We start from the raw sequence: 112084 nt of genomic DNA on the forward strand, positions 1-112084 counted from the left end.
ATGCTCCATGGCTCTTTCGCACCTGTTCTCGACGCATGACATTAAAAAGGATGTATGCACAATCAATATTCAACTGTGCACACTTGCTTTATACGAACAAGCGCTTCCGGAGGTCAAGCACGGGGAAACCAGGACCGCGAGCCATGGCCGGGCCGGCAAGAGGCGGCGCCGCCGCGCCTGGGCATATAGGCGCCGGACAGACCGGCGGCCATGAAAAACGGGCCTTGCGGCCCGTCTTTCATAATGTGGCGAAACGGAAGGATTACTTCACGTCGCGCGCCGCGGCGCCCGTGTACAGCTGGCGCGGACGGCCGATCTTGTAGGCGGGGTCGGACAGCATTTCGTTCCACTGGGCGATCCAGCCCACCGTGCGGGCCAGCGCGAAGATGGCCGTGAACAGGGACGTGGGGATGCCGATGGCGCGCTGCACGATGCCCGAGTAGAAGTCGACGTTCGGGTACAGCTTGCGCTCCACGAAGTACTGGTCTTCCAGGGCGATGCGTTCGACTTCCATGGCCAGCTTGAACAGCGGATCGTTGTGCAGGCCCAGCGCATCCAGCACTTCGCGGCAGGTTTCCTGCATCATCTTGGCGCGCGGGTCGTAGTTCTTGTAGACGCGGTGGCCGAAGCCCATCAGGCGCACGCCCGAATTCTTGTCCTTGACCTTTTCCATGAACTCGCCGACCTTGGAGATGCCGCCGTTGGCCTGGATGTTCTCCAGCATGTTCAGGCAGGCCTCGTTGGCGCCGCCGTGCGCCGGGCCCCACAGGCAGGCCACGCCGGCCGCGATGGCGGCGAACGGGTTGGTGCCCGAGGAACCGCACAGGCGCACCGTGGACGTGGAGGCGTTCTGTTCATGGTCGGCGTGCAGGATGAAGATGCGGTCCAGCGCGCGTTCCACCACGTCATTGACCTGGTAGTCGTCGCAGGGGGTGGCGAACATCATGCGCAGGAAGTTGCCGGTGTAGGACAGGTCGTTCTTCGGATAGATGAAGGGCTGGCCCAGGGAATGCTTGTACGCCATGGCGACCAGGGTCGGCATCTTGGCGATCAGGCGGATGGCGGACACTTCCCGGTGGCGCGGATTCGTGATGTCGGTCGAGTCGTGGTAGAAGGCCGACAGCGCCCCCACCAGGCCGGTCAGCACCGCCATCGGGTGCGCGTCGCGGCGGAAACCCTGCAGGAAGGTGTGCATCTGTTCGTGCACCAGGGTGTGGTGCGTGACCAGGCTGTCGAATTCCTGTTTCTGCTGATCGTTGGGCAGTTCGCCGTTCATGATCAGGTAGCAGATCGTCAGAAAATCACATTTCTGCGCCAGCTGGTCGATCGGGTAGCCGCGATACAGCAGCTGGCCCTTGTCGCCATCAATGTAGGTGATGGCCGATTCGCAGGAAGCGGTTGCCATGAAGCCCGGATCGTAGGTGAACATCCCGGTCTGGCCGTAGAGCTTGCGGATGTCGATGACGTCCGGGCCCACAGTCCCCTGGTACACGGGAAATTCGACCGACGGGCTGCCATCGGAGAACGATAGCGTGGCTTTTTTATCGGATAGCTGCATGTGATTTTCCTTTAAGTTACAGCGCTTTCATTTGCTCGACGAGCCGCCGGATGTCGGGGGTGTCGTACACCCCATCCAGATCCGTTCGCCCCAGCAGGACGTCGAGCAATTCGTTGTCGCCCATTTCAAAAAGCTGTGTCAGCGCCCGAACGTCGGTCTCGGTCAGCTGTGCTTCGCGGGCATCCAGGAAGCGCGTGATGATGAGATCGTTTTCGAGCAGACCGCGGCGCGCCCGCCAGCGCAGGCGCGCGCGATCCAGATCGGACAGATCGCCAGGCATGCGGATTCCTACACCGTGCGCCGGACGAGCATTTCCTTGATCTTGCCGATGGCGGCCGAAGGATTCAGACCCTTCGGACAGACTTCGGTGCAATTCATGATCGTGTGGCAGCGGAAGAGCCGGTACGGATCTTCCAGGTTGTCCAGGCGTTCGCCGGTGGCGCGGTCGCGCGAATCGGCGATGAAGCGATAGGCCTGCAGCAGGCCGGCCGGGCCGACGAATTTGTCCGGATTCCACCAGAAAGAGGGACAGGCCGTCGAGCAGCAGCCACACAGGATGCATTCGTACAGGCCGTTGAGTTCCTCGCGCTCTTCGGGAGACTGCAGGCGTTCTTTTTCGGGCGGCGGTTCGTCGTTGATCAGGTACGGCTTGATCGAATGGTACTGATCGTAGAAGAACGTCATGTCCACGATCAGGTCGCGCACCACGGGCAGGCCCGGCAGCGGCTTGAGGACGATGGGCTCTTTCAGGTCCAGCATATTGGTCGTGCAGGCCAGGCCGTTGTGCCCGTTGATGTTCATGGCGTCGGACCCGCACACGCCTTCGCGGCAGGAACGGCGCAGCGCCAGGCTGTCGTCGACGTCGTTCTTGATGCGCAGGATGGCGTCCAGCAGCATCTTGTCGGACGGCTGCAGTTCGACTTCCAGTTTCTGCATGTAGGGCCGCTCGTCCTTGTCCGGATCGTAGCGGTAGATCTCGAATTTCACGATACGTTTAGTCATGGCGATATCCAGATTAGAAGGTCCGCGCCTTGGGCGGGATGGTGTCCACGGTCAGCGGCTTCATGCGCACGGGCTTGTAGTCCAGACGGTTGTCCGGCGCGAACCACAAGGTGTGCTTGAGCCAGTTGACGTCGTCGCGGTCCGGGTAATCTTCCAGCGCATGGGCGCCGCGCGATTCCAGGCGGTTGGCGGCGGACCTCGACGTCGCGCGGGCGACCTCGATCATGTTGGTCAGTTCCAGGGCTTCCAGGCGGGCGGTGTTGAAGACCTGGGACTTGTCGGAGTAGTACATGTTCTCGATTTCCGGCACCAGGTCGTTGATGACCTTTTCGCCTTCCTTCAGCTTGTCGAGCTTGCGGAACACGCCATAGTGGCTTTGCATGGCCTGCTGCATCTTGTGGGCGACGTCCTGGGGTTTTTCACCCGAGGTGCGGCGTTCCATGCGATCCAGGCGATCCATGGAGGCCTCGATGTCGGTGTCGGGCAGCGCCTGGTGGCTGTGCTGCTTTTCGGGATGCTGGTCGACGATGAAATTGCCCGCCGAACGGCCGAACACGACCAGGTCCAGCAGCGAATTCGTGCCCAGGCGGTTGGCGCCGTGCACGGACGTGGCCGCGCATTCGCCGATGGCGTACAGGCCGTTGACGACCTTTTCCTCGCCGTTGACCAGGGTCATGACCTGGCCATGGTAGTTCGCCGGAATGCCGCCCATCTGGTAGTGGATGGTGGGCACCACGGGGATCGGGTCCTTGATCGGATCGATGTTGGCGAACTTGATCGCGATTTCACGGATGGACGGCAGGCGCTTCATGATGGTTTCCGCGCCCAGGTGATCCAGCTTCAGCAGCACGTGGCTGCCGTCGCCGCAACCGCGGCCTTCCTTGATTTCCTGGTCCATGGAGCGGGACACGAAGTCGCGCGGCGCCAGGTCCTTCAGCTGCGGCGCGTAGCGTTCCATGAAGCGTTCGCCGTCCTTGTTCAGGAGGAAGCCGCCTTCCCCGCGCACGCCTTCGGTGATCAGCACGCCGGCGCCGGCCACGCCCGTGGGGTGGAACTGCCAGAATTCCATGTCCTGCAGCGGGATGCCAGCGCGCGCCGCCATGCCTAGGCCGTCGCCGGTATTGATGAAGGCGTTGGTGGTGGCGGCCCAGATGCGGCCCGCGCCGCCGGTGGCCAGCACCGTGTGCTTGGCTTCCAGGACGTAGACGTCGCCGGTTTCCATTTCCATGGCGGTCACGCCCAGCACATCGCCGTCGTTGTTGCGCAGCAGGTCCAGCGCCATCCATTCGATGAAGAAGTTGGTGCGGGCCGCGACGTTGCGCTGATACAGGGTATGCAGCATGGCGTGGCCGGTTCGGTCGGCGGCCGCACAGGCGCGCTGCACGGGCTTTTCACCGAAATGGGACGTATGCCCGCCGAAGGGACGCTGGTAGATGGTGCCGTCCGGATTGCGGTCGAACGGCATGCCGAAGTGTTCGAGTTCGTAGACCGCGTTGGGGGCCTCGCGCACCATGAACTCGATCGAGTCCTGGTCGCCGAGCCAGTCGGAGCCCTTCACCGTGTCGTACATGTGCCATTGCCAATGGTCTTCGCTCATGTTGCCCAGCGAAGCGCTGACGCCGCCCTGGGCGGCCACCGTATGCGAACGCGTGGGGAAGACCTTCGACAGCACGGCCACCGAGAGGCCGGCGTTGGACAGCTGCAGCGCGCAGCGCAGGCCGGCCCCGCCGGCGCCGACGACCACCACATCGAACTGGCGGCGCGGGAGAGATTTCTTGACAGCAGCCACGTTAGAGACTCCAGAGAATTTGAGCGAAATAGACCACCGCCGCGATCAGCCAGAGCAGGGTCAGGACCTGCAGGAACAGGCGCAGGCCGGCGGAGTGCACGTAGTCCATCCAGATGTCGCGCACGCCGATCCAGGCATGCCAGGCCAGGGACAGGAAGGCCAGCGTCGCCAGCAGCTGGCCGACAGGCAGCGTGCCGACGGTGAAGGCGAAGAAGGCCCGCCAGGATTCGAAATCCAGGCTGGGCACGGCGATGGCGTACAGCACCAGCACCAGGGTGTAGATCGCCATGATGACGGCGGTGGAGCGCTGGACGATGAAGTCGCGCGTGCCGTAGTGCGCGCCCACGACCAGGCGCTTGCGACCGATGCGTTCTTGTGTCATTACCAGGCTCCGAACAGTTTCAAACCGAACACGACGGTCAGCGCCAGCGCCACGCCCATCACCAGGGCGCCCGAACGCTGCGAAGCCGCGCGGTCGTTGCCGATGTGCAGGTCCAGCGTCAGGTAGCGGATGCCGGCGCAGAAATGATGGAAGTAGCCCCACATCAGCACCAGCAGCACGATCTTACAGGCGGGGCTGGCCACCCAGGCCTTCATGGCGGCAAAGGTTTCCGGCGACTGCACGCTGTGCGCGAACAGCGGCACCAGGATCACCGGCAGCGCCAGGAACAGCAGCGCGCCGCTGACGCGGTGCAGGATGGATGCTTTGCCGGCGGGCGGCAGCTTGTAGCTCATGAGGTCGGACAACCCCAGATTACGAAACTGCGGACGCGGCTTTGTGGCTGATTCAGACATGATGGCCTCGTAGTGGATAATGAAAGGATTTCCGGGACTCAATCGGCATTTTCGCCGATCTGCAAGTCAATTCAAACTGTTGCGATAATGGTACCGTTCGGTGACGTAATGGCCCCGCCGCAATTCCATGGGCCGGTCGCCATACGTGTAGGCGATGCGCTCGACCTGCAGCAGCGGGCTGCCCGGCGCGACCTGCAGGAAATCGGCCTGCGCGTCGGTGGCGGCCACGGCGCGGATCTTTTCTTCGGCCCGCACCATGCTGACGCCGAATTCGGTTTCGAACAGGGCGTAGACCGGCCCGCGGTAGCGCTGCAGGAATTCCAGGGTCAGGCCCTTGAAGGCGCTGCCCGGCAGCCAGATGTCGTCCAGGATGGTGGGCACGTCGTCGAAGGACAGCACGCGGCGCATATTGACCACGGCATCGCCCGCCCGCAGATCCAGGGCGGCGGCGATTTCGGCGGATGCCTTCGTGCGCCGGCAATCCAGGATCTGGCTGCTGGACGCCGCCGGACGGCCGTCGTCGGGGCTGAGCCGCAGGAAGCGGTAGCGGACCCGGGCTTCATTGTGGGTGGCCACGAAGGTGCCCTTGCCCTGGCGGCGGATCAGCAGATTGTCGGCCGCCAGTTCGTCGATGGCCTTGCGCACCGTGCCCTGGCTGACCTGGAAACGGGCGGCCAGCTCGAGTTCGCTGGGGATGGCTTCGCCCGGCTTCCATTCGCCGCGGTCCAGCCCCTGCAGGATCAGGCCCTTGATCTGCTGATACAGCGGGCTGAACGCGGCGCTGTGCGGCGCGCGTCCCGGAGGCTGTGGGCGGTCGATCGAAGGGGTATCGGACATGTCGGGTGGAAGCGCTGCAGGGCGGCCCATGCTACAAAATGGAACTTCGGCATTTTCGCATTTCCGCGTGCAGATGTCTAATACTCTTCTGTCTTATATAAGATATAAGACTCTTGACGCTGAAGGATGAAATACACTACTCTTTTCGGCGTTTTCGCACACCCCGGATCCCTCTTTCATCCTATCGGAGAATCACTATGTCCAAACCCGCCATGCGCGTCGCGGTCACCGGCGCCGCCGGCCAGATCGGCTACGCTCTGCTGTTTCGCATCGCTTCGGGTGAAATGCTCGGCAAGGACCAGCCGGTCATCCTGCAGCTGTTGGAAATCCCGGACGAGAAAGCCCAGAAGGCCCTGCAGGGCGTGATGATGGAGCTCGACGACTGCGCCTTCCCGCTGCTGGCGGGCATGAGCGCCCACAGCGATCCGCGCACCGCCTTCAAGGACGCCGACGTCGCCCTGCTGGTGGGCGCGCGCCCCCGCAGCAAGGGCATGGAACGCAAGGACCTGCTGCAGGTCAACGCCCAGATCTTCACCGCCCAGGGCAAGGCGCTGAACGAAGTCGCCAGCCGCAACGTCAAGGTGCTGGTGGTCGGCAACCCGGCCAACACCAACGCCTACATCGCCATGAAGTCCGCTCCGGACCTGCCGGCCAAGAACTTCACCGCCATGCTGCGCCTGGATCACAACCGCGCCCTGTCGCAACTGGCGACCAAGACCGGCAAGGCCGTGGCCGACATCGAGAAGCTGGTCGTGTGGGGCAACCACTCGCCCACCATGTACCCCGACACGCGCTTCGCCACCATCGGCGGCCAATCCGTCCAGAAGCTGATCAACGACCAGTCCTGGATCGCCGACACCTTCATCCCGACCGTCGGCAAGCGCGGCGCCGCCATCATCGAGGCGCGCGGCCTGTCGTCGGCGGCCTCCGCCGCCAATGCCGCCATCGACCACGTCCATGACTGGGTGCTGGGCACGAACGGCAAGTGGGTCACCATGGGCATCCCGTCCGACGGTTCCTACGGCATCCCCGAAGGCATCATCTACGGCGTGCCGGTCACGACCGCCAACGGCGAATACACGCGCGTCAGCGGCCTGGAAATCGACGCCTTCTCGCGCGAGCGCATGGACCACACCCTGAACGAACTGCTGGAAGAACGCGACGGCATCGCCGACCTTCTGAAGTAAGCATGTTCTGACGGACGCATCCGCGAGCCGGCGTCCGGCCCGCGGATGCGCCGCCGAATGTCCGGTCGATGACAGACAGGCGCGTCCTGCGGACACAGAATGCCGACAGCATCGACTGGCCCCCCGCCCTTCCCGGGGCGATTTCCGCCGCGCATTGGGTCTGCCCGGCGCGGCGGCACACCGGAGCGCTGTTCATGACCCGTCCCGTCTCTCCCGGCGCCCTGCTGCGCCAGGCTCTCATCGAAGAATCCCCCCTGCAGATCATCGGCGCCATCAACGCCAATCACGCCCTGCTGGCCAAACGCGCCGGCTACCGCGCCATCTACCTGTCGGGCGGCGGCGTCGCCGCCGGTTCGCTGGGGCTGCCCGACCTGGGCATCAACACCCTGGACGACGTGCTGACCGACATCCGCCGCATCACCGACGTCTGCGACCTGCCGCTGCTGGTCGATATCGACACCGGCTTCGGGCCCTCGGCCTTCAACATCGCCCGCACCGTGAAGTCGCTGATCAAGTTCGGCGCCGCCGGCTGCCACATTGAGGACCAGGTCGGCGCCAAGCGCTGCGGCCACCGCCCAGGCAAGGAGATCGTCAGCACCGAGGAAATGGCCGACCGCGTCAAGGCCGCCGCCGACGCCCGCACGGACAGCGACTTCTACCTGATCGCCCGCACGGATGCGATCGCCGTCAGCGGCGTGGACGCCGCGCTGGAGCGCGCCCACGCCTGCGTGGAAGCCGGCGCCGATGCGATCTTCGCGGAAGCGTCCTATGATCTGGAAACCTACGCCAGGTTTTCCAGATCCCTGAACGTGCCCGTGCTGGCGAACATCACGGAATTCGGCAAGACGCCGCTGTTCACGGTGCAGGAACTGGCGGGCGCCGGCGTCGGCATCGTGCTGTACCCGCTGTCGGCCTTCCGCGCCATGAACAAGGCGGCGGAAACCGTGTACGAAGCCATCCGCCGCGACGGACACCAGCACAATGTGGTCGAGCTGATGCAGACGCGCGAAGAACTCTACGACCGCATCGGCTACCACCGCTACGAAGAACAGCTCGACGCGCTGTTCCAGAAAGGCAAGGGCAAGGCGTCCTGATCCGGACGCGCCGACCGAATTTCCATCCGTCACCCAAGGAGACCTCTGATGGCGACACGAAAGACTGCATCCTCGAAATCGACCGCGGCATCCCGCAAGCCGGCGGCCGGCAAGGCCGCGACCGCTTCCGCCCCGGCCGCCGCCGCGCCCGCGCCCGGCTTCAAGCCCAAGAAGTCCGTCGCCCTGTCGGGCATCGTGGCCGGCAACACGGCCCTGTGCACGGTGGGCCGCAGCGGCAACGACCTGCACTATCGCGGCTACGACATTCTGGACATCGCCGACACCTGCGAATTCGAGGAAGTCGCCCACCTGCTGATCCACGGCAAGCTGCCGACCAAGCCCGAGCTCAAGGCCTACAAGGAAAAGCTGCGCCGCCTGCGCGGCCTGCCCGCCCAGGTCCAGGTGGCCCTGGAAGCCCTGCCCGCCGCCAGCCATCCCATGGACGTGATGCGCACCGCCGCCTCGGTGCTGGGCTGCGTGCTGCCTGAAAAGGACGACCACAACCTGCCTGACGCCCGCGACATCGCCGACCGCCTGATGGCCAGCCTGGGCTCGGCCCTGCTGTACTGGTACCACTACAGCCACAACGGCCGCATCATCAACGTCGAGACCGAGGACGACAGCATCGGCGGCCACTTCCTGCATCTGCTGCACGGCGAAGCGCCCTCCGACGAATGGGTCCGCGCCATGCACACGTCCCTGATCCTGTACGCGGAACACGAATTCAACGCGTCCACCTTCACCGGCCGCGTGATCGCCGGCACGGGCTCGGACATGTATTCCGCCATCACGGGGGCCATCGGCGCGCTGCGCGGGCCCAAGCACGGCGGCGCCAACGAAGTCGCCTTCGAGATCCAGAAGCGCTACGACAGCCCCGACGAAGCCGAGGCCGACATCCGCCGCCGCGTCGAAGCCAAGGAAGTCGTGATCGGCTTCGGCCACCCGGTCTACACCGTGTCCGACCCGCGCAACAAGGTCATCAAGGCCGTGGCGCAGAAGCTGTCCCGGTCCGCCGGCTCGACCAAGATGTTCGACATCGCCGAACGCCTGGAATCGGTCATGTGGGACGCCAAGAAGATGTTCCCGAACCTGGACTGGTTCTCGGCCGTGTCCTATCACATGATGGGCGTGCCCACCGCCATGTTCACGCCCCTGTTCGTGATCGCCCGCACCGCGGGCTGGTCGGCGCACATCATCGAACAGCGCATCGACAACAAGATCATCCGCCCGACGGCCAATTACGTCGGCCCGGAAGACCAGAAATTCGTCCCGCTTTCCAAGCGCAAATAAGCCGCAACCCTTCAGGAATCCCTATGTCTGCGACTATTTCCAACGTCCGCCCCCAACCCGACCAGGTGCTGGTGGACATCGTCGACTATGTGCTCGACTACAAGATCGACAGCGCCCTGGCGCTCGAGACGGCCCGCAATTGCCTGATCGACACCCTGGGCTGCGGCCTGGAAGGCCTGGAATACCCGGCCTGCCGCAAGCTGATGGGCCCGATCGTGCCCGGCACGATCGTGCCCAACGGCGCCAAGGTCCCCGGCACGCAATTCCAGCTGGACCCGGTCCAGGCGGCCTTCAACATCGGCTGCATGATCCGCTGGCTGGACTTCAACGACTGCTGGCTGGCCGCCGAATGGGGCCATCCGTCCGACAATCTGGGCGGCATTCTGGCTGTGGCCGACTGGCTGTCGCGCAATGCCGTGGCCGCCGGCAAGGCGCCGCTGACCATGCGCACGGTGCTGGAAGGCATGGTCAAGGCCCACGAGATCCAGGGCTGCATCGCGCTGGAGAACTCCTTCAACAAGGTCGGCCTGGACCATGTGGTGCTGGTCAAGGTGGCGTCCACCGCCGTGGTCTCGCAGATGCTGGGCCTGTCGCGCGAGGAAACCATCAACGCGGTGTCGCTGGCCTGGGTGGACGGTCAAAGCCTGCGCACCTATCGCCACGCCCCCAACACGGGCAGCCGCAAGTCCTGGGCGGCGGGCGACGCCACCAGCCGGGCCGTGCGCCTGGCCCTGATGGCCCGCACGGGCGAAATGGGCTATCCGTCGGCGCTGAGCGCGCCGGTCTGGGGCTTCTACGACGTGTCGTTCAAGGGCCAGCCCTTCAAGTTCCAGCGCCCCTACGGCAGCTACGTGATGGAAAACGTGCTGTTCAAGATCTCCTTCCCGGCCGAATTCCATTCCCAGACGGCCGTGGAATGCGCCATGGACATCCACGGCAAGCTGAAGTCGCTGGGCAAGACCGAGGCCGACATCAAGAAGATCACGATCCGCACGCATGAGGCCTGCATCCGCATCATCGACAAGAAGGGCCCGCTGCACAATCCGGCCGACCGCGATCACTGCATCCAGTACATGGTGGCCGTGCCGATCATCTTCGGGCGGCTGACGGCGCCCGACTACGAGGACAGCGTCGCCGCCGATCCGCGCATCGACGCGCTGCGCGACAAGATGGTCTGCGTGGAGGATCCCGCCTTCACGAAGGATTATCACGATCCCGAGAAGCGTTCGATCGCCAACGCGCTGACCGTGGAGTTCAACGACGGCACGAAGCTCGACGAGCTGGTCTGCGAGTACCCGATCGGCCACAAGCGCCGCCGCAAGGACGGGATCCCGCTGCTGGAGGCGAAGTTCCGCAAGAACCTGGCCCGCCAGTTCCCGGCCCGCCAGCAGCAGCGCATCCTGGACGTGTCCCTGGATCAGGCGAAGCTGGAAGCCATGCCGGTGCACGAGTACGTGGATCTGTATGTCATCTGACCCGCACGTCCGCCGCGCGATCCGGCACAACGAGGCCGCCCGCCGTTTCGAATTCACGGAGGACGGGCAATTGTGCGTGCTGGACTACGTCCTGAACGGATCCGTGGCGTCTTTCGTCCATACCGGGGTGCCGGCCCCGGTGGGCGGGCGCGGCATCGCGGCGGACCTCGTGAGCTTCGGGCTGGATACGGCCCGGGCTCGCGGATGGCGGGTCCGGGCGGTGTGTTCGTATGTCGCTGCCTACGTGCAGCGGCATCCGGAATATCAGGATCTGGTGGACTGAGGTAGGGTTTCTGCGCACGCACGCCTGTGGCGGTGGTGTCTGTGCGGGCGCCAGACAGCGGTCCGGCCTTTGGCCGGACTTCCCGGATCTTCCTCGTCCGCCGGGGCGTCGGGCGAACTCGTCGCTTCGCTCCTCAAACACGCCCGACGAAGGCCCCCCGGCTCCCTTCGGAAGCATCCGGCGCTGTCCGACCGCGCCCGCACAGACACCACCGCCACAGGCTTGGACTGTCGTGACACGGTAGAGCGGGCCAAGGAACGCCGCAATTCTCGTCAATCGTCGTTGCAGGGGGCTCGGGGACACTGTTGGAGCCGGAACCCACACACTCGGCGAAGCCGCCAAGTCGCGACCGGTGTCCCCGAGCCCCCTGCAACGACGATGAGGCCTGGCTCAAGAACCCACAACAACGCCGCCACATAAAACACAAAACATCGTCAACTCTTATATCTTATATAAGACTGTTGCCTGAACGATGCTTCTTCTTTAAAATAACCCCGTTCTCAAACCCTTCTTCCTGGGGCACCCCATGCTGGATTCCTACCGCACCGAAGCCGCTGCTCGTGAAGCCATCGGCGTATCACCGCTTCCCCTGACGGCGCAACAGACGGCCGATCTGATCGAACTGCTGAAAAACCCGCCCGTCGGCGAAGAACAATTCCTGCTGGACCTGCTCACGCACCGCGTCCCGGCGGGGGTGGACGACGCCGCCCAGGTCAAGGCCTCCTACCTGGCCGCCGTCGCCCTGGGCAAGGAAAGCTGCCCCCTGATCGACGCCAAGCACGCCACCGAACTGCTGGGCACCATGCTGGGCGGCTACAACATCAGCGCCCTGATCGAGCTGCTGGACCACGCCGACCTGGCGCCGGTCGCGGCCGAAGGCCTGAAGAAGACCCTGCTGGTCTTCGACGCCTTCCATGACATCGAAGAAAAAGCCAAGGCCGGCAACGTCCAGGCCCAGGCCGTCCTGAAAAGCTGGGCCGACGCCGAATGGTTCACCAGCCGTCCCGAAGTCCCGCAAAGCCTGACGCTGACCGTCTTCAAGGTCACGGGCGAAACCAACACCGACGACCTGTCGCCCGCGCCCGACGCCTGGAGCCGCCCCGACATCCCGCTGCACGCGCTGGCCATGCTGAAGAACCCACGCGACGGCATCACGCCTGACGCCCCGGGGCAGGTCGGCCCGATCAAGCTGCTGAACGAACTGAAGGCCAAGGGCCACCTGGTCGCCTACGTGGGCGACGTGGTCGGCACCGGGTCCTCGCGCAAGTCGGCCACCAATTCCGTCATCTGGCACACCGGCGAAGACATCCCCTTCGTGCCCAACAAGCGCTTCGGCGGCGTCTGTCTGGGCGGCAAGATCGCCCCGATCTTCTACAACACCATGGAAGATTCCGGCGCCTTGCCCATCGAACTGGACGTCTCCGGCATGAACATGGGCGACGTCATCGAACTGCGCCCCTACGAAGGCAAGGCCCTGAAGAACGGCCAGGTCATTTCCGAATTCCAGCTGAAGTCCGACGTGCTGCTGGACGAAGTCCGCGCCGGCGGCCGCATTCCGCTGATCATCGGCCGCGGCCTGACGGCCAAGGCCCGCGCGTCCCTGGGCCTGCCGCCCGCCACGCTGTTCCGCCTGCCCGAAGCCCCCGCCGACACCGGCAAGGGCTATTCCCTGGCGCAGAAGCTGGTCGGCCGCGCCTGCGGCCTGCCCGAAGGCCAGGGCGTGCGCCCGGGCACCTACTGCGAACCGCGCATGACCTCGGTCGGCAGCCAGGACACCACCGGTCCCATGACCCGCGACGAACTGAAGGACCTGGCCTGCGTCGGCTTCTCGGCCGACCTGGTGATGCAGTCCTTCTGCCACACCGCCGCCTATCCCAAGCCCGTGGACGTCAAGACCCACCACGAACTGCCCGCCTTCATCAGCACGCGCGGCGGCGTGTCCCTGCGTCCGGGCGACGGCATCATCCACTCCTGGCTGAATCGCATGCTGCTGCCCGACACCGTCGGCACGGGCGGCGACTCGCACACCCGCTTCCCGATCGGCATCAGCTTCCCGGCCGGTTCCGGCCTGGTGGCCTTCGCCGCCGCCACCGGCGTCATGCCGCTGGACATGCCCGAATCCGTGCTGGTGCGCTTCAAAGGCAAGATGCAGCCCGGCGTCACCCTGCGCGATCTGGTCAACGCCATCCCGCTGTACGCCATCAAGCAAGGCCTGCTGACGGTCGAAAAGAAGGGCAAGAAGAACATCTTCTCCGGCCGCATCCTGGAAATCGAAGGGCTGCCGGACCTGAAGATCGAACAGGCCTTCGAACTGTCCGACGCCTCGGCCGAACGTTCCGCCGCCGCCTGCACGGTGCGCCTGAACAAGGAACCGATCATCGAATACCTGAACAGCAACATCACGCTGCTGAAATGGATGATCGCCAATGACTACCAGGACGCCCGCACCCTGGCGCGCCGCATCAAGAACATGGAAGCCTGGCTGGCCGATCCGCAACTGGTCGAACCCGATGCCGACGCCGAATACGCCGCCGTCATCGACATCGACCTGGCCGAAATCCATGAACCCATCGTGGCCTGCCCGAACGACCCGGACGACGTCAAGACGCTGTCCGACGTGGCCGGCACCGCCATCGACGAAGTCTTCATCGGCAGCTGCATGACCAACATCGGCCACTTCCGCGCCGCCGCGACGCTGCTCAAGGGCAAGCGCGACCTGCCGTCCAAGCTGTGGGTGGCGCCGCCCACCAAGATGGACGCCAGCGAGCTGACCAAGGAAGGCCATTACGGCACCTTCGGCACGGCCGGCGCCCGCATGGAAATGCCGGGCTGCTCGCTGTGCATGGGCAACCAGGCCCAGGTGCGCGAAGGCGCCACGGTGTTCTCGACCAGCACGCGCAATTTCCCCAACCGACTGGGGAAGAACTCCAACGTGTTCCTGGGTTCGGCCGAAATGGCCGCGATCTGCTCGGGCCTGGGCCGCATCCCCACCCGCGAGGAATACCTGGAAGCCATGGGCCTGCTGTCCAAGGACAGCAAGGACATCTACCGCTACATGAACTTCGACCAGATCGAAGACTTCACCGCGGTGGCCAGCACGGTCGGGGCCTGATCCCGCCCTGCCCGCCCCGGCGCCGCCGGGGCGGACCGAAAAGCCCCGGGCCGCCCCGGGGCTTTTTCGCTGTGCGCGTTCCATGCGTCCGGGGCGGCCCGGCGGCGGCGCCCGCGCGCCTTCCCGCCGCCGGGCCGCCGGGGCAGACGCGGTACACTAGGGATCCTCTGGTGCCTGTTTCTCTTCTCGGTCCTCCATGCCCGCCCGTTCCCGATCCTCCTCCCTGTCCCGGACGTCGCTTTCCCTGATCGCCCTGGCCGAAGCCCTGTCCCAGTCGGGCAGCCAGCTGGAAGACCGCTGGTGGCAGCGCCAGCTGGGCGAAGCGCTGGACAAAGCCCTGGGCGCGCGGCAAAGCCATGCCGTGGAAACCACGCTGGACCACCTGCTGGAACAGCGCTCGCCGGCCTACGAGATTCTGGTCGAACAGGCCGAGGCTCATTCCGAATCCCTGGCTTTCAGCCACCAGGGCCAGGCCTATGAAGCCCTGCTGATTTCCGCCCCGCTGCTGGCCTGGACCCGCTACCAATTGCCGTCCGGCCAGCTCGGCGCCCAGCAGCAACAGCAGCTGGCCGATCTGATGCGCACGGCCGTGCTGACGCCGGACGCCCGCCTGCAGCTGCTGCCCGAGCTGATCCGCTTCGACCAACTGCCGCAGTCATTCCGGGAGACCCGCGGCTGGGTGCTGTCGCTGGCCCAGCACGCCCTGGGCACGCGGCGCGACCTGCCCGCCGTGCGGGCCGCCGACACGCCCGAAGACCTGCTGGCCGACGCCTACTTCCTGATGGGCGTGGCCATTGTGCCGCAGGGACAGGCGCTTTTCCAATGGCAATCCGGACAGCCCGGGCAGCCGCCCAGCCGGGCATCGGCCACGGCGCTCTGGGCCGAGGGCTGCGCCCGCATCACGGAACCGCTGTTCACCGGCTGCCTGACCGAATACCTGCCGCCCGAAGCCTTCTACACCAGCACCCGGCAGGCGGACCAGGGCATCCGCCCGCTGACGCTGAAGGCCGCCGTCACCTGGCTGCAGACGGCCGCCCACATTCCGGGCACGGACCTGCGGGCGGCCATCGTCGCCTGCGGCGAGCAGACCATCGAGGAATACCGCATCGGCTTCTGCACCCGCCAGAACAACGACGTGATCTACGGCTGCGTCTGGCCTTCGCTCAGCCGCGAGGAATCCGCCCCGGAACAGGGGGAAGACGGCCAGGTCGACACCTGGGACACGCTGGCTGCCCTGCTGCGCGAATCGGGCATCCAGGACGTGCGCCGCCTGCCCGGCCTGCAGGCCATGGAATTCTGCGAAGACTGCGGCACCCCCTATTTCCCCAACATGCTGGGCGAAATGCAGCACCCGGAACTGCCGGAAGAAATCGATCCCGAGCCGGTGCAGTTCCACTGACGCCGCGTCCCCGGGCGCCCGCAGCGGCGGCGCCGGGGGCGGCGAACCCGCACAGCGCCGATGAACCTTCTGAACTTCGACATTTTCTGCCGCGTCGTCGACAACTACGGCGATGCCGGCGTGTGCTGGCGCCTGGCGCGCCAACTGGCGGCGCTGGGGCACGGCGCGCGCCTGTGGATCGACGATCTGAGCGTCCTGGCCCGGCTGGAGCCCGGCATCGATCCGGCGCGCGATCTGCAATCCGCCCACGGCGTGCAGGTCGGCGCCTGGCCGGCGGCCGAACAGGCGCAGGCCCCCGAACGCGGCGTGGTCATCGAGGCCTTCGCCTGCGCCCTGCCGTCCCGCTATGCTGCGACCATGGCGACGCGCGGCTGCCTGTGGATCAACCTGGAATACCTCAGCGCCGAATCCTGGGTCGAGGGCTGCCATGGCCTGCCCTCCCTCCAGGCCAACGGCGTGCCGAAGTATTTCTATTTTCCCGGCTTCACCCCGGCAACGGGCGGGCTGCTGCGCGAACCCGACCTGGCCGCCCGCCGACGGCAGGCGCAGGCGCGGGACCGGCGCGAACGCCTGCGGGCCCTGACGGGGCTGCCGGTGGACGGCCTGCCCGCCCCCGGCCGCGTCATGCTGCTGTTCTGCTATCCGGACGCCCCCTGGGCGGGCCTGCAGGCCGCCCTGGCGCAACGGGAGGAGGACACCTGGCTGCTGGTCCCCGGCGCCGTCCCCCCCGGCCTGAACAGCCGGGGATCGCTGCGGGTGCTGCCCATCCCCTTCGTGCCGCAGACCCGCTTCGACGAACTGCTCTGGTGCTGCGACCTGAACTTCGTGCGCGGCGAGGACTCCCTGGTCCGCGCCCTGTGGGCCCGGACGCCGCTGGTCTGGCAGATCTACCGGCAGGCGGACGATGCCCACCTGGACAAGCTGGACGCCTGGCTGGATCGCGCCCGCTGGCCCGAGCCCGCCCGGGCGCTGACTCTCGCCTGGAACCGCCGCGACGACGAGGGCGTGCGCCGGGCGTTGACGCAGGCCCTGGCCCCCGACGCCTGGCGCGCCTGGCAAAGCCGCTGCGACGACTGGTCGCGGGAACTGTCCGATCGCCCGGATCTGGTCCACGATCTGCTGGACTTTTGCCAGAATCACCTCCAGAAGAGTTAGAATAGACAGTTAATCTTTTTTTCTGCTTTGCCTCGGAATGCGTTTTCATGCTCGGGGCACATCAATCCCCGGAGCTTTACCTCTATGAAAATCGCCCAAGAACTGCGAGTCGGCAACGTCGTGATGGTGGGTAGCGACCCCCTGGTGGTCCAAAAGGCCGAATACAACAAGTCCGGCCGCAACGCCGCCGTCGTCAAGCTGAAGTTCAAGAACCTGCTGACCGGCAGCGCCAGCGAATCCGTCTACAAGGCCGACGAAAAATTCGAACAGGTCATGCTGGAAAACAAGGAATGCACCTATTCCTATTTCGCCGACCCCATGTACGTCTTCATGGACGAGGAATACAACCAGCACGAAGTCGAAGCCGACAGCATGGGCGACGCCCTGAACTACCTGGAAGAAGGCATGACCGTGGAAGTCGTCTTCTACGAGGGCCGCGCGATTTCCGTGGAACTGCCCACCATCATCGTGCGCGAAATCATCTACACGGAACCCGCCGTCAAGGGCGACACGTCCGGCAAGGTCCTGAAGCCCGCCAAGATCAACACCGGCTACGAACTGTCCGTGCCGCTGTTCTGCAATATCGGCGACAAAGTCGAAATCGACACCCGCACCAACGAGTACCGCAGCCGTGTGATGTAATCGCGCAGCGAAAAGGCGGGCCGGCGACACACCGGACCCGTTAAAAAAACCGGAAGACCCCAGGTCTTCCGGTTTTTTTATTGCCCGAGCGCTCCGGCGCGGGAATAGCCGCCAACAGCCGGACCGGGCCTACTGCAGACGGTCGTCGTCCAGGATGTCGGGAATCGGCATGATGGAAATGCCGTCCTCGGCCAGTTCGCGGCATTCTTCCACGGAAGCGGTGCCGCGAATCGGGCGTTCCTCGATCTCGCCGCTGTGCATACGGCGGGCCTCGTCGGCGAAACGGGCGCCGACGTCGTCGGACTGGCGCACGATCCGGCGGATCTGGCGCAGGACTTCCGCCTGCAGGCGCGTCAGCTGGTCGCTGGAGGGCGCCGCCACGGCAGCCCGGCCCTGCGACGATGAACGCTCGGCGGCGTCGGCGGCAGCCGCCGGCGCGGCTTCCCGGCGCAGGTGGCTGACGTTCAGGTGCGGCGCCGATACGCGGCGCGTGATCTGGTCGCTATGGCAGATCGGGCAACGCACCATCCCCTGCGACCGCTGATCGTCGTAGCTTTCCTGAGAGGCGAACCAACCTTCGAAAACATGGTCGTGTTCGCACGCGAGATCGAATACTTTGAGTGCCATGATCAGCAAATGGGGGTGGACTGCCCGGTTTCAAGCGCCTTCCAGCATTTCCAGCGCCATTCCCAGGGAGGAACCGGTTTCGGGTCGCGCCACAGGCCCAGCCGCTGCGCGCGCGCCTGGCGCTCCAGATCCGCCAGGCCGGGGTCGCGCAGATACTTGCCCCCGCCCTGCCGGTTGGCCCAGGCCATGCCGCCGGCCACCATCAGGCGATTGGCCAGCCGGCCGTCGCCCAGCGGCACGTCGCAGATGTCGCGTCCGTACTGGTCCTGCTCATAGCACCGCAAGGTCAGGGTCTTGCCGGCCGCCAGATCGGCCAGCGCCTTGCGGGCGGCCTGCCCATAGGGCTGGCCGGGCTGGGCGCGCCCATGGCCGGTTTCGGGGGCGTCGATGCTGGCCAGCCGGACCCGGTGCCGCTGGCGCCCGGCCAGCAGAGTCAGGGTATCGCCATCGGCCACCTGCACGACCCGCCCTGACAGCGCATAGGTCCCGCCCACGGCGGGCCAGGCCAGCAGCGCGGCCGCGCACAGCAGCAGCCCCTGCAAAGTCCGCTGACGCAGCGCATCGGGAGTCGGAACGGAACGAAAAAAACGGCTGGATGGCACGGCAAGGCCCCTACGACTGAGAAAAAAGCCCCCACGCGGCGCAGGAGATGCCTGCGGGCCATCGCTTCGCGGCCCGGCGATCAGACGCGGCGGAACGCAGGCCCCGGCCGGCAGATGCGCCATTGTAATGGAGCCGGGCGGATTCGCCCCGCGGACCCTCAATCGGGCCAGGCCCGCTGCAACAGCGCATCCGAGGCCAGGTCCGACGCCTGCGCGCCATACACGCGCCCGCCGCCTCCGCTCAGGCGGCTGTCCACGAAGACCCGCGACACATAGTCCGGCGCATGGCGCAGCAGCAGATCCGCCTGCACCAGCAGGACCAGGTCCTGGGCGATCTGCCGGGCGCGCGCCTGCTGCGCATCCGCAGCCAGGCGCAGATCCCGCAGCAGGCGATCGGCCGTGGCCCGCAAGGCGGGCTCGTCGGCATGGACCTGGGCCAGGGCGTCGATTTCCTGGGTCGTCAGCGCCTCCGCCTGCCGGGCGGCCCGCAGCACGTCCAGGCACATGACGTTGCCCGAGCCTTCCCAGATGGAATTCACAGGCGTTTCCCGATAGAGCCGCGCCATCGGTCCGTCCTCGATGTAGCCGTTGCCGCCCCAGACCTCCATGCACTCGGCGGCGGCCTCGATGGCTCGCTTGCAGACCCAGAACTTGGCTGCCGGCGTCAGAATGCGGCGCAGGGCCTGTTCGGCGGGATTCTCCGGGTGGTCGAAGGCGCGCGCCAGGCGCAGCGCCAGCGTGGTGGCAGCCTCGCTTTCCAGGGCCAGATCCGCCAGCACCTGCCGCATCAGGGGTTGGTCGATCAGGCGGCGGCCGAAGGCCTGGCGATGGCGGGCATGATGGATGGCCTGCACCACGGCCTGGCGCAACAGGGCGGCGCTGCCCAGCACGCAGTCCATCCGCGTGTATGAAGCCATCTCCACCAGCGTGGCGATGCCCCGCCCGGGCTCGCCCACCCGCCGCCCCAGCGCTCCGGAGAATTCGACTTCCGCGCTGGCGTTCGAACGATTGCCCAGCTTGTCCTTCAGGCGCTGGATGCGGACCCCGTTGCGCGTCTCGCGATCCAGCCAGCGCGGGACGTAGAAGCAGGAATGGGCATCGCCGTCGCGGGCCAGCATCAGATGGGCGTCGGACATGGGCGAGGAAAAAAACCATTTATGCCCGGTCAGGCTGAACCAGCCGTCGCCGGCGGATTCCGCCCGGCTGGTGTTGCCGCGCAGGTCGGAGCCCCCCTGTTTTTCCGTCATGCCCATGCCGATCATCATGGAATGCTTGTCCGCGACGGGCAGGTCGCGGGCGTCGTAGCGGCGGCTGGCGAGCTTGGGCTGCAATTCGGCGAACCAGGGTTCGCGGGCCAGCAGGGGGATGGCGGCGCTGGTCATGGTGACCGGGCACAGAGAGCCGGCCTCGATCTGGCCGTGCATCAGATAATGCGCCGCGCGGGCCACGTGGGCGCCTTCGGCGGGCATGACCCAGGCGCTGCCGTGCATGCCCTGGGCGAAGGCCAGGGACAGGAATTCCGACCAGCCCGGATGGAAGTCGACCACGTCGATCCGGCGGCCGGTGCGGTCGAAGGCCCTGAGGACGGGAGATGCCCGGTTGATGTCGGCCGCCAGCCTCGCCAGATCGGCCTGTCCCAGGCGCTGCCCCCAGGATTCCAGGTCGGGTTCGTGATGCTGGCCGCCCTCGCGTCGCACGCCCTGCATCAGGGCGGCATCGGCCAGGAAGAGATTGCAGTCCGGCAGATCCGGCGCCTGGTTTTCCACCTGGTGCGTTTCCGATGTCAGGCCCTGAACAGCCATGCTGGAACCTCCGAATAGGCACGAAGTCACGACCCAGTCTACCTGCGATTCCCGCCGGGGGACAGGCCCTCGATACAATCGGTACAGATCGTTTTTCCGGAGATTGCCACCATGACTCCCCGTTTCCTGATCCTGTGCGGCGCCCTGGTCCTGGCCCTGGGCGTCGCCACGGGCGCCTTCGGCGCCCACGGCCTGCGCCGACTGGTCGCTCCGGACCTGCTGGAAACCTGGCGCACGGCGGCCCACTACCAGCTCATCCATGGACTGGGACTCCTCTTGATCGCCGCCCTGTGGTCGCGCCTGGCGCCCGCCCCCGCCGCCTGGGCCGGCGGGCTGATGCTGGCCGGCCTGCTGATCTTCAGCCTCAGCCTGTACGCCCTGGTCCTGACCGGCATCCAGGCCCTGGGAGCCCTCACCCCGGTGGGCGGCCTGCTGATGATCCTGTCCTGGCTGGCTCTGGCGCTGGCCGCCTGGCGCGGCGCGGCCGCCTGAACGCACGGCGCGGGGGGCCGCCGGAGGCGGTCCTATAATGAATTCCCGTTTATCCGACCGGAATCCCCATGCCCCAAGCCCCCTGTGATCCTGCGCTGCGCGAATGGCTGCGCGCGCTGCCCAAGGCGGAACTGCACCTGCACATCGAAGGCACGCTGGAACCCGAATTGATGTTCGAGCTGGCCGGGCGCAACAAGGTGCCGCTGCCCTACGCCAGCGTCGACGCCGTGCGCGCCGCCTACCGGTTCACCGACCTGCAGTCCTTCCTGGACCTGTACTACGCGGGCGCGAGCGTCCTGGTCACGGAACAGGACTTCCACGACCTGGCCATGGCGTACCTGCGGCGCGCCCGCGACGACGGCCTGGTCCACGTCGAGATCATGTTCGACCCGCAGACCCACACGCACCGCGGCATCGCCATCGGCACCGTGTTCGCGGGCCTGGCCAGCGCCCTGCGCGAGGCGCGCGACACCCTGGGCATCAGCGGCCGCCTGCTGCTCAGCTTCCTGCGGCATCTCAGCGAAGAAGACGCCTTCGCCACCCTGGATGCCGCCCTGCCGCTGCGCGAGGCGTACGCCGACCTGTGGGTGGGCATCGGCCTGGATTCTTCCGAAAAGGGCAACCCGCCGGAAAAATTCGCCCGCGTCTATGCCCGCTGCGCGGAACTGGGCTTCCGCCTGGTGGCCCACGCGGGCGAGGAAGGCCCGGCCGCCTACGTCCGGGAAGCGCTGGAGACGCTGAAGGTCGCCCGCATCGACCACGGGGTGCGCAGCAGCGACGACCCCGCTTTGCTGCAGACCCTGATCCAGCGCCGGATTCCCCTGACCGTCTGCCCGCTGTCCAACCTGAAGCTGGGCGTCGTGCGCGACCTGTCCGAACACAATCTGGCCCGCCTGCTGCGGGCGGGGGCCATGGTCACGATCAACGCCGACGACCCCGCCTATTTCGGCGGCTACGCGCTGGACAACTACGTCGCCAGCGCCCAGGCCCTGGATCTTTCCCGCGACGAGCTGGTCACGCTGGCCGCCAACAGCCTGCAGGCGTCCTTCCTGCCCGCTGCCGACAAGACCCGCTGGCTGGACCAGCTGGCCGTCGCGGCCAGCCGGGGATGAGCGCCATGCCCGCAACCATCAATCCGGGCAAGTTCAGCCTGCCCGCCGACGCCATCCAGGGCGAGTGCCGGCGGCTGGACCGCGCCTTCTACGATCGCCCGGCCATCACGGTCGCCCCCGACCTGCTGGGCCGCCTGCTGATCCACGCCACGCCCGAAGGCCCGCGCATCGGCCGCATCGTCGAGGTCGAGGCCTACCTGGGCCCGACCGACCTGGCCGCCCATACTTCGCGCGGGCGCACCGCCCGCACCCGCGCCATGTTCGGCCCGCCGGGCCACGCCTACGTCTACCTGATCTACGGCATGTACCACTGCATCAATGCCGTCACCGGCCCCGAAGGCAGCGGCACCGCCGTGCTGCTGCGGGCGCTGGCGCCGGTATCGGGCCTGGACAAGGCCGCCAACGGCCCGGGGCGCCTGTGCAAGGCCATGGACATCACGCTGGACCACTACGGCATCGACCTGTGCAGCGACACGCTGTGGATCGCCGAGGACGAATCGCCGAGGCCGGCCAGCATCGTCGCCAGCCCCAGAATCGGCGTGGACTATGCCGGGGAATGGGCCGACAAGCCTCTGCGCTTTCATGTGGACGGCCACCCCGCCGTCAGCCGCCGCCCCGGCAAGAAACGGACGAGATGAGCCTGCCGGCGCCGCGGGGCGCCCATCCGCCAGAGCGTTCCGGGACTGCGCGCGACGGCTCGAATTAACGTGGATCAAGGGCCGCCCAGGCCTTGGCATCCCGGTTGATCTGGCGCAAGACAAGGGTTTTCCCCAGCCCATACGATGGCTAGGTCTTCGACTGCCATCCACCCCGCCGTCATGCGCCTCGCCAGCCAGATTCCCGCTCTGTCGCTCCGCCTTCCCCGACGGATCCTGTTGGCGCTGTGGCTGCTGGCGGGCTGCCTGGCGGCGGCGTCCGCCGGCGCGGCGCCCCAGCCCCAGGCCGGCGGCAAATACCAGGCCTACCAGTTCGGCCAGAGCGGCACGGCCTTGGGCGCCGGCCCCCGCCTGGGCGCTTTTCTGCAGAAAACCGAACCCGGACGGATCTTCCCCGGCGCCGACCGCATCGGCCCCGCCGAAGGCAAGCCCACCGTCGCTCGCGCCTACGCGGGAGACACGCTGCTGGGCTACGTCTACCTGACCACCGACGTCGTCAATACGCGCGGCTATTCCAGCAAGCCCATCGACACCCTGGTGGGGCTGTCGCTCGACGGCAGGATCGTCGGCGCCAAGCTGGTCGAACACCACGAACCCATCGTGCTGATCGGCATCCCCGAGGCCAAGGTCGACGCCTTCATCCAGGGCTACGTCGGCAAGAACTACGTCCAGGAACCGCCACGGCCCGGGGCGCCGCCTCCGGTGGACATCGTCAGCGGCGCCACGGTCACGCTGATGGTGATCGGCGACAGCATCACCCGATCCGTCATGGCGGTGGCCCGCGACTACGGCATCGGCAGGGCCGGAGCCGCCCAGGCCGCGCCCGCCGAGCGGCGGGAGATCGACCCCGACGAGACCGGCCTCCAATCCTGGGACGCATTGCTGGAATCCGGCGCCGTCGGCAGACTGCACGTCAGCGTGGCCGACATCAACCAGGCATTCGAGCAGACCGGGCGCGCCGCCGCCGCCGACAAACCCGAACCCGGCGAGCCCGACGACACCTTCATCGATCTGTACGCGGCCCTGGTCAGCGTGCCGGCCATCGGCCGCAGCCTGCTGGGGGATGCGGAATACCGGTACCTGAGCGAACGGCTGGCCCCGGGGCAATCGGCCATCCTGGTCGCCGGCAACGGCCGCTATTCGTTCAAGGGATCGGGCTACGTGCGCGGCGGCGTCTTCGACCGCATCGAAGTCATCCAGGAAGAACACAGCTTTCATTTCACCGACCTGGATCACCAGCGCCTGGCCGATCTGATGGCCGACGGCGCCCCCCGGCTGCGCGAAATCGCCCTGTTCACCGTGCCATCCGACGCCGTCTTCGATCCAGTCGCCCCCTGGCGCCTGCAGCTCGCCGTGCAACGGGTGCTCAACGTCAGGGAAAAGGCCTTCACGACCCTGAACCTGAACTACACCCTGCCCCGGGATTTCACCCGGATCAGCGCGGCGGCGCCAGCCGCGCGGGCCGGCGGCGCGCCCGAGACGGCCGCCCAGGCGGCGCTGGACCAGGCGCAGGCCGAGGTCGAAGCCGCGCCCGCCCTGTGGCGACAGATCTGGGTGGCCAAGGCCCTGCAGATCGCGATCATTTCGATCGCCCTGCTGACGCTGATCGCGGTGTTCTTCTTCCAGAACCAGATCGTCAAGCACGAAGTCTTCTACCGGCGTTTCCGCACCGTGTTCCTGATCTTCACCCTGTTCTGGATCGGCTGGTACGCCCAGGCGCAGCTCTCGGTCGTCAACGTGCTCACGTTCACCACGTCGCTGCGCACGGATTTCAGCTGGGAATACTTCCTGATGGACCCGATCGTGTTCATCCTGTGGATCGCCACGGCCATGTCCCTGATTTTCTGGAACCGGGGCGCGTTCTGCGGCTGGCTGTGTCCCTTCGGCGCCCTGCAGGAACTGACCAACCAGGTCGCGCAAAAACTGCGCGTGCCCCAGATCAAGGTGCCGCACGGCCTGAACACCCGCCTGGCCGGCCTGAAATACATCATCTTCCTGATCCTGTTCGGCATCTCGCTGTACGAGCTGGGCCTTGCGGAAAAATTCGCCGAGATCGAGCCCTTCAAGACTGCGATCATCCTGAAGTTCGTGCGCGACTGGCCCTTCGTGATCTTCGCCGCCGTGCTGCTGCTGGCGGGACTGTTCATCGAGCGCTTCTACTGCCGCTACCTGTGCCCGCTGGGAGCCGCCCTGGCGATCCCCGCGCGCCTGCGGATCTTCGACTGGCTGCGCCGCTACAAGACCTGCGGCAACCCCTGCCAGCTCTGCGCCGTCGAATGCCCCGTCCAGGCCATCAACCCGGAGGGCGACATCAACCCGAACGAATGCATCCAGTGCCTGAACTGCCAGCAGCTCTACCACAACGACAAGCGCTGTCCGCACCTGATCCAGAAGAACGCCAAGCTCCGGCGCAGCAAGGCGCCGCCCCCGGACGCCGGCCTGCCCGGAGAAACCGTCGTCAGCCGCAAGCCTACCGTCCGCCCCCGCGCGGCCGCCGAACCACAGACCGATTCACCGACCCCATAGCGCCCGACCGGCCACACGGCCAAGGCGCCATGCACACCACTCCTGGGAGAAGCCCATGTCCGACCACCGCAACGACAAGACAGGCCTGAGCCGACGCAAGTTCCTCGGCACCGCCGCCATCACCGGCGCAGCCGCCGTCGGAGCCACCCACCTGGGCGCCAACGCCAAGGACGACCCGAAAAAAGGCCACCAGAGCATCGACGTCGCCCCCGGCGAGCTCGACGAATACTACGCCTTCAATTCCGGCGGCCAGTCGGGCGAAGTGCGCATCCTGGGCCTGCCGTCCATGCGCGAACTGATGCGTATTCCTGTCTTCAACATGTGCAGCGCCACAGGCTGGGGCCGCACCAACGAAAGCCGCAAGATCCTGTCCGACGGCCTGACGCCGGCCACCAGGGCGTTCGCCGAATCCATCGGCGGCGTGCTGCCCAACGGCGACGCCCACCACCCCCACATGTCCTTCACGGACGGCACCTACGACGGACGCTACATCTTCATCAACGACAAGGCCAACACCCGCGTGGCGCGCATCCGCTGCGACGTGATGAAGACGGACAAGATCCTTGAGATCCCCAATGCCGACGGCATCCACGGCCTGCGTCCGCAGCGCTATCCGAAGACCGGCTACGTCTTCTGCAACGGCGAGCACATCGTGCCGCTGCCCAACGACGGCACGGTCATGGACGATCCCAAGAAGAACTTCTGGGCGATCTACACCGCCGTGGACGGGGACACCATGAAGGTGGCCTGGCAGGTGCTGGTGGACGGCAACCTGGACAATGGTGACGCCGACTACCAGGGCAAGTATTCCTTCGCCACCTGCTACAACTCCGAAAAAGGCCTGTCCGTCACGGAAATGTCGGCCAACGAGCAGGACTGGGCGGTGGTGTTCAACATCAAGCGCATCGAGGAAGCCGTCAAGAAAGGCGACTTCAAAGAAATGAACGGCGTGCCCGTCATCGACGGACGCAAGGGTTCCAAGTACACGCGCTACATCCCGGTGCCCAATTCGCCGCACGGCTGCAACGCCGCGCCCGACGGCATCCACGTCGTCTTCAACGGCAAGCTCTCGCCCACGGTCACGGTGATCGACGTGCGCAAACTCGACGATCTGTTCGACGACAAGATCAAGGAACGCGACGTGGTCGTGGCCGAACCCCAGCTGGGCCTGGGGCCGCTGCATACGGCCTTCGACGGCCGCGGCAACGCCTACACCACGCTGTTCATCGACAGCCAGATGTGCAAATGGAACATCGAGAAGGCGAAGAAAGCCTATCAGGGCGAAAAGGTCGACCCCATCATCCAGAAGCTGGACGTGCACTACCAGCCCGGCCACAACCACACCACCATGGGCGAAACCAAGGAAGCCGATGGCAAGTGGCTGGTGTCGCTGAACAAGTTCTCCAAGGACCGATTCCTGAACGTCGGCCCGCTGAAACCGGAAAACGACCAGTTGATCGACATTTCCGGCGACGAGATGAAGCTGGTGCACGACGGCCCCAGTTTCGCCGAGCCGCACGACATGCTGCTGGTCCACCGCTCCAAGGTCCGCCCCAAACACATCTGGGACCGCAACGACCCCATGTGGGAAGATGCCCGCCAGATGGCGGCCAAGGACGGCGTGACGCTGGAATCCGCGTCCAACGTCATCCGCGACGGCAACAAGGTGCGCGTGTACATGGTTGCCGTCGCTCCGGTCTTCAGCCTGCCCAGCTTCGAGGTGAACGAGGGCGACGAGGTCACGGTGGTCGTCACCAACATGGAGCGCATCGAGGACCTGACGCACGGCTTCACGCTGACGGGCTACGGCATCGCCATGGAAATCGGACCCCAGGCCACCTCGTCGGTGACGTTCACGGCCTCGCGTCCCGGCGTGCACTGGTACTACTGCCAGTGGTTCTGCCATGCGCTGCACATGGAAATGTCGGGCCAGATGTACGTCAAGCCGAAGAAGGCCTGATGCCATGCGACGCGTCACCGCCCTGCGTGTCGACGCGGCCCGGGCGGCCGGGCTGATCCTCGCCGCCGCGTGGACGACGGCGGGGGCGGCGACCGTCGACATTCCCGCCGGCGCCCGCCTGCAGGATGCGATCGCGGCCGCCGCTCCCGGCGACGTGCTGCGCCTGGCGCCGGGCGACTACCCGGGCAATCTGGTGATCGACAAACCTCTGACGCTGGAAGGCCCGCCCGGGCGCGACGCCCGCATCCTGGGCGAACGCAAGGGCAGGACGATCTGGGTGCGGGCGGCCGACGTCACGCTCAGGCGCCTGAGCATCCGCCACTCGGGCCTGAGCCTGCCGGACATGGACGCCGGCGTCTTCCTGGACAAGACCGCCGCGCGCGCGCGCATCGCCGACAACGACATCCTGGACAATTCCGTGGGCGTCTACCTGTGGGGCGCCCGCGATGCCCTGGTGGAAAACAACCGCATCGTGGGCAATACGGGCTTGCGCGTCAATGAACGCGGCAACGGCGTCACGGTCTGGAACGCCCCCGGATCGAAAGTCGCGGGCAACGACATTTCCGAAGGCCGCGACGGCATTTTCTCCAACAACAGCCGGGAAAACGTCTTCAGCGGCAACGTCTTCCACCATCTGCGCTACGCCGTGCACTACATGTACACCAACGACAGCGAGGTCAGCGGCAACGTCTCTCGCGACAACGACATCGGCTACGCGATCATGTTCTCCCGCCGCCTGACGGTGCGCGACAACATCGCCGTGCGCAGCGCGCACCAGGGTCTGATGCTCAACGCCACGGACGATTCCCGCATCCAGGGCAATGTGGTCGTCGATGCGGAAAAATGCGTCTTCGTCTACAACGCCAACCTCAACGAACTGGCCGACAACCGATTCCAGGACTGCGGCATCGGCGTGCACTACACCGGATCCGAGGGCAACCGCATCCACGGCAACGCCTTCATCCAGAACCAGAATCAGGTCAAGTACGTCGGCACCCGCTACCTGGAGTGGTCGCTGGACGGACGCGGCAACTACTGGTCCGACCTGTCGGCCTTCGACCTGGACGGCGACGGCATCGGCGACACCGCCTATCGCCCCAACGGCCTGATCGATCAGGTCATCTGGCGGGCGCCCAATGCGCGCCTGCTGCTCAACAGCCCGGCCGTCACCATCGTGCGCTGGGCCCAATCGCAGTTTCCCGCCATCCTGCCCGGCGGCGTGATCGACAGCGCGCCCTTGATGGCGCCCCCTGTTTCACCCGCCTGGAAACACTACGAGGCCTTGCCATGACCGTGACAGCTTCGCCCATCGACCTGCGCCGCGTGACCAAGCGCTACGGCGCCCAGCGCGCCGTGGACGACGTCAGCCTGTATCTGGAACCCGGTGAATGCGTCATCCTGGCCGGCCACAACGGCGCCGGCAAAAGCACGCTGATCAAGCTGATCCTGGGCCTGATCAGACCGGAATCGGGCACCGTGCGCGTGCTGGGCGACCTGGCCGCCAGCCCCGCCGCCGTCCGCGGCCGCCGCCAGATCGGCTACCTGCCGGAAACCGTGGCGCTGCACCCCTCGCTGACGGGATCCGAAACCCTGGCCTTCTACGCGCGCCTGAAAGGCCTGTCCACCCAGGGCAACGCGGCGCTGCTGGCCCGGGTGGGCATCGCCGAGGCCGCCGGCCGGCGGGTGGGCGGCTATTCCAAGGGCATGCGGCAACGACTGGCCCTGGCGCAGGCCCTGCTGGGCAAGCCGCGCATCCTGTTGCTGGACGAGCCCACGACGGGCCTGGATCCGGCCTCGCGCCTGCTGTTCTACGACATCGTGCGCGAGTTGCGCGACACCGGCGCCGCCATCCTGCTGTCCACTCACGCGCTGGCCGAACTCGAGGGCCACGCCGACCGCGTCATCGTGATGCAAAAGGGGCGCAAGACCGCGGATGGCAGTCTGAGCGATCTGCGGCGGGATGCTGGCCTGCCGGCGCGCATCCGTCTGACGCTGGACGAAGAGCCCATCCGGATCCCCGAAGGCTGGCGGCGCATCGGCGCGCGCCGCCTGGAACTGAGCTGCCCCGAATCCGAGAAACTGCACCGGCTGCGCGATGCCCAGGCGCTGCCCCACGTCTGCGACATCGAACTGGAACACCCCGGGCTGGACGAGATGTACGCGCACTTTCTACGCCGGGAGGACGCATGAACCCGACCCTGACCCTGATCCAGAAGGAAATCCGCGACGGACTGCGCAACCGCTGGGTGCTGGCCATCGCGCTGCTGCTGGCCATGCTGGCTCTGTCGCTGGGGTTTCTGGGCAGCGCGCCCACCGGCAGCGTCAAGGTCGACCCCCTGACCGTGACGGTCGTCAGCCTGTCGAGCCTGTCGATCTTCCTGGTGCCGCTGATCGCCATGCTGCTGTCCTATGACGCCATCGTCGGCGAAATCGACCGGGGCACCATGAACCTGCTGTTGAGCCATCCGGTCTCGCGCTCTCAAGTCATGGCGGGCAAGTTCTGCGGCCACCTGGCGATCCTGGCGCTGGCCATCGGCGCCGGCTACGGCCTGGCCGGCCTGGCGCTGCAACTGGTCTTCGGCGGCCTGGATCCGGCGGCCTGGGGCCCGTTCGCCCTGCTGATCGCCGCCAGCATCCTGCTGGGCGCCGCCTTCCTTTCGCTGGGCTACCTGATCAGCGCCCTGGTCCAGGAACGCCAGACCGCCGCCGGCCTCGCCATCGGCGTCTGGCTGTTCCTGGTGGTGATCTACGACATGGGCCTGCTGGGCGTGCTGGTGCTCGACCAGGGACGCACGATCACCGCGCCCATTCTGAACACGATCCTGCTGTTCAATCCGACCGACGTCTACCGCCTGCTCAATCTCACCGGCCACGAGAACATCGCCCTGTTTTCCGGCATGGCGGGACTGAGCGGCCAGGCGACGTTGTCGCCCTCGACGCTGCTGCTGGCCCAGGTACTGTGGATCGTCATCCCGCTGGCGCTGGCGACGCGCGCATTCAACCGGAGGGCGCTATGACGACGACCGCCATGTCCCTCGGCCGCCGCAGCCGGCGTCTGCTGGGCGGCGTCGCGCTGGCCCTGCTGCTGGGCGCCTGCGGCGCGGGCGGCGCCGATTCCGGCCCGCTCCCGCCCCCCCATACGATGAACGAACAGGCCATCGGCCACTATTGCGGCATGAATCTCTACGAACACGTCGGCCCCAAGGGCCAGATCCTTCTGCGCGACCGGGACGCCGCCGTCTGGTTTTCCACCATCCGGGAGGTCTTCGCCTACACGCTGCTGCCCGAGGAGCCCAAGACCATTCTGGCGATCTACGTCCAGGACATGGGGCAGGCGGACAGCAAGGGCAACCCTCCGATGGACGCCTGGATCGACGCGCGCCGCGCGCACTTCCTGATCGAAAGCCGGACGGTCGGCGGGATGGGCGCGCCCGACGCCCTGCCCTTTGCCCGCCTGGAAGACGCCCAGGCCTACCGGCAGCGGTACGGCGGACGCATCGTCGGGTTCCGGGACATGCCGGAAGACTATGTGCTGCGATACCTCGAACCCGCCACGCCCTCCGATGCGGGCGCCCGCGATTCCGTCACCTTCGGAGAGCCCGCATGACCACCGCCACCCGCCGCCGCTTCCTGGGCATCACCGCCGCCAGCGCCGCCCTGCTGGGCGCCTCGCCGCTGCGCGCCGCCCTGTCCCGCCCCGGCGAGCTGCCGGAGCCTGTCGTCTGGCGCGGCATCGCGCTGGGCGCCGACGCCGAAATGCAGCTGCTGCATCCCGACCGCGCCCACGCGCAAAGACTGGTCCGCCTGGCCATCGGCGAGATCCACCGGCTGGAAAGCATCTTCAGTCTCTACCGCGACGACAGCGCGCTGGCGCGGCTCAACCGCGCGGGCCGTCTGGACGCGCCGCCCGCCGATCTCTGCCGCCTGATGTCCGAGGCCTGCGGCTTCGCAACCCTGACCGACGGTTACTTCGACCCGACCGTGCAGCCGCTGTGGCGCTGGTACGTCCGGCAGGGCCTGTCGCGCCGCCCGCCGGCTTTCGACCCGGACGCGCTGCGCCCCGTCCTGAACCACGTGGATCATCGGGCCATCCAGATCGAACCGGACCTGATCCGGTTCCGCCGCCCCGCCATGGAAGTCACCCTGAACGGCATCGCCCAGGGCTACATCACCGACCGGGTGACGGAACTGCTGCGCGCCAATGGTCTGGAGCATGCCATGATCGACCTGGGCGAGGCCCGCGGCCTTGGGCGGCCGGACGCCAGCCGCCCCTGGCGCGCCGGGCTGGCCGATCCGAGCGATCGCACGCGCCTGATGGACACCATCGAACTGGACGACCGGGCGCTGGCGACTTCCGGCGGCTATGGGACGCCGCTGGACGATTCCGGCGCGCTGACCCATCTGTTCGACCCCCACACCGGCAGCGCGATGCCGCGCTGGCGCAGCGCCAGCGTGCGCGCCCTCGACGCCACCACGGCCGACGCCCTGTCCACGGCCTTTGCCTTGATGCCCGAATCCTCCATTCGTGCTATCATTTCGCGCCTTCCAGTGCAGGCGTGGCTGCTGCCCCCGGATTCCGGGACGCTGATTCGCCTGGGATAGCTGGAAACACAGCGTGATATGACAGCTTCAAAAAAACATGTTATATTTACGCCTCTTTAGCGGCTGTAGCTCAGTTGGATAGAGTACTTGGCTACGAACCAAGGGGTCGTGGGTTCGAATCCTGCCAGCCGCGCCAGAATTACCCTGTCGTCTCGACAGGTTAGAAACCGCCTAGGGTCCAACGCCTAGGCGGTTTTTGTTTGGGCCGCGCAAACGCGCGACGCCGGGCCCGCCCGGTTCCCGGTCGCGCCGGGAACTGGCACCGGCCCGGATCAATCCTGCTTCAGCACCTCGGGCTCCGGCGAATCGGTCGGGTTCGCCAGCAGCTTCTTCAGTTCCGGCGTCATGGGCCAGTTCAGGTTCACGCCCTTGGGCGGGATGGGTTGGGTGAACCATTTGACGTAGAGCTTTTCCACCTGCCCGTCCGCGATCATCGCCTTGACGGCATCGTCCACGGCCTGCTTGAAGCGGGGATCGTTCTTCGGCTCGATGATGCCGTAGGGTTCGAAGGTATAGGCGTCCTTGCTGATGCTCCAGGCCTTGGGGTCATGGGCGTTGGCCACCAGGCCGGCCAGCAGGATGCCGTCCATGAAGAAGGCGGACGCGCGGCCGTTGGCCACGGCCAGGAAGGCTTCGGCGTGGTCGCTGGCGGTGATGATCCTCATGCCCAGCCGGTCTTTGGCATTGATCTCGGTCAGCCACTTCAGGTTGGTGCTGCCCGACACCGAAATCACCGTCTTGCCCCGGAAGTCGCTCAGGTGGTGCAGATTCGATTGTTTCAGCGAGGCGAAGTGCGTCGCCGACACGAAGGTCGCCGGCGCGAAATCGACCTGCTGCTGGCGCTGAACGTTGTTCGTGTCGGGCCCGCAGGACAGATCGATGGTGCCATTGGCGATCAGGGGAATCCGCGTAGAGCCGGTGACGGGCACTTCCTTGATACGGATGGCGGGCAACCCCAGCTTTTTCTTCAGCGCATCGGCGATGCCGGCGCAGATGTCCATGGCATACCCGACGGACTTCTGATGATCGTCCAGATAGGAAAACGGAATCGCGGCGTCGCGGGTGCCGATGGCGATCTCGCCGGTCGACTGGATCCTGTCCAGCCTGCTGGACGCGGCGGCCTGCGCGGCGCCGCCGGCCGCCATCGCCAGGGCGGCCGCCAGGACGAGGAATGATGCTTTCATAAGGGTTCCTGCTCGAATACGGAATGTGTCGGTTTCCGCCCGCCTTATCGCGGGGGATTCTTAAAATTGTAGGAAATATTTGACATCCCATATATTTCCGCAGGAAATATACAAATAAGCCCTGCCCGCGGCAGAAGCCTTCAAAGCCGCCGGCCGGCACTCAGCTTTGACCCCCCGCCCGGAAATGCAGCCGAGCCCCCACGGGGATCTGCGCCAGGCGGTCCAGGTGCCGGCTGCGGACCACGGCGATCACGGGATAGCCGCCCGTCAGGGGATGATCGGCCAGGAACAGCACGGGCTGCCCATCGGCCGGCACCTGGATGGCGCCGACGACGGTGCCCTCGCTGGGCAGCTCCTGCGTCCTGCTGCGCGTCAGCGCCCGGGCGCCCGCCAGGCGCATGCCGACCCGGTTGGACTGCGGCGTGACCTGCCAGGCCTGGGACAGCAGCAGTTCCCGGGCCGAGGCGTCGAACCAGTCCTGGCGCGGACCCAGAACGACATCCAGAGTCACGTCATCGCCCGAGACCGGCAGGCCGCCGGCTGCGGCGTCGGGGGCCTCAGCCGATCCGGCCACCGCCGAACGCCCCGCCGCCAGCAGGTCCCCGGCCCGGATCGGAGCCGGCCCGATGCCCGCCAGCACGTCGGTGGCGCGGCTCCCCAACACGGCTTCGGTCTCCCAGCCGCCCCGCACCGCCACGTAACAGCGCACCCCGGCCCGAACCCGGCCGATGCGCAGCGCCTGACCGTCTTCCATCGTCAGCGCGCGCTGCGCGGCGGCGGGCAGCCGCACACCGGCAGCCGTCGTCAGGGAGACCGGCGCCTGCGCGCCGGTGACGGCCACCACGGCCCGCCCCCGGCACACCAGTTCCAGGTCGCCCAGCGCGTTTTCCAGCACGGCGGCATCGGGCGCATTGCCGACCAGGCGGTTCGCCTGCCGCATCGCCGCCCGATCCAGCGCGCCTGAACGCGAGACCCCCATGCCCGTCAAGCCGGGGCGGCCCAGGTCCTGGAACAGGGTCTGAAGGCCGGCCCGCCGGACTTCCAGCCGGACGGCGGATGCCTCGTCGTCCGGCGACGCGGCGGACAGATCGGCGGAAGCGTCCAGGTTCGCGGCAGGCGCGGCGGACCGCGCGGGCGATTCGGACGCCGGCGGCTCTTCGGCCAGCCCCGCCGAAGGCGCCGACGCCAGGCTGACGGCGACGCGCGGCGCATCCAGATCGTGGAAACGCACCCGGCAGCCGGGCTGCACCAGCGCCGATTCCGCCCGGCTGAGGTCCCACATGCGGACCGGAGTGATCCCCAGCAACTGCCAGCCGCCAGGGCTGTCCGAGGGATAGACGGCGCTGAATTCCCCCGCCGCCGCCACGGAGCCCGCCGGCACGCGCGTGCGCGGGCTGGGCCGCCGGGGCAGGCCGTGAAAGCAGGCGTCGCCGCCCGTCAGATACACGAAACCGGGCGCGAAGCCGGCGAAGGCCGCCTGGAAATCGCTGCCCGTGTGGCGCTCGACGAGCTCCGCGCGCGTCATCCCCAGACGATCGGCGACCTCGTCCAGGTCCGCCCCCGTATAGCGCACGGGAATGTCCACCAGCCGCCCCGCGGCGGCATCCGCCGACGCCGCCGCGCCGCCCGCCGCCGTCCGCAGGCATCGATGCAGCCAGCGGATCACCGCCCGCGGCGGCGCCCGGTCCGGCTCGAACGCCACCAGCAGGGTGCGCGCGGCCGGCACCAGATCCGCCACCCCGGGCAGCCGGTCGGCTTCCGCCGCCCGGAACAAGGCCAGCACAGCATCCAGGGAATCCAGCTCGACCAGCAGGGCCTCGTCGCCCGCCGGCAGGAAGCGCGGTGCCGCCATCAATGCTCCAGCGACTCGACGAAGGGCCGCAACGTCACGCCCGCGGCATCCAGGCGGGTCCGCACGGCGCGCGCCATGTCCACCGCGCCCGGGCTGTCGCCATGCACGCAGATGGAGTCCGCCCGCAGCCGCACCCGCGACCCGTCGATGGCCGTCAGTTCGCCCGTGCGCGTCCAGTCGAGCATGCGGTCCGCGACCTGGTCCGGATCGTGCAGGACGGCGCCGGGCTCGCGCCGCGACACCAGGACGCCCTGGGGCGTGTAGGCCCGGTCCGCGAAGGCCTCGGCCACGACCCGCAGGCCGCGCTCCCGCGCCCATTCCAGGATGGCGGACCCCGCCAGCCCCATCAGGACCAGATCCGGATCGATGCCGAGCAGCGCCGTGATCACGTCGGCGGCCTGGCGCTCATCGTGGGCGATGGTGTTGTACAGGGCGCCATGCGGCTTGACGTAGCGCACCCGGGTGCCCGCCGCGGCCGCCAGCCCCTGCAGGGCGCCGATCTGGTAGATCACGTCGGCCACCAGTTCGCGGCTGGACGGGTCCATATTGCGTCGGCCGAACCCCGCCAGGTCGGGATAGCCCACGTGGGCGCCCACCACCACGCCCCGGGCCGCCGCGGCCCGCAGGGTGTCCAGAATGCCGGCGGGATCCCCGGCATGAAAGCCGCATGCGACGTTGGCGCTGGTGACGATGTCGAGCATGGCGGCGTCGTCGCCCATGCGCCAGGCGCCGAAGCTTTCCCCCAGATCACTGTTCAAGTCCATGATGTTTCCTTATCATTCCAAGCAACGCGACGGATTGTTGAGCAATCCGCCCTTCCAAAAAACAATCCGCCGCCCAACCAGCCGGCGAACCAGGGGCCCTCATGCAATCCCGGCATTATCCCAGCACCCTCCCGTCCCTGAGCCTGGCCGACACGGTCGCCGAGAACCTGCGCCAGCAACTGATCCAGGGCCAACTGCATGCGGGCCAGCGCCTGTCCGAAGCCAGCCTGAGCGAACAGCTGGAGGTGTCGCGCAATACCCTGCGCGAGGCTTTCCGCATCCTGGTCAAGGAAGGCCTGCTGCACCATGAGCCCAACCGCGGCGTGTCGGTCGTCGTTCCCAGCATCGCCGACATCATCGACATCTACCGGGTGCGCCGCCTGATCGAATGTCAGGCGCTGGCCCAGGCCTGGCCGCGCCATCCGGCCCACAAGCGCCTGAACCAGGCCACCGACGCCGCCCGGCGCATGCGCGAGACAGGCGACTGGCTGGGAGTCGGGTCGGCCAACATGGCGTTTCACGCCAGCATCGTCGCCCTGGCCGACAGCGCCCGCCTGTCGGCGATGTTCGCCGACATCGCCGCCGAGCTGCGGCTGGCGTTCGGCCTGCTGGACGATCCGGAATACCTGCACGCGCCTTTCGTGGACCAGAACATTCATCTGTTGAACCTGTTTGAATCCGGCGACACGGCCGCCGCCGCCCAGACACTGGAACATTACCTGATCCAGTCCGAACGCATGGTGCTGTCGGTCTACGCCCGGCGGATCGACTGAGCCCGCGCCGACTGGAAGCGTCCCGCCGACAGGACGGAATCGCCGTGTTCATCCTTCGCACCTGATTGAACAATCATATTCAAATGAGTGAACAAACAAAGACTATATCGTCTACAAGAATATTCTCATTGTTGAAAACCCTGATGGTCGGCGGGCGAGAGCTGCGCTACTGTTTCCCCTGGCCATTGCCTGGATCAGACCCGGCCCGCCGGCGCATGTGTTCTCCACGGCCTTGCCTCCCCGTTCACGACCCGCTAGGAGATCTGATGAAACGTCGCACTTTTTTCACCGCCACCCTGGCTGCCGGCCTGGGCCTGGCGTTCAATGCCCACGCCGCCACGCAATGGGACCTGGCGTCCGCCTATCCCGCCTTCAACTTCCATTCCCAGAACCTGGAACAGTTCTCCAAGGACGTCTCCGCCGCCACGAACGGCGATCTGAAGATCACGGTGCATTCGGGCGCCTCGCTCTTCAAGATGCCGGAAATCAAGCGCGCCGTGCAGGGCGGGCAGGCCCAGGCGGGCGAATTCTTCATGGTCAGCTTCCAGAACGAATGGCAGCCTTTCGGGCTGGACGGCCTGCCCTTCCTGGCCAGCAACTACGACCAGGCCTGGAAGCTCTACCAGGCGCAGCGCCCCGCCCTGGTCAAGAAACTGGATCAGCAAGGCATGAAGCTGCTGTATGCCGTCGCCTGGCCGCCGCAAAGCATCTACAGCAACAAGCCCATCAACTCCGTCGCCGACCTGAAGGGCATGAAATGGCGCGTCTACAGCCCGACCACGGCCCGCATCGGCGAACTGGTCGGCGCCCAGCCCGTCACCATCCAGGAAGCCGAACTCTCCCAGGCCCTGGCCACCGGGGTCATCGAAGGCCTGATCACCTCCAGCGCCACGGGCGCCGACAACAAGCTCTACGAGCACATGAAGTACTTCACCAACGTCCAGGCCTGGATCCCCAAGAACGCGGTGGTCGTCAACAAGAAGGCCTTCGAATCCCTGCCCAAGGCTGAACAGGACGCCGTGCTGAAGGCCGCCGCCCAGGCCGAGGAACGCGGCTGGAAAGCGTCGCGCCAGGTGGACGCCGACTCCATCGCCAAACTGAAGGCCGGCGGCATGCAGATCGTCGAACCCTCGGCCGAACTGCGCGCGGGGCTGGCGAAGGTCGGCGATACGGTCATCCAGGAATGGACGGCCAAGGCGGGCGACGACGGCAAGCGGATTCTGGCCGATTACCGCGCCGGCAAATAAGGTCTGACACGACAAGGACATCCTATGCGCAAATGGCTCGACCGCCTCTATGACGTCAGCGCCTGGCTGGCGGGGCTATGCATGATCCTGGTTCTTGTCGCCGTCACCTTCACCATCCTGGGCCGCCTGATCGGCTTTCCGGTCGGCGGCGTCGATTCCTACGCCGGATACGCGATGGCCGGCTCGGGGTTCCTGGCCCTGGCCAGCACCCTGAAGAAAGGCGAACACATCCGCGTCACGCTGGTGCTGGGCATGCTGCGGGGGTCCGGGCGCCGGGGGCTGGAACTGGCCGCCCTGCTGCTCGCCACCCTGCTGGCCGGCTTCCTCGCCTTCTATTCCGCGCGGCTGGTCTGGCAGTCCTGGGTCTTCCAGGACATGTCCACCGGCATCGACGCCACCCCCATGTGGATCCCGCAGACCCTGATGGCCGTGGGCACCCTGGTGTTCTTCATCGCCTTCCTGGACGAACTCTGCCTGGAATGGCGCGGCCAGCGCGAACACGAGTCCACCGAGGACCTGCACCATGAATGAGATCACCGCCAGCATCGTCCTGATCGTGGTCCTGTTCGCCCTGCTGGGCGGCGGGGTCTGGGTCGGCCTGACCCTGGCCGGCGTGGCCCTGTTCGGCATGGAATTCTTTTCCGCCCGCCCGGCCGGCGACGCCATGGCCATCACCATCTGGGGCAGTTCCAGCAGCTGGACGCTGACCGCCCTGCCCCTGTTCATCTGGATGGGCGAAATCCTGTACCGCACGAACCTGTCGGAAAACCTCTTCCGGGGCCTGGCGCCCTGGGTGAACCGCCTGCCCGGGCGCCTGCTGCACACCAATGTGCTGGGCTGCACGATCTTCGCCTCGGTGTGCGGCTCGTCGGCGGCCACCTGCGTGACCGTGGGCAAGATGAACCTGCCGGAACTGCGCAAGCGCGGCTATCCCGACGCGCAGATCATCGGCTCGCTGGGCGGACCGGCCACGCTGGGGCTGCTGATCCCCCCGTCCATCATCCTCATCGTCTACGGCGTGGCGGCGGAAACCTCCATCGCCAAGCTCTTCATCGCCGGCATCATCCCGGGCCTGCTGCTGGCGGCGCTGTTCAGCGGCTGGCTGATGGGCTGGGCGCTGCTGCATCCCGACCAGGTGCCCGAAGTCGCCGCCCGGATGGGGCTGCGCGAAAAGCTGCGCGAATCGCGCCAGCTGATCCCGGTGGTGCTGCTGATCCTGGGCGTCATCGCCAGCATCTACACCGGCGTGGCCACGGCCACGGAATCCGCCGCCATCGGGGTGCTGGGCGCCTTCCTGCTGTCGGCCTGGCAGAAATCCCTGACCTGGCAGTCGTTCCGGGACGCGCTGCTGGGGGCCACGCGCCTGTACTGCATGATCGCCCTGATCCTGGCCGGCGCGGCCTTCATGACGCTGTCCATGGGCTACATCGGCCTGCCGCGCCAGCTCGCCGAATTCGTCGGCGGACTGCAGCTGTCGCCCGCCATGCTGATCATCGCCCTGGGGCTGTTCTACATCGTGCTGGGCTGCTTTCTGGACGGCATCTCCACGATCGTCCTGACCATGGGCGTCGTGCTGCCCATCATCCAGGCGGCGGGCATCGACCCGCTGTGGTTCGGCATCTTCCTGGTGATCACGGTGGAAACCGCGCAGATCACCCCGCCGGTGGGCTTCAACCTGTTCGTGCTGCAAAGCATGACGCGCAAGGAAATCACCTACATCGCCCGGGTCTGCGCCCCCTATTTCAGCCTGATGATGCTGCTGCTGGTGGCGTTGTGGTTCTTCCCCGCGCTGGCGACCTGGCTGCCGTCGCACATGTAGCGCGCGGCGCCGGCGCCGGCGATTTGTCTTTGCCCGACGGACGTGGAATGATAACGACTTTCAATCAAATCACGTCCTGACGAGCCCACGATGAAACTGCCCCTGCTGGCCGGCCTGCTGTCCATGGCCTGCCTGAGCCCCCTGGCCCAAGCGCACATCACTCTGCAAACCCCCGAAGCCGCCGTCGGCGGCCCCTACAAGGCCGTCCTGCGCGTGGGCCACGGCTGCCAGGGTTCCGACACCACGCGGGTCCGCGTCCGCATCCCCGACGGCGTGCTGGGGGTCAAGCCCCAGCCCAAGGCCGGCTGGACCCTGGAAGTGACGGACGGCAAATACGCCCAGCCCGAAACCCTGCACGGCGCCCAGGTGGATCACGGCGTGCGGGAAATCGCCTGGACCGGCGATCTGCCGGATGCCTACTACGACGAATTCACCTTCGTCGCCACCCTGGCTTCCAGCCTGAAACCCGGCCAGACCCTGTACTTCCCCGTCGTGCAGGAATGCAAGAAGGGCGTCTCCCGCTGGATCGACACCTCCGGCGCCAAGGGCGCCGACAGCCCGGCTCCCGGCGTGAAGCTGATCGCCCCTGAAAAACGCCACGGCGACCAGCATACCCATTGAACATCCTGCGCGTCCTGCTGCTCTGCCTCGCGGCCTGGGCGCCGCAGGCTTGGAGCCACGCCGTCCTGCTGTCCACGCAACCGGCCTCCGGCGCGGTGCTGGACCAGGCGCCGACCCAGTTGACGCTGCATTTCAGCGAGCCGGTCGGCGTGACGGTGCTGCGCCTGATCGGGCCTTCGGGCGCGGCCGAGGAACTCCACCCCTCCAGCAACCAGGACGCCACCCTGAGGATTCCCGCGCCCCCCGGCGCGGCGCCGGGCGGCTACCTGCTCAGCTGGCGGGTCGTGTCGGCCGACGGCCATCCGATCGGAGGCGCGCTGGATTACCGCGTGGGGCCTGCCACGGGCGCCGCGCAGCCGACGTCCGCTCTGGCAGGCAGGCCGGATGACGCGGCAGCGACACCCCGCGCGGTCCTGATCTGGCTCAGCCGCTGGCTGGGCTATCTGTGCCTGTTTTCCGTCCTCGGCGCGGCCCTGTTCCGGTCCCTGGACGCTTCGGACCGCCAGGCCTGGGCGCTGCCCGTCCTCGGCCTCGGCGTGGCGCTGCTGCCGCCGGCCCTCGCGCTGCAAGGGCTGGATCTGCTGGACGCTCCATGGTCGGGCCTGGCGCACTGGCACGCCTGGCGCCAGGCGCTGGCCAGTCCCTACGCCATCACGCTGGGCGGCATGGCCCTGGCCCTGTTGTGCGCCGCCGTCGCGCTATGCTCCCGCCAGGCTTTCCGGATCCGGGCCGCCGGCGGGCTGGCGCTGCTGCTGGCGGGCGCGGCCCTGGCCGCCAGCGGACATGCGGGAACGGCGCCGCCCCGCTGGCTCTCCCGACCGGCGATGGCCCTGCACGTCATCACGGCCATCGCCTGGATCGGCCTGCTGATTCCGTTGATGCGCGCACTGGCGCGCGCGGCCCTCGCACCCGATGCCGGGACTGCGGCGCGGCGCGGCGCGCAGTTTCCCGCGCTGCAACTGTTTTCCCGCTGGATCACCCCGGTCGTCGCCCTGCTGACGCTCAGCGGCCTGTGCCTGATCTGGGTGCAGTTCGAGCGGCCGTCCGACCTGTGGCTGACCGCCTACGGCCGCGTGCTGGCGGTCAAGCTGGGGCTGGTCGCCCTGCTGCTCTGCCTGGCTGCCTGGAACCGCTGGCGTCTGACGGCGCCGGTCCAGGCAGGCTCCCTGCCCGCCCGGCGGCAGTTGCGCCGTGTCATCCAGGCCGAGATCTGCCTGGCCATCCTGATCCTGGCCGTGCTCAGCCTGTGGCGCTTCACCCCGCCCCCGCGCAGCCTGGACCAGAAGACCGCGGCCGCGGCCGCGGCCGCGATGCCGGCCATCATGCTGCACAGCCCCCGCGTCATGGCCAGCATCCAGCCCGGCGCGGGCGACTGGGTCATCCGGCTGACGCAGCCCGACGGCCGGGATTTCGCGGCGCAGGGCGTGACCCTGAGCCTGAGCAACCCCGACGAAGGGATCGAAGCCCTGCGGCGCGAGGCCCGGCCCGGTCCCGGCCACAGCTGGCTGGCGACCGTCCCCGTCCTGCCGCAAGGCGGCCGCTGGCGAATCGGCCTGGACATCCTGGTGGACGATTTCGAGCAGATCAGCCTGAGCGATTAGCGTTCAGGAGAGTATGAAACGGGCCGCGCCCGGACCGCATCCAATGGGTACATGAGGCGGAGGTCGCCTCATACCGTTCACCAGGAGATGCTCATGATCCGCTCGTTCCTCACCGCCACGGCCGCCGCAGCCGCGCTGACCCTGTCCTTTGGCGCCGGCAGCGCCTTCGCCGCCGAAACTTCCGTCATGAAGGCGCCGCCCGCCACCCCCTACAAGGCGGTCAGCTCCCTGGTGAAGCTGCCGGATTTCATCCCCGGCCTGGGCCAGCTGTTCGTCGATCCGGCCACCCTGCCGGCCGGCCCCTTCCTGGGGTATGACCACAAAGGCAAGCTGGTCAGCACGACCTACATGATCCCGCTGTCGGCCATGAAGGCCGACATGAACCTGCACGACCTGAAGGCGCCCGCCGGCAAGGTCGATCACGTGGACATCCAGTACAACGCCGGTCACCCGGGCGTCGCCGAACCGCACATCCACATCGTGCTGTGGAACGTGCCGGTCAGCCAGGAAAGCCGCGTGGCCAAATGAAGACCTGCGTCTTTGACTCCCGGCGGCGCCTGCTGCTGTCCGCCGGGGGCGGCCTCCTGCTGACCGCCACGCTGCCGATCGGCGCGCGGGCGGCCGGCCAGGAAGTCGAGATCGCCATGTCAGGCACCGCCAGCGGATCCGAAGTCTGGTTCCGCCCGCGCGGCCTGCTGATCCGGCCGGGACAGACCGTCCGCTGGGTGAACCGGGACGCGGGCAACGTGCACACCACCACGGCCTATCACCCCGACAACGGCAAGCCCCGGCGCATTCCGGAAGGCGCCGCCGGCTGGAACTCCGACTACCTGATGCCCGGGAAATCGTTCACCGTCACGTTCGACGTTCCCGGCGTCTACGATTATTTCTGCATTCCCCACGAACACGCGGGCATGGTGGGACGCATCATCGTCGGCACGGCCGACGCCGCCGCCACGCCCTATGCCGACACGGACGCCAGGCTGCCCAAGGCCGCGCTGGATCGTTTCCCCGCCGTGGCGGACATTCTGAAAGGAGCGCCGGTGCAGTAAGAATGCGCGCGGGGCGGCCGCCCCGCGCATGCCGTCCGGGACGGCGATCAGGCCGGGCCGGCCAGTTCCCGGCAGGCGGCCCTCATTCCCCGATCCAGCATCCGGCCGAGATAAGCGGCCACCAGACCGCGCCAGACGGCCGACTCGCGCAGGCCGACCGGGAAGAGGCCCTCCAATCCCATCAGGCCTTGCGACAGGGCGGCGGCATCCCGGCCGCCGGCCTGCACGACCGCCAGAATCTCGGATTCCCGGGGATCGCGCAGCGCATAGGACGCGCCCGCATCGGTCACGCCAAGGCAGTACCGCATCCAGGCCGCGATCGCGAAGGCGAACGGCCGGACATCCCCCTGCAACAGCAGCGTCCGGTCGGCCGGAGCCAGCAGCCGCTGCGGAATCTTTTCCGTTCCGTCCATGGCGATCTGGTAGGTTTCATGAGCCATGGCCGGGTTGGCGAAGCGCCGGCACAGCGCGTCGGCATAATCCCTCAACGCCAGGCCCGCGGGTTCGCGCTCCAGGCTGGCCGCCGCGCCATCCATCAAGCGCCGCAGCACCCGGGACAGATCGGGATCGGCAATGGCTTCCCGCACGTACGTCCATCCCGCCACGTGGCCCGCATAGGCCAGCAGGGAGTGCGCCCCGTTCAGCATGCGCAGCTTCATCCGCTCGAAGGGCGCCACGTCGTCCACCATCAGGGCGCCCGCATGTTCCCAGGCGGGACGGCCTTCCGGAAAGCGGTCCTCGATCACCCACATGCTGAAGGGCTCGGTTTCCACCGCGGCGCGGTCTTCGCACCCCGCCAGGCGGGCGACGTCGTCCAGCGTGGCGTCCGTGGACGCCGGCGTGATCCGGTCCACCATGGAACACGGAAAGGCGACCTGCTCGGCGATCCACGGGACCAGTTCAGGCGCGACGGCCGCCGCCATGTCCAGGACGCCGGCCCGCAGCAGATGCCCGTTGTCCGGCAGGTTGTCGCAGCACAGGACGGTGAAGGGGGCCGCGCCCAGGGCGCGACGCCGGCCCAGCGCCCAGACCAGCATCCCCAGCACGCCGACCGGCTCGTCGGGCGCCCGCAGGTCCCGGGCGACCGCGGGATGTTCCCGCATCAGCCGCCCGCTGGCGCGGTCGATGCCGTATGCCTTTTCCGTCACCGTCAGCGTGACCACCTTGACGGCCGGATCCAGCAGCGCCTGCCGCGCCGCCTGCGGATCCCGGACCGCCGCGATGACCTCCGCGATGCTGCCGACCACGCGCACGGACGGCTCCCGTTCGCCGCGCACCAGCACGGTATACAGGCCATCCTGCGGATTCAGGGCTTGCGCGGCGGCTTCGCCCCGCAAGCTGATCCCCCGGATGCGCCAGTCGCCTCCGTCCCGGGCCAGGACGTCGTCGGTATAGACGGCCTGGTGGGCCTTGTGAAAGGCGCCCGCGCCCAGGTGCACGATCCCGACGCCATGGGCCTGCGGGCGATAGCCCGGCAAAGCTGCGCCGCCCCGGGCCGCGACGGGATCCGCCCGCCGCCGCTGCCGCTCCGCCGCCAGCCAGGCGGCGTCCAGCCGGGGTGGCGTCATGCCGCCCGCCGGGCGGCCGAATGTTCCAGCGCCGTGACCACGCCCCGCAATTCGGCCAGGCCCCGCAGGCGGCCGATGGCCGGGTAACCCGGCTGGGCCTTGCGCTTCAGGTCGTCCAGGATGTCCTGCCCGTGATCCGGACGGAAGGGAATCGAGCTGTCGGCCCGGCCGGCGTCGCGCCGGCGCTGCTCTTCCTGCAAAGCCGCCTCGATCAGGGCCACCATGTCCGTATCGCCCGCCAGGTGCTCGGCCTCGTGGAAGGAGCCGAACAGCACCCCGGTTTCCCGCCGCACATTGCGCAGGTGCAGGAAATGGACGCGGTCGCCCAGGCGCCGCATCATGCCGGGCAGGTCATTGTCGGCCCGCGCGCCCAAGGACCCGGCGCACAGGGTGATGCCGTTGGCGGGAAGATCCACCGCCTTCATCAACTGCGCATAATCGGCCTCGGTGGACATGATGCGCGGCAAGCCCAGCAAGGGATGCGGCGGATCGTCCGGATGGCAGCACAGGCGGATGCCGACGTCCTGCGCCACCGGCGCCACCTGCTCCAGGAAATCGTGGAAGTGCCGGCGCAGGCGGTCCGCGTCGATCTGCCGGTATTCCTGCAGGTGCGCGCGCACGTCCGCCAGCGTCATGTGATCCGCGGCTCCCGGCAGGCCGAATACGACGTTGTCCGCCAGTTGCCGCTGGCGCGCCGCGTCCATGGCGGCGAAGCGCTCGGCGGCGGCTTCCGCGATCTCGGCGGGGAACGATTCCGCGGCCCCCGGCCGCTGCAGGATGTGGATGTCGAACGCCGCGAAATCGATGAAATCGAAGCGCATGCAGGTGCCGCCGTGCGGCAGGCGCCAGCCCAGGTCCGTGCGGGTCCAGTCCAGCACCGGCATGAAGTTGTAGCAGACGACCTCGATGCCGCACCGGGCCAGGTGCCGCAGGCTGGTCTTGTAATGGTCGATGTGGGTCTTCCAGTCGCCGCGCTGCTTCTTGATGTCTTCGGACACCGGCAGGCTTTCGACCACGTCCCAGCCCAGGCCCGACGGCGCCCCGTCGGCCATCCGCGCCACCAGCGCCTGCCGCCGCTGGATTTCCTCCACGGACCAGACGTCGCCCGTGGGCACGTGATGCAGGGCCGTCACGACCCCCTGGACCCCGGCCTGCAGCATGTCGTCCACGCTGACGGTATCGTGGGGACCAAACCAGCGCCAAGTCTGCTTCATGGAAATCGCTCCTGTGGGTAGGGTTATCGATGTTGACCGACTAGTATGGAAGTATGATAATCCGAAATCACAGGAATTGATACAACGCCCCGCATCTCTTTCCCCACGGACGGTTTCAAGCGATGGGCGCTCTCGTCAATAAGGCTTACATGAACGCAGTCACCGCGCCGCAGAACGTCACCCTCGACCAATCCCGAGCCATCGGCCCCCAGGTGCACAGCATTTTGCGGCAACAGATCATCCACGGGCTGCTGCCGCCCGGCGCCCGCCTGTCCGAATCGGAATGCGCCGCCAGCTTCGCCACCAGCCGCCAGCCCGTGCGCGAGGCTTTCATCAAGCTCAGCGAAGAAGGACTGGTCGAAGTCCGGCCGCAGCGCGGCACCCTGGTGCGGCGGATCTCCCAGGAAGCCGTCCTGGAGGCGCGCTTCGTGCGCGAAGCCATCGAAGCCGACGTCGTCAGGCGCGTCACCGAACTGGGCGATCCGGCCGTCCTGCGGGAACTGCAGCGGCAGCTGCAGCGCCAGAACCAGGTCACCGCCGGCAACCCCGGCGACTTCATGGCGCTGGACGAACGCTTTCACCGCACGCTGGCCGAGGCGGCGGGCATCGGCCAGGCCTGGAAGATCGTGGAAGGCATCAAGGCGCAGATGGACCGGGTGCGCTTCCTGAGCTTCGACCAGGTGCATCTCGGCAAACTGATCGCCCAGCACACCGCCATCGTCGACGGCATCGCCCGGGGCGACACCCGCCGGGCCGAAGCCGCCATCCGCGCCCACCTGCACGAGATCCTGCACGACCTGCCGCAGATCCGGGCCGCCCACCCGGACCTGTTCGAACCGATTTCCCCGATTACCGACAGCCCCTGACCCACCCCTGCAAAAGAGGAGACAACACCATGAAAAATCGTTCACACCGCATCCTGAAGACCCTGCTGGCCGGCGTATTGGGCCTGGCCGTGGCACAGGCCGCCGGCGCCGCCGAGGTCACCCTGAAGCTGGGCCACCTGGCCAACGAGCAGAACACCTGGCACAAGGCTTCGCTGAAGTTCGGCGAGGAAGTCGCCAGGCTCACCAACGGGCGCATCGAAGTCCAGGTCTTCCCCAACGAATCCCTGGGCAAGGAAATCGATCTGATCAACGGCATGCAGCTGGGCACCGTGGACATGACCATCACCGGCGAAAGCCTGCAGAACTGGGCGCCGCTGGCGTCCCTGCTGGCCATCCCGTACGCCTTCAAGTCCCTGGAGCACATGGACCAGGTGGCCAGCGGCGACATCGGCAAGGCCATCGAAAAGCAGATCGAGGAAAAAGCCCGCATCCGCCCCCTCGCCTACTTCGCCCGCGGCCCGCGCGACCTGACCTCCAACACGCCCATCCGCACGCCGGACGACCTCAAGGGCCTGAAGATGCGCGTCCCGAACGTTCCGCTGTTCATGGACGTCTGGAAGGCGCTGGGCGCGCAGCCGACTCCCATGGCGTTCTCGGAAGTGTTCACCTCGCTGCAGAACGGCACCATCAGCGCCCAGGAAAATCCGCTGGCGCTGATCAAGTCGGCCAACTTCAACGAAGTGCAGAAATACGTCAACCGGACCGAGCACGTGCGCAGCTGGATCTACCTGACGATCTCCAACATCACCTGGAACAAGCTCTCCGACCAGGACAAGCAGGCCGTCCAGCAAGCCGCCAAGACGGCGCAGGCCTACGAGCGCGAACTGTTCCTGGCTGACGAACAGCAGCTGGAAAAAGACCTGAAGGCCGCCGGCATGACCTTCGTGGACGTGGACCAGCAGGCGTTCGCGAAGAAAGCCCGGGGCGCCGTCCTGGCCAACGTCAAGGGCGACGTGAAGAAGTACGTCGAAACCATCATGGACTGAACGGGCGCGGTTTCCCGCGGCGTCGCCGCGGGAAACGACGGGAAGGACGCCCGACCCGCGGCCTTCACCCCTCCCCGCCACGCGCACCCGCCTGGCTTCCCGCTGTCCGGAGAAGGATCATGAAAACGCTTTTCCCCCTGTTCGAACGAGTCTGCCGCTACCTGACCGGACTGGCTTTCTTCAGCATCATCGTCGCCGTCGTCATCCAACTGGTGGGCCGCAACCTGCTGGACGACTCGCCGCTGTGGACCGAGGAGCTCTCGCGCTTCGGCCTCCTGTTCCTGACCGCATTCGGCCTGGGGCCGTCCCTGCGGACGGGCGACCTGGTCAACGTCGACCTGTTCTGCGAAGGCCTGAAGGGACGCAAGCCCTGGATGCTGCGCCTGGTCTCGGCCATCGTCATGGCCCTGTTCTGCCTCATGCTGCTCGGCCCTTCCTGGCAGTTCACTGAAATCGGTTCCATCCAGACCTCCCCCGCGCTGGGATGGCGCATGGACTTCGTCCACGTCTCCACCCTGATCGCCGCCATCTCCCTGCTGGCCTATTCGCTGCTGCGCATCGTCGGCATGCTGCGCGGCACCACGGACGGCCTGCCCGACCAAGCCCACATGGAGAACACATGAGCCTGCTGATTCTTTTCGGCGTTTTCGCGCTGGGCCTGCTGATCGGCATCCCGGTCGCCATCACCCTGGGCGTGTCGTCCGCCGCCTATCTTCTGTATCAGGGCATCCCCATCGTCGTCATGCCGCAAAAGATGTTCGCGGGCATCGACTCCTTCGTGCTGCTGTGCATCCCCGGCTTCATCCTGGCCGGCAACCTGATGAACAGCGGCGGCATCACCGAGCGCATCATCCGCTTCGCCAACGCGGGCGTGGGCTGGATGCGCGGCGGGCTGGGCCTGACCAACGTCGCCGGCTCGATGCTGTTCGGCGGCATCTCCGGCACCGCCGTGGCCGACGCGGCCTCCCTGGGCGGCGTCCTGATCCCCGGCATGAAAAAGGCCGGCTACCCGGCGGACTTCTCGGCGGCCGTCACGGCGGCATCCTCCACGGTCGGCCCCATCATCCCGCCCAGCGTGCCCATGATCATCGTCGGCGCCCTGTCCGGCATCTCCGTGGGCAAGATGTTCCTGGCGGGGGCCGTGCCCGGCATCCTGATGGGCCTGGCGATGATGGTCACCACCTACATCATCTCGGTCAGGCGCGACTTCCCGCGCCAGCCCTGGGGCGGCTTCGGCGAACTGTTCAAGTCCTTCCTGGGCGCCTTCTGGGCCATCTTCATGACGCTGCTGATCGTCGGCGGACTGATGAGCGGCCTGGCCACGCCGACCGAGACCGCCATCGTCGCCTGCGTGTACGCCCTGGCCGTGGGACGGCTGGTCTATCGCGAACTGCCGCTGAAGGCGGTTCCGAAGCTGGTCATCGACAGCGCCATCGCCTCCGCCGCCATCCTGGCCCTGGTGGGCTTCGCCAACGTATTCGGCTGGATCCTGGTCTCCGAACACATCCCGCAGACCATCGCCAAGGCGGTCCTGAGCATCACCGACAACAAGTACATGGTGATCCTGCTGGTCAACATCCTGCTGCTGATCGTCGGCATGTTCATGGAAACCATCGCGGCGCTGATCATCCTGTTCGTGCCGCTGCTGACGCTGGCCCAGAGCGTGGGCATCGACCCCCTGCATTTCGCGACCTTCGCCGTCCTGAACCTGATGATCGGCCTGACGACGCCTCCCGTGGGGGTCTGCCTGTTCATCTGCGCCAACATCGCCCGGCTGCCGCTGTCGCCCGTCGTGCGGGCCATCATCCCCTACATCCTGACCAACATCGCCGTTCTGCTGGCGGTGTCCTACTTCCCGCCCCTGGCGACCTGGCTGCCATCGGTGCTCATGGACTGACCAAGGAATTCTCATGAAAACACGCGTATGCCGTCTGTACGGCCAACATGACATCCGCATCGAAACCGACGACATCCAGCCCCCCGGCCCCGGCGAGGTCCTGCTGCGCATGCATTCGGGCGGCATCTGCGGGTCCGATCTGCACTACTACCAGGACGGCGGCTTCGGCGCCATCCGCGTGCGCGAGCCCATCATTCCCGGCCACGAAGTGTCCGGAACCATCGCCGCGCTGGGCGAAGACAGCCCGCGCCTGCGCGAAGGCATGAAGGTCGCCTTCAATCCCAGCCGGCCCTGCGGGCATTGCCAATACTGCCTGGCCGGCATGCCGCGTCACTGCAACGAGATGCGCTTTTCCGGCTCGGCCATGCGCATGCCGCACGAGCAGGGCGGATTCCGCGAATACATGGTGGTGCAGGCCGACCAGTGCATCCCCCTGAACGACACGACCTCGCTGGCCCAGGCCGCCTGCGCCGAACCGCTGTCCGTCGCCCTGCACGCCTGCAACCGCGCGGGCGATCTCCAGGGCAAGCAGGTCATGGTCACGGGCGCCGGCCCCATCGGCGCGCTCTGCGTGGCGGCCGCCCGCCTGGCGGGCGCGCACCACATCGTCGTCACCGACATCCAGGACGCCACGCTGGACGTCGCCCGCCGGATGGGCGCCGACGAGACGCTGAACGTCAGGAGCGACCCCGACGCGCTCAAGCCCTGGCAGCAGGACAAGGGCCGGGTCGACGTGGTCTTCGAATGCTCCGCGGCGCCCAGCGCGCTGCAGGACGCCCTGCTGGCCACGCGGCCCGGCGGCGCCATCGTCCAGGTCGGCGTCACGGGCAACATCCAGATCCCCCTGAATGTCCTGGTCGGCAAGGAAATCGCCTTGCGCGGCACCCATCGCTTCGACGTGGAATTCGCCCGCGCGGCCGCCTTGATCGACCAGGGCGGCATCGACGTGCAGCCCATCATCACGGGCCGCTACCCGCTGGAAGACGCCCGGGCCGCTTTCGAGGCGGCGGCGGACCGTTCACGTTCCGTCAAAGTGCAGCTGGCGCTAGAATAGCGCGGGCGGCCGGAGCCGGCCCCCGATCCGGACACCGAACCTCACGGAGCCCCTGTGCCGCCCCTGCACCGAATCACCTGCATCGAAGACCTGCGCCGCCTCGCCCGGCGGCGGGTGCCGCGCATGTTCTACGACTACGTGGACGCCGGCTCGTGGACCGAATCCACGTACCGGGCCAACGAAGCCGACCTGCAGACGCTGAAGTTCCGCCAGCGGGTCGCCGTCGACATCGCGCAGCGCAGCCTGGCATCCAGCATGCTGGGCGAATCCGTCGCCATGCCGGTCGCCCTGGCGCCCACCGGCCTGACCGGCATGCTGCACGCGGACGGCGAAATCCTGGCGGCGCGGGCCGCCGAGCGCTTCGGCGTCCCCTTCACGCTGTCCACCAGCAGCATCTGCTCGATCGAGGACGTGGCGGCACATACCAGCCGTCCGTTCTGGTTCCAGCTCTACGTCATGCGGGACCGCGACTTCGTCGGGCGCCTGATCGACCGCGCGCGCAAGGCCCGCTGTTCCGCCCTGATGGTCACGCTGGACCTGCAGCTGTCCGGACAGCGCCACAAGGACATCAAGAACGGCCTGTCGGCCCCGCCCCGCCCCACGCCGGGCAACCTGCTCGACCTGGCCCGCCGGCCGCGCTGGTGCCTGGGGATGCTGCGCACCCCGAGACGCACGTTCGGGAACATCATCGGCCATGCCCACGGCGTCAGGAACATCCAGTCCCTGGCCGCGTGGACGGTCGAACAATTCGACCCCTCGCTGAACTGGGGAGACCTGGCCTGGATCCGGGAACGCTGGGGCGGAAAACTGATCGTCAAGGGCATCCTGGACGCGGAGGACGCGCGGCACGCCGTGGACGCCGGAGTCGACGCCCTGGTGGTGTCGAACCACGGCGGCCGCCAGCTGGACGGCGCGCCCTCCACGATATCCGTGCTTCCGGAGATCGTCCGGACGGTCGCGGGCCGGGCGGAAGTCTGGATGGACGGCGGCATCCGCAGCGGCCAGGACGTGCTGCGGGTCCTGGCCTCGGGGGCCCAGGGCGCGCTGATCGGCCGGGCCTTTCTTTACGGGCTGGGCGCCTGCGGTGAACAGGGAGTGCTGCGCAGCCTGGACATCATCGCCAAGGAACTCGATCTGACGATGGCGTTCTGCGGCCGGTGCCACATCCGCGACGTGGATGCCAGCGTGCTCAGGCCTCGCGCCTCAATGTAGGTCCTGCGAGATCATGCGCCGGCGGTCAGGGCCTCTTCGGCCTGACGGGCGGCTGGGGGGTCGTGGACACCGGATCGCTGGCTGGAAAGGTGTCGTCCAGGGCGTCATCCAACGCGTCTTCTCGTTCCGGCACGGTTTTCGCTTCGTTCCAGCGGGACAGAGGAGAATCGAGCGAACCGGGCCGCTCACGATCTTTCTGATGAGGGTTTTGCATGATGATGCCTCCTGCGCAAAGCGCCATTGCCTGCCGCATTCTTCTTCAAGCAAGTGCCATGCCTGGTCGGAATCACATTTCCATGCGAGCATGGCCGCCCCTGAGGCCAATTCTCCTGCGAGCCATGATGACGAGCGTTCAGGGCCCTTCGCGCTACTGAAGGGGGAATCCTAACTATGCGCCCTCCGACGGCTCACGTCGCGGCATTTTCGCGAACGCTTTCGATTCTTAGCATTTACATGCAGCTTCCAGGGGTGACATCCACTGTTTTCCCTGATCGGCCCGGCCGCGTAAAAAATACCGGAGTACGCGCACCCGATATGTAGCCAAATGACGACAGGGTAACAAATTTTTCCCGAAATCCCGCCGACTGAAAACACCCAAAGCCGAAATGACGCTCAGATCCGTCCATTTTCGGTCAAAATAAAGACAACGATATAAAAATGGGCCAAACAGTGACATACCAGACACGTGAACAAACGGCAGATATCGTTGCACGGCTCAAACTTTGCAAACGATTGCCGACACTGCCCACCGTGGCCCTGCGGCTCGTGGAACTCGCCAACGACGATTCGGCCTCGATGGACGAGTTCGCCGAACAGATCACGTTCGATCCGGCGCTCGCCGGAAAGCTGCTGCGCGTGGCGAATTCTTCCTTCTACGGCCGCCGGCGCGCGGTCACCAATCTGTCGCAGGCCATGAGCCTGCTGGGCCTGAACGCCACCATCGCGCTATCGCTCAGCTTTTCGCTGCGGGCGTGCCTGTCCCAACAATACCAATCGGGTTTCGACACGAACGCCTACTGGCGCCGGACGCTGCTGACCGCGCTCGCCTGCCGCAGCATCGCGGAAGAACTGAACGAAGTGCAGCCCGAGGACTTCCTGCTGGCAGGCCTGCTGCAGGACATCGGCATCCTCGCCATGGACGCCATGTTCGGCGAACCTTACGCGGCGCTCTACCAGCAAAGCACCGACCACCAGCACCTGCTGGTGCAGGAAGCCGTGCGCTTCGGCTTCACGCACGCCCAGGCGGCCGCCCACCTGCTGAAAAGCTGGGGCCTGCCGGAAAGAATCTGCCAATCGGCCTGGCTGAGCCATGAGCTCGTCAAGCTGCCCCACAACGGGCCTACCGACGACGACAAGCTCTCCTTCTACGTCGCCGCGGCGGCGCTGATCGCGGATGCGTGGATGAAGGAACAGGCCGCGCCGGATTCCATCGAACTCACCTTCGATCTGGTCAAGGCGCTGCTGAACGTCCGGCTGGAGCGATACCGCGCCATCATCGGCGCCATGATCCAGAAGATCCCCGAGATGGAGGCCCTGTTCGACACGCAGCTCGCCGACGCACAGATGCTGCAGGATCTGGAATACAACGCCCGCGAGACGCTGGCGGTCAGAAGCCTGCTGCGCTCGCACACGCCCGACCCCGCCACCGAAACCCTCGTGAACCGCATCACGGTGCTCGAAGAGCAGACCCAGCGCGACTCCCTGACGGGGCTATACAGCCGCAACTATCTGGACTCCATGCTGCAGCATGAATTCGAACGCGCCACCCGCGCCAATTCGCCGCTGAGCGTCGCCTTCATCGACGTGGACCGGTTCAAGACCATCAACGACACGTTCGGGCATGCCGTGGGCGACCAGGTGCTGGCGATGGTCGCGCAGCGCCTGCAGGCGCAATCCCGGCAGATAGACACCGTCGCCCGCTACGGCGGCGAAGAATTCGTGGTGCTCCTGCCCGAAACGGATTCGGAGCAGGCCGAAACGGTCCTGCAGCGCATGCTCGAGCAGGTGCGCGGCAACCCCTTCCACACCCAGAGCGGCGCCCAGGGCACCGTCACGTTTTCAGCCGGCATTGCGACCCACATGCAAGGCACGCAATTCTTCCAGAATTCCCGGGCCCTGCTGCAGGCGGCCGACAGCGCGCTCTACGAGGCCAAGGCGCGCGGCCGGGAACGCATCACGATCCACCGACAGGACACGCAGCCATTCCAGGCGGCGGGATCGTCCGCGCCGGCGCCGTAGCCTAGGGAACGATTTCCCAGCCATCGTCCCCCTTGACGAAGCGGGCGCTGGCGGCCTGTTCCGAGCGCCCCAGCAGGGACTCGGAGTCCACCTTGAAGTCGCAGACATAGCCGGGCTTGTCGGACGCCGACTTGCACGCGATCTTCTTGACGTCGTGAACCTGGGTTTCGGCCAGCTTGGCCATGTCCTTGCCCACGATGCCGGAAATCCCCTTCATCTGCGTCTCGGCCAGGCGCGTGTAGGCGGCCTTGATGTCGGCCGAGGAGGGTTCGCCCCCGCAAGCGGCGAGGACCAGGGCGGCCAGCGCCGGCAGCATCAGCGTACGTACTTTCAAAGCGTCTTTCCCGAATGTCGTGATTCCGGAAGGATACCAAGAACCCGCCGCCCGCTGCCCGGCAAGGGTCCGCTTGTTCTTCCGGCGCATTCCCGATTATCGTAAGCACGTCCTCCGACAAGGGAATACCCGATGCCGCTCAAGCTCCAAGTCATCATCTGCAGCACCCGCCCGGGCCGCGTCGGCCCCGCCGTCGCGCGCTGGTTCCACAAGTTCGCGGTCAGCCACGGCCGGTTCGACGTCGAGCTCGTCGATCTGGCCGACTTCAAGCTGCCCCTCTACGACGAACCCGTGCACCCTCGCATGCAGCAATACGAGCACGATCACACCAAGCGCTGGAGCGCCAGCGTGGCGAAGGCCGACGCATACATCTTCGTCACCCCCGAATACAACTACAGCACCCCGCCTTCCCTGGTGAACGCGCTGGACTTCGTCTACAAGGAATGGAACTACAAGCCCTGCGGCTTCGTCAGTTATGGCGGCGTCTCCGGCGGCCTGCGCTCGGCCCAGGCGGCCAAGCTGCAGATCACCACGCTGAAGATGATGCCCATGGTCGAAGGCGTCGCCGTGCCCATGGTGCAAAAGCACATCCAGGACAACGGCGAATTCGCCTCCAACGAGCTGATCGACGCCTCGGCCGTGACGCTGCTGGACGAATTGCAGCGCTGGGCGACGGCGCTGAAGGCGCTGCGCGCCTGACGGCGCCAACCCCGGCGCGACCGCGCCGGGGCTCAAGCGGCCGCTACGGCCGCCGGTTCAGGACCCGCCCCGCCGGACGGGTTCGCCCAGATTCATCATGAGCCGGTTGGCCCAGGCGAAGATGGCGGTGGCATTGAGAAGATCCAGGATCTCGACCGGCGTCAGGCCGGCGTCTCGCAGCGCCGCCATGTCCGCCGCCCCGATCCGGTCTGGGGCTTCGGTGAGCTTGATCGAAAACGCCACCACCGCCTTTTCCCGGTCGGAATCGCCCGCCGTGCGGGGGTCGTCGAAGACCTGCGTCACCATCTCGTTGCGCTTGGCCATCTGCTCGTAGCGCTGCGCATGCACCGAAGCGCAATACACGCAGCCGTTGATGCGCGAAACGGTCAGCGCGCCCAGTTCGCGATCCGCGCGGGAAAGCCCGCCCGGCGCGTACATGATGGCGTTGTAGGCCTCGGACCGCTGCCGCAGTATTTCCGGCTGGTGCGCCAGCGCCAGATAATAGTCGGACGTCTTCGCCTGGGGATGGCTCATCTCCAGCACTTCGATCTGTTCGGGCGTGGCCGTTGCGCAATCCACCACGTCCACCCAGGCCTTCCAGTCCAGGGTTTCGTTGGTGAACCCCTTGTCCCTGATCACGGTCTTCATTGCGATGCAAGCTCCTTCATGGCGATCAGGCCCGCGGCGACCCGGATCTGATAAGACAGAAAAGCGACCAGCTGCGCCAGCGTGACGATGTCCGGCATGGCCAGCCCGGCGGCCTCGAGCTGCCGTATCGCGGCGGCGTCCCCCTCCACGGGCTTGACGATCAGCTTGCGCGTGAATTCCAGGATGACGCGCAGGCGCCCGTCCGCCAAAGAGCCGGGCGCGTCGTCCAGCACAGCGCGGCGGATACCATCTTCCACGTCCAGCGCGTTCAGGGCCTGTTCGTAATGAGCCCGCAAAGGCGCCGAACGGGACAGGACGCTGGCATACAGCGCCACCAGCAGGCGCTCGGCCAAACCCAGCCCCCGCGACTGCGGGTCGAAGAAGACGTCGTAGTTCTTCTGCATGGCGACGGCGACTTTTTCGCGCCCGTGGCGGATCCCGTACACGGGATCGTCGGGGCGCAAGCCCGTCACGGCGTCCATGACGTCGGGGGAGGCTTCGGCGCTTGCGGGCGCGTCCTGCGCGGCATCGTTGATATTTTGCACTGGCTTCCTCATTCAAAACACCGCGCCGCCTCGGCGGCGCGGGGATCATCGCCGCGCATTCAGGCGGGCGTCCATTCATCGCCGAAGACTTCCGGCTCGTCGAACTGCTGCAGCTGCTCGTAGAGCGCCTCGATGTTCTCGGTGAACAGCAGGCCGGCAATGCCCTGGGCCAGGCGCCGCGCCCCGTCGCTGACGGCGGGAATGTCCCCCGACACCGTCCCGTGCGACATGGCGGCGGGATAGCACAGGCAATGGATGCGGGACAGCCCCGGCGCCTCATGTCCCTGCCTGGGCTGGAACTCGAACACCGTCCCCAGGTCGGGCGACACGGCGAGTTCCTGGTCGTCCGCGCCGGATTCGGGCGCATGGCGCTCGCCCCAGGTGCGCACATGGGAGGCGATGTCGGCATATTCCGGGCGGCTGGCCCAGTCGATCATGAACCCCGTCGCCAGGAACAGGAAATCCAGATCGAAGACGCCGCGCCCGGTCTCGACCCGCAGGCCGCCGCCTTCGCGCTCGACGACTCCCAGCACCGGACAGCCGAGATGGAAACTGGCATTCTCGTGGCGGGACACCCGCAGCACGCTACCGCGCGGCGGCGGCACCTGGCAGCGATTGATGTAATGCCGGATGCGCCATTTCCATTCATCGGACAGCTGATGATACCCATGAGTGAAGCCCGGGCTGCCCGCGCCCTTGCCCTTGTTGACCCGGGGAATGTCGTCCCGGCGGATGAGCAGGTCCACGCGGGCGGCGCCCGCCTCCAGCGCGGTCGCCGCGGAATCCATGGCGGAGGCCCCCGCGCCGATCACGCCCACGTTCAGGCCCCGGAGCCGGCCATAGTCCATGTCGTCGGACGAATGCGCCCAATAGCGGCCGGAAATGCGCTTCATGAAATCGGGCACGTAGCGCCCGCCCAGCCCGGCGCGGCCGGTCGCCAGCACCAGGCGGCGCGCGCGCAGCGTGCCGCCGCCCTCGGGCGATTCATAGTCGACCCGGACGTGGTCGGCGTGCGGCAGGATGCGCACGACACGATGCCTGTTGCGGACGTCCAGATCCACCACGCGCCGGTACCAGCGCAGATAGTCCATCCATTGCAGACGCGGAATCTTGTCCAGTTTGTCCCAGGCCCGCAGGCCGAACTGCGCCTCGAACCACGCGCGGAACGTCAGGGCGGGCAGGCCCAGCGCGGGGCCGGTCAGCTGTTTCGGCGAACGCAGGGTCTCCATGCGCGCCGTCGTCGCCCACGGCCCCTCGAAGCCTTCAGGCGCCTGGTCCAGCAGGACCGCCCGCATGCCCAGGTGCTGGATCGCCGTGCCGGCCGCCAGGCCCGCCATGCCGGCGCCCAGAATGAGCACGTCGATCAGGGGCTGTCCGTCCACAGAGGCTTCCGGAACCCAGCGCTTGCCCGGCAGGTCCAGCCACGCCAGGTCCTGCGCCAGCCGACGCTCCAGCGCTTCCAGTCCGGACGGCGCGTCCAGCTCCTGCACATCCGCCGCGAAGCCGCTCGTCTCGTCCGGCCACTGCCGTGCGCTGTCTTCCGAATATGCCATTGTCTTTGCTCTCTGATTTTGTCTTTGCCGAATTCATTGACGCTGCTTCAGCCTGGGCTTAGTCTTTCACGCATGGCCACCGGGAAACAAGCGGGTTATGTAAAAAACGACTTTCGTCTGGAACAACAACTGATGCACTACGACCTCATCGACCTCAAGCTCTTCGTCGCCATCGCCGACGCCGGCAACGTGTCACGGGGCGGCGCGGCGTGCTTCCTGGCGCCCTCTTCCGCCAGCCTGCGCATCAAGCGCCTGGAACAGGCCCTGGGCGCGCAGCTTTTCAAGCGCGAAGCCCGGGGCGTATCGCTGACGCGCGCCGGGCAGGTCATGCTGAAGCACTGCCGCCGCTGCCTGACCGACCTGGAACAGATGCATGCCGACCTGGCCCCCTTCGCCAACGGCATCAAGGCCCAGATTTCCCTGTCCGCCAGCAGCAGCGCCATCGCCACCTTCGTGCCCAACGACCTGCAGCCCTATCTGCGCGCCTACCCCGAAGTCCGCATCTCGCTGGAAGAGCGCCTGAGCGAGGACACCGTCGAAGCGGTGCTCAGCGGCCGGGCGGACCTGGGCATCGTCACCGGCAGGCTCGAGCACCCCGACCTCGAATTCCTGCCCTATCGCCTCAATGAGCTGGTCGTCGTCGTGCCGCCCGACGACCCGATGGCCCGGCAGGAAGCGGTCACGTTTTCCGCCTGCCTGGACCGCCCCTTCATCTGCATGAACAGCGACGCCGCCATCTACACCTATCTGGTCAACCAGGCGGCCGCCCTGCACCGCCACCTGGACATCCGCATCCAGGTCAGCAGCTTCGCCGCCATCCTGTCGCTGATCCGCGCGGGCGCGGGCATCGGCCTGATCCCCCGGCCGGTGCTGCAGACGCTGAACTGCGACGGCGTGCGGCTCGTGCTGCTGGACGAGGACTGGGCCATCCGCCCCCTGACGCTCTGCCGGCGCCGGGACGACAAGCACATGACCCCCTACGTCAAGGCCCTGCAGGAATGCCTGCTCTCGGCCGCTCATGCGGAATGGGCGCCCGAACAGGCGTGAAGCCGATCAGGCGCGCGCATGGTCGGCCACCGCGCGCGCCAGGAAGGCCTTGATCGCGGTCCACGAATTTTCGTTGGACAGCGCATTGGGCCCCGGCGCCCCGCCGCCGGTGAACAGGCGTCCGGTCACCGGATGGCGGTGCGTGATCCCGGTCGTCGGAATGTAGGGAAAGACGATGGCGTGCCCGCCCTCGGGGGCGTCCACCCACTGGCAGTCGTAGGGGAAATCGTGGGCGCGCAAGGCGTCCACCACCATGCGGCTGTACAGGCTGGACGGCCATGCGGCGTCGTCCGTGCCCGACAGCAGGATGATGGGCGCGCGAATGCGTTCCACCGGAATCCGCGCCCGCGCCACCGCCTCCGGATCTTCCAGGGCCGTGCGGATGGAGACTTCATGGCGCTGGCCGGCATCGAAGGCCGCCCAGCTGGCCGTGCGGTTGTCGTTCCAGATATGGACCAGGGGCTTGCCGTCCAGCAGCCAGGCCGGGCCGTCCCGGCCCACCGCCGGATCCGACGCATTCTGTCCGCCGTGCACCACGGCGCCCGGCACGTAGGCCACGACCGCCGAGACGTCGTCGGGAAACAGGGACGCGAGCAGCAGCACCAGTTCCCCGCCCCGGGATTGCCCGTTCAGCGCGACGAAGCCGCCGGCCGGACGCTGGGTGGCGCGCACCCAGTCCAGCCCGCGCTTGAAGTATTCCAGCGGCGTATTGGAGATGTAGTCGGACAGGCCCGGCGCCTTGAAGTAGGCCAGCGCCAGGGCGACGTAGCCATGCGACGCATACAGGGCGGCGCGCGGCTCGTTCATCCCGCCCCCGGAACCATTCAGGATCACGATGGCCGGATGCGGGCCGGGCGACGCGGGCCGATACAGGGCGCCGACCAGGCCGTCCTCGCGCACGTCCTCGCGGCTGACGCCCGCGGCCGCGACACGCTGGATCAGGACGGCCTGCGCCCGCCCGCCGTCCGATTCCGCCGTCAGATGCGTCTCCAGGGGCTCGAGCAGATCGTCCGGAAACACGTTGCTTGCCTGGGCATCATCGGGCGACTGGGACCAGATCAGGCCCATGGCCGACACGCCGGAATAGCTTCCGTCCTCGGGCGCGAGCACGCCGGTGTCGACCACGCCGTCCGCATCCGCCCGGAAGCGGGCGGCGCTGCGCCAGTCCACGCCACCCACCCGGCGCGTCCGCGCGCTCAGCGCGACCCGGGCATGCGGGGCGAGCCCCTCGAGGCGGATGCGGCGCGGCACGTCGACCAGGGCGTCAACGGGATCGACCCGCAGGGACAGGGCGCGGTCCATGGCTACTTGCCCTCGACCTTGGTCACCATCATGGCCACCGTGCGATCGCTGGTCCAGGGCACGACTTTCAGGCCCTTGCGCGCCGCCCAGATGTTCTTGTAGTGGAACAGCGGGATCACGCCCACGTCCTCGCGCACGGCGACCGCCGAATCGCGCAGGATGGCCTCGCGCTTGTCGTCGTCAAACTCGGTCGAGGCCTTGCGCAGGGCTTCGTCGACGCGCTCGCTGCTGTAATGCCCCCAGTTGGACGCGCCCAGGCCCTTTTCGGGAGACACGGTCGCCAGGATGTTGACCAGGGCGTAGCTGGCTTCGCCCGTGCCATTGCCCCAGGCAATCATGCTCATGGCGTATTCGTTCTTGCGCGCCTGCCCCGAATAGACGGCCCAGGGCACGACTTCCACATTGACCTTGACGCCGATGCGGGCCCAGAACTGGGCGGCCGCCTGAGCCGTCTGCGCCGCCAGCGGGTAGCGGTCCGACGGCACGTGCATCGTCATCTTGAAGCCTTCCGGGAAACCGGCTTCCTTCAGCAGTTCCTTCGCCTTGGCCTGATCGAAGGGAATGTCCTTCAGTTCGGGGTTGTAGCCAAAGGAGTCGGCAGGCATCCACTGATTGGCCACCGTGACCGTGTCCTGCATGATGCGACTGGCGATCGCCTCGCGATTGATCGCCAGTGACAGGGCCTTGCGCACGCGCACGTCCAGCAGAGGATTTTCGGGCAGCACCTTGCCGCTGTTGTCCGTCAGGTACTGGTTGGGACCCTTGCGGAAGCTGGGCTGCAGCAGCATCACCCGCAGGCCCGGATAGGCATACACGGCCAGGTCCTTGGATTCTTTCAGCCGGGGAAGATCCGACACGGAAACCTTGTCGATCACGTCCACGTCTCCGGACAGCAGGGCCGCGGTGCGCGAAGCCGGATTCGAGATGTAGCGATAGACGACTTTCTCCCAGGGCTGGGGACCTTCCCAGTATCCGTCGTTGCGCGTCATGATCACGCGGTCGCCCGGCGTATAGGATTCGAATTTGTAGGGCCCGGTCCCCACCATCGCCTTGCCGCTGTCGTAGTCCGCCGGCTTGACGGTCTCGCCCACGTGCTTGCTGACGATGTGGATGGACGCCAGGTCCAGAGGCAGATTGGGAGACGGCGCCTTGGTCTTGACGATGACGGTATCGTCGCCCTGGGCCTGGGCGCTCTCGATGCTGCGCACGAAGCCGCTGAACGGCGCCACCGATCCCGGCACCTTGCGCGCGCGCTCGATGGAAAACACGATGTCCTCGGGGCGCAGCGGCTGGCCGTCCGTCCATTTCACGCCCGGACGCAACTTGAATTCCCAGGTGTTTTCATCCACCAGTTTCCAGCTCGCCGCCAGGTCCGGCGTCAGCCCATTGCCGCGCTTTTGCAGCAGCATGCTGAAGAAATGCAGATCGGTGGACCGGTCCCCGGCGAAGTTGTTCAGTTGGGGATCCAGCGAGGACAGCGGGTCCGCGAAGCCGATGGTCAAGGTCTGAGCGCCCGCCTGCGCGGCCAGGGCGAGCGCGCCCGCCGTCAGGAGGCTGGCCAGTGTTCTTTTCATGAGAGATCTCCCTTTCTGGATGGAATAGACATCGGGTGCGGATGAATCAGTGCCCTTCATTCAGGTGGCAGGCGCTGAAATGGCCGCCGCCCACAGGCTTGAGGACGGGTACTTCAAGACGGCAGCGCTCCGTGGCGAACGGGCAGCGCGGATGGAAATGGCAGCCGGACGGCGGATTCAGGGGGCTGGGGATTTCGCCCCGGATGGTCGAAAAGCGCTTGTGCCGGACATCGATGCGCGGGACCTCCGCCAGCAGGGCCTGGGTATAGGGGTGCGCGGGATGGTCGTACAGTTCGCGCACCGGGGCCGTTTCCACCACGCGCCCCAGATACATGACCACCACCCGGTCGGACAGGTGTTCGACCACGCCCAGGTCGTGGCTGATGAACAGGTACGTCAGGTTCAGCTGCTCGCGCAGATCCATGAAGACGTTCAGGACCTGCGCCTGGATGGAGACGTCCAGGGCGGCGACCGCCTCGTCGCACACCAGCATGTCGGGCCGGACCGCCAGGGCGCGCGCGATCCCGATGCGCTGGCGCTGGCCGCCGCTGAACTGGTGCGGATAGCGCCCGCGCAGGGCGGGATCCAGCCCCGCGCGTTCGAGCTGGTGGCAGACATAGGCATCGACTTCCGCCGGCGGCACGATCCGGTGCACGCGCACGGCCTCGCCCACGGCGTCCATGATGCGCCGGCGGGGATTCAGGCTGGCATACGGGTCCTGGAAGATCATCTGGACCCGCAGCCGCGTGCGGCGCGCCTGTTCGGCGTCCATGCCGGCGATCGTCACGCCATCGACCTCGACGCTGCCCTCGCTGGGCCGGATCAGGCCGGCCGCGATGCGGCCCAGGGTCGATTTCCCGCAACCCGATTCGCCCACCAGGCCCACGACTTCGCCGGCCCGCACATCCAGATCCACGTGGTTGACCGCATGGGTCACCTTCCCGGGCCGGGGCGCGCGGCCCAGCAGGCGGTCCACGACCGAGGGCGCGCGCTCGCCGAAGCGATGGCTGATGTCGCGCAGGCCCAGCAAACTATGATCCGCCATCACGCCGCCCCCCGATCCGAAGCCACGGGATTGAAGCAGCGCACCCAATGCGAGCCGGAAATCGCCGTGCTGCCAGGCACGCGTTCGCAGGCCTCGGTGCGGTAGGCGCAGCGATCGGCGAACGCACAGCGGTCCGGCAAGGCCAGCAGACTGGGCGTCATGCCCGGAATCTGCCGTAGCCGCCGGCTGTGGCGATTATTGCTGGGCAGGCTGCCGAGCAGGCCCAGGGTATAGGGATGGCGCGTGGAGTCCAGCACGTCGGACACCGTTCCGTATTCCACGATCCGCCCGGCGTACATGACGGCGATTTCGTCCGCCAGCCCCGCGACGACCGACAGATCGTGGGAAATCCAGATGAGCGACGTGCCGTAGCGATCTGTCAGGTTCTGGACCTCGGACAGGATCTGGCTTTGTATCGTCACATCCAGCGCCGTGGTCGGCTCGTCGGCGATGATCAGCGCCGGCTGGTGCAGCAAGGCGATGGCGATGGCGATGCGCTGGCGCATGCCGCCCGACAGCTGGTGCGGATAGGCCTCCAGGCGCTCGTCGGGCGAAGGTATGCCCATCATGCCCAGCGTGTCGCGGGCCAGTTCGCGGGCCGCGGCGCGGCTCATCTTCCGATGGGCCAGCACGGTTTCCACCATCTGAGCATCGATGCGCAGCACCGGATTGAGCGTCATCATCGGATCCTGGAAGATCATGGCGATGCGGTTCCCGCGCAGGGAACGCATGTCCCGTTCCTTCAGGCGGCTCAGGTCCTGCCCGTCGAACAGAATCCGTCCCCCGACCACCCTGCCCGGCTTGTCGACCAGGCCCATGATGGAAAAGCCCGTCACGGATTTCCCCGATCCCGATTCGCCCACCAGGCCCAGGATGCGGCCGCGCCCCAGAGTGAACGACACGTCGTCCACCGCATTGACCACGCCGGCTCGCGTGTAGAACCGGGTTTGCAGGCCGCGCACTTCCAGCAAGGGATGATCGCTCATTTCTGCAACCTGGGATTGAAGAGTTCCCGCAGGCGGTCGCCGACCAGATTCAGGCTGACGATGGCCACCAGCAAGGCGATGCCGGGGTAGAGGCTGATCCAGTATTCACCCGACAGCATGTACTGGTAGCCATTGGCGATCAGCAGCCCCAGGGACGGTTCGGTGACCGGCACCCCCAGTCCGAGGAAGCTCAGGGTGGCCTCCAGCGTGATGGCGCGCGCGATCTGCAGCGTGCCGATGACGATCAGCGGAGGCAGGCAGTTCGGCAGGATGTGCCGCAGCAGGATCCGCCATCCCGGAATTCCCAGGCAGCGCGCGGCTTCGACATAGTCGCGCTGCCGCTCGACCAGCGCCTGGGCCCGCGCGGTGCGCGCGTAATACGCCCATTCCATGATGACCAGCGTCAGGATCACGTTGCCGATGCCCTTGCCCAGGTAGGCCAGAATCATCATGGCCACCAGGATAGAGGGCGTGGACAGCAGCAGGTCCACCAGGCGCATGATGGCCGCCTCGATGCGTCCACCGAAGTACGCCGCGATCAGCCCCAGCAAGGTTCCCAGGACGGCGGCGGCCAGCGCGGCCCCCACCCCCACCATCAGGCTGATCCGCAAGCCGTACAGGATCGCGGAAAACAGATCCCGGCCCAGGCCGTCCGTGCCCAGCACGTAGGCAAACCCGTCCATGCTTTCGGCGCCCGGCGCCAGGCGGGCGTCCAGGATGCTGACCTGCATCAGGTCGTAGGGGTTCTGCGGCGCGATCCGGGCGGCGAACAGGGCCGCCAGAATCAGCAGGAGGGACACCGCCAGCCCCAGCGTCGCCGTCTTCGACGCGAAGAATCCCGCTCGGAACTGGCGCCAGTTTGATTCAAGCTTGAAGCGTTTCGGGACAAGGGAACCCGCATCCCCCCTCACGGGGGTCGTGACGACATCACTCATGCATTGGCCCCCAGGCGCACACGCGGATCCAGGACCCGGTACAGAATATCGACGATCAGGTTCAGGGTGATGAACAGGCAGACGATCACGATCAGATACGCCACGATGACCGGACGATCCAGGGTGTTGATGCTGTCGAGGATCAGCTTGCCCGCCCCCGGCCACGAAAAGATCGTTTCAGTCACCACCGCGCCGGCCAGCGTGTTGCCGAACTCCAGCCCCAGCACCGTCACCAGGGGGATCAGGATGTTGCGCAGGATATGGACTCCCACGATGCGCACGGGCGACAAGCCCTTGGCGCGGGCGAACTTCACGTAATCCAGCGGGGCCACCTCGCGCACGCTGGCGCTGGTCAGCCGAATGACCAGCGAGATCTTGAACAAGGCCAGATTCAGGGCGGGCAGGAACAGATGGCGCAAGCCATCCCAGGAGAAAAAGGACCACTGCAGCCCCAGGAACGTCTCGGTCTGCCCCCGCCCTCCGGCCGGCAGCCACCCCAGGATCACGCTGAAGCACATGATGAACATCAGCCCGACCCAGAAGGTGGGCAGCGAGAACCCCAGGATGCTGCCCGTCATCGCGACGCGGGAAAAGGCGCTGTCGGGCTTCAGCCCCGCCAGCAGCCCGATGGGCACCCCAAAGACGATCGCCAGCAGCAAAGCGCCCACGGCCAGTTCGAACGTGGCGGGCAGACGCATCAGGATGAGCTTGATGGCCGGGGTGTTGTAGACGAAGCTGGTCCCCAGATCGCCGTGCAGGGCGCTGGACAGGAAGGCCAGGTACTGGCGCCACAGCGGCTGGTCCAGGCCGAGTTCCGCGATGATGCGCGCGCGTTCGACCTGATCGGCCTCCTGGCCCACCAGGATGGCGACGGGATCCCCGATGGCGTGGATCCCGACGAACACGATCACCGTCATCAGCAGGACCACGCCCGCGGATTGCAGCAACCGCCTGACCAACCACGCAATCACGCGCGCGTGCCTTTCGGGGCGCTGCTGAAGGGGGAAGTCCCGGGCATGCATGTCTCCTTGTTGTTCGCCGGCCAATGCCATTGGCCCGCGTCGCACCGGCCTCTCGGATCGAGTGTGCATGCAAGGCACACACCGGACAAGTTGGATATCCCGCAAACAGCTTTTGCATTGTGCAAAATGACAGGACTATCGGGGCTTTCCGGGGGAAGGGAGTTTTATATGTTCAGAACCTGGGGGAATAAGGAGGGCGCGCGGGACTGGCGCCCGCGCCAAAAGCCAGGCATGCGCGGTCGCGGCCCGCAGAGATCTCCGACCAAGGAACGCATCACGATCAGGCTCTCGCCTGAAGTCGTGGATGCCTTTCGAACCAGCAGTCCCAACTGGCAAGGCCAAATCGACGATGCCCTGAAAAGCTGGCTCAGGCACCACGAGCCGGCCTGAAAAACCATAGGCAAAGCAAACATCTGATAGAAGCCGACGCCCATCCAGCCAAGCCAACAAAAAACCCGCAAGAACCTGACGTTCATGCGGGTCTTCGATAATTCGGTGGTGCCGTCGACGAGACTCGAACTCGTACAGCTTTCGCCACTACCCCCTCAAGATAGCGTGTCTACCAATTCCACCACGACGGCTCGGGCCTTCTCCCCTCAGGGAAAGACGCAGATTCTAACATGAAAAGCATGCCTGCCTCGGCAGGCAAGGGAACGCCAGAGCCAGCTTTCACATCCTGTATCTTCCATGCGCAAAAGCGGATGCTTGCTCGGGTATAGTCGAACTCACCACTCCATCAACCATCCTCACGGATGCCAGAGACCGACAGGAGGAGCATATGCCAGCATCCCCCACCGTCTGGAGCCCGCAGCTCCGATTCCTGCACTGGGCCTTGTTCGTCGTGATCGCCTCAGCGGTGACCTGCGTACTCATCGCCAGCGGTTACGAGCGCGGCGATCCTATGAAAGGGCAATTCATGTTCTTTCACAAGAGCTTCGGGGTGACGGCCCTGGCCTTGATGATCGTCTGGATCATCACGCGGCTGAACACCGGCCGGCCGCAGGCCGTCGGGCAGGCATGGCAATCGCGCCTTGCGGCGGCGGTCCACTGGGCCATGGTCATCCTGGTGCTCGCACTGCCGATCGCCGGCCTGCTGATGTCGCAATTCGCGCAGCAATCCGTCAGCGTCTTCGGCCTGTTTTCCATCCCGGTCTGGCTGGCCGAGGACAAGGCGGCGGCCAAGGCCATCCACACGATTCATGCGGGATACGCCGGGCCGATCCTGATCGGCCTGGTCGCGCTGCACTCCGTCGGCGCCCTATGGCACCATTTCATCGATCGCGACGAGACCCTGACACGGATGCTTCCGGGGAAAACCCGCCAGCCTTGACGAGCCTCCCCAGGCATCCCCGGTCATTTCCGAATGTCCGGCGGTGCCAGACGGGGAGCGAGCCCTGAATCAGGGCTCGGCCGCTTACTTGCCGGCGGGCGCGTCCTTGGGCGCGGGCACCACGGGGACCGAGGCGTCGGAGTTGGCGGCATCCGGCGCCGCGGCGCCGGACGCGGACGCGGCGGGCTTGCCGGTGGACGGGGCCGAAGGCACCGAGGGAACGGCGGCGCCCAGGTCGGGCACGGCGGAACCCGTGGCCGGGGCCGGCGCCTTTTCAGGGGAGCTGAAGCCCTGCATGATGCCCGATTCGATCGGCGAGCCGGCCGGATGGTGCGAGACCCAGGCCAGGCCGATGGTCGTGGCGAAGAAGATGACGGCCGCCCATTTGGTCGCCCGCGACAGGAAGTTGGCGGCGCCCGCGGAGCCGAACACGCTGCCGGCGGAGCCGCTGCCGAAGGCGGCGCCCATGTCGGCGCCCTTGCCCTGCTGCAGCAGCACCAGCACGATGATCAGTAGCGAGGAAATGACCTGCAGCGTCAGCAGGATCGAGGAAAACCATTGCATGATGATAGGACTCCGGGGAGCTTAAGCGACGGAAGCCGCAATATTCAGAAATTCGTCGGCGATCAGCGATGCCCCGCCCACCAGGGCGCCATCGATGTCGGGTTGTGCAAACAGGGCGGCGGCATTGGCGGCCTTGACGCTGCCGCCATACAGGATGCGCGTCTGCGCGGCCCCCTGTTTGGCCAGGGCCGCGCGGATGAAGCCGTGCACCGCCTGCGCCTGTTCCGGAGTGGCGGTGCGGCCCGTGCCGATGGCCCAGACGGGTTCGTAGGCCAGCACCATGCGGGACAGGGCATCCGCCCCCAGCGCCAGGATGGGGTCGAGCTGGTCGCCGATCACGCATTCGGCCTGGCCCGCGTCTCGGTCGGCCAGGGTTTCGCCCACGCAGACGACCGGCGTCAGGCCGGCGCCCAGCGCGGCGACGGCCTTGGCCGCCACCAGGGCGCTGGATTCGCCATGCATGGCGCGGCGTTCCGAATGGCCGCACAGCACCCACGAACAGGCGAAATCCGCCAGCATGGCCGCGGAGACCTCGCCCGTGTAGGCGCCCCGGTCGTGCACGCTGACGTCCTGGGCGCCCCAGGTGATGGCGGTGCCGGTCAGCGTGCGGCACGCCTGATCCAGGTAGGGAGCAGGCGCGCACACCGCCAGCTGGACGTCGCCGGCCCGCTGCGCGCCAGCGACCAGGCCGCTCAGCAACGCCGCGTTATCCGCCAGGCTGCCGTGCATCTTCCAGTTGCCCATGACAAGAAACTTGCGGGGTTGGCTCGGGGTTTGACTCATGCGGGTTTGACTCATGCGGTCAATCAGTTCAAATCAGGTAACTCTTGATTGTAGCGTGAACGGATACCTGGCGCAGTAAACGTCGCGCAAATCGTGATGGTGCTCCCAGCCGGGATCGAACCGGCACGCCCGAAGGCGAGGGATTTTAAGTCCCTTGCGTCTACCAATTCCGCCATGGGAGCATCAGGAGAACTGCCGGGATGCATATTCCCGGTATAGTAATCGCGCGAGGATCGCACACTGCCGCCGGACGCCCGCGATGGCGGAAGCGGTGAGATTCGAACTCACGGATGGGTCGCCCCATCGCCGGTTTTCAAGACCGGTCCATTCAACCACTCTGGCACGCTTCCGGGAATGAAGACCGCAAGTGTAGCGCATAATTCAGGCTGATCATTCAGCGGAGGGCCCATGCAAGCCATAGCAATCACGACCCCCGGCGGACCGGAAGTCCTGGAACTCGTGGAACGCCCCACCCCCGTGCCCGGGCCCGGCGAAGTCCTGATCCAGGTGGGCGCCGCCGGCATCAACCGTCCCGACGTCTTCCAGCGCCAGGGCAGCTACCCGCCGCCGGCCGGGGCTTCGGACCTGCCCGGGCTGGAAGTGGCCGGACGGATCGTGGGCGGCGACGCGCAATCGGCCGGATTCCAGATCGGCGACGAAGTCTGCGCCCTGCTGGCGGGCGGGGGCTACGCCCAATACTGCGTGGCGCCGGCCGCCCAGTGCCTGCCCGTCCCCAAGGGCCTGTCCCTGATCGAGGCCGCCGCCCTGCCCGAAACCTACTTCACGGTCTGGAGCAACGTCTTCGACCGGGGCCGGCTGTCGGCGGGCGAAACCCTGCTGGTGCACGGCGGGGCCAGCGGCATCGGCACCACGGCCATCGCGCTGGCGCACGCCTTCGGCCATACCGTATACGCCACGGCCGGCAGCACCGAGCGCGTGCGGGCGATCGAAGCCCTGGGATGCGACCGGGGCATCAACTACCGCACCCACGACTTCGTCGAGGAAATCCACGCCCTGACGGACAAGCGCGGGGTGGACGTCATCCTGGACATGGTGGCGGGCGACTATCTGCCGCGCAACATCAAGGCGCTGGCCGACGACGGCCGCCTGGTGATGATCGCCCAGCTGGGCGGCGCCCACGCTTCGATCAATTGCTGGCAGGTCATGGCCCGCCGCCTGACCATCACGGGCTCCACCCTGCGGTCCCGGCCGGTGGCCTTCAAGGCCGCCATCGCGCAGGCCCTGCGCGAGCGGGTCTGGCCGCTGCTGGAGGCCGGCAGGATCCGCCCCATCATCCACGCCACCTTCCCCCTGGCCGAGGCCTCCAGAGCGCACGCCATGATGGACGCCGGCGAGCAGATCGGGAAGATCGTGCTGACGCTGTCGTGATCCGGCGCGGCCCGCGCGACTCGGCGCGGGCCACGCCGATGGCCGGCCGCGGCGCGGCCCGCGTCCCGTCGCAGCCATTGAAAAAGGGCGCCCCGCTATTGCGGGACGCCCTTTTTCAGGCGGCGTCCGGGCGGCAATGCCGCCCGGACCGACGGACGATCACTCGGCCGCCGTCGGGGCGGCCGGGCCGCCCTGGGCTTCGATGCCGCCGATGGCCTTGACCGACAGGCGCAGGCGACCGCGGTCGTCGGCTTCCAGGATCTTGACACGCACCGACTGGCCGACCTTCAGCACGTCGTTGATGTCGGCGATGCGGTAGTTGGCGATCTCGGAGATGTGCAGCAGGCCGTCGCGGCCCGGCAGCACCTGGACGATGGCGCCGAAGTCCAGCAGACGCTGCACCGTGCCCTGGTATTCCTGACCGATTTCGACGTCGGCGGTCAGTTCCTTGATGCGGCGCTCGGCTTCGTGGGCGCGGTCCAGGTCGGCGCTGGCGATGGTGATGTTGCCGTCATCGCTGATGTCGATCTGGCAGCCGGTTTCTTCGGTCAGGGCGCGGATGGTGGCGCCGCCCTTGCCGATCACGTCGCGGATCTTCTCCGGGTTGATCTTGATGCGCAGCATGCGCGGCGCGAAGTCAGAGAGTTCCGTGCGCGAACCGTCGATGGCTTCGCGCATCTTGCCCAGGATGTGCAGGCGGCCTTCGCGGGCCTGGGCCAGCGCCACCTGCATGATTTCCTTGGTGATGCCCTGGATCTTGATGTCCATCTGCAGCGCGGTCACGCCGGCGACGGTGCCGGTCACCTTGAAATCCATGTCGCCCAGGTGATCTTCGTCACCCAGGATGTCGGTCAGGACGGCGAACTTGCCGCCTTCCTTGATCAGGCCCATGGCCACGCCGGCCACGTGATCCTTGACCGGCACGCCGGCGTCCATCATGGACAGGCTGCCGCCGCAGACCGAAGCCATGGACGAGGAGCCGTTGGATTCGGTGATCTCCGACACCAGGCGCAGGGTGTACTGGAATTCCTCGGCGCTGGGCAGCAGGGCCAGCAGGGCGCGCTTGGCCAGGCGGCCGTGGCCGATTTCGCGGCGCTTGGGCACGCCGAAGCGGCCGGTCTCGCCCGTGGCGAACGGAGGCATGTTGTAGTGCAGCATGAAACGGTCACGGTATTCGCCCATGATCGAATCGATGATCTGCTCGTCCTGCTTGGTGCCCAGGGTCGTGACGACCAGCGCCTGGGTTTCGCCCCGGGTGAACAGGGCCGAGCCGTGCGCGCGGGGTAGCACGCCCAGGCGGATGCTGATGGGACGCACGGTGCGCGTGTCGCGCCCGTCGATGCGAGGTTCGCCGTTCAGGATCTGGCCGCGGACGATTTCCGATTCCAGGGAGAACAGCATGTTCTCGACTTCGACGTTGTCGGGGGCGGCATCGCCGCGGGCGGCGGCGTGCTCGGCCAGCTTGGCCTTGACCTCGGCATAGACCTGGCGCAGCTGGGCGGTGCGTTCCTGCTTGTTGCGCACCTGGTAGACGGCCTTCAGGGGTTCGAAGGCGGCGCTGCGCACGGCGGTCGCCAGGACTTCGTTGCGCGGGGCCGGCTGCCAGTCCCATTCGGGCTTGCCGGCCTCGGCCACCAGTTCATGGATGGCGTTGATGCAGGCCTGCATCTGTTCGTGGCCGAACACCACGGCGCCCAGCATCACGTCTTCCGGCAGCTGCTTGGCTTCGGATTCGACCATCAGCACGGCGGCTTCGGTCCCCGCCACCACCAGGTCCAGCTGGGACTGTTCGTGCAGCTGCGTGGTGCTGGGGTTCAGGACGTACTGGCCGTCGACGTAGCCGACGCGGGCGGCGCCCACGGGGCCGTTGAAGGGAATGCCGGAGATCGCCAGGGCGGCCGACGCGCCGATCAGCGCGGGGATGTCCGGATCGATTTCAGGATTGACCGACAGCGTGTGGATGATGACCTGCACGTCGTTGTAGAAGCCTTCCGGGAACAGCGGACGCAGCGGGCGGTCGATCAGGCGCGAGGTCAGGGTTTCCTTTTCGGAGGGCTTGCCTTCGCGCTTGAAGAAGCCGCCCGGGATCTTGCCGGCGGCATAGGTCTTTTCGACGTAATCGACGGTCAGGGGAAAGAAGTCCTGGCCGGGCTTGGCGGTGCGGGCAGCCACGACAGTGGCCAGGATGACCGTATCGTCCACGGACACCAGCACGGCGCCGGACGCCTGGCGGGCGATTTCGCCGGTTTCCAGGACGACGGTGTGCTCACCGTACTGAAACGATTTGCTCACTTTGTTGAACATTTTCTTATCCTATTAAAAGGGCCGCCTGCGGGCACGCGCCCGCCCCGCCGTAAGCGGGAACTATCTGGGCGACCCATGACAAAAAGCCGCGCACACTGCGGACATGAAGGCAGCGTGCACGGCTCGTGCATGGGGAACGAAGTCCCCGGGCATTACTTGCGCAGACCGAGTTTTTCGATCAGGGCGCGGTAGGAATCCGGGTTGCGACCCTTCAGGTAGTCCAGCAGCTTGCGGCGACGGCTGACCATGCGCAGCAGGCCGCGGCGCGAGTGATGGTCTTTCGTGTGAGCCTTGAAGTGGCCGGTCAGTTCATTGATGCGGGCGGTCAGCAGAGCGACCTGCACTTCGGGAGAACCGGTGTCGCCGGCGGCGCGCTGGAATTGCGCAACGATGTCGGATTTGACGATATCAGCAACGGACATGCTTTATTAACCTCGAGAACAGGCGGCAGCACCGAGGCGCGCTGCCGTGGGACGAAAAAAGCGCCACGCGAAATCGCGGCGCAGGCAAGATTATAGCGGATTCGGGGCGGCCGCGCCAAAGCGCGGCCCAGGCGTCATTCGTGGGACGGGGGGTCGTCGGACTCGGCGCCCCGCATGCGCAGGCCCAGGCGCCGCGCGCGGCGGACCCGCCACAGCCAGACCAGCCAGCCCGACAGGCTGTAGAGCACGAACAGCACGAACAGCACCACGGGGGGATCGCTGGACACGAACACGAACACCGCCACCACCAGCAGCATCACCCAGAACGGCACGCTGCGCCCCAGGGCGAAGGACTTGCCGCTGAAAAACGGGGCGTTCGACACCATGGCGACGCCGGCGTAGATCGTCAGGGCGAAGGCCGCCCAGGGAATCAGGCCGTCCGACAGGGACAGCTTGTTGTCCACCGACAGCCAGACGAAGCCGGCCACCAGCGCGGCCGCCGCCGGGCTGGGCAGGCCCTGGAAATACTGCTTGTCGACCTTGCCGATATTGGCGTTGAAGCGCGCCAGACGCAGGGCCGCGCCGACCACGTACACGAAAGCGGCCAGCCAGCCCCAGCGTCCCAGGCCCTGCAGTGACCATTCATACATGACCAGCGCCGGCGCCATGCCGAAGGAAATCATGTCGGCCAGGGAATCGTACTGCTCGCCGAAGGCCGACTGGGTATTGGTCAGGCGCGCCACCCGGCCGTCCATGCTGTCGAAGACCATGGCCAGGAAGATCGCGATGGCGGCGACCTCGAAATGCTGGTTCATGGCCTGCACGACGGCATAGAAGCCGGAGAACAGGTTGGCGGTGGTAAATGCGTTGGGCAGCAGATAGATGCTGCGGCGGCGCTGTCTTTCGTCAGGCATGGGGTGTTCAGGCTGCGGAGTCGTCATCGCGGGACGGGACGGGAAGTTCGGCCAGCACCGTGCTGGTGGCCTTGACCTTGTCGCCGATGGCGACACGCGGCCGCGTCCCTGGGGGCAAGTATACGTCCACCCGCGACCCGAAGCGGATGAAGCCGTAGCGCTGCCCCGCGTACAGGGTCTGCCCGGCCTTGGCGTGGCACAGGATGCGCTTGGCCACCAGGCCGGCCACCTGCACCGCCGTCACGACCTGCCCTTTCGGGGTTTTCAGCACCATGGCGTTGCGCTCGTTTTCCAGCGAGGCCTTGTCCAGCGCCGCGTTGAAGAACTTGCCCGGAAAATAGTCGATCGACTGCACGAGGCCGTCGACCGGCACCCGGTTGGAGTGCACATTGAAGACATTCATGAAGACGCTGATCTTCAAGGCCGGACGCCCGCCGGCATAGGGATCGGCGGCATCCTCGACGCAGACGACGCGCCCGTCGGCCGGGCACAGCACCAGGCCTTCGCCGTCCGGCGCCTCGCGCGGGGGATCGCGAAAGAACTGCAGCGCGAACAGCGTGAACACCCAGAGCGGGAGGGACGCCCACGGCGACCACCAGGTCACCAGCAGGGAAACGACCAGGGCGCCGATCAGGATGAACCAGCCCTCGCGGGCGATCAGGGGATGCGGATAGGGAGGGATTTTCATGGTAGGCGAAGGATAACCCAAAAAAACAGCCGGCATCCCATCGGGATGTCCGGCTGTTCAGCGGCGCTGACGGGATCAGTTCTTGGACTGGTCCACCAGCTTGTTGGCCGCGATCCAGGGCATCATCGCCCGCAGCTTGCCGCCGACCTGCTCGATCTGCGATTCGGCGTTCAGGCGGCGGCGCGAGGTCAGTTCCGGGGCGCCGGCGGCGTTTTCCAGGATGAAGTTCTTCGCGTAGACGCCGGACTGGATGTCGGCCAGGCACTGGCGCATGGCGGCGCGGGTCTGATCGTTCACCACGCGCGGACCGGTGACGTATTCGCCGTATTCCGCGTTGTTGGAGATCGAGTAGTTCATGTTGGCGATGCCGCCTTCGTAGATCAGGTCCACGATCAGCTTCAGTTCGTGCAGGCACTCGAAGTACGCCATTTCGGGCGCATAGCCGGCGTCGACCAGCGTCTGGAAGCCCGCCTTGATCAGTTCGACGGTGCCGCCGCACAGCACGGCCTGTTCGCCGAACAGGTCGGTTTCGGTCTCTTCGCGGAAGTTGGTCTCGATGATGCCGGCGCGCCCGCCGCCATTGCCCATGGCATAGGACAGGGCCAGGTCGCGGGCCTTGCCGGACACGTCCTGGTGCACGGCGATCAGGTGCGGCACGCCGCCGCCCTGGGTGTAGGTGCTGCGCACCGTGTGGCCCGGGGCCTTGGGAGCGATCATGATGACGTCGATGTCGGCGCGCGGCACGACCTGGCCGTAGTGCACGTTGAAGCCGTGGGCGAAGGCCAGCGCAGCGCCCGGCTTCAGATTGGCGGCGACGTCGTTGCGGTAAACCGCCGCGATGTTCTCGTCGGGCAGCAGCATCATGACCACGTCGGCGCCCTTGACGGCTTCGGCGACTTCCTTGACGGTCAGGCCGGCGTTCTCGGCCTTCTTCCAGGACGCGCCGCCCTTGCGCAGGCCCACGGTGACGTGGACGCCGGAATCGTGCAGGTTCTGGGCGTGGGCGTGGCCCTGCGAGCCATAGCCGATGATGGCCACTTGCTTGCCCTTGATCAGGGACAGGTCGCAATCTTTGTCGTAGAAAACTTTCATGTTGGAAACTCCGATTTTTTAATTCTGAAAAGAGAGGTTGGATACAGCCGGGCGCCCGCGCAGCGAAACGCCCTTGGGGTTTACAGCTTTTGCCGCCGGGCCGCCCCAAGGCAAAAGGCGCCTCCTCGGGGGGCAGCAAGCCGAAGGCGCAGCGTGGGGGCGTCGTTCATAGCTTTAGAACTCGTTCGCCGCGCCCCACCCCCGAAACGCCCGTGCGGACGGTTTCCAGGATGGCGCTGCGGTCCAGCGCCCCGATGAAGGCGGCGATCTTGTCCTGCACGCCGGTCAGTTCGATGGTGTAGGTCTTGTCGGTGACGTCGATGATGCGCCCGCGGAAAATTTCCGCCATGCGCTTCATCTCGTCGCGTTCCTTGCCCACGGCGCGCACCTTGATGAGCATCAGTTCGCGTTCGACGTGAGGCCCTTCGGACAGATCCACGACCTTGACCACGTCCACCAGACGGTTCAGGTGCTTGGTGATCTGCTCGATGATCTCGTCGGACCCGATCGTCACGATCGTCATGCGCGACAGCGTGACGTCTTCGGTCGGCGCCACCGTCAGGGTTTCGATGTTGTAGCCGCGCGCGGAGAACAGGCCCACCACGCGGGACAAGGCGCCGGGTTCGTTTTCCAGCAAAATGGAAATCACGTGTTTCATGGTCTATCCCCTCACAGATCCTCAGCGCCCAGCAACATTTCCGTCAGCCCGCGGCCAGCCTTGACCATGGGCCAGACGTTCTCGGTCTGATCCGTGATGAAATCCATGAAGACCAGGCGGTCCTTGTATTTGGTGAAGGCCTCGCGCAGCGCCGGCTCGACGTCGGCCGGCTTCTCGATGCGCATGCCCACGTGACCGTAGCTTTCGACGAGCTTGACGAAATCCGGCAGGGCATCGACGTAGGATTCGGAATAGCGCGAACCATATTCGATCTGCTGCCACTGGCGCACCATGCCCAGATAGCGGTTGTTCAGGCACAGGACCTTGGGCGTCAGGTGGTACTGCTTGCAGGTGGACAGTTCCTGGATGTTCATCTGGATCGAGCCCTCGCCGGTGATGACGGCGACGTCGCGGTCCGGATTGGCCATCTGCACCCCCATGGCGTAGGGCAGGCCCACGCCCATGGTGCCCAGGCCGCCGGAATTGACCCAGCGGCGGGGTTCCGGGAAGGGATAGTACTGGGCCGCCCACATCTGGTGCTGCCCCACGTCGGACGCGACGAAGGCCTGGCCGCGCGTGACTTCCCACAGCTTCTGCACCACGTACTGGGGCTTGATCACCGTGTCGGAATTCTCGTAGTCCAGGCACTTGCGCCCGCGCCAGCCGTCGATCTGCCGCCACCAGGCGTCCAGGCGGGATTCCGCCCCGCCCTGCTCGGCCAGCGATTGCGCGTACAGGCCGATCAGGTCCTGCAGGACCTCGCGCACGTCGCCCACGATGGGCACGTCCACCCGCACCCGCTTGGAGATCGAGGACGGGTCGATGTCCACGTGGACGATCTTGCGCGGCACCTGCGCGAAGTGTTTGGGATTGCCGATGACCCGGTCGTCGAACCGGGCGCCGATGGCCAGCAGCACGTCGCAGTTCTGCATCGACATGTTGGCCTCGTAGGTGCCGTGCATGCCCGGCATGCCCACGAATTTCTCGTCCGTGCCCGGCAAGGCCCCCAGCCCCATCAGGGTGGTGGTGCACGGCGCGCCGGTCATGCGCACCAGTTTGCGCAATTCATCGGCGGCATTGGCCAGCACCACCCCGCCGCCCGCGTAGATCATGGGGCGTTCGGCGGCCAGCAGCATCTGCACGGCCTTCTTGATCTGTCCCTGGTGTCCCTTGGTGACCGGCGCGTAGGAACGCAGCACGGTCGGACCGCGCTTGGGCGTGTACTTGCAGGTCGCCACGGACACGTCCTTGGGGATGTCCACCAGCACAGGACCGGGCCGGCCGGAGCGCGCGATGTAGAAGGCGCGGCGCATGGTTTCAGCCAGATCCTTGACGTCGCGCACCAGGAAGTTGTGCTTGACGCAGGGGCGCGTGATGCCCACGGTGTCGCATTCCTGGAAAGCATCCTGGCCGATGGCGTGCGTGGGCACCTGGCCGCTGAGGATGACCATGGGAATCGAATCCATGTAGGCCGTCGCGATGCCGGTCACGGCATTGGTCACGCCGGGACCGCTGGTCACCAGGCATACGCCGATTTTGTCCGAGGATCGGGAATAAGCATCCGCCGCATGAACCGCGGCCTGCTCGTGTCGCACGAGGACGTGCTGGAATTTGTCTTGCTTGTAGATGGCGTCGTAGATGTAGAGGACGGCACCGCCCGGGTAGCCAAATACGTGGTCTACGCCTTCCTCGATCAGACAACGCACGACGATGTCGGCGCCATTGAGTTCCATGATGGATTCCTTTCGTAACCCGTGCCATGCACCAAGCGGCCTGAAGGCAGCCCGGGCCAGTTCTGGCGGTCCTCGACACGATCCGACGCTGGGCGATTCACGGAACCGCTTTGCCCGGACACATCGGGGGACCAGTCTGCACCCCTTGGCACAAGACACTCGCGCCATCGGGCGCAGTGTGGTGGAAATGGACGCCCCGGACCACGCTTGTGGCGCATCCTGGAGCATGAAAACGGAAGACGAAAAAAACCGGGTGTGTGACCCGGGGGTTCGCCACATCGTCCAGCCCCGATGCGGGATGGACAAGGGGCTAATTTACCGCGTTGCAACATAGGCTGCAAGCTATACTGCCCCATCGCCATTCGCATGGCCTGCCGGATCCCAGCGACATGACCTCACCCACGCCTGCGCTGCAGCGATTCTTCTACAGCCATTATTTCTTCGGCGGTTTGCGCCAGGCAACCGGCGTCCTGCTGCCCGCGCTGGTGCTGTCGGGCGTGTTCGGCTGGGTCGCGGGCGGTTTCGTCGCGGCCGTGGGCGCGGCCTGCGTAGCCATCCTGGACCAGCCCGGCGGCCCTCGCCGCTACGGCATCAACGGCATGTTCGCCGCCCTGTGCCTGGGCTCGGCCACCACCGCCGTGACGGGACTGGCCGCCAGCCACGCGCTGCTCATCTGGCTGGTCGTCCCGGCCTTGTGCTTCGCCTTTTCCATGCTGACGGTCTACGGCAAGCACGGCGGGCTGCTGGGCTTCGCCTGCCTGCTGATCATGACGCTGACCCTGCGCACGCCGCTGACGCAGGCCGACGTGCTGCAGCACACCCTGACCTCGTTCCTGGGCGGGGCGTTCTACCTGGTCTACAGCGCCATCGCCCACCGCGTCCTGTGGCACCGGGAAGAACAGCAGGCGCTGTCGGTCGCTCTGTTCGCCACGGCCGACTACATCGCCACCCGCGCCCGCTTCTACGACGTGCACCTGGACCTGGACGAAAGCTACCGGCTGCTGATCCGCCGCCAGGCCGCCATGACCGAAGCCCACCAGGCCGCCCGCGACATGGTCCTGCGCGAGCTGCCGCGCGGCACGGCATCCCGGGCCGACCGCCTGCGCCAGGGGCTGCTGAACCTGTTCGTGGACATGATCGGCCTGCTCGACAGCACCGTGGCCACCCATACCGACTACGCCACCCTGCGCCAGGCCCTGCCCGACAGCGACGCGCTGTTGTTCGTGCGCGACGCCATGCGCAAGCTGGCCGCCAATGTCTCCGGCCTGGCCCTGAACGTGGCCCGCAACCGCCGCACCCGGGTGCGCAACAGCGTGAAGGCCGAACTGCGGGCGCTGGAATTCGAACTGCAGCAGTTGCGCGATCAGGGCATGCTGCAAAGCAACCCGGAACTCTACGCCCTGCTGGTGCAGGTGCTGCGGCGCCTGCGCAACATGACGCGCCAGGTGGACCGCATGGCGGACCATTCCGTCAACCCGCTGCCGCCGGATGCCGACCTGACGAAGGCCAACCGGTCACTGAACCGCTTCCTCACCCGCCAGAAATGGCAGCTGCCGCTGCTGACCCACAATCTGCACTGGCAATCGGCCCATTTCCGCTACGCCGTCCGCGTCGCCGTCGCCGCCCTGCTGTCCATGACGGTGGGCAGCTTGCTGGCCCACACGCCCATGGTCCGCACCCTGGATCCGGGCATGGCCGGCCACAGCTACTGGATCATCCTGACGGTGCTGATCATCATGAAGCCGGGCTTCGCCCTGACCCGCCAGCGCAACGGCTGGCGGCTGATCGGCACCCTGATCGGCTGCGGCCTGTCCCTGGTGCTGTTCTACCTGGGGCTGGATCCCAAGCTGTACCTGCTGATCCTGGTGGCCTGCAGCGTGCTGGGCTACAGCCTGATCCAGGTGAACTACACCTTGTCGGCGGTCTTCAACACGCTGTTCGTGCTGCTGATCTTCCACTTCCTGGTGCCGGGCTCCAACACGGTCGTCGGCGAACGTCTGGTGGACACCGTGATCGGCAGCATCCTGGCGCTGAGCTGCAGCTACATCCTGCCATCCTGGGAACGCAACACCCTGGACGCCCTGGCCCGCGCCATGCTCGCCGCCAACCAGGCCTTCCTGCACGGCGGCCTGGCCTTCGTGCAGGCCTCGCGCCAGGCCCGGCGCGACCGCCAGGCCGACGGCACGGAACTGCAAGAAGCGGAAACCCAATGGAAGCTGGACCGCAAGAACGTGCACATCGCCTTCAGCAACTTCGCCGCCGCCTTCTACCGCATGATGGACGAGCCCACCCGCCGCCAGCGCCACGTGCCCGAATTCAACCGCCTGATGATCCAGCACCACGCGCTGGCCTCGCAGATCGCCGCCGTGATCCCGCAGCTGGCGCTGCTGGACGCGGAACCCGACGGCATCCGCCAGGCGCTGGCGGCCACCGACGATTTCCTGGCCGATCGCCCCGCGACCCAGCCCAACGTGATCGAAACCGACGGCGACCATGCGGCCCTGGCCTATCCGCTGCGGCAGATGATCAAGGCGTCCCAGCAGATCCGCGACAATATGCGGGCGCTGGAACCGGCCCCGGACGATCCGCGCGCCCGGCCCGCCTGAACGGGCCGGGACGCCGGATTCAGATGGGCGCCCCCATGATCAGATCGGGCAGCCAGGTGACGACCTGCGGGAAGATGCTGAGCAGGACGATCGCCCCCATCATCACCAGCACGTACGGCAGGGCCCCGATCAGGATCTCCCGCGTCGGGACGTCCGGCGCGATGGCGTTCAGCACGAACAGGTTCAGGCCCACCGGCGGGGTGATCAGCCCGATTTCCATGTTGACGGTCAGGATGACGGCGAACCAGTAGGGGTCGAAGCCGGCCTGGGTGATGATGGGCAGCAGCAGCGGCGCCGCCATGACGATGATGGCGACCGGCGGCAGGAACATGCCGGCCACCAGCAGGAACACGTTGATCAGCCCCATCAGCAGCCAGCGGTTGATTTCCAGCGACGCGATGGCGGCTGCCAGCGACTGCGTGATGAACAGGGACGACAGCGCGAAGGCGAACAGTTCCGCCGAGGCCATGATCATCATGATCATGACGCTCTCGCGCATGGCCGAACCGAACACGCCGGTGTAGGTGCGCATCTTGAACAGGCGATACACCACGGCCACCACGACCAGGGTCAGCAGGGCGCCCGCGCCAGCGGCCTCGGACGGCGTCGCCACCCCGCCGTACAGCACGAACAGCATGCCCAGGATGATGAGCAGCAGCGGCAGCACGCGCGGCAGCGCTTCCAGCTTGTCGCGCCAGGAATACTGGCCGGCGCCCACCCCGAAGCGGAAGCCCTTGCGCCGCGCGTCGAACAGCGCCCAGGCCATGAACAGCACCGTCAGCAGCAGGCCTGGAACGACGCCGGCCAGGAATAGCCGGCCGATCGACGTCTGGGTGGAAATGCCGTAGACGATCATCGTGACCGAAGGCGGGATCAGGATGCCCAGCGTCCCCCCCGCCGCAATGGACCCGGTGGCCACGGACGCCGGATAGCCGCGCCCCAGCATTTCGGGAATCCCCATCTTTCCGATGGCGGCGCAGGTGGCCGGACTGGACCCCGTCATGCCCGAGAAGATCGCGCAGGCCCCGATGTTGGACAGGATCAGGCCCCCGGGGACCTTGTACAGCCAGCGGTCCAGGGCCTTGTAGAGATCCCCGCCGGCCGGGGTTCCCGCCACGATCGCCCCCATCAGGACGAACATGGGGATGGCCACGTAACCCAGGTTGGCGATGCCGGAGAACATGGTTTCGGCCAGCACGTAGATCACGTCGGGCCCCATGTCCAGAAACAGGCCCGCGACGGCGGCCAGGCCCAGGGCGAAGGCGATCGGCATTCCCGTCGCCAGCATCAGGCACAGGCCCAGAACGATGCTGATTCCTGCCAGCGTCGGCGTCATGATTGCGGCTCCTTCAGCTTGATGATTTCCACGACGTACTGCAGACAGAGCAAGGCGAAACCGGCGACGACCGGGGAAAGTGGCATCCACAGCGGCACGGCGGCGACGCTGGGCGTCGTCCAGCCTCCTTCCAGCGCCTCGAACAGATGCAGGCCCGTCGCCACGGTCATCACGCTGCAAAAGATCAGCCCCAGCCAGGCGCCCACCCTGTCCATCCAGCGGCGCGTGCGCGGCTTCACCAACATCTGGACGAAATCCACGCCCACGTGGCCCTTGGTCATCAGCACATAGGGCGCGCCCAGAAAGATCGCCGCCGTCGCCCCGAACACGACCGCCTCGGTCTGCCAGATGGTGGCCGCCCGGAAGACATAGCGCATCAGGATCATCTGGCACACGACCAGCATGGCGAAGACCAGCAGCAGCACGGATGCGACACCGCAGGCCCGCGACAGGGCCTCGACCCAGCGTACAAAAATTCGACTCATGCGACCTCCCGGTGTCGCGTCAGCGGCAGGGCCGGCGCCGGACTCGGCCGGGCGCCGGCCCCATCCCCTTTACTGAACGGCCAGCGCTTTCTTCAGCAAGGCGTCGCCGCCAGGAACCTTCTCGGCGAACTGCCGATAGGACGAGTTCTTGGCGATGGCCATCCAGGCCTTGTAGTCCTCGGGCGTCATCGTCACGACTTTCACGCCCGCCTTGGCGTAGATGTCGCGCATCTTCTGCTCGCCCTTCCGGGCTTCCTCGGAGAAATAGGCTTCCGCCTTCTTGGCGGCGGCCAGGATGGCTTCGCGCTGCTTGGGTTCCAGGCGGTCGAAGACCTTCTTGGACATCAGCACCGGTTCGTACATGAACCAGAGGGCGTTGTCCCCCGGCGCGGTCAGGCACTTGGCCTGTTCGTACAGCCGGTACGACACGAAACTGTCGTTGGACGTATTGGCCGCATCCAGCACCCCCGTCTGCATGGCCGAATACACTTCGGACGAGGGCATCGAGGAAATCGACGCCCCGGCCGCCGCCAGCATCTGCTCGAAGGCCGGACCCGCCGCCCGGATCACCTGGCCCTTGATCGTGTCGGGGCTGGTGATGCAATTCTTCTTGGACGCGAACCCGCCCGCCAGCCAGGCGTCGGCGATCACCACGGCGCCCTGCTTCTCGACCAGCGCCTTAATGTCCTTCATGAAGTTGGACTGATTGAGCCGCTGCGCGTGATCATAGTTGCGCACCAGCCCCGGCATGAGCGTGGCCGAGAACTGCGGGACCCGGCCCGAGGCATAGTCCAGCGGAAAGGCGGTCATGTCCAGCTGGCCTCGCGTCAGCGCGCCCCACTGCTCGGTCGCCTTGTACAGGGAAGAAGAGGGAAAGACCTGGATCTTCAGCCCCACGTTGGCCGCCTGGACCTCGCGGGCGATGATCTGCACCATTTCATCCCGCGGGTCTCCCTGCCCGCCGGGAAACTGGTGCGAGGCCCGCAGCGTGGTGTCGGCCAGAGCCGCGCCCGAGCCAGCCGCCAGGGCCAATCCCAGCGCGGCGCACAGCATGTGTCGCTTCATCATCATGTTGTCTCCTGATTATTGGTGTGGTCGTGTGCTTCCCGCCGCACCCTTCCGGGTCCGGCTTGCCCCATGAGCGGCCGAGCGTCCTCCTTCGTCAATGCCGGCCTGCGTACTGCTGCCGCAGCACGTTCTTCTGAACCTTCCCCATGGCATTGCGCGGCAGCGCATCAGCCACGTGGATCTGCTTGGGCACCTTGAAATTCGCCAGCCCGACCTTCAGATCGGCCAGCATGGCCCCTGTATCGACCGCCGCCCCCGCCCGGGGCACGACGACGGCCACGACGGCCTCGCCGAAATCCGCGTGGGGAATGCCGATCACGGCGGATTCCTGCACCCCGGGCATGGCGTCGATGACCATCTCGATTTCCTTGGGATAGACGTTGTAGCCGCCCGTGATGATCAGGTCCTTGCTGCGGCCCACGATGCTCAGGTAGTCGCCGGGAATGCCCTTGCCGCCCAGCGCCCCGATGTCGCCGGTGCGGAACCAGCCGTCGCTCGTGAATTCCTGGCGCGTCTTTTCCGGCATGCGCCAGTAACCCGCGAAGACATTGGGGCCGCGCACCTGGACATGCCCGGGCTCGCCCGCGGCCAGGGGCTGATCGGCATCGTCGACCACCCGCACGGTGATCCCCGGCAAGGCCGGACCGACCGTGCCCGGCAGGCGCTCCCCGCGCGCCGGGTCATAGGGATTGGAAGTGATCATCCCGGTCTCGCTCATGCCGTAGCGCTCCAGGATGGTCATGCCGCTGCGCGCCTGGAATTCGCGGAAGGTGTCGACCAGCAGGGGCGCGGACCCCGAGATGAAGAGCCGCATGTTGCGGCAGGCCTCGCGATCGAAGCGGGCGTCCGCCAGCAGGCGCACGTAATACGTCGGCACCCCCATCATCAGGGTGCAGCGCGGCAGGTAATGCAGGGCCTGGTCGACGTCCAGCCTGGGCAGCCAGATCATGCGGGCGCCGGCCAGCAGCGCGCCATGAGAGGCCACGAACAGGCCGTGCACGTGGAAGATCGGCAGCATGTGCAGCAGCACGTCGTCGGACCGCCAGCCCCAGTACGCTTTCAGCGTCAGGGCGTTGGAGGCCAGATTGGCATGGGTGAGCATGGCCCCCTTGCTGCGGCCCGTCGTGCCGGAGGTATACAGGATCGCCGCCAGATCATCGGGCGCGCTGCGCGCCGTCTCGAACTCGGGATCGTGCCCGGCGGCGGCCTGCGTCAGGCTGCCCTGGCCGTCGGCGTTCAGGGTGAAGACATGGGCCGCGCCCTTGCGATGCGCCAGCGGCTCGCACCAGGCGCGGGCGCTCTCCGAGCACACCACCACGGCCGGCTCGGCGTCCTCCAGGAAATACGTGACCTCGGCCTCGTGATAGGCGGTATTGAGCGGCAGATAGACCAGGCCCGCCCGCAGGGTGGCCAGATACAGCATCAGGGCTTCCGGCGACTTGTCCACCTGGACGGCCACCCGGGAACCCGCGGCCACGCCCAGCGAACGCAGCAGATTGGCCATGCGGCCGCTCAGCTCGTCGATATCCCGCCAACTGTAGGTGCGATCGGGCGTTTCGATCGCCACCGCCTGGCGGTCCGCCGGAAAGCCCGACCGCAGGATCACATAAAGGTTGGCATTGGATTCCAAGTTCATTCTCCTTTGAAAACCGGGGGGCGTCCGTCCAGGAAGGCCCGCACCCCTTCCTGATGATCGGGTCCGGACGCGTAGCTGAAGCAGTCCTGCCATTCGGCGTCCGTCAAGGGCGGGCTTCCGGCGCCCAGACGCGCCGACATGCGCTTGTTCAGGCGCGCGGCCAGCGGCGCGCCCGCGCACAGGCGGGCCGCCGTGGCGGCCTGTTCGGATTCCAGTTCGGCGGCCTCGACGACACGGGTCAGCAAGCCCTTGGACAGCGCTTCGCGCGCCCCGAACACACGTCCTTCCAGCAGGATTTCCAGGGTGACGGCCCGGCCCGCCAGGGCCAGCAGGCCGCGCATCTCGTCGGGCGCCATGGGAAAGCCCAGGCGGTTGATGGGCGCGCCGAACCGCGCATCGTGCGCGGCCAGGCGCAGATCGCACACACTGGCGATCTCCAGCCCGCCGCCGACACAGACGCCTTCGATCACGGCCAGCACGGGATGCGGACACCCGGCGATGGCCTGCAGGGCCGGGGCGATGGTGCGCCGGTGATAAGCCTGCACCCGCAGCGGATCGGAGCGCACCTGGGGAAATTCCCGGATGTCGGCCCCGACCGCGAAATGCCCGCCGGCCCCCCGGATGACGACGCAGCGCAGGCCGGCATCCGAAGACAGTTCCGCGAAGATCCGCGCCAGTTCGCGCCACATGGACACGGTGATCGCATTCATCCGCCCCGGATGATCCAGCACGACGGTGGCGAGCGCACCCGCGTGCTGCACGCGGATGCGGCCGGCCGCGCCGTCGTCCCGTGCTACAGCCATTGCACCCCCCGCGACACCCGGGGCTTGCCCGCCGCCAGGCGGGCCCGGTTCTCGTCCAGCTGATCGGGCTCGTACAGATAATTCACCATCAGGCCGCAGGATTGTTCCAGCCCCTTGGCCGACCGGTCGGCCGCCCAGTTCAGCCGCTCGATCCGGGCCCCGTTGCCCAGATGGAAGCGGGCCACCGCATCCAGCGGATCCGCGCCGCGCAGCTGCTGCAGGTAATGCGCCGCCAGCCGCAGGCCCGTCCGGCGCACGGGCTCGGGCGCCTGTCCGTCCGCGGCGGCGCGCAGGCGTTCCACCCAGCGGGCGCCGGCGTCGGGATCCTGCGCGGCCGCCTGCCGTTCGGTCTTGTCGGCCAGGCATTCCTGAATCTCGGCGCCGCTACGCTTGCCCAACCAGTCGGCGAATCCCGGGATGGGAGACAAGGTGGCGAACGACTTCAGTTTCGGCAATTCGGACAGCAGTTCCTCGATCACGCGCTTGAGCAGGAAATTGCCGAAGCTGATGCCGCGCAATCCCTTCTGGGTATTGGAGATGGAGTAGAAGATCGCCCAGCGAGCCTTGCCCGGGTCCGCCAGGGGGCGGTCCGGATCGATCAGCGCCTGCACGTCGCCGGCCATCTGTTCGGTGATGGCCACCTCGACGAAGATCAGCGGCACGTCGCTCATGCGCGGGTGAAAGAAGGCATAGCAGCGGCGGTCGGCGGCCACGCGGCGGCGCATGTCGTCCCAGGACCGGATGGCATGGACGGCTTCGTACCGGATCAGCTTTTCCAGCAGGGACGCGGGCGAATCCCAGTTGATGTGGTGCAGTTCCAGCATGCCCACGTCGAACCAGTTCGACAGCAGCACCGCCAGGGCCTGCTCCAGCGCCGACAGGCCCGCCACCTGATTGCGCCACCGCAGCATGTCCGCCCGCAGCTCGACCATCAGGGCCAGCCGGTCGCTTTCGGCGTACAGGCGGCGGAACAGCCGGCTGCCGTGATCCGCATAGGGTTCCAGGCCGATGCCGGCATGCACCAGGCCCGCCAGCAGGCAGCGCCGCTCATCCGCGTCGGCGACCAGGTAGCGGTCCGCCCATTGCCGCGCCAGGCGATTCGCCGCGCTGTCGGTGAGCGTGGCTTCGTAGAGCGAACGCAGGGCCGCCGGGTCGGGCAGATGATCCCGGTCCAGCCAGCGGTTCAGGCGTTCCAGCAAGCCGGCCGCCCGGGGCGAAGCCTCGGGCGCGGGCGGCGTCGCCGCGGAAGCCGTCGCGACGGCGCCGCCGCCCGGCTGCGCATCCTGCGCCGGCGCGGACACCCGGGGCCAGAGCCTGGTTCCGTTCATGATGGTTCCCCCGACAGGACGGAATCGGAGACCGGCAGATCCGGCGTCGCCGCGGGGTCGTCCCGCCGCGCCAGCGCCCGCAAGGCATCGAGCTGGCGCATCAGGTGCTTGCGCGTGACGGCATCCGCGCCTTCCGGGTCCCGGGCCTTCAGCGCCGCGAAGATCGCCAGATGCTCGGCGCAGGATTCGCGCACGCGCCCCGGATAGGTGAGGCTGCGATGGCGCGACAGGCTGAGCACCTGGCGCATGTTGTCGATCAGGTCCGACAGCCAGCGGTTGTCCGCCAGCTGCTGGATGGCCTCGTGGATGCGGGCGTTGGCCGCGTAATAGTCGTCGACGGAATCCAGTTCGGCGAAATGCCGCAAATCGGCATGCAGCGCCTCCAGGCGCTGCAGGTCGGCGTCCGTGACCTTGCTGGCGGCTTCATAGGCGCAGCGCCCTTCCAGCAGCGCCATCAAAGGGAAGATGTTTTCCAGGTCGCGGGCCGACAGTTCGTTGACGAAGCATCCCCGGCGCGGCTCCAGCCGCAGCAGGCCTTCGGCCACCAGCACCTTCAGGGCTTCCCGCAGCGGCGTGCGGGAAATGCCCAGCACGGCCGTCAGGTGGACTTCGTCGATCCAGGCGCCAGACTGCAATTCCCCGGCCTGGATCATCCCCCGCAGGCGATCGGCCACTTCCTGGTAGAGAATTTTCTGGATGATCCTGGCTGCCATCGGGGTCTCCCGCGCGTTGTCCGGCATTCAATAATTCATAATTATGGCCAGCATAAGCATCGCGGCGCCCGCGAACAAGCAAGGTTATCCCTGATATGCGGGACGAAGCGCGGGGGACGGAAGGAAGCCGGACCGTCAGGCCGGGCGCCGGAACACCAGCCGGTCCGCCGAAGAGGCCTCGGCGGCGTAGGCGTAGCCGTCGGCGTCGAAACCCCGCAGCCCCGACGCCTTGTCCACCCCATGGTCGATGACGTAGCGCGCCATCAGCCCCCTCGCCCGCTTGGCGTGGAAGCTGATGACCTTCCAGACGCCGTTCTTCTCGTCCTGGAAGACGCATTCCACCACCCGGGCCTGCAAGGTCTTGCGATCCACGGATTTGAAATATTCCTGCGAAGCCAGGTTCAGCAGCACCCGTTCGCCCGGCAGCGCATCCAGGCGCCGGTTGAGTTCCTGCGCGATCCGCGCCCCCCAGAATTCGTACAGGGTGCGGCCGCGCGCGGTCTTCAGCCGGGTGCCCATTTCCAGGCGGTAGGGCTGGATGAGGTCCAGCGGGCGCAGCACCCCGTACAAGCCGCTGAGGATGGCCAGGTGCTTCTGCGCCCAGGCCAGGCGGGCATCGGACAGTTCCGCCGCCCGCAGGCCTTCGTAGACGTCGCCGTTGAAGGCCAGCGCCGCCTGCCGGGCATGCCGCGCATCGGGGGCGTCGATCCAGGCGGCATAGCGGTCCGCGTTCAATCGGGCGAGCGCATCGGACAGGCTCATCAGATCGGCCAGGTCGCCGGCCGACAAGGCCTGCATCACGCCCACCAGCTCACGCGTATCCTCCGGGAACACCGGCAGGGTGTGCCGCGTGGTGCGCACCGGCGAATCGTAGTCCAGCTTTTTCGCCGGCGACAAAACCATCAACATGAAGAGCTCCTGTGCATTGCATGAACGACAACGGCGACAGCATAAGCCATCGCCGCGGGAAACCGACCGGCGGGATCGCGCCGGCCGGGCCGAAGACGGATCAGCGGGCGGTCCAGCCGCCGTCGATGGACAGGGTGGTGCCGGTCATCTGCGCCGCCGCGTCCGAGGCGATGAACACGGCCGCCTGCCCCAGTTGTTCCGGAGTCACGAACTGCAGGGACGGCTGCTTTTCGGCCAGCAGGTCGCGCGCGGCGTCCTCGATGCCGAGCTTCTTCTTTTCGGCCAGCGCCTGGATCTGCTTTTCGACCAGCGGCGTGCGCACCCAGCCCGGGCAGATGGCATTGCAGGTGACGCCGGTGCCGGCGTTCTCCAGCGCCGTGACCTTGGTCAGGCCCACCACGCCGTGCTTGGCCGCCACGTAGGCGGACTTGTTCACCGAGGCGACCAGGCCATGGGCCGAGGCGATATTGATGACGCGCCCGAATTTCTGCTTCTTCATGGTCGGCAGCGCCGCCGCCGTGCAGTGGAAGACGGCGGACAGGTTCAGCGCAATGATGGCATTCCATTTATCGACCGGGAAATCCTCGATCAGGTCGGTGTGCTGGATGCCGGCGTTGTTCACCAGGATGTCGATGCCCCCCAGCGCCTGGGCGGCCTTGGCGATGAAGTCCCGCGCGGCCTGGGCATCCATCAGGTCGGCGTTCAGATAGACGGCCTTGACGCCGAATTCCTGTTCCAGCCCGGCACGTTCCCGTTCGATCGCGTCCGCATCCCCAAATCCATTGATCACCACATCGGCGCCCTGGCGGGCCAGTTCCCGGGCGATGGCCAGGCCGATGCCGCTGGTGGAACCGGTGACGACTGCTTTTTTGCCTTTGAGCATGAGACAACTCCTTCTGAAAGGGTTCGTGAAAGGGCTGAATCCAGTGTAACGCGCCGTCCTGAACGCCGCCTTGCAGGTCCGGCAAAACGCCGCTAACATCAGACGCGACAGGAGATGGCATTCCTCCTCGAACCGCTGCGAACGCAGCTGATGATGCCTACAGACCCTGACACGCGATCAGGCTGTAGGCATTTTTTATGGCTATTGCACCATGCCCGTCCTATTGAACCCGCTGTTCGCCATCGCCGCCGGCGCCTCGGCCGGCGCCATCCTGCGCTGGTGGCTGGGGCGCACCCTGAACGCCCTGTTCCCGGTCCTGCCGCCCGGCACCCTGGCGGCCAACCTGCTGGGCGGCTACATCATCGGCCTGGCGGTGGCGATCTTCGGCACGTCGCCGAACCTGTCGCCGCAGATGCGGCTGTTCATCATCACGGGATTCTGCGGCGGCCTGACCACGTTTTCGACCTTCTCGGCCGAACTGGCGACCCTGCTGCAGGAAGGCCGCTTCGGCTGGCTGGCCACGTCCATCCTGGCGCACGTCGGCGGCTCTCTGGCCATGACGCTGCTGGGCATCGGCACCGTGGCCTTCGCGCGGATGGTCACGGCCTAGGCGGCCGCCCGCGCCAGCTTACGCCGCGCCAGCAGCTTGCCCGCCACGACAACCAGCACCGCGCCGACGATTTCGGCGCCGATCTTCAAGGCGAAGGACGGCTCGCCGATCCGGTCCACGATGAAGACGTCGGTGATCAGCATGCCGCCGGCGATCCAGCCCAGCAGGCCCGCGCCCAGCGTGACCACCAGCGGGAACCGGTCGATCAGCTTCAGCACCAGCGTGCTGCCCCAGACGATGATGGGCACGCTGACCAGCAGGCCGAAGACCACCAGCCCGATCTGATGATCCTGGTGGGCGTTCTGCGCCGCGCCCGCGATGGCGATCACGTTGTCCAGGCTCATCACGAAATCGGCGATGATGATGGTCTTGACGGCGGCGAAGACGGAAGCGCCGCCCTTGATCTTGTCATGCGCATCGTCTTCGGGCAGCAGCAGCTTGATCCCGATCCACAGCAGCAGCAGGCCGCCCGCGACTTTCAGGAAGGGAATGTCCAGCAAGGTCAGCGCGAAGGCGATCAGCAGCACGCGCAAGAGGATGGCCCCCGCAGTCCCCCACATGATGCCCTGCATGCGCTGTTTCGGCTGCAGGTTGCGGCACGCCAGGGCAATCACCACGGCGTTGTCGCCCCCCAGCAGAATGTCGATCAGAATGATCTGGAATACCGCGCCCCAGTGCAGGGTCTGTAAAAATTCGATCATGGTCGTCCTTATGAAAAATGGCCTGGAACCCATCCGGGCCAGGCCATTTCCACAGTGGAGACGCACCTTGCCCTTGATGGCAAGGTCTTGCTCGCAACCATGAAGTTGCCCGGGCACCGGGTGCCTGCCTGAGGCAGGCGGCCGTCATGACGATGCCGCGGAAAGTGAGCTACTCCCCTTGATCGGAGGATTATAAAGGAAAACGGCCGCTTCAAAACGGCGGCCCCGGACTGATCAGGCCGCCGTCGCGGGCCCCGGCATGAAGCGCCAGGCGATCAGCCCGCCCACGGCCTGGGCGGCCAGCAAAGTGGCGACCGTGCCCGTCCATCCCCCCCAGGCATAGGCCACGCCGCACAGCCAGGCCCCCGTGAATCCGCCGCAATAGTAGGCGGAATAGTACAGCCCGCTGGCCAGCGAACGTCCGTGGGTGATGCGGCGGGCGATGAAGCTCATGGTCGCTGATTGCGTGATGAAGGTGCCACAGGCGGCGACGGCCAGCGCGGCCACGATGCCCCAGGACGGCCGCGCCAGCGTCAGCACCACGCCGAAGGCCGACACCGCCAGCATGAGCAGGACCGTGCGGCGCACGCCGATGCGCGGGATGATGCGGCCCGCCAGCGGCGTCACGACGACCCCCAGCAGATAGACGGAAAAGATGTTGGCCAGCTCGCCCGAACTGAAGTGATAGGGCTCGGCGGCCAGATGCAGGTTGACGAAGGTGAACAGGCCGATCAGCGCGAACAGCACCGTGAAGCCCAGGGCGCAGGCGGTCTGCAGCGCGGGGTTGCGCAGCAGCTGCCCCAGCGTCGCCACGCTGGACCGGAAATGCGCATTGGCCACGAAATGGCGCGAATCCGGCAGGCCGCGCCAGACGATCGCCGCCCCCGCCAGATTGAGCACCGCCATCACGCCGAAGGCGGACTGCCAGGCCATGTATTCGGTCAGGTGTCCCAGGATGAAGCGCCCCAGGAACCCCCCCAGCACGCTGCCCGACACATACAGGGTCACGATGCGCACCATGGTCGAGCCGCGGAATTCCTCGCCGATGTAGGCGATGGCGACCACCGACACGCCGGGCACGGCCAAACCCTGCAGGAATCGCAAGACCAGCAGGCCATGCACGGTTTCCACCGTCGGCATCAGCGCCGTCGGGACCGCCAGCGCGAACACCGACCCGACGATCAGCCATTTGCGCCCGATCGCGTCCGACAGCATGCCGACGAAGGGGGAAATCAGCGCCACCGCCAGCACCGTCATCCCGACCGAATTGCCGATTTCCACCACCGAGGCATTCAGATCGCGCTGAAGCTGCGGCAGGATCGACTGGATCGAATAGACCTGGATGAAGGCGAACACGCCCACCAGCGCCATGGTCAGTTTCAGCAGTTGGCCGGGATGGTCATTGAATTCGGCGGAGGGAACAGACACAGAGGGCGACACACCGTTGCGGAAGCTGACTATTATAGGTGGCCGGGTCGCATGGTATAAAAAGGGCTGTCGCAGCCCTGCAGGACCCGAGACCATGTCCACTCGAATTCTCAGCCGCCTGGGCACCGTTCTGGTGCTCGCCGTCCTGGCTTCCGGATGCGCGTCCGACAGCCCCAGCGGCAGCTCGTCCCTCAGCGCAACCCTCAGCAAGCCGCTATGCGCCATCAGCCCCAGCAGCTGCCTGTACAAGGGCTCTTATGAACCCGGGGAAGCGGCCTATGCCGAACAGGAAGCCCGGCGCCTGAACCAGGCCCAGCTGGCCAAGCTGCGGGGCCTGTAGTCCAATGCCGGACGCCGTCCCTATCACCGACGCCCTCGCCCGCCTGGCATCTCCCGAAGACCAACGACACGCCGCCGATCTGGCGCGGGAAGCCTTCACGCGCACGTTCCGGCAAGCCGCCGCCGAATCCCCCGCGGATCAGGCCGGGGACATTCCGGCGCGCTGCCGGTCCTGGGTGGCATCGGCGCCCGCGCCGGACGCCGCCGCCCTGCGGCTGGCCATGCTGCTGGCCGGCCTGGATCAATGGGGGCTGGCCTTCAGCCAGGCCTTCGGCATCACGGCCATCCCTTCGCTGACGCGGCTGATCGGCGATCTGCGCACGCAGACGGACGCCGCCGAGGACGCCCGCCTGCAGCAACAGATGGAACAGCTGGACGCGCGGGAAAGCAACGCCATCGACTTCAAGATCAGCCTGCGCCGCGACATCCACATGGCGCTCTGGCACGCCATGGTCGGCAGCGCCGATCCGGAATCCGCCCAGCCCATCCTGCGGACGCTGGGCAGCCTGCTGCTGACCCTGGATGCCCGGATGCCGGAACTGGGCTGGAGACTGGTCGCCGACACGCTGGCGCACATCCAGATCCGCCTGCTGGGCGCCGAACTGCCGCCGCTGGCGCAAAGCGGCACGCAGCAATTGCTCGACGCCCTGCGCCAGGCCCTGCCGGCCGAACACTACAAGACCATCCTGGCGCATGCCGCCAGCGCGATGCTGGACTGGCAGCGCGCACGGCGCCCGCACTGAAGTCCCGATCCACGCCCCTCAAAGTCAAAAGAACGTAAAACTCCGGGCCTTCGGATGGACGATCCCGGATCGGGCAGGGATAATGGGCAAAAGCCACGAACGGCGCGACTTCCTTGACCATGTGCCGGATGCGGGGCGCGAAACCAGCGGAGAGCCCGAACCATGCCACTGAAAATGCCAGTTCTGAAACTCAGTCGGCGGGCGCTCAAGATCCTGGCGGGCATCGTGCTCACCCTGCTCGTCCTGGCTGCGCTGTCGGCCTGGCTGGTGCCCAAGGGCGTGCACCATGCGCTCACCCAGAACGTCGCCGAACTGCTGGGCCGCAAGGTCGACGTGGGCGAAGTTCGCTTCAACCCCTTCACGCTGGCGCTGAGCGCCCAGGATCTGGTCATCGACCAGCCTCAATCCAAGCCCCTGCTGCAGATCGGCAAGATCGACCTGCGGGTGGCCTGGAGATCCATCGTGCTGTTCGCCCCGGTGCTCGACCGGATCCAGATCGACCAGCCCAAGATCGCGCTGACCCGGGAAGACGCCACGCGCTTCAATTTTTCCGACATCGTCGAGCGGATGGCCAGCATGTCGGCCAAGCAGCCGGCGGAACCCGAACCGGCCGACAAGGGGCTGCCGCGATTCTCCCTGAACAACATATCGCTGACCGGCGGATCCATCAGCCTGGAAGACCGCGTCACCGGCCGCAAGCAGGCGATCGACGATCTTTCGCTGGGCATCCCCTTCATCTCCTCGTTCAGCTCCGCCACGAAGATCGACGTGCTGCCCGCCGTGCACATGCGCATCAACGGCAGCCCTCTCGATATGAACGGCACGGCGCTGCCGTTCGACACGGTGCCCAAGTCCACGCTGAACGTGAAGCTGGATGGCCTGGCGCTCGACCAGTGGGCCGATTTCTGGCCGCTGCCCCTGCCGGTGAAGCTCAAGAGCGCCCTGCTGGATTCCCGGCTGCAGGTGCTGTTCGAGCAGCCCGAGGGCGCCGCGCCTCGCATCCGCGTGCAGGGCGATCTGGGCCTGCGCAAGCTGGATTTGATTGAATCGTCCGACGCGCCGCTGCTGGCCTGGGATGACCTGAGAGTCCAGGGTCTGGCGGCCGATCTCGACAAGCGGACGGTATCCATCGACACGGTGACGCTGGAAAAGCCGCACGTGGAAGCCCACCGCGACGCCAAGCAGTTGAACTGGCAACGCGTGGCCGCAGGCTTCACCAAGCTGGGCGAACCCGCGCCGGCCAAGGCTGATGCTTCCACAAAGCCCGCGCACCCGGCGCCGGCGGGCGCTAGTACGGCTCCTGCACCGCAGCAAGCCGCTGAGTCCAAGTCCGCTGAGTCGAAACCTGCTGAATCGAAGCCTGCTGAACCGAAGTCCTCAGAACAAACACCCTCGACAGCGGCCAAGCCCGCCGACGCCGAGCCGTCCGCCTGGAAGATCGCCGTCAACACCTTCAAGCTCAAGGACGGCGAAGCGCGCCTGCGCGACGACCCCCTCGGCGTGGACTACCCCATCAGGGGGCTGGGCGCGGAAGTCCAGCACATCGCCCTGCCGCAGGCCGCGGACCAGCCCATGCTCGTGCAGCTGACCATGGATCAGCAGCCGGACGGCAGCTCGCTGCACGTCCAGGCGCCCGTCATCCTGCAGCCTCTTTCCGTCCAGGCTCAGGTCCAGCTGAACCAGCTGGCGCTGGCGCCCTTCGCCAAAGCCGTGCGCCACTTCGCCCCCATCGCGCTGAAGGACGGCAAGCTCAGTATCGACGGCAAGGTCGACGTCGCGGGCGCCCGCGTCGAGGCCCGCGACGTGAAACTGGACCTGCGGCAGTTCGCCGCGCGCGATGATTCCGTCAAGCCCGGCGTCGACCTGTCCCTGGGCTCGCTGGCGCTGACCGCCGACCGCCTGGCCCTGGACGCCAGGCCGGCGAATTTCACCTTGAAGGCCGACGGCCTCCAGAAGCACGGCACGCTGGCGCTCAAGGGATCCCTGGTCACGCAGCCGCTGTCGCTGAAGACATCGGTCGACCTGGCCAGGTTCGACGCGGCATCACTGGCCCCCTACGTCGCCTCCAGCCTGAACGCCACGGTGCGCAGCGTGTCCCTGGGCGCGCGCGGCGATGCGGAATTCACGCCCGCGCAGAGCGGCAAGCCGATGCGGGCGAGCTGGAACGGCGCCGTCCAGGTCAACGATTTCGACCTCCAGGACCGCGTCAACAAGGCGCCGTTCCTGAACTGGAAACACCTGGGCCTGAGCAATATGCGCGTCTCGATGGCGGGGCCGAAACTGGGCCTGGGGCTGGGCGACATCCTGCTGGAGGACTTCTACGGCAACATCCTGCTCAACAACAACGCGCGCCTGAACGTCATGGACGTCCTGGTGGACGAGGGCCAGGCCGGGGGATCCATCACGCAGGACACGCAGACCCGCCGGGGCCGCGCGCCCAAGGCGGACAAGCCCGCCGCCCGGGCCTCGGCCCAACCCGACATCTCGATCGACAGCGTCAAGCTCAAGCGCGGCCGCATGACGTTCAACGACCATTTCGTGCGCCCCAACTACCGCGCCGAGCTGTCCTCCATCGACGGCTCCCTCACGTCCGTGTCCTCGACCGCGCCCAAGCCGGCCAAGGTCAGCGTCGCCGGTCGCGTGTACGGCACGGCGCCCTTCTCCGTCTCGGGCACGGTGCAGCCTTTCTCGCGCTACCTGGCGATGGACCTGAAGGCGTCCGCCAAGGGCGTGGACCTGCCCCGCTTCACCACCTACTCGTCCAAGTACGTCGGCTACGCGATCCAGCGCGGCAAGCTGTCGGTCGACCTGCGCTACCAGATCAAGGACCGCGCCCTGCAGGCCAGCAACAAGGTGCTGCTCAACCAGCTGACCTTCGGCAAGCCTTCCGACAGCCCCGACGCCATCAAGCTGCCGGTGTTGCTGGCCGTCTCCCTGCTGAAGGACGCCAGCGGCAACATCGACATCAATCTGCCGATCTCCGGTTCGCTGGACGATCCGCAGTTCTCGGTGGGCGGCATCATCGTGAAAGTCATCATGAACACGCTGGCCAAGGCGGTGACCGCGCCCTTCAAGCTGCTGGCCTCCGCCTTCGGCGGCGCCAACGAGGACCTGTCGCGCATCGAATTCGCGCCCGGCAGCGCCGAACTCGACGACACGGCCAAGTCCAGCATCGCCACCCTGGTCAAGGCGCTGTCCGACCGTCCCGCGCTGAAGATGGACATCATCGGCCGCGCCGACCCTCAGGCCGACGAAGCCGGCCTGCGCCAGGCCTGGGTGGACAAGAAGATGCGCGCTGCCAAGGCCCGCGACGTCGGCAAGAAAACCGACCCGGCCAGTGTCACGCTGACCGATGCCGACCGCGCCAAGTACCTGGAAGACGTCTACGACGACACCAAGATCAAGGACAAGCCGCGCAACGCCATCGGCTTCGCCAAATCCGTGCCGCCCGAACAGATGACCGCCCTGCTGCTGGCCGCCGCCCCGGTGGGCAAGCAATCCCTGGAAAGACTGGCCGAGGCCCGCGCGCAGGCCGTCTACGAAGAGATCCTGACGACTTCCCAGGAACTGACCAGCCGGGTCTTCATCGTGGCGCCCAAGACCGACTCGTCGGAGACGGACGACGGCGGGCCCGCGACGCGCGTGGATTTCGCCTTGCAGTAAGGAAGCGGCGGGCGGCGCGAACGATCACCCCGCCACCTTGCCGGCCGCCGCGCCGAACAAAAGCAGCTTGCGCCCCGCATATCCCGCCAGAAACGACCCCGCGGCGGCCGCCAGCTTCGCGGTCAACAGAGGGGTCTGCAGCCAGCCGACGCAGGCGTAGATGACGGCGTCGTTGACGGCCAGGCCGACCAGCCCGATGACGATGTACAGCACGCTTTCGGCGACCGTGTTGTGCGCCAGCCGGCGATGCCGGAACACCAGCCTGACCGCCAGCGCATAATGCACGACGGAACCGGCCAGAAAACCGATGGTCGCGGCCGCCATGTAGCCGCCATCCATGACCGGGGCCAGCGAAAGAAACAGCGCCATGTCCACCAGCAACGCCACCCCGCTGACCGCGCCATAGCGCAGGAACTCGAGGCGCCGCGCCCGCATCACGAGGCGCCCCGCTTTTCCTCGTGATACTCGTCGTCCACATTCACTTCCCACAGGCTGCGCTTGGACACATTGCCGGCCACGATGTCGTCCACCGCGAGCTTGGCGGTCAGCATGGAGTGATCCTGATTGTTGTAGCGATGCATGCCGTTGCGGCCCACCAGATACAGGTTGGGGATGGTATCGGTGTAATCGCGGATCACGGAAAACCGGGCATAGCTGCCGAAATAGGCCGGATACGCCTTGGGCACATGCACCAGGTGATGATCCAGCACATCCGCCGCGTCGATCAGATCGATTTTCTCCAGCTCGGACACGGCAAAGCGGAAGAACTCCGGCTCGCTCATGGTCCACAGATCGTCGCCTTCCTGGCAGAAATATTCCAGACCCAGCCAGATGGCGTCCGGGGTGGAGACCAATGAGGGGCTCCAGTTGTTGAAGACCTGCAGGCGGCCGATCTTCACGTCGGGTTCCTGGATGTAGATCCAGGTGTCCGGCACCAGATTCATGGGCCCCGCCCCCTGCGGCGTGGGCTTCAGCTTCCTGACCAGCAGGCCCAGGGTGATGAAATCACGGTAGCACAGGCCCTGCCCCACTTCCCGCACCTCGGCGGGCGGAGCGGGATCCATCTTCGCCACCAGTTCGCTGATCGGCATGGTGGAGATGAAATGGTCTCCGTCCCAGGTCCGCGTATTGCCCTCTTTGTCTTTCGTGGTCACACCCACGACGCGCTGACCTTCCATCCGCACGGCCATCACGGTATGCCCCAGGTGGATGGCGCCGCCCCGCGCCCGCACTTCATCGGCCACGATGTGCCACATCTGGCCCGGCCCATATTTGGGGTACAGGAAGCGTTCGATCAGACTGGTGTTGGTGCCTTTCTGCGCCACGTCGGCGGGCGCCCGGGACCACAGTTTCCGGGCCGCATGCCGCAAGGCGCTGACGACCGACAGGCCCTTGATGCGCTGCGCGCCCCATTCCGGGCTGATGTCCCGGCAGTGCCGGCCCCAGACCTTCTCGGTGTAATCGCGAAAGAACGTCGCATACAGCGTCTTGCCGAAACGGTTGACGAAGAAGTCTTCCAGATTGCGTTCCGGCGTGCGCTTGAACACGCAGGCCCATGCGTACGAAACCCCGATGCGCGCCAGCCGCACGGCGCCCAGGTTCCGCAGCGTCTGCGCGGACAGGGAGATCGGATAGGAAAAGAACTTGCGCAGAAAATAAATGCGCGAAAGCCGCGGCCGCACCAGCAGGTGGCGGTCGGCCTGGGGAATCAGGCTGAGGCCGTCGGCGGTCTTGTCCGGCGCCACCGGCATCATGTCCCGCCACCACCGCATCACCCAGTCCGATTTCGAAAAGAACCGGTGTCCGCCAATATCCATGCGGTTGCCGCGATGGTTGATGGTGCGCGAAATGCCGCCCACGTCATCCAGCGATTCGAACACGACAGGGACGCAATCGGACCTGCGCAGCAATTCCAGCGCGGCGGTCAGACCGGCCGGGCCGGCGCCGGCGATCAATACGACTTTTTTCATGGTTCGGGTTTCTCGAAAGCGTGCCGATAAATCAACCACAGCAGGACGCCCAATGCGATCGGGGCGGTATGAAACCATAGATGCTTGGCCAGCACCGCAATGAACAGGGTATCCGCCCAGCACAGCAGCAGGATCTCTCTTTCGAAGCGGCGCCATCCATGTTCCTGGCAGTACAGCACCAGCCAGGCCACGGGAAATGCCAGCCACACCAGGTCGTAGTCGAAGATATAAGGGCTGATGAAGAAACTGCCCGTCATCAACGCCGCATTGCGCAGGCGGGCATCCGCGCAACCGCGCCAGATGCGCCACACCACCCACGCCGCGCACAGCGCCGCGGCGCCATGCAGGATATAAGCCAGCGCCAGCGGGGCATCCAGGATGCGCAAGGCGTTGAACACGCTCGGCATTTTCAACAAGGGCGATTTATAGGCAGCCAGCCATTGCTGGGCCTCGCTCAAGCCATGCAGGAAAGCGGCCAGCGTATCGCCCCCCAATACCGCTAGGCTGATCAGGACGAAGGCCGTGACGGTTGCCGCGGCGGCGAAAAACGCGCGCCAGGCGCCGACCGCGATCAGGCACAACGGGAACAGCACCGCCAGATGCGGCTTGATGGCCAGCAGGCCGATCAGAACGCCGGCGCTGACGGGACGAGCCTTCAAACACAGCAGCGCGCCCGCCGCCAGCGAGGCCGTCAGGAACCCGGTCTGCCCGGCCATCAGGTTGTTCCACAAAGGCCCAAAGCCCAGCAGACAGAGCAATGCCTGCGGTGCGCGGATGACGCGGCGAAACACCGCGACATACAAGGCCAACGATCCCAAGGCGAACGCGGCCCAGGAAAGCAACAGGGGAAGCAGGGAAAAAGGCAGTACCAGCAGATAGAACGTCGGGGGATACCGCCAAGGCAGATTGCCCTTCAGCGCAGGAGCGATCTGTCTTTCCAGAGCCCCCAAATGGGGAACGTCGTAGGCCAGCACAGGCTGATCGTGCAGGCCGATATGCGATACCGACCAGAACTGGATGAAATCGTATCCCAGCGGGTTGCCGCCCGGATCCACGCCGTTTCCGGATTTGAGTAGAAAAAAGGCATACCAGCCGACAAAGATCAAGGCGATCAGGCCGGGGTACAGGAACAGGCGCTCCCCATTCAGCCAGTGTTTGTCATTCGGCGTCATGACGTCCGCATCCGCATTGCCAGGCGAGCGGAATCATGGTCGGGCGGGGTCATCGCGCGCCGGTAGATCAGCCACAACAGAACCCCCAGAACGATCGGGGTCGTATGCGATACGGTGTGCTGCACCAGCACGGCAATGAACAGCGTGTCGGCCCAGAACAGGAAAAGCAGTTCCTTTTCGAAACGCCGCCAGCCTGTTTCCATGCAATGCAAAGTCAGCCAGGCCACAGGAAATGCCAGCCACACCAGGTCATAGTCGAACACATAGGGGCTGATGAAGACGCTGCCCGTCATCAGCGCGGCATTGCGCAACCGGGCATCCGCGCAACGACGCCAGATGCGCCACACAAGCCAGGCCACGCACAAGGCCACCATGCCGTGCACGGCATAGGCGGCGGACAGAGGGACGTCCAGGAGCCGGAGAGTGACGAAAACGCTGGGCATTTTCCCCAAGGGGGAATTGCCGACTTCCAGCAGGCGCTGCGCTTCGCCCAGGCCATGCAGGAAGGCGGCCAGCGTATCGCCCCCCAACACCATCAGGCTGATCAGGACGAAGACCGTGACGGTTGCCGCAGCGGCAAAAAATGCGCGCCAGGCGCCGACGGCGATCAGGCACAAGGGAAACAGCACCGCCAGGTGCGGCTTGACGGCCAGCAGGCCGATCAGGACACCGGCGCCGACAGGACGAGTCTTCAAGCAGAGCAGCGCGCCGGCGGCCAGCGATGCCGTCAAGAATCCGGTCTGCCCGCCCATCAGATTGAACCAGAGCGGCCCGAACCCGGCCAGGCAGAGCAGCGCCAGCGGAATCCGTATGGCCTGGCGAAACACCCACACGTACAAGGCCAAAGTGCCCAATACGAAAGCGGCCCAGGCAAGCGGCATGGGAACCAGTGAAAACGGCAGGACCAGCAGGTAGAACGTCGGCGGATAGCGCCAGGGCAATATGCCGTTCTGGGTGGGAGCCAGCGTCCTTTCGACGGCGGTCAGGTACGGCACGTCGTACGCCAGGACAGGCTGATCATGCAGGCCGATATGCGATACCGACCAGAACTGGACGAAATCGTAGCCCAGCGGATTGCCCACAGGATCCACGCCGTTTTCCGCCCAGGCCAGCGCATACACGACCCAGCACGTGAAGACCAGCGCCACGGTGCAAGGGTAGACGATGAGCCGTTCCCGATTGAGCCAGTGTTTTGTCGTGGATGCCGTCATTGCAAGGGATGGACTCGCTGGCCTTGTCGTGGGATCGCCGTGCGTCTGCAGATGCACGGCATTGAAAATTGATTTTACGTTTCTAGATACTTTAAGAGTAACTAATTTGAATTCATAGATTCGCGCAGCCCTTCCATTTCCATAGGCATAAGGCAGGCAGCGTCGGCATCGTCCCGTGGAACATGAAGTTTCATGCATCTTTTACATAATATTAGCCAAAAAGCAACACGCCAGTAATTTATCAGGCGATGCGATTTCTTTAATCGATTGAAAAATATAATAAAAAACCTCATATACGTGATTAATGGTTTACCCCATTGTCGTTACCGACATGTAGTTATTGAATAGTTTCGTAGTATTCTGCATTCGCCCACATCCAGTCGCGCCCAATCGCTTCCCCAAAGAGGCAGGCAGGGTCGGGGTTCTTATCTTGATCGACTTCTCGGAGAAGCAAACATGCTTACGAAACTGTGCACGAAACTGAAGGGGATGTTGGGCGCCCTCAAGCGCGACGAGCGCGGCGTATCCGCCCTGGAATACGTGATCCTGGCCGTCATCGTGGTGGCCGCCGTCGCCGCCGGTGGTGGTATTTTGCGAAACGTCATTACCAGTGCCTTTGAACAGACCGGGAAAACAATTTCCAACTGCATCGACAACGTTTCCACCTGTGGCGACGGGTCGGGCAGCACTACGCCCCCCCCAGCAGGCTAAAACAACACTTCACGGAGCCACGCCATCCCTGCCCTGACCGGTCTGGTGCTGCTTGCCGGCGTTGCGCTGCTGTTGCGCCTGTCGTTCGAAGACCTGCGGCGCCGGCGGCTGCCCAACCGGCTGATTGCGGAATATGGCGCGCTGTGTCCGCTGGCCTTGCTGCTCTCGGGGGCTTCGTGGACACAGTGGCTGCAGCACGGCGCCGTGGCGGTTGTCGGTTTTCTGGTGTTTTTGGCCCTGTTTGCCGTACGCGCCATGGGTGGCGGCGACGTCAAGCTGGGCACCGCGGTGGTGGCCTGGACGAACATCCAGGACCTGGTGCCGACCCTGCTCGTCATCAGTCTGACGGGCCTGGCGCTGGCGCTGGCGGGCCTGCTGTTCGACATGCCCTGCCTGCGGCGCTTCTTTGCAAGGGGCTGGCGCCGACGGCTGCGACGCGCCCTGTTGGTGCGGCGCGGCGTGCCTTACGGCGCAGCCCTGGCGGCAGGCGGATTGTTCGCCATGCCGATGTATCTGAGGTAATGCGCGCGTCGCGCGCAACAAGGTTTCATCCTTTTTTGCGGGGCCCTATCCATGTCAGCAGTACTGCGATTTTCCCTGATCCTGCTGGCTGCCGGCATCCTGGCACTGGTTGCCCGCGCCCTGTTCGTGTCCAGCCAGGCCCCCGCTCCGGCGCCCCATCCGGATCAGCAGGTCCGCATTGCGGCGGCGGATCTGCCCGCAGGCCTGCTGCTGCGCGAAAGCGACCTGAGCTGGAAGACTGTCCGGCCCGAAGCCATCCCCAAAGGCGCCATCGTCCAGGGCTCGCCCATCGCCGCCAAGCTGGCGGGCGCCATGCTCCGCAATCCGCTGGCCGCCGGCGCGACGGTACTGGCCGGCAACATCATCCAGCCTGACGCTCCGGGATTCCTGGCGGCGGCGCTGGCCCCCGGCATGCGGGCGGTTTCCGTGCCGGTCGACGACGTGTCCGGCAATGCGGGCCTGATCCAGCCGGGCGACCGCGTCGACATGATTCTCACCCAGAAGGTGCAGCGCGGCAGCCAGCGGGCCACCGTCAGCGAAACCGTGGTCGAGAACGTCCGCATCATCGCGGTGGGATCCACCTTCACCCCGCCTCGCGACGCCAACGGCGCCGGCAACGTCAACCGGGCCCGGACCATCACCGCCGAAGTCAGCCCCCCGGTCGCCGAAGCAGTGACCGTGGCGTCCCATCTGGGCACGCTGTCCCTGGCCCTGCGCAGCTTCGCCACGACGGACCGCAACGGCGCCTCGACCCAAACCGCCGCTACCGTGGTCGCCCAGTCGGATGATGCCAAAGGAACCCGCCCGACCTGGGGCGGCGACGTTTCCCGCGCCCTGGCCGGCCTGAGCGACGGCCCGCCGCCGCCTCCGCCATCCTCCGGCGTCGCTCCCAAGCGCAGCATCACCCTGCTGCGCGGCGCCGAAAAACAAGAACTGGCTTTCTAAGCTTCGAACCGAATCACCCCGAGCCCAAGCTGCCCATGACGACGACCACTACCTGTATGCCCCAGACGACGTTGCGGGCGGCACCCCGCAGGGATTCGCGCCCCTGGCTGCGCATGGCGGCGCTGCTGACCCTGGCCGCGGGCCTGTGGCTGCAAGCCCGCCCGGCCCATGCGCTGGACCTCGCCATCGGCGAAGGCAAGCTGCTGACCGTGCAGCAAGGCACGGTGGGAACCGTCTCCCTGGCCGATCCCACCGTGGCCGATGTTCAGGTCCCCTCGCCCAACGCCTTGCTGGTCGTCGGCAAACGCGCGGGCAGCACCACGCTGTACGCGCTGGATGAAAACGGCAAACCGCTGATGCAGCAGCGCATCGTCGTGACTCACGACCTGACCGGCCTGCAATCCGTGCTGCGCGCACGCTTTCCCAAGCTCAAGCTGACCATGTCGTCCGCCCCCGGGTCACTGCTGGTCGACGGCAACGCCCCCGACGCGCAAACCGCCGAGGCCGTCGCCAACACCATCCGGCCGTTCCTGGGCGAAAAAGACCAGCTCATCAACCGCATGGCCATCACCTCGCCCACGCAAGTGCAATTGCGCGTGCGCATCGCCGAAGTGAAGCGCGACGTCACCCAGGCGCTGGGCGTGAACTGGAATGTGCTGTGGGGCAAGGGCAACGGCGGCCCCGGCAGCGGCGCCATCGGCTTCCTGAGCAACGCCACGCTCAGCTCGACGCCGGCCTATTCCTTGGGCTTCAACCGCACGACCAACGTTTGGAACATCAACGGCATCGTCGACGCCCTGGATCAGGAAGGCCTGATCAGCGTGCTGGCGGAACCCAATCTGTCCGCGGTATCGGGCCAGACCGCCAGCTTCCTGGCGGGCGGCGAATTCCCGGTGCCCGTCTCGCAGGAACGGGGCGCCATTTCCGTGGAATTCAAGCCCTTCGGCGTGGCGCTGGACTTCACCCCCACCGTGCTGTCCGATGACCGCATCAGCATGAAGGTGCGCCCCGAGGTCAGCCAGGTCGACTACACCAACGCCGCCGTCCTGATGATCGGCGACGGGACCACACCCAGCCTGCAGATCCCCGGCCTGAGCGTGCGGCGCGTGGAAACCACCGTGGAGATGGCCAGCGGCGAAAGCTTCGTCATCGGCGGCCTGCTGCAGAACAACATCCGCGACATGGTGTCGCAGATCCCGGGCCTGGGCCGCCTGCCCATCCTGGGCAAGCTGTTCTCGTCCAGCGACTACATGAACAACAAGAGCGAACTGGTGGTCATCGTGACGCCCTTCCTGGTGCGCCCGGCCAGGCCCGGCTCGTTGGCGACTCCGCTGGACAGCATGCGCCCGGCGACCGACATTGAATACATCCTGCACAAGAAGATCGGCCTGGATCCGATCACGAGCTCGGTGCCCCGCCTGACCGGCTCGGCGGGCTTCGTCTACTGACAGATTGGAAGGACACCCCCCATGAAAGCCATCCCTGCCCTCCTCTGCCTGCTCGGCGCGACCGTGCTGCTCAGCGGCTGCTTTCCAAAGAGAGACCTCGCCGGCATGCCCGGCATCGGCGCGATCACCGTCACGCGGGGGACGGACGGCAGCTACGTGGCCATCCCGCCCGACTGCAACACGCTGCTCCAACCATCGGGGATTTCTTCCGTGAACAACCCGCAGCCCGGCATCGCCTTCGGCTGCGCCACATTGACCAACCTGTCGGCGCAGATCGCCGACCCGCGCGACCTGGTGGCGCCCGATTCCTATGCCGGCCAGCAGGCCGACACGGCCGGCAGCGCCGTCACCCGCTACCGGCAAGATAAAGTCATCGAACTGAAGAAAACCACATCCACCAGCAAGACCGGCAGCGGCAACTAACCCCACTGATCACAGGAACACGGCATGATCGCGCCCAGCAAAACCCGAGACGACACGCGCAACCTCAATCTGCTGGGGTTTGTCGGCGATGCCGGCAGCGAAGGCGAATTGACGCGGTTTCTGAAGACCACGGTCCTGGGCAGCACCCAGGTCGAGCGCGGCAGCATCGAAACCGCCATCCAGTGGCTGAAGAGATCCGGCAATCACTCGCCGCAGCGCCTGCTCGTGGATATTTCCGGCATCACCAACGTGCTGGACGAACTGGACCGCCTGGCCAATGTCTGCGAACCATCGGTACAAGTGTATGTGGTGGGTGACCGAAACGACGTAGGCCTGTACCGCAGCCTGTTGCAGCGCGGCGTGCAGGACTACATCGTCAAGCCGATCAGCGCGGAATTGCTGCGCCGGTCGCTGGGCGACGGATCCGACGCGGCGAGCGCCGTGCGCCAGGTGCGCAATGGCCGCGTCGTCGCCATCTCCGGCGCCCGAGGCGGCGTCGGCGTAACTTCGGTGGCTGCGCATCTCGCGCGAGAACTGGCCAGCGAAGGCGGGCGACGCCGCGTGGCTTACGTCGATCTGAATCTGTACGACGGCAACGGCGCCAGCCTGCTGGGCCTGGCCGGCGGCAACGCCCTGGTCGAGGTGCTGGGCAACGTCAATCACCTGGACCCGCAGTATCTCGAACGAACCCTGAATACCCGCGACAACCGTCTGTACGCCCTGTGCGCGGAACTCGAATACAGCGAGTCCTTCGTTCCGGACGGCAACGCCCTGGCCGACCTGCTGAACGTCCTGGGCCAGCATTTCCACTACATCATCCTGGACGTGCCGGAAAGCGGCGGCGCGCTGGCGAACGAAGCCTACGCCAACGCCAGCCTGGCCTGCATCATCGCCGACCAGACCGTGCATTCCGCCCGGACACTGATCCGTCTGATGCGCCACATCCAGGGCCGCAACCGGCCGCCCACCACCCATATCGTGCTGAACCAGTCGCGCGCCCCGGCGCGCGGCGCAGTGCACACCCGCGACTTCACATCCGCGCTGGAATGGCCGGTGGCCGTCAGCATACCCTTCGACGCGCAAGCCCCGTTGATGACGGAGAACCTGGGCGATCCCCTGCCCGCGCGCAGCGACTTCGGCCGCGGCGTCAGGGCGCTGGCCGCCCTGCTGACGGGCGAGGGCGCCACGGCCGGGAAGCGCGCGCCGCAATCCCAAGGCCAGGGCGGTCTGTTCGCCCGCCTGCGCGGAGCGCGGTCATGAGCTTCGGCCGCAAGTCTCAGGACGAGCCCGGACCGGCAGCCGCCAGCACCCCGGCCGTCGCCCAGCCACCGGACCGGCTGGAACGGCGGGCTGCGCACGCTGCGACGCCGACCTCGTCCGCGTTCATTGACCGGCGCCGCAGTGTGCGCGCCGACAACGTCATCCGGACGGACAGCTACAACGCGGTCCGCCAATCCGTGTTCGCCGCGCTGGACGTCGCCAGCGCGCTGAACCGGCCAGCGGACCAGGTGCGCATCGACATCGAGGCCATCACCACCGAAGCCATCCGCGACGGCGACCTGCCGGTCACGCAGACCGAACAGCGCGTCATGGTGCAGGAAATTCTGCACGACATGTTCGGCGTGGGGCCCATCGAACCCCTCCTGCAGGATGAAACCGTCGACGACATCATGGTCAACGGTCCCGACCAGGTCTACGTGGAACGCTATGGCAAACTGGAACTGACGACGGTGAAGTTCCGCGACAACGCCCACGTGATCAGCGTGGCGCAACGCATCGCCGCGTCGGTGGGCCGACGCGTCGACGAAAGCAGCCCCATGGTGGACGCCCGCCTGCAGGACGGCAGCCGCGTCAACGTCATCATTCCCCCGTTGGCGATCGACGGCGCATCGATCTCCATCCGCAAGTTTTCCCGCAAGGACCTGACGCTGCCGCGACTGGCCGCGCGCGGGACGCTGTCCCCCGCCATGACGCGCCTGCTGGAAATCGCCGCCGCCTGCCGCCTGAACATCGTCATTTCGGGCGGCACGGGCTCGGGCAAGACCACGATGCTGAACGCGCTGTCGCGCTACATCGCCGAAACCGACCGCATCGTCACCATCGAGGATGCGGCGGAACTGCAGCTGCAGCAGCCCCACGTGGTGCGCCTGGAAACCCGCCCGCCCAGCATCGAAGGCACGGGCGCCATCAACCAGGGCGACCTGATGCGCAATGCGCTGCGCATGCGCCCCGACCGCATCATCCTGGGTGAAACGCGCGGCGCGGAAGCCTTCGACGTATTGCAGGCCATGAACACCGGCCACGACGGCAGCATGACCACCCTGCACGCCAACAGCCCGCGCGACGCGATCACCCGCCTGGAAAGCATGGTGATGATGGCCAACGGCAATCTGCCGCTGTATTCCATCCGACATCAGATCGCCAGCGCGGTCAATCTGATCGTGCAGGTGGAGCGCCTGCGCGACGGCTCGCGCAAGATCACTCATATCACCGAGATCGTCGGCATGGAAGGCGACGTGATCATCACGCAGGATCTGTTCCATTTCGCCTACAACGCGGCGGCCCAGCGCGACGACGTCAGCGGCGCGCACGAAAGCACCGGCATGCGCCCGAACTTCACGGAGCAAGCCCGCTACTACGGCATGGAAGCCGCGCTGATCGAAGCGATGCGCCCCTGACGCCCGGCACGGAGACCGATATGAGCCCCGAAAACAAGGTCGCCCTGATTGCCTTTCTGGCCTTCGTGCTGGCGGGGCTGTTCATCCTGACCCTGTTGCAGGTGCTGGAGCAGCGCCCCGGCAGCCGCCTGCGCATGCGCCTGCGCAATGCGCTGTCCACCGGCCAGTCCGACCGCGACCGCATGCGGGCGGAACACGAACGCGCCCAAGTCAATGCCCGCCGCCGGCTTCGCCGCAGAGCCATGGGCCCGCTGGGCTACCACCTGAACCGGCTGGAGACCATCGGCAGCGGCCACGGCCAGCGAATCCTGGTCGCCGTGGGGCTGATCACGGCGACGCTGATGGCGGCGGCTCTGCTGATCGACCTGCTGCCCAACCCGATCTGGCTTCGCCTGCCCATCATGCTGGCCGTGCCGATCCTGAGCATGGCATATGCCTACCATCGGATGGTGGCGCGCTTCCAGAAGAAATTCCTGGAGCAGTTACCCGAAGCCATGGATTTCATCGTGCGCGCCAGCCAAGCGGGCGTGCCGCCCAATCACGCCCTGCGCACCGTGGGGGAACAATACCCCAGACCGTTGGGGCTGGAGTTCCGGCGCATGGGTGACAGCCTGCTGCTGGGCAACGATCTGCAGGACGTGCTGGACGACGCGGCGCTGCGCGTCAACCTGCCGGATTTCTCTTTCTTTTCTGTATGCCTGCTGCTGCAGCGTGAAACCGGTGGACCGCTGTCCGAGGCGCTGGAGAATCTCAGCGCCATCATCCGCGCGCGGCGCGACCTGAGATCCAAGACCCGGGCGCTGACGGCGGAAGGCCGCCTGTCCAGCCTGGCCATGAGCATCATGCCCTTCATCCTGTTCGGCGTCACCTACGCTCTGAATCCCGAAAACATGCAGATCATGTTCACGACCGACACCGGCCGGCTGCTGCTGTGGATCGCGGCGGGCATGCTGGCCATCGGCCTGCTGATGATCCGCAAGATCGCCAACATGAAAGTCTGAGGCGCTCCATGAACATTCCCATGCCGACGCTTGGACAATGGCTCAATCTTCTGGGCATGGCGCTGGCCGTCACCGGCGCGCTGCTCTATCTGTACGCACGCAGCAACCAGCGCGCGCAGATGCTTGCCCGCCTGCGCGCCGAAGTCGCCCGCAAGGGTTCGCAACTGGCAGATACGGTGAACAAATCGCAGGCGCCGCGCGGCTGGCGCGACCGGCTCACGGCCATGCTGTACCACCTGGGCTCCGCCGTGCCGATCTTCAGCCCCGCACAGCAAAAGGAAGTGCGCCAGAAGCTCGTCCGTTCAGGCATCCGCAACATCAAGGCTCCCCTGATCGTGTCGGCATTTTCGGTATTGTGCGCGGCAGGGATGGTCGCCGCTGCCATCCTGCTGCTCTGGCCCTCTCTGGAAGATCAACCCATCGCATTGAAGCTGATCGTCGGCGTGATGGCGCTGTACCTGGGCCTGTTGCTGCCGCGCCTGGTGCTGGACCGGCTGGCGGCCTCGCGCCGCGCGCAGATCCAGGACAGCCTGCCCGATGCGCTGGACCTGCTGGTCATCTGCACCAACGCGGGCCTGAGCATGGGCATGGCCCTGCACCGCGTGGCATCCGAAATGGCCGACACCGCTCCGGCCCTGGCCGACGAACTGACCCTGACCGCCAGCGAGATGCAGATCAGCGGCGACGTCGAGCAAGTGCTGAACAACCTGGCCGAACGCACCAATCTGCCCGCCATGCGCAGCATGGTCAGCACCCTGACCAATGCCTTGCAGTTCGGCACATCCATCGTCCAGGCCCTGCGCGTGCTGGCCCGTTCCGAGCGCACCGCGCGCATGATGCGGCTGGAAGAGCAGGCCGCCAAACTGGCCGTCAAGATCACTTTCCCAATGATGCTGTTCATCATGCCCACCATCATCATCATCGCCGTCGGCCCCGCGATACTGAACATGGGCAAGCTTCTGAAGGGCATCCTCTGATCCACCCCCAAGGATTCAACCATGAACACCATCGCCCCGCGCCCCATCCGCCTCCTGGCCGCCATCGCGCTGCCAGCCATTCTGGCAACAGGCTGCGCCATGCATCGCCCGCCCTCCGCCGAAGCCAAGCCTCTGCTCAGCCAGCAGGACCAAGCCGCCATCCAAGACGGCGATCTGCGCATCGCCAACAGCGCCCTGCAAGGCGGCGACCTGGCGGTGGCACGCAATGTCTTCACCCGCATGACACGAGATCAGCCGGGATCGCCCGAAGGCTGGCAGGGCCTGGGCAACACCCAGTACCTGGCCGGCGAACTGGAGGCATCCCGGAAAACCTACAGCCACATGCTGGAACGCTTCCCCGATTCGACCGAGGCCCGCATGGGGCTGGCCCGCGTCGCCGTGCGCCAGCGCAAGCTGGACCAGGCGGCGGCCGACTATCAGGCCGTGCTGACCCAGAAACCGGACGATCCCGCCGCCCTGGCCGGCCTGGGCGCCACACTGGACCTGCGCGGCCAGGCCGCCGAGGCCCAGGCCGTCTATCGGCGCGGCCTGAACCAGTATCCGGACAACGCCGCCCTGCGCTCCAATCTGGGCCTGTCGCTGGCCCTGAACGGCAACCCCCGCGAAGCCATCAATGTGCTGCTGGGCAACAGCGGCCTGACCGACAAGCTGCCCCAGGAACGCGCCAATCTGGCCCTGGCCTATGGTTTGCTGGGCCGCGACGACGCCGCCGAGAACATCCTGACGACCGACCTACCGGAAAGCGTGGCGCAGGACAATCTTGAGTTCTACCGCTACTTGCGCGAACAACTGGCGACGAAACAGAGCCCCGCCAAAACGGCGCGGTCCGGCGGGAACGCCAAATGAAACGGCCCTGGCCGCGGCGCCTGCGGTCCGACCGACGAGGCGCGACCGCGCTGGAATACGCGCTGCTCATGCCGTTGCTGCTCGGCGTGATCTTCGTGTCCATCGAGATCACCTTCATCCTGTTCGCCGACGCCACCCTGGAATCCGCGGCCAACAACGTGACGCGCGTCGGCAGAATCGGTATCAAGGACGCTTCGGGCAAACTGATCCGGCCCACCTGCCCGCAACTGAAAGATCTGCTGGTCAACAATCTGCCCGGCTGGGTGCGCAGCAGCGATCTGGACTTCAACGTCACGGTCTACCATGCCGACAGCGCCCCGCCATCGACCAGCGGCCAATGCGGCAGCGGCAGCAGCACCGGCGCCCCTGGCGACATGGCGCTCTACACCTTCGGCATCGAACGGACTGGCTTCACCGGATTCATCGGCTGGGTGACGGGGGGCGGCCGCATGGTGCGCGCCGAGCGTTCCATACTGGTCCAGAACGAGCTATGAACACGACGCCCGCGCCCACCATCCACGATGCTCGCCGGCGCCGCCGCGCCCGGCGCGGCGTGGCCGCCCTGGAAGCCGTGATCGTGCTGCCGCTGATGGTGTTCATCATCATCGGCGGAGTGGAAATGTACCTGTACACGCGCGTCATCGCCGTCATGGACCGCGTGGCCTTCACCCTGGCCAACAGCATGTCCGTACAGACCCAGCTAGCAGGCAGCGGCGACTGCAAGTCCCCCAACCAGCTGTGCACCTACGGAGCGATCATGCCGACCTTGCTGACGCCGCTGGCCGCCCGCAAGGCCGCAGTCATCATCAGCGTGTACGCGACCGACAGACCATCCAGCGGCGCTCCGACCGCATGGACGAACATCTCGTCACCCAATCACGGCTGGACGCGGACGGTCTACCGAGGCGCCGACGCCGCAGCGCCAAGCAGCCGGATCTCGGCTTCCAACCTGCCCACCGCCATCATCAGCAACAACACCCAGACTGCAGACACCGTCATCGCCGTCGAAGTGTTCTACGAATACCAGCCGTTCGCGATGAGCAGAGGGTTCTTCAATCTTCTGTTCAATCCGCACCAATACAGCCGCGCCCTGATCCGCCCCCGCTACGCCGACCTGTGCAGGCTGACCGACGACCCGAACAATTCCTCTTCCACCAACACCCTGTGTGGGAGCTGACCCGGGAGCCACATCATGAGCCCGACCCAAACCCTGCGACACTTTGCGCAACGCCTGCGGCGTCAGCAACGCGGCGCCGTGGCGCTGACCTTCCTGCTGACGTCCGCCATCATGCTGATGGGCACGCTGGGCGCGATCGACCTGGCCCGCTACAACATCGCTGAAAGCCGTCTGCAGAACGCGGTCGACGCCACGGGC

Annotated in this window: 108 protein-coding genes, 4 tRNA genes and 1 riboswitch (2 of these 113 only partly in view); of the genes, 58 read left to right on the forward strand and 54 right to left on the reverse strand. The window is 66.6% G+C overall.

Annotation, left to right across the window (positions count from 1 at the left end):
- From Q0263_RS08275 to Q0263_RS08310, 8 genes are all read right to left on the reverse strand, one after another.
- On the reverse strand, positions 1–9 hold the 5' end (the start) of the coding sequence (locus Q0263_RS08275; protein WP_298015217.1) for an allantoinase PuuE. The gene continues 885 nt to the left of window position 1, outside the view; 9 of the gene's 894 nt are visible here — the first part of the coding sequence; its start codon is at positions 7–9; the stop codon falls past the left edge of the window.
- Positions 10–262: 253 nt separating this feature from the next.
- Entirely contained in the window at positions 263–1558 is a 1296-nt protein-coding gene (gene gltA / locus Q0263_RS08280; protein ID WP_298015218.1) for a citrate synthase, read from the reverse strand.
- A 16-nt stretch (positions 1559–1574) separates the two neighbouring features.
- The gene (locus Q0263_RS08285; protein WP_298015219.1) at positions 1575–1838 is read right to left on the reverse strand and encodes a succinate dehydrogenase assembly factor 2; all 264 of its coding nucleotides are present in this window, start codon (positions 1836–1838) and stop codon (positions 1575–1577) included.
- Positions 1839–1846: 8 nt separating this feature from the next.
- On the reverse strand, positions 1847–2560 hold the full coding sequence (locus Q0263_RS08290; RefSeq protein ID WP_298015220.1) for a succinate dehydrogenase iron-sulfur subunit: 714 nt from the start codon (positions 2558–2560) through the stop codon (positions 1847–1849).
- 13 nt (positions 2561–2573) lie between these two features.
- A complete protein-coding gene (sdhA, locus tag Q0263_RS08295) occupies positions 2574–4349 on the reverse strand; it encodes a succinate dehydrogenase flavoprotein subunit (RefSeq protein ID WP_298015222.1) in 1776 nt (591 codons plus the stop codon).
- A 1-nt stretch (position 4350) separates the two neighbouring features.
- A complete protein-coding gene (gene sdhD / locus Q0263_RS08300; protein WP_298015224.1) occupies positions 4351–4731 on the reverse strand; it encodes a succinate dehydrogenase, hydrophobic membrane anchor protein in 381 nt (126 codons plus the stop codon).
- The gene (sdhC, locus tag Q0263_RS08305; protein ID WP_298015226.1) at positions 4731–5144 is read right to left on the reverse strand and encodes a succinate dehydrogenase, cytochrome b556 subunit; all 414 of its coding nucleotides are present in this window, start codon (positions 5142–5144) and stop codon (positions 4731–4733) included. The genes sdhD and sdhC overlap by 1 nt, the downstream gene beginning before the upstream one ends.
- A 66-nt stretch (positions 5145–5210) precedes the next feature.
- Positions 5211–5981 (reverse strand): GntR family transcriptional regulator, encoded by a 771-nt coding sequence (locus Q0263_RS08310; RefSeq protein ID WP_298015228.1) that lies wholly within the window; start codon positions 5979–5981, stop codon positions 5211–5213.
- A gap of 197 nt (positions 5982–6178) precedes the next feature.
- On the opposite strand from Q0263_RS08310, the gene Q0263_RS08315 reads away from it, so the two are divergent.
- The 9 genes from Q0263_RS08315 (at position 6179) to efp (ending at position 17618) form a co-directional block, all read left to right on the forward strand.
- The gene (locus tag Q0263_RS08315) at positions 6179–7168 is read left to right on the forward strand and encodes a malate dehydrogenase (protein ID WP_298015230.1); all 990 of its coding nucleotides are present in this window, start codon (positions 6179–6181) and stop codon (positions 7166–7168) included.
- Between the two features lie 194 nt (positions 7169–7362).
- Positions 7363–8262, forward strand: a complete 900-nt coding sequence (gene prpB, locus Q0263_RS08320; protein WP_298015232.1) for a methylisocitrate lyase — start codon at positions 7363–7365, stop codon at positions 8260–8262.
- A gap of 48 nt (positions 8263–8310) precedes the next feature.
- Complete coding sequence (prpC, locus tag Q0263_RS08325; RefSeq protein WP_298015234.1) at positions 8311–9552, forward strand: 2-methylcitrate synthase; 1242 nt, start codon at positions 8311–8313, stop codon at positions 9550–9552.
- A gap of 23 nt (positions 9553–9575) precedes the next feature.
- Positions 9576–11027, forward strand: a complete 1452-nt coding sequence (locus Q0263_RS08330) for a bifunctional 2-methylcitrate dehydratase/aconitate hydratase (RefSeq protein WP_298015236.1) — start codon at positions 9576–9578, stop codon at positions 11025–11027.
- A complete protein-coding gene (locus tag Q0263_RS08335; RefSeq protein ID WP_298015237.1) occupies positions 11017–11310 on the forward strand; it encodes a GNAT family N-acetyltransferase in 294 nt (97 codons plus the stop codon). Before Q0263_RS08330 ends, Q0263_RS08335 begins: the two co-directional genes overlap by 11 nt.
- Positions 11311–11836: 526 nt before the next feature.
- Positions 11837–14422, forward strand: a complete 2586-nt coding sequence (acnB, locus tag Q0263_RS08340; protein WP_298015239.1) for a bifunctional aconitate hydratase 2/2-methylisocitrate dehydratase — start codon at positions 11837–11839, stop codon at positions 14420–14422.
- Between the two features lie 196 nt (positions 14423–14618).
- Positions 14619–15821, forward strand: coding sequence for a DUF2863 family protein (locus Q0263_RS08345; protein WP_298015241.1), 1203 nt, complete (start codon positions 14619–14621; stop codon positions 15819–15821).
- Positions 15822–15890: 69 nt separating this feature from the next.
- Positions 15891–16976, forward strand: a complete 1086-nt coding sequence (gene earP, locus Q0263_RS08350) for an elongation factor P maturation arginine rhamnosyltransferase EarP (protein ID WP_298015682.1) — start codon at positions 15891–15893, stop codon at positions 16974–16976.
- Between the two features lie 84 nt (positions 16977–17060).
- Positions 17061–17618 (forward strand): elongation factor P, encoded by a 558-nt coding sequence (gene efp, locus Q0263_RS08355; RefSeq protein WP_298015243.1) that lies wholly within the window; start codon positions 17061–17063, stop codon positions 17616–17618.
- 129 nt (positions 17619–17747) lie between these two features.
- Here the strand turns inward: efp and Q0263_RS08360 are convergent, their stop codons facing one another.
- The 3 genes from Q0263_RS08360 to Q0263_RS08370 all read right to left on the reverse strand — a co-directional run bounded on the left by Q0263_RS08360 (position 17748) and on the right by Q0263_RS08370 (position 20649).
- On the reverse strand, positions 17748–18245 hold the full coding sequence (locus tag Q0263_RS08360; RefSeq protein ID WP_298015245.1) for a DUF1178 family protein: 498 nt from the start codon (positions 18243–18245) through the stop codon (positions 17748–17750).
- 2 nt (positions 18246–18247) lie between these two features.
- The gene (locus tag Q0263_RS08365; RefSeq protein ID WP_298015247.1) at positions 18248–18847 is read right to left on the reverse strand and encodes a thermonuclease family protein; all 600 of its coding nucleotides are present in this window, start codon (positions 18845–18847) and stop codon (positions 18248–18250) included.
- Positions 18848–19005: 158 nt separating this feature from the next.
- Positions 19006–20649 (reverse strand): acyl-CoA dehydrogenase family protein, encoded by a 1644-nt coding sequence (locus Q0263_RS08370; RefSeq protein ID WP_298015249.1) that lies wholly within the window; start codon positions 20647–20649, stop codon positions 19006–19008.
- A 111-nt stretch (positions 20650–20760) separates the two neighbouring features.
- Between Q0263_RS08370 and Q0263_RS08375 the strand changes: the two genes are divergently transcribed.
- The 11 genes from Q0263_RS08375 to Q0263_RS08425 all read left to right on the forward strand — a co-directional run bounded on the left by Q0263_RS08375 (position 20761) and on the right by Q0263_RS08425 (position 32133).
- Complete coding sequence (locus tag Q0263_RS08375) at positions 20761–21141, forward strand: DUF423 domain-containing protein (RefSeq protein WP_298015251.1); 381 nt, start codon at positions 20761–20763, stop codon at positions 21139–21141.
- A 68-nt stretch (positions 21142–21209) separates the two neighbouring features.
- Positions 21210–22253, forward strand: a complete 1044-nt coding sequence (locus Q0263_RS08380; protein WP_298015253.1) for an adenosine deaminase — start codon at positions 21210–21212, stop codon at positions 22251–22253.
- A 5-nt stretch (positions 22254–22258) separates the two neighbouring features.
- The gene (locus Q0263_RS08385; protein ID WP_298015255.1) at positions 22259–22891 is read left to right on the forward strand and encodes a DNA-3-methyladenine glycosylase; all 633 of its coding nucleotides are present in this window, start codon (positions 22259–22261) and stop codon (positions 22889–22891) included.
- Between the two features lie 144 nt (positions 22892–23035).
- Positions 23036–25435 (forward strand): NosR/NirI family protein, encoded by a 2400-nt coding sequence (locus tag Q0263_RS08390; RefSeq protein ID WP_298015256.1) that lies wholly within the window; start codon positions 23036–23038, stop codon positions 25433–25435.
- A gap of 55 nt (positions 25436–25490) precedes the next feature.
- Positions 25491–27395 (forward strand): TAT-dependent nitrous-oxide reductase, encoded by a 1905-nt coding sequence (gene nosZ, locus Q0263_RS08395; protein ID WP_298015258.1) that lies wholly within the window; start codon positions 25491–25493, stop codon positions 27393–27395.
- Between the two features lie 4 nt (positions 27396–27399).
- On the forward strand, positions 27400–28686 hold the full coding sequence (locus Q0263_RS08400) for a nitrous oxide reductase family maturation protein NosD (RefSeq protein WP_298015260.1): 1287 nt from the start codon (positions 27400–27402) through the stop codon (positions 28684–28686).
- The gene (locus Q0263_RS08405; protein ID WP_298015262.1) at positions 28683–29585 is read left to right on the forward strand and encodes an ABC transporter ATP-binding protein; all 903 of its coding nucleotides are present in this window, start codon (positions 28683–28685) and stop codon (positions 29583–29585) included. The genes Q0263_RS08400 and Q0263_RS08405 overlap by 4 nt, the downstream gene beginning before the upstream one ends.
- Entirely contained in the window at positions 29582–30412 is an 831-nt protein-coding gene (locus Q0263_RS08410) for an ABC transporter permease (RefSeq protein ID WP_298015264.1), read from the forward strand. Before Q0263_RS08405 ends, Q0263_RS08410 begins: the two co-directional genes overlap by 4 nt.
- Entirely contained in the window at positions 30409–31002 is a 594-nt protein-coding gene (locus tag Q0263_RS08415; protein ID WP_298015266.1) for a nitrous oxide reductase accessory protein NosL, read from the forward strand. Before Q0263_RS08410 ends, Q0263_RS08415 begins: the two co-directional genes overlap by 4 nt.
- Complete coding sequence (locus Q0263_RS08420; protein ID WP_298015268.1) at positions 30999–31997, forward strand: FAD:protein FMN transferase; 999 nt, start codon at positions 30999–31001, stop codon at positions 31995–31997. Before Q0263_RS08415 ends, Q0263_RS08420 begins: the two co-directional genes overlap by 4 nt.
- Positions 31998–32056: 59 nt before the next feature.
- Positions 32057–32133, forward strand: a tRNA-Arg gene (locus tag Q0263_RS08425).
- A gap of 136 nt (positions 32134–32269) precedes the next feature.
- Here the strand turns inward: Q0263_RS08425 and Q0263_RS08430 are convergent.
- The 3 genes from Q0263_RS08430 to Q0263_RS08440 form a co-directional block, all read right to left on the reverse strand.
- Positions 32270–33181 carry an amino acid ABC transporter substrate-binding protein gene (locus tag Q0263_RS08430; RefSeq protein WP_298015270.1) on the reverse strand — a complete coding sequence of 304 codons (912 nt, stop codon included), beginning with the start codon at positions 33179–33181 and terminating at the stop codon, positions 32270–32272.
- Between the two features lie 160 nt (positions 33182–33341).
- Positions 33342–35033, reverse strand: coding sequence for a 5-oxoprolinase/urea amidolyase family protein (locus Q0263_RS08435; protein WP_298015272.1), 1692 nt, complete (start codon positions 35031–35033; stop codon positions 33342–33344).
- On the reverse strand, positions 35033–35797 hold the full coding sequence (locus tag Q0263_RS08440) for a 5-oxoprolinase subunit PxpA (RefSeq protein ID WP_298015273.1): 765 nt from the start codon (positions 35795–35797) through the stop codon (positions 35033–35035). The genes Q0263_RS08435 and Q0263_RS08440 overlap by 1 nt, the downstream gene beginning before the upstream one ends.
- Positions 35798–35898: 101 nt before the next feature.
- Here Q0263_RS08440 and Q0263_RS08445 point away from each other — a divergent pair, with 101 nt between their 5' ends.
- From Q0263_RS08445 to Q0263_RS08480, 8 genes are all read left to right on the forward strand, one after another.
- The gene (locus Q0263_RS08445; protein ID WP_298015275.1) at positions 35899–36570 is read left to right on the forward strand and encodes a GntR family transcriptional regulator; all 672 of its coding nucleotides are present in this window, start codon (positions 35899–35901) and stop codon (positions 36568–36570) included.
- A 266-nt stretch (positions 36571–36836) separates the two neighbouring features.
- Positions 36837–37817 carry a TRAP transporter substrate-binding protein gene (locus tag Q0263_RS08450; RefSeq protein WP_298015277.1) on the forward strand — a complete coding sequence of 327 codons (981 nt, stop codon included), beginning with the start codon at positions 36837–36839 and terminating at the stop codon, positions 37815–37817.
- Positions 37818–37841: 24 nt separating this feature from the next.
- Positions 37842–38348, forward strand: a complete 507-nt coding sequence (locus tag Q0263_RS08455; protein ID WP_298015278.1) for a TRAP transporter small permease — start codon at positions 37842–37844, stop codon at positions 38346–38348.
- Positions 38341–39636, forward strand: coding sequence for a TRAP transporter large permease subunit (locus tag Q0263_RS08460; protein ID WP_298015280.1), 1296 nt, complete (start codon positions 38341–38343; stop codon positions 39634–39636). Before Q0263_RS08455 ends, Q0263_RS08460 begins: the two co-directional genes overlap by 8 nt.
- Before the next feature lie 90 nt (positions 39637–39726).
- Positions 39727–40257, forward strand: coding sequence for a YcnI family protein (locus Q0263_RS08465; RefSeq protein WP_298015282.1), 531 nt, complete (start codon positions 39727–39729; stop codon positions 40255–40257).
- A complete protein-coding gene (locus tag Q0263_RS08470) occupies positions 40254–41858 on the forward strand; it encodes a CopD family protein (protein WP_298015283.1) in 1605 nt (534 codons plus the stop codon). The genes Q0263_RS08465 and Q0263_RS08470 overlap by 4 nt, the downstream gene beginning before the upstream one ends.
- A 93-nt stretch (positions 41859–41951) precedes the next feature.
- The gene (locus tag Q0263_RS08475; protein WP_298015285.1) at positions 41952–42386 is read left to right on the forward strand and encodes a DUF5602 domain-containing protein; all 435 of its coding nucleotides are present in this window, start codon (positions 41952–41954) and stop codon (positions 42384–42386) included.
- A complete protein-coding gene (locus Q0263_RS08480; RefSeq protein WP_298015287.1) occupies positions 42383–42910 on the forward strand; it encodes a plastocyanin/azurin family copper-binding protein in 528 nt (175 codons plus the stop codon). The genes Q0263_RS08475 and Q0263_RS08480 overlap by 4 nt, the downstream gene beginning before the upstream one ends.
- Before the next feature lie 47 nt (positions 42911–42957).
- On the opposite strand, the gene Q0263_RS08485 is transcribed toward Q0263_RS08480, so the two are convergent.
- Positions 42958–44478, reverse strand: a complete 1521-nt coding sequence (locus tag Q0263_RS08485) for a mannitol dehydrogenase family protein (protein WP_298015289.1) — start codon at positions 44476–44478, stop codon at positions 42958–42960.
- A complete protein-coding gene (uxuA, locus tag Q0263_RS08490; protein ID WP_298015291.1) occupies positions 44475–45692 on the reverse strand; it encodes a mannonate dehydratase in 1218 nt (405 codons plus the stop codon). The genes Q0263_RS08485 and uxuA overlap by 4 nt, the downstream gene beginning before the upstream one ends.
- A gap of 149 nt (positions 45693–45841) precedes the next feature.
- Between uxuA and Q0263_RS08495 the strand changes: the two genes are divergently transcribed.
- From Q0263_RS08495 to Q0263_RS08520, 6 genes are all read left to right on the forward strand, one after another.
- On the forward strand, positions 45842–46558 hold the full coding sequence (locus Q0263_RS08495; protein ID WP_298015293.1) for a GntR family transcriptional regulator: 717 nt from the start codon (positions 45842–45844) through the stop codon (positions 46556–46558).
- A gap of 29 nt (positions 46559–46587) precedes the next feature.
- A complete protein-coding gene (locus tag Q0263_RS08500; RefSeq protein WP_298015295.1) occupies positions 46588–47565 on the forward strand; it encodes a TRAP transporter substrate-binding protein in 978 nt (325 codons plus the stop codon).
- Between the two features lie 119 nt (positions 47566–47684).
- Positions 47685–48188 (forward strand): TRAP transporter small permease subunit, encoded by a 504-nt coding sequence (locus Q0263_RS08505; protein ID WP_298015297.1) that lies wholly within the window; start codon positions 47685–47687, stop codon positions 48186–48188.
- On the forward strand, positions 48185–49462 hold the full coding sequence (locus tag Q0263_RS08510; RefSeq protein WP_298015299.1) for a TRAP transporter large permease: 1278 nt from the start codon (positions 48185–48187) through the stop codon (positions 49460–49462). Before Q0263_RS08505 ends, Q0263_RS08510 begins: the two co-directional genes overlap by 4 nt.
- Positions 49463–49475: 13 nt before the next feature.
- Entirely contained in the window at positions 49476–50516 is a 1041-nt protein-coding gene (locus Q0263_RS08515) for an L-idonate 5-dehydrogenase (protein WP_298015301.1), read from the forward strand.
- Positions 50517–50570: 54 nt separating this feature from the next.
- Complete coding sequence (locus Q0263_RS08520) at positions 50571–51728, forward strand: alpha-hydroxy acid oxidase (RefSeq protein WP_298015302.1); 1158 nt, start codon at positions 50571–50573, stop codon at positions 51726–51728.
- A 25-nt stretch (positions 51729–51753) separates the two neighbouring features.
- Here the strand turns inward: Q0263_RS08520 and Q0263_RS08525 are convergent, their stop codons facing one another.
- Positions 51754–51942: a hypothetical protein gene (locus Q0263_RS08525; RefSeq protein WP_298015304.1), complete on the reverse strand. Its 189-nt coding sequence runs from the start codon at positions 51940–51942 to the stop codon at positions 51754–51756.
- 518 nt (positions 51943–52460) lie between these two features.
- On the opposite strand from Q0263_RS08525, the gene Q0263_RS08530 reads away from it, so the two are divergent.
- The gene (locus tag Q0263_RS08530; protein WP_298015306.1) at positions 52461–53966 is read left to right on the forward strand and encodes a GGDEF domain-containing protein; all 1506 of its coding nucleotides are present in this window, start codon (positions 52461–52463) and stop codon (positions 53964–53966) included.
- A 1-nt stretch (position 53967) separates the two neighbouring features.
- Here Q0263_RS08530 and Q0263_RS08535 read toward each other — a convergent pair whose 3' ends face one another.
- Positions 53968–54300: a hypothetical protein gene (locus Q0263_RS08535; protein ID WP_298015308.1), complete on the reverse strand. Its 333-nt coding sequence runs from the start codon at positions 54298–54300 to the stop codon at positions 53968–53970.
- 132 nt (positions 54301–54432) lie between these two features.
- Between Q0263_RS08535 and Q0263_RS08540 the strand changes: the two genes are divergently transcribed.
- Complete coding sequence (locus Q0263_RS08540) at positions 54433–54999, forward strand: NAD(P)H-dependent oxidoreductase (protein ID WP_298015310.1); 567 nt, start codon at positions 54433–54435, stop codon at positions 54997–54999.
- A gap of 57 nt (positions 55000–55056) precedes the next feature.
- Here Q0263_RS08540 and Q0263_RS08545 read toward each other — a convergent pair whose 3' ends face one another.
- The 3 genes from Q0263_RS08545 to Q0263_RS08555 are packed head-to-tail and all read right to left on the reverse strand — an operon-like array spanning position 55057 to position 57745.
- Positions 55057–55647 carry a peroxidase-related enzyme gene (locus Q0263_RS08545; RefSeq protein ID WP_298015312.1) on the reverse strand — a complete coding sequence of 197 codons (591 nt, stop codon included), beginning with the start codon at positions 55645–55647 and terminating at the stop codon, positions 55057–55059.
- Complete coding sequence (locus Q0263_RS08550; protein WP_298015314.1) at positions 55644–56192, reverse strand: CMD domain protein; 549 nt, start codon at positions 56190–56192, stop codon at positions 55644–55646. Before Q0263_RS08550 ends, Q0263_RS08545 begins: the two co-directional genes overlap by 4 nt.
- 59 nt (positions 56193–56251) lie before the next feature.
- Positions 56252–57745, reverse strand: coding sequence for an NAD(P)/FAD-dependent oxidoreductase (locus tag Q0263_RS08555; RefSeq protein ID WP_298015316.1), 1494 nt, complete (start codon positions 57743–57745; stop codon positions 56252–56254).
- Positions 57746–57877: 132 nt separating this feature from the next.
- Here Q0263_RS08555 and Q0263_RS08560 point away from each other — a divergent pair, with 132 nt between their 5' ends.
- Positions 57878–58792 (forward strand): LysR family transcriptional regulator, encoded by a 915-nt coding sequence (locus tag Q0263_RS08560; RefSeq protein ID WP_298015318.1) that lies wholly within the window; start codon positions 57878–57880, stop codon positions 58790–58792.
- 6 nt (positions 58793–58798) lie between these two features.
- Here Q0263_RS08560 and Q0263_RS08565 read toward each other — a convergent pair whose 3' ends face one another.
- Genes Q0263_RS08565 through Q0263_RS08590 form a run of 6 tightly spaced genes read right to left on the reverse strand, consistent with a single transcriptional unit; the run spans position 58799 to position 65605 of the window.
- On the reverse strand, positions 58799–60094 hold the full coding sequence (locus Q0263_RS08565; RefSeq protein WP_298015320.1) for an acyl-CoA thioester hydrolase/BAAT C-terminal domain-containing protein: 1296 nt from the start codon (positions 60092–60094) through the stop codon (positions 58799–58801).
- A 2-nt stretch (positions 60095–60096) separates the two neighbouring features.
- Positions 60097–61668, reverse strand: coding sequence for an ABC transporter substrate-binding protein (locus Q0263_RS08570; RefSeq protein ID WP_298015321.1), 1572 nt, complete (start codon positions 61666–61668; stop codon positions 60097–60099).
- 46 nt (positions 61669–61714) lie between these two features.
- Positions 61715–62713, reverse strand: a complete 999-nt coding sequence (locus tag Q0263_RS08575) for an oligopeptide/dipeptide ABC transporter ATP-binding protein (protein ID WP_298015323.1) — start codon at positions 62711–62713, stop codon at positions 61715–61717.
- Positions 62713–63699, reverse strand: a complete 987-nt coding sequence (locus Q0263_RS08580; RefSeq protein ID WP_298015325.1) for an ABC transporter ATP-binding protein — start codon at positions 63697–63699, stop codon at positions 62713–62715. Before Q0263_RS08580 ends, Q0263_RS08575 begins: the two co-directional genes overlap by 1 nt.
- A complete protein-coding gene (locus Q0263_RS08585) occupies positions 63696–64634 on the reverse strand; it encodes an ABC transporter permease (RefSeq protein ID WP_298015327.1) in 939 nt (312 codons plus the stop codon). The genes Q0263_RS08580 and Q0263_RS08585 overlap by 4 nt, the downstream gene beginning before the upstream one ends.
- On the reverse strand, positions 64631–65605 hold the full coding sequence (locus tag Q0263_RS08590) for an ABC transporter permease (protein WP_298015329.1): 975 nt from the start codon (positions 65603–65605) through the stop codon (positions 64631–64633). The genes Q0263_RS08585 and Q0263_RS08590 overlap by 4 nt, the downstream gene beginning before the upstream one ends.
- A 219-nt stretch (positions 65606–65824) precedes the next feature.
- On the opposite strand from Q0263_RS08590, the gene Q0263_RS08595 reads away from it, so the two are divergent.
- Complete coding sequence (locus Q0263_RS08595; RefSeq protein ID WP_298015331.1) at positions 65825–66046, forward strand: BrnA antitoxin family protein; 222 nt, start codon at positions 65825–65827, stop codon at positions 66044–66046.
- A 106-nt stretch (positions 66047–66152) separates the two neighbouring features.
- Here Q0263_RS08595 and Q0263_RS08600 read toward each other — a convergent pair.
- Positions 66153–66237, reverse strand: a tRNA-Leu gene (locus Q0263_RS08600).
- A gap of 197 nt (positions 66238–66434) precedes the next feature.
- Between Q0263_RS08600 and Q0263_RS08605 the strand changes: the two genes are divergently transcribed.
- A complete protein-coding gene (locus tag Q0263_RS08605; RefSeq protein WP_298015333.1) occupies positions 66435–66986 on the forward strand; it encodes a cytochrome b in 552 nt (183 codons plus the stop codon).
- Positions 66987–67070: 84 nt separating this feature from the next.
- Here Q0263_RS08605 and secG read toward each other — a convergent pair whose 3' ends face one another.
- From secG to Q0263_RS08625, 4 genes are all read right to left on the reverse strand, one after another.
- Positions 67071–67550, reverse strand: a complete 480-nt coding sequence (gene secG / locus Q0263_RS08610) for a preprotein translocase subunit SecG (RefSeq protein ID WP_298015334.1) — start codon at positions 67548–67550, stop codon at positions 67071–67073.
- Between the two features lie 21 nt (positions 67551–67571).
- Entirely contained in the window at positions 67572–68333 is a 762-nt protein-coding gene (gene tpiA / locus Q0263_RS08615; RefSeq protein WP_298015336.1) for a triose-phosphate isomerase, read from the reverse strand.
- Between the two features lie 97 nt (positions 68334–68430).
- A tRNA-Leu gene (locus Q0263_RS08620) sits at positions 68431–68515 on the reverse strand.
- A gap of 78 nt (positions 68516–68593) precedes the next feature.
- Positions 68594–68683: transfer RNA gene (locus Q0263_RS08625), tRNA-Ser, on the reverse strand.
- A 58-nt stretch (positions 68684–68741) separates the two neighbouring features.
- On the opposite strand from Q0263_RS08625, the gene Q0263_RS08630 reads away from it, so the two are divergent.
- A complete protein-coding gene (locus Q0263_RS08630; protein WP_298015337.1) occupies positions 68742–69722 on the forward strand; it encodes an NAD(P)H-quinone oxidoreductase in 981 nt (326 codons plus the stop codon).
- A 159-nt stretch (positions 69723–69881) separates the two neighbouring features.
- Here the strand turns inward: Q0263_RS08630 and pnp are convergent, their stop codons facing one another.
- The 7 genes from pnp to Q0263_RS08665 form a co-directional block, all read right to left on the reverse strand.
- Positions 69882–72026, reverse strand: a complete 2145-nt coding sequence (pnp, locus tag Q0263_RS08635) for a polyribonucleotide nucleotidyltransferase (protein ID WP_298015339.1) — start codon at positions 72024–72026, stop codon at positions 69882–69884.
- 152 nt (positions 72027–72178) lie between these two features.
- Entirely contained in the window at positions 72179–72448 is a 270-nt protein-coding gene (gene rpsO / locus Q0263_RS08640; protein WP_066453017.1) for a 30S ribosomal protein S15, read from the reverse strand.
- A gap of 134 nt (positions 72449–72582) precedes the next feature.
- Complete coding sequence (gene pssA / locus Q0263_RS08645; RefSeq protein WP_298015342.1) at positions 72583–73362, reverse strand: CDP-diacylglycerol--serine O-phosphatidyltransferase; 780 nt, start codon at positions 73360–73362, stop codon at positions 72583–72585.
- Positions 73363–73369: 7 nt separating this feature from the next.
- A complete protein-coding gene (locus Q0263_RS08650) occupies positions 73370–74050 on the reverse strand; it encodes a phosphatidylserine decarboxylase (protein ID WP_298015344.1) in 681 nt (226 codons plus the stop codon).
- Positions 74051–74125: 75 nt separating this feature from the next.
- A complete protein-coding gene (ilvC, locus tag Q0263_RS08655; RefSeq protein ID WP_298015346.1) occupies positions 74126–75142 on the reverse strand; it encodes a ketol-acid reductoisomerase in 1017 nt (338 codons plus the stop codon).
- Positions 75143–75308: 166 nt separating this feature from the next.
- On the reverse strand, positions 75309–75800 hold the full coding sequence (gene ilvN, locus Q0263_RS08660) for an acetolactate synthase small subunit (protein WP_298015347.1): 492 nt from the start codon (positions 75798–75800) through the stop codon (positions 75309–75311).
- Between the two features lie 11 nt (positions 75801–75811).
- Positions 75812–77533, reverse strand: coding sequence for an acetolactate synthase 3 catalytic subunit (locus Q0263_RS08665; protein ID WP_298015349.1), 1722 nt, complete (start codon positions 77531–77533; stop codon positions 75812–75814).
- 389 nt (positions 77534–77922) lie between these two features.
- Here Q0263_RS08665 and Q0263_RS08670 point away from each other — a divergent pair, with 389 nt between their 5' ends.
- Positions 77923–80139 (forward strand): FUSC family membrane protein, encoded by a 2217-nt coding sequence (locus Q0263_RS08670; protein WP_298015350.1) that lies wholly within the window; start codon positions 77923–77925, stop codon positions 80137–80139.
- Between the two features lie 19 nt (positions 80140–80158).
- On the opposite strand, the gene Q0263_RS08675 is transcribed toward Q0263_RS08670, so the two are convergent.
- The 9 genes from Q0263_RS08675 to Q0263_RS08715 form a co-directional block, all read right to left on the reverse strand.
- Positions 80159–81475, reverse strand: a complete 1317-nt coding sequence (locus Q0263_RS08675; protein WP_298015352.1) for a TRAP transporter large permease — start codon at positions 81473–81475, stop codon at positions 80159–80161.
- The gene (locus tag Q0263_RS08680) at positions 81472–81960 is read right to left on the reverse strand and encodes a TRAP transporter small permease (RefSeq protein ID WP_298015354.1); all 489 of its coding nucleotides are present in this window, start codon (positions 81958–81960) and stop codon (positions 81472–81474) included. Before Q0263_RS08680 ends, Q0263_RS08675 begins: the two co-directional genes overlap by 4 nt.
- Positions 81961–82029: 69 nt before the next feature.
- Positions 82030–83031 carry a TRAP transporter substrate-binding protein DctP gene (gene dctP, locus Q0263_RS08685; RefSeq protein WP_298015356.1) on the reverse strand — a complete coding sequence of 334 codons (1002 nt, stop codon included), beginning with the start codon at positions 83029–83031 and terminating at the stop codon, positions 82030–82032.
- A 91-nt stretch (positions 83032–83122) separates the two neighbouring features.
- Complete coding sequence (locus Q0263_RS08690; protein ID WP_298015358.1) at positions 83123–84658, reverse strand: malonyl-CoA synthase; 1536 nt, start codon at positions 84656–84658, stop codon at positions 83123–83125.
- Between the two features lie 2 nt (positions 84659–84660).
- Positions 84661–85467 carry an enoyl-CoA hydratase-related protein gene (locus Q0263_RS08695; protein WP_298015359.1) on the reverse strand — a complete coding sequence of 269 codons (807 nt, stop codon included), beginning with the start codon at positions 85465–85467 and terminating at the stop codon, positions 84661–84663.
- A complete protein-coding gene (locus Q0263_RS08700) occupies positions 85458–86795 on the reverse strand; it encodes a malonyl-CoA decarboxylase family protein (RefSeq protein WP_298015361.1) in 1338 nt (445 codons plus the stop codon). Before Q0263_RS08700 ends, Q0263_RS08695 begins: the two co-directional genes overlap by 10 nt.
- Positions 86792–87508: a GntR family transcriptional regulator gene (locus Q0263_RS08705; RefSeq protein ID WP_298015363.1), complete on the reverse strand. Its 717-nt coding sequence runs from the start codon at positions 87506–87508 to the stop codon at positions 86792–86794. The genes Q0263_RS08700 and Q0263_RS08705 overlap by 4 nt, the downstream gene beginning before the upstream one ends.
- Before the next feature lie 135 nt (positions 87509–87643).
- A complete protein-coding gene (gene yaaA / locus Q0263_RS08710; protein ID WP_298015365.1) occupies positions 87644–88417 on the reverse strand; it encodes a peroxide stress protein YaaA in 774 nt (257 codons plus the stop codon).
- Between the two features lie 100 nt (positions 88418–88517).
- Entirely contained in the window at positions 88518–89300 is a 783-nt protein-coding gene (locus tag Q0263_RS08715; RefSeq protein WP_298015367.1) for a 3-hydroxybutyrate dehydrogenase, read from the reverse strand.
- A 101-nt stretch (positions 89301–89401) separates the two neighbouring features.
- Positions 89402–89467, forward strand: a riboswitch (Fluoride riboswitch).
- A 44-nt stretch (positions 89468–89511) separates the two neighbouring features.
- Between Q0263_RS08715 and crcB the strand changes: the two genes are divergently transcribed.
- A complete protein-coding gene (gene crcB, locus Q0263_RS08720) occupies positions 89512–89910 on the forward strand; it encodes a fluoride efflux transporter CrcB (RefSeq protein WP_298015369.1) in 399 nt (132 codons plus the stop codon).
- Here the strand turns inward: crcB and Q0263_RS08725 are convergent.
- The gene (locus tag Q0263_RS08725; protein ID WP_298015371.1) at positions 89907–90611 is read right to left on the reverse strand and encodes a TerC family protein; all 705 of its coding nucleotides are present in this window, start codon (positions 90609–90611) and stop codon (positions 89907–89909) included. The two genes, crcB and Q0263_RS08725, sit on opposite strands and share 4 nt — an antisense overlap.
- A gap of 234 nt (positions 90612–90845) precedes the next feature.
- On the reverse strand, positions 90846–92039 hold the full coding sequence (locus tag Q0263_RS08730; RefSeq protein ID WP_298015372.1) for an MFS transporter: 1194 nt from the start codon (positions 92037–92039) through the stop codon (positions 90846–90848).
- A gap of 94 nt (positions 92040–92133) precedes the next feature.
- Between Q0263_RS08730 and Q0263_RS08735 the strand changes: the two genes are divergently transcribed.
- The 3 genes from Q0263_RS08735 (at position 92134) to Q0263_RS08745 (ending at position 96784) form a co-directional block, all read left to right on the forward strand.
- Positions 92134–92379, forward strand: coding sequence for a hypothetical protein (locus tag Q0263_RS08735; protein ID WP_298015373.1), 246 nt, complete (start codon positions 92134–92136; stop codon positions 92377–92379).
- 4 nt (positions 92380–92383) lie between these two features.
- Positions 92384–93121 carry a hypothetical protein gene (locus Q0263_RS08740; protein ID WP_298015374.1) on the forward strand — a complete coding sequence of 246 codons (738 nt, stop codon included), beginning with the start codon at positions 92384–92386 and terminating at the stop codon, positions 93119–93121.
- A 162-nt stretch (positions 93122–93283) separates the two neighbouring features.
- A complete protein-coding gene (locus Q0263_RS08745) occupies positions 93284–96784 on the forward strand; it encodes a DUF748 domain-containing protein (RefSeq protein ID WP_298015376.1) in 3501 nt (1166 codons plus the stop codon).
- Positions 96785–96808: 24 nt separating this feature from the next.
- Here the strand turns inward: Q0263_RS08745 and Q0263_RS08750 are convergent, their stop codons facing one another.
- The 4 genes from Q0263_RS08750 to Q0263_RS08765 are packed head-to-tail and all read right to left on the reverse strand — an operon-like array spanning position 96809 to position 101137.
- Positions 96809–97219, reverse strand: a complete 411-nt coding sequence (locus Q0263_RS08750; protein ID WP_298015683.1) for a GtrA family protein — start codon at positions 97217–97219, stop codon at positions 96809–96811.
- Positions 97219–98754, reverse strand: coding sequence for an NAD(P)/FAD-dependent oxidoreductase (locus Q0263_RS08755; protein ID WP_298015377.1), 1536 nt, complete (start codon positions 98752–98754; stop codon positions 97219–97221). Before Q0263_RS08755 ends, Q0263_RS08750 begins: the two co-directional genes overlap by 1 nt.
- Entirely contained in the window at positions 98751–99926 is a 1176-nt protein-coding gene (locus Q0263_RS08760) for a glycosyltransferase family 87 protein (RefSeq protein ID WP_298015378.1), read from the reverse strand. Before Q0263_RS08760 ends, Q0263_RS08755 begins: the two co-directional genes overlap by 4 nt.
- Complete coding sequence (locus Q0263_RS08765) at positions 99923–101137, reverse strand: glycosyltransferase family 87 protein (RefSeq protein ID WP_298015379.1); 1215 nt, start codon at positions 101135–101137, stop codon at positions 99923–99925. The genes Q0263_RS08760 and Q0263_RS08765 overlap by 4 nt, the downstream gene beginning before the upstream one ends.
- Before the next feature lie 480 nt (positions 101138–101617).
- On the opposite strand from Q0263_RS08765, the gene Q0263_RS08770 reads away from it, so the two are divergent.
- The 13 genes in view from Q0263_RS08770 to Q0263_RS08830 are tightly spaced (at most 51 nt apart) and all read left to right on the forward strand, a layout consistent with a single transcriptional unit that may run on beyond the window.
- Complete coding sequence (locus tag Q0263_RS08770; protein ID WP_298015684.1) at positions 101618–101848, forward strand: Flp family type IVb pilin; 231 nt, start codon at positions 101618–101620, stop codon at positions 101846–101848.
- Positions 101849–101893: 45 nt separating this feature from the next.
- Positions 101894–102370, forward strand: coding sequence for an A24 family peptidase (locus tag Q0263_RS08775; RefSeq protein ID WP_298015380.1), 477 nt, complete (start codon positions 101894–101896; stop codon positions 102368–102370).
- 51 nt (positions 102371–102421) lie between these two features.
- On the forward strand, positions 102422–103315 hold the full coding sequence (gene cpaB, locus Q0263_RS08780) for a Flp pilus assembly protein CpaB (protein ID WP_298015381.1): 894 nt from the start codon (positions 102422–102424) through the stop codon (positions 103313–103315).
- 35 nt (positions 103316–103350) lie between these two features.
- Positions 103351–104763 carry a type II and III secretion system protein family protein gene (locus Q0263_RS08785; protein ID WP_298015383.1) on the forward strand — a complete coding sequence of 471 codons (1413 nt, stop codon included), beginning with the start codon at positions 103351–103353 and terminating at the stop codon, positions 104761–104763.
- Positions 104764–104784: 21 nt separating this feature from the next.
- The gene (locus Q0263_RS08790; RefSeq protein ID WP_298015385.1) at positions 104785–105186 is read left to right on the forward strand and encodes a CpaD family pilus assembly lipoprotein; all 402 of its coding nucleotides are present in this window, start codon (positions 104785–104787) and stop codon (positions 105184–105186) included.
- 24 nt (positions 105187–105210) lie between these two features.
- Positions 105211–106446, forward strand: coding sequence for an AAA family ATPase (locus Q0263_RS08795; RefSeq protein WP_298015387.1), 1236 nt, complete (start codon positions 105211–105213; stop codon positions 106444–106446).
- Positions 106443–107864 (forward strand): CpaF family protein, encoded by a 1422-nt coding sequence (locus Q0263_RS08800; RefSeq protein ID WP_298015389.1) that lies wholly within the window; start codon positions 106443–106445, stop codon positions 107862–107864. The genes Q0263_RS08795 and Q0263_RS08800 overlap by 4 nt, the downstream gene beginning before the upstream one ends.
- A gap of 20 nt (positions 107865–107884) precedes the next feature.
- Complete coding sequence (locus tag Q0263_RS08805) at positions 107885–108865, forward strand: type II secretion system F family protein (protein ID WP_298015391.1); 981 nt, start codon at positions 107885–107887, stop codon at positions 108863–108865.
- 8 nt (positions 108866–108873) lie between these two features.
- Positions 108874–109842 (forward strand): type II secretion system F family protein, encoded by a 969-nt coding sequence (locus Q0263_RS08810; RefSeq protein WP_298015393.1) that lies wholly within the window; start codon positions 108874–108876, stop codon positions 109840–109842.
- Between the two features lie 21 nt (positions 109843–109863).
- Positions 109864–110709, forward strand: coding sequence for a tetratricopeptide repeat protein (locus Q0263_RS08815; RefSeq protein WP_298015395.1), 846 nt, complete (start codon positions 109864–109866; stop codon positions 110707–110709).
- Positions 110706–111203, forward strand: a complete 498-nt coding sequence (locus tag Q0263_RS08820; protein ID WP_298015397.1) for a TadE/TadG family type IV pilus assembly protein — start codon at positions 110706–110708, stop codon at positions 111201–111203. Before Q0263_RS08815 ends, Q0263_RS08820 begins: the two co-directional genes overlap by 4 nt.
- A complete protein-coding gene (locus tag Q0263_RS08825) occupies positions 111200–111886 on the forward strand; it encodes a TadE family protein (RefSeq protein WP_298015398.1) in 687 nt (228 codons plus the stop codon). Before Q0263_RS08820 ends, Q0263_RS08825 begins: the two co-directional genes overlap by 4 nt.
- Positions 111887–111901: 15 nt before the next feature.
- On the forward strand, positions 111902–112084 hold the 5' portion of the coding sequence (locus Q0263_RS08830; protein WP_298015400.1) for a TadE/TadG family type IV pilus assembly protein. Its footprint extends 2043 nt past the window's final position; 183 of the gene's 2226 nt are visible here — the first part of the coding sequence; the start codon lies at positions 111902–111904; its stop codon lies off the right edge, out of view.

This window comes from uncultured Castellaniella sp., assembly GCF_937988725.1.
In the GTDB taxonomy this organism is placed as follows: domain Bacteria; phylum Pseudomonadota; class Gammaproteobacteria; order Burkholderiales; family Burkholderiaceae_B; genus Castellaniella.

What these genes read in the sequence shown, in the direction of transcription:
- sdhC (WP_298015226.1), bottom strand. Translation starts at nt 5,144, where the DNA reads ATGTCTGAATCAGCCACAAAGCCGCGTCCGCAGTTTCGTAATCTGGGG.
- Q0263_RS08555 (WP_298015316.1), bottom strand. Translation starts at nt 57,745, where the DNA reads ATGGCATATTCGGAAGACAGCGCACGGCAGTGGCCGGACGAGACGAGC.
- Q0263_RS08345 (WP_298015241.1), top strand. Translation starts at nt 14,619, where the DNA reads ATGCCCGCCCGTTCCCGATCCTCCTCCCTGTCCCGGACGTCGCTTTCC.
- Q0263_RS08695 (WP_298015359.1), bottom strand. Translation starts at nt 85,467, where the DNA reads ATGGCTGTAGCACGGGACGACGGCGCGGCCGGCCGCATCCGCGTGCAG.
- Q0263_RS08475 (WP_298015285.1), top strand. Translation starts at nt 41,952, where the DNA reads ATGATCCGCTCGTTCCTCACCGCCACGGCCGCCGCAGCCGCGCTGACC.
- Q0263_RS08435 (WP_298015272.1), bottom strand. Translation starts at nt 35,033, where the DNA reads ATGGCGGCACCGCGCTTCCTGCCGGCGGGCGACGAGGCCCTGCTGGTC.
- ilvN (WP_298015347.1), bottom strand. Translation starts at nt 75,800, where the DNA reads ATGAAACACGTGATTTCCATTTTGCTGGAAAACGAACCCGGCGCCTTG.
- pssA (WP_298015342.1), bottom strand. Translation starts at nt 73,362, where the DNA reads ATGCCTGACGAAAGACAGCGCCGCCGCAGCATCTATCTGCTGCCCAAC.
- Q0263_RS08825 (WP_298015398.1), top strand. Translation starts at nt 111,200, where the DNA reads ATGAACACGACGCCCGCGCCCACCATCCACGATGCTCGCCGGCGCCGC.
- gltA (WP_298015218.1), bottom strand. Translation starts at nt 1,558, where the DNA reads ATGCAGCTATCCGATAAAAAAGCCACGCTATCGTTCTCCGATGGCAGC.
- Q0263_RS08800 (WP_298015389.1), top strand. Translation starts at nt 106,443, where the DNA reads ATGAGCTTCGGCCGCAAGTCTCAGGACGAGCCCGGACCGGCAGCCGCC.
- Q0263_RS08380 (WP_298015253.1), top strand. Translation starts at nt 21,210, where the DNA reads ATGCCCCAAGCCCCCTGTGATCCTGCGCTGCGCGAATGGCTGCGCGCG.
- Q0263_RS08565 (WP_298015320.1), bottom strand. Translation starts at nt 60,094, where the DNA reads ATGGACCGCGCCCTGTCCCTGCGGGTCGATCCCGTTGACGCCCTGGTC.
- Q0263_RS08605 (WP_298015333.1), top strand. Translation starts at nt 66,435, where the DNA reads ATGCCAGCATCCCCCACCGTCTGGAGCCCGCAGCTCCGATTCCTGCAC.
- Q0263_RS08485 (WP_298015289.1), bottom strand. Translation starts at nt 44,478, where the DNA reads ATGACGCCACCCCGGCTGGACGCCGCCTGGCTGGCGGCGGAGCGGCAG.
- tpiA (WP_298015336.1), bottom strand. Translation starts at nt 68,333, where the DNA reads ATGAGTCAAACCCCGAGCCAACCCCGCAAGTTTCTTGTCATGGGCAAC.
- ilvC (WP_298015346.1), bottom strand. Translation starts at nt 75,142, where the DNA reads ATGAAAGTTTTCTACGACAAAGATTGCGACCTGTCCCTGATCAAGGGC.
- Q0263_RS08665 (WP_298015349.1), bottom strand. Translation starts at nt 77,533, where the DNA reads ATGGAACTCAATGGCGCCGACATCGTCGTGCGTTGTCTGATCGAGGAA.
- dctP (WP_298015356.1), bottom strand. Translation starts at nt 83,031, where the DNA reads ATGATGATGAAGCGACACATGCTGTGCGCCGCGCTGGGATTGGCCCTG.
- crcB (WP_298015369.1), top strand. Translation starts at nt 89,512, where the DNA reads ATGCCCGTCCTATTGAACCCGCTGTTCGCCATCGCCGCCGGCGCCTCG.
- Q0263_RS08410 (WP_298015264.1), top strand. Translation starts at nt 29,582, where the DNA reads ATGAACCCGACCCTGACCCTGATCCAGAAGGAAATCCGCGACGGACTG.
- prpB (WP_298015232.1), top strand. Translation starts at nt 7,363, where the DNA reads ATGACCCGTCCCGTCTCTCCCGGCGCCCTGCTGCGCCAGGCTCTCATC.
- Q0263_RS08820 (WP_298015397.1), top strand. Translation starts at nt 110,706, where the DNA reads ATGAAACGGCCCTGGCCGCGGCGCCTGCGGTCCGACCGACGAGGCGCG.
- Q0263_RS08795 (WP_298015387.1), top strand. Translation starts at nt 105,211, where the DNA reads ATGATCGCGCCCAGCAAAACCCGAGACGACACGCGCAACCTCAATCTG.
- Q0263_RS08760 (WP_298015378.1), bottom strand. Translation starts at nt 99,926, where the DNA reads ATGACGCCGAATGACAAACACTGGCTGAATGGGGAGCGCCTGTTCCTG.
- Q0263_RS08545 (WP_298015312.1), bottom strand. Translation starts at nt 55,647, where the DNA reads ATGAAGACCGTGATCAGGGACAAGGGGTTCACCAACGAAACCCTGGAC.
- Q0263_RS08630 (WP_298015337.1), top strand. Translation starts at nt 68,742, where the DNA reads ATGCAAGCCATAGCAATCACGACCCCCGGCGGACCGGAAGTCCTGGAA.
- Q0263_RS08745 (WP_298015376.1), top strand. Translation starts at nt 93,284, where the DNA reads ATGCCACTGAAAATGCCAGTTCTGAAACTCAGTCGGCGGGCGCTCAAG.
- Q0263_RS08675 (WP_298015352.1), bottom strand. Translation starts at nt 81,475, where the DNA reads ATGACGCCGACGCTGGCAGGAATCAGCATCGTTCTGGGCCTGTGCCTG.
- rpsO (WP_066453017.1), bottom strand. Translation starts at nt 72,448, where the DNA reads ATGTCCGTTGCTGATATCGTCAAATCCGACATCGTTGCGCAATTCCAG.
- Q0263_RS08790 (WP_298015385.1), top strand. Translation starts at nt 104,785, where the DNA reads ATGAAAGCCATCCCTGCCCTCCTCTGCCTGCTCGGCGCGACCGTGCTG.
- efp (WP_298015243.1), top strand. Translation starts at nt 17,061, where the DNA reads ATGAAAATCGCCCAAGAACTGCGAGTCGGCAACGTCGTGATGGTGGGT.
- Q0263_RS08765 (WP_298015379.1), bottom strand. Translation starts at nt 101,137, where the DNA reads ATGACGGCATCCACGACAAAACACTGGCTCAATCGGGAACGGCTCATC.
- yaaA (WP_298015365.1), bottom strand. Translation starts at nt 88,417, where the DNA reads ATGTTGATGGTTTTGTCGCCGGCGAAAAAGCTGGACTACGATTCGCCG.
- Q0263_RS08580 (WP_298015325.1), bottom strand. Translation starts at nt 63,699, where the DNA reads ATGAGCGATCATCCCTTGCTGGAAGTGCGCGGCCTGCAAACCCGGTTC.
- Q0263_RS08725 (WP_298015371.1), bottom strand. Translation starts at nt 90,611, where the DNA reads ATGATCGAATTTTTACAGACCCTGCACTGGGGCGCGGTATTCCAGATC.
- Q0263_RS08285 (WP_298015219.1), bottom strand. Translation starts at nt 1,838, where the DNA reads ATGCCTGGCGATCTGTCCGATCTGGATCGCGCGCGCCTGCGCTGGCGG.
- Q0263_RS08650 (WP_298015344.1), bottom strand. Translation starts at nt 74,050, where the DNA reads ATGAAAATCCCTCCCTATCCGCATCCCCTGATCGCCCGCGAGGGCTGG.
- Q0263_RS08495 (WP_298015293.1), top strand. Translation starts at nt 45,842, where the DNA reads ATGAACGCAGTCACCGCGCCGCAGAACGTCACCCTCGACCAATCCCGA.
- Q0263_RS08680 (WP_298015354.1), bottom strand. Translation starts at nt 81,960, where the DNA reads ATGAGTCGAATTTTTGTACGCTGGGTCGAGGCCCTGTCGCGGGCCTGC.
- Q0263_RS08570 (WP_298015321.1), bottom strand. Translation starts at nt 61,668, where the DNA reads ATGAAAAGAACACTGGCCAGCCTCCTGACGGCGGGCGCGCTCGCCCTG.
- pnp (WP_298015339.1), bottom strand. Translation starts at nt 72,026, where the DNA reads ATGTTCAACAAAGTGAGCAAATCGTTTCAGTACGGTGAGCACACCGTC.
- Q0263_RS08370 (WP_298015249.1), bottom strand. Translation starts at nt 20,649, where the DNA reads ATGGCTGTTCAGGGCCTGACATCGGAAACGCACCAGGTGGAAAACCAG.
- Q0263_RS08455 (WP_298015278.1), top strand. Translation starts at nt 37,842, where the DNA reads ATGCGCAAATGGCTCGACCGCCTCTATGACGTCAGCGCCTGGCTGGCG.
- Q0263_RS08755 (WP_298015377.1), bottom strand. Translation starts at nt 98,754, where the DNA reads ATGAAAAAAGTCGTATTGATCGCCGGCGCCGGCCCGGCCGGTCTGACC.
- Q0263_RS08735 (WP_298015373.1), top strand. Translation starts at nt 92,134, where the DNA reads ATGTCCACTCGAATTCTCAGCCGCCTGGGCACCGTTCTGGTGCTCGCC.
- acnB (WP_298015239.1), top strand. Translation starts at nt 11,837, where the DNA reads ATGCTGGATTCCTACCGCACCGAAGCCGCTGCTCGTGAAGCCATCGGC.
- Q0263_RS08505 (WP_298015297.1), top strand. Translation starts at nt 47,685, where the DNA reads ATGAAAACGCTTTTCCCCCTGTTCGAACGAGTCTGCCGCTACCTGACC.
- Q0263_RS08460 (WP_298015280.1), top strand. Translation starts at nt 38,341, where the DNA reads ATGAATGAGATCACCGCCAGCATCGTCCTGATCGTGGTCCTGTTCGCC.
- Q0263_RS08290 (WP_298015220.1), bottom strand. Translation starts at nt 2,560, where the DNA reads ATGACTAAACGTATCGTGAAATTCGAGATCTACCGCTACGATCCGGAC.
- Q0263_RS08400 (WP_298015260.1), top strand. Translation starts at nt 27,400, where the DNA reads ATGCGACGCGTCACCGCCCTGCGTGTCGACGCGGCCCGGGCGGCCGGG.
- Q0263_RS08595 (WP_298015331.1), top strand. Translation starts at nt 65,825, where the DNA reads ATGTTCAGAACCTGGGGGAATAAGGAGGGCGCGCGGGACTGGCGCCCG.
- prpC (WP_298015234.1), top strand. Translation starts at nt 8,311, where the DNA reads ATGGCGACACGAAAGACTGCATCCTCGAAATCGACCGCGGCATCCCGC.
- Q0263_RS08585 (WP_298015327.1), bottom strand. Translation starts at nt 64,634, where the DNA reads ATGAGTGATGTCGTCACGACCCCCGTGAGGGGGGATGCGGGTTCCCTT.
- secG (WP_298015334.1), bottom strand. Translation starts at nt 67,550, where the DNA reads ATGCAATGGTTTTCCTCGATCCTGCTGACGCTGCAGGTCATTTCCTCG.
- Q0263_RS08510 (WP_298015299.1), top strand. Translation starts at nt 48,185, where the DNA reads ATGAGCCTGCTGATTCTTTTCGGCGTTTTCGCGCTGGGCCTGCTGATC.
- sdhD (WP_298015224.1), bottom strand. Translation starts at nt 4,731, where the DNA reads ATGACACAAGAACGCATCGGTCGCAAGCGCCTGGTCGTGGGCGCGCAC.
- Q0263_RS08310 (WP_298015228.1), bottom strand. Translation starts at nt 5,981, where the DNA reads ATGTCCGATACCCCTTCGATCGACCGCCCACAGCCTCCGGGACGCGCG.
- Q0263_RS08670 (WP_298015350.1), top strand. Translation starts at nt 77,923, where the DNA reads ATGACCTCACCCACGCCTGCGCTGCAGCGATTCTTCTACAGCCATTAT.
- Q0263_RS08810 (WP_298015393.1), top strand. Translation starts at nt 108,874, where the DNA reads ATGAACATTCCCATGCCGACGCTTGGACAATGGCTCAATCTTCTGGGC.
- Q0263_RS08740 (WP_298015374.1), top strand. Translation starts at nt 92,384, where the DNA reads ATGCCGGACGCCGTCCCTATCACCGACGCCCTCGCCCGCCTGGCATCT.
- Q0263_RS08445 (WP_298015275.1), top strand. Translation starts at nt 35,899, where the DNA reads ATGCAATCCCGGCATTATCCCAGCACCCTCCCGTCCCTGAGCCTGGCC.
- Q0263_RS08360 (WP_298015245.1), bottom strand. Translation starts at nt 18,245, where the DNA reads ATGGCACTCAAAGTATTCGATCTCGCGTGCGAACACGACCATGTTTTC.
- Q0263_RS08385 (WP_298015255.1), top strand. Translation starts at nt 22,259, where the DNA reads ATGCCCGCAACCATCAATCCGGGCAAGTTCAGCCTGCCCGCCGACGCC.
- Q0263_RS08430 (WP_298015270.1), bottom strand. Translation starts at nt 33,181, where the DNA reads ATGAAAGCATCATTCCTCGTCCTGGCGGCCGCCCTGGCGATGGCGGCC.
- Q0263_RS08805 (WP_298015391.1), top strand. Translation starts at nt 107,885, where the DNA reads ATGAGCCCCGAAAACAAGGTCGCCCTGATTGCCTTTCTGGCCTTCGTG.
- Q0263_RS08420 (WP_298015268.1), top strand. Translation starts at nt 30,999, where the DNA reads ATGACCACCGCCACCCGCCGCCGCTTCCTGGGCATCACCGCCGCCAGC.
- Q0263_RS08390 (WP_298015256.1), top strand. Translation starts at nt 23,036, where the DNA reads ATGGCTAGGTCTTCGACTGCCATCCACCCCGCCGTCATGCGCCTCGCC.
- Q0263_RS08330 (WP_298015236.1), top strand. Translation starts at nt 9,576, where the DNA reads ATGTCTGCGACTATTTCCAACGTCCGCCCCCAACCCGACCAGGTGCTG.
- Q0263_RS08415 (WP_298015266.1), top strand. Translation starts at nt 30,409, where the DNA reads ATGACGACGACCGCCATGTCCCTCGGCCGCCGCAGCCGGCGTCTGCTG.
- Q0263_RS08705 (WP_298015363.1), bottom strand. Translation starts at nt 87,508, where the DNA reads ATGGCAGCCAGGATCATCCAGAAAATTCTCTACCAGGAAGTGGCCGAT.
- Q0263_RS08575 (WP_298015323.1), bottom strand. Translation starts at nt 62,713, where the DNA reads ATGGCGGATCATAGTTTGCTGGGCCTGCGCGACATCAGCCATCGCTTC.
- uxuA (WP_298015291.1), bottom strand. Translation starts at nt 45,692, where the DNA reads ATGAAGCAGACTTGGCGCTGGTTTGGTCCCCACGATACCGTCAGCGTG.
- Q0263_RS08335 (WP_298015237.1), top strand. Translation starts at nt 11,017, where the DNA reads ATGTCATCTGACCCGCACGTCCGCCGCGCGATCCGGCACAACGAGGCC.
- cpaB (WP_298015381.1), top strand. Translation starts at nt 102,422, where the DNA reads ATGTCAGCAGTACTGCGATTTTCCCTGATCCTGCTGGCTGCCGGCATC.
- Q0263_RS08525 (WP_298015304.1), bottom strand. Translation starts at nt 51,942, where the DNA reads ATGCAAAACCCTCATCAGAAAGATCGTGAGCGGCCCGGTTCGCTCGAT.
- Q0263_RS08815 (WP_298015395.1), top strand. Translation starts at nt 109,864, where the DNA reads ATGAACACCATCGCCCCGCGCCCCATCCGCCTCCTGGCCGCCATCGCG.
- Q0263_RS08315 (WP_298015230.1), top strand. Translation starts at nt 6,179, where the DNA reads ATGTCCAAACCCGCCATGCGCGTCGCGGTCACCGGCGCCGCCGGCCAG.
- nosZ (WP_298015258.1), top strand. Translation starts at nt 25,491, where the DNA reads ATGTCCGACCACCGCAACGACAAGACAGGCCTGAGCCGACGCAAGTTC.
- Q0263_RS08500 (WP_298015295.1), top strand. Translation starts at nt 46,588, where the DNA reads ATGAAAAATCGTTCACACCGCATCCTGAAGACCCTGCTGGCCGGCGTA.
- Q0263_RS08700 (WP_298015361.1), bottom strand. Translation starts at nt 86,795, where the DNA reads ATGAACGGAACCAGGCTCTGGCCCCGGGTGTCCGCGCCGGCGCAGGAT.
- Q0263_RS08540 (WP_298015310.1), top strand. Translation starts at nt 54,433, where the DNA reads ATGCCGCTCAAGCTCCAAGTCATCATCTGCAGCACCCGCCCGGGCCGC.
- Q0263_RS08480 (WP_298015287.1), top strand. Translation starts at nt 42,383, where the DNA reads ATGAAGACCTGCGTCTTTGACTCCCGGCGGCGCCTGCTGCTGTCCGCC.
- Q0263_RS08515 (WP_298015301.1), top strand. Translation starts at nt 49,476, where the DNA reads ATGAAAACACGCGTATGCCGTCTGTACGGCCAACATGACATCCGCATC.
- Q0263_RS08375 (WP_298015251.1), top strand. Translation starts at nt 20,761, where the DNA reads ATGACTCCCCGTTTCCTGATCCTGTGCGGCGCCCTGGTCCTGGCCCTG.
- Q0263_RS08560 (WP_298015318.1), top strand. Translation starts at nt 57,878, where the DNA reads ATGCACTACGACCTCATCGACCTCAAGCTCTTCGTCGCCATCGCCGAC.
- Q0263_RS08405 (WP_298015262.1), top strand. Translation starts at nt 28,683, where the DNA reads ATGACCGTGACAGCTTCGCCCATCGACCTGCGCCGCGTGACCAAGCGC.
- Q0263_RS08785 (WP_298015383.1), top strand. Translation starts at nt 103,351, where the DNA reads ATGACGACGACCACTACCTGTATGCCCCAGACGACGTTGCGGGCGGCA.
- Q0263_RS08715 (WP_298015367.1), bottom strand. Translation starts at nt 89,300, where the DNA reads ATGCTCAAAGGCAAAAAAGCAGTCGTCACCGGTTCCACCAGCGGCATC.
- Q0263_RS08450 (WP_298015277.1), top strand. Translation starts at nt 36,837, where the DNA reads ATGAAACGTCGCACTTTTTTCACCGCCACCCTGGCTGCCGGCCTGGGC.
- Q0263_RS08440 (WP_298015273.1), bottom strand. Translation starts at nt 35,797, where the DNA reads ATGGACTTGAACAGTGATCTGGGGGAAAGCTTCGGCGCCTGGCGCATG.
- Q0263_RS08750 (WP_298015683.1), bottom strand. Translation starts at nt 97,219, where the DNA reads ATGCGGGCGCGGCGCCTCGAGTTCCTGCGCTATGGCGCGGTCAGCGGG.
- Q0263_RS08465 (WP_298015282.1), top strand. Translation starts at nt 39,727, where the DNA reads ATGAAACTGCCCCTGCTGGCCGGCCTGCTGTCCATGGCCTGCCTGAGC.